Source organism: Inquilinus limosus, from assembly GCF_051487185.1.
Classification (GTDB): Bacteria; Pseudomonadota; Alphaproteobacteria; order DSM-16000; family Inquilinaceae; genus Inquilinus; species Inquilinus limosus_F.
Genome location: NZ_JAHVDK010000001.1, coordinates 1 through 111,080, shown reverse-complemented (window position 1 = coordinate 111,080; position 111,080 = coordinate 1). Strand labels below are relative to the sequence as shown.

Here is a 111,080-nt window from a genome sequence, read left to right as displayed (position 1 = left end):
CGCGCGAAAACGGGCCGGTTGGTGTAATAGCCGCCGCCGGTCTGCACCCAGGACAGGTTGAATTGGGCATAGCGCCGCCCGTCCTCGGTCCGGCTCTCATAGAGGGGCGGGCCGTACAGCACGACGAGCTGGTCCTTCGGCGAGCCGATCAGCCGGTCCATCCCCTTGCGGAAGCCGGCCTCGGTGGCGCAGCTGGCCAGCAGCGCGCCGACGAGAAGCATGGTCGAGGTGCGGAAGCGCGCGGTCATTCTCGGTCTCCGCGTTCAGCATCCCGGGCCATCGAACCACCCTGGCTTGGCAGGAAGATGGCGCCACGACCTTAAGTTTCGGTCCGACCCGGCCGATGGTTAGCATCCGCCGGGCCGGACCGGGGCGCCGCGGGTCACAACGGCAGGTTGTCGTGCTTCTTCCAGGGGTTCTCCAGCTTCTTGTCGGCCAGCATCGCCAGCGCCTTGCAGATCCGCCGCCGCGTGTTGTGCGGCATGATCACGTCGTCGACATAGCCGCGCGCCGCGGCGACGAAGGGGTTGGCGAATTTCTGGCGGTATTCCTCGGTCCGCGCCGCGATCTTCTCGGCGTCGCCGAGATCGGCGCGGAAGATGATCTCGACCGCGCCCTTCGGCCCCATCACCGCGATCTCCGCCGTCGGCCAGGCGTAGTTGACGTCGCCGCGCAGGTGCTTGGACGCCATCACGTCATAGGCCCCGCCATAGGCCTTGCGAGTGATCACCGTGACCTTCGGCACTGTCGCCTCGGCATAGGCGAACAGCAGCTTGGCGCCGTGCTTGATGATGCCGCCGTATTCCTGGCTGGTGCCGGGCAGGAAGCCGGGCACGTCGACGAAGGTGACGATCGGGATGTTGAAGGCATCGCAAAAGCGGACGAAGCGCGCCGCCTTGCGGCTGGAATCGATGTCCAGGCACCCGGCCAGCACCATCGGCTGGTTGGCGACGATGCCGACGGTGCGGCCCTGCATCCGCGCCAGGCCGATGACGATGTTGCCGGCGAAGGTCGGCTGCAGCTCGAAGAACTCGCCCTCGTCCACCACCTTCCCGATCAGCTCCTTCATGTCGTAGGGCTTGTTCGGGTTGGCCGGGATCAGCGTGTCAAGCGACATCTCGGGCCGGTCGGCCGGGTCCTCGGTCGGGCGGACCGGCGCCGGCGCGCGGTTCGAGGACGGCAGGAACCCGACGAAATCGCGCAGCCGCAGCAGCGCCTCGACATCGTCCTCGAAGGCCAGGTCGGCGACGCCGGACTTGGCGGTGTGGGTGATGGCGCCGCCGAGATCCTCGGCCGTCACCACCTCATGCGTCACCGTCTTCACCACGTCCGGGCCGGTGACGAACATGTAGGAGCTGTCCTTCACCATGAAGATGAAGTCGGTCATCGCCGGCGAATAGACGGCGCCGCCGGCGCAGGGCCCCATGATCAGCGAGATCTGCGGCACCACGCCGGAGGCCAGGACGTTGCGCTGGAACACCTCGGCATAGCCGCCGAGCGAGGCCACCCCCTCCTGGATCCGGGCGCCGCCCGAGTCGTTCAGGCCGATCACCGGGGCGCCGACCTTCATCGCCTGGTCCATGACCTTGCAGATCTTCTCGGCATGCGCCTCGGACAGCGAGCCGCCGAACACCGTGAAGTCCTGGCTGAAGACGAAGACCAGCTTGCCGTCGATGGTGCCGAAGCCGGTGACCACGCCGTCGCCCGGCACCTTCTGCTCGGCCATGCCGAAATCCGCCGAGCGGTGCTCGACGAACATGTCCCACTCCTCGAAGGAGCCGGGATCGAGCAGGACCTCGAGCCGCTCGCGCGCCGTCAGCTTGCCCTTGGCGTGCTGGGCCTCGACCCGCTTCTTGCCGCCGCCGAGGCGCGCCGCCGCGCGCTTCTTCTCGAGCACCTCAAGGATGTCGCGCATTCTCTCCCCGCGGATGTCCGCACAGCGTCATCCGTCTGCAATACCACGCGGAGCGGAGCCGGGCGAGATCGGGGCTTGCCAGCCGGGTGGGCCTTGAGTCTGATATCGTCTGACATTCCGCGCGAAGGACCAGCCATGAAGATCGACCCGATGATCGCCGGCTTCGCCGACGAGCTGACCGCATGGCGGCGCGACATCCACGCCCATCCCGAGCTGGGCTTCGAGGAGCACCGCACCAGCGCCCTGGTGGCGGAGCGGCTGCGCGCCTTCGGCTGCGAGGTGGCGACCGGCATCGGCCGCACCGGCGTGGTCGGCACCCTCCGGGTCGGCAACAATCCGCGGGCGATCGCGCTGCGCGCCGACATGGACGCGCTGCCGATGCCGGAGGCGAACGGCTTCGCCCACCGGTCGCAGAATCCGGGCGTCATGCATGCCTGCGGCCATGACGGCCACACCACCATGCTGCTGGGCGCGGCCCGCTATCTGGCGGCGACGCGGAATTTCGACGGCACGGTGCACTTCATCTTCCAGCCGGCGGAGGAAGGCCGCGGCGGGGCGCAGGCGATGATCGCGGACGGGCTGTTCCGGCAGTTCCCCTGCGAGGCGGTGTTCGGCATGCACAATTTCCACACGCTGGAGGCCGGCCGGGTGGGGGTGCGCCCCGGCCCGGCGATGTCCGGCGGCGGCGTCTTCGATATCGAGGTCGCCGGCCGCGGCGCCCATGGCGCGCTGCCGGAGACCGGCGTCGACCCGGTGCTGATCGCGGCGCATCTGGTGACGGCGCTGCAGAGCGTCGTCGCCCGCAACGTCTCGGCACTCGACTCCGCCGTGGTCAGCGTCACCCAGATCCATGCCGGCGACGCCTACAACGTGATCCCCGACACGGCGGTGCTGCGCGGCACCTTCCGCGGGCTGCGGCTGGACGTGCTGGAGGCGGTGAAGGCCCGGATCGAGACGATCGCCCGCGACGTCGCCGCCGCCTTCGGCGGCCGGGCCGAGCCGCAGGTGCAGATCCGGGTGATCCCGCTGATCAACGACGCGGCCGAGGCCGCCTGGGCCGCCGGCGCCGCCGCCGAGGCGCTGGGCGCCGACGCGGTCGAGCGCGACCCCGGCATCATCATGGCCTCGGAGGATTTCGCCTATATGCTGGCGGAGAGGCCGGGCGCCTTCCTGTTCATCGGCAACGGCAAGGGCAGCGTGCCGGTGCACAACCCGCATTACGACTTCAACGACGAGATCCTGCCGATCGGCGCCACGCTGTGGGCCCGGCTGGTGGAGGCGCGGTTGAAGAAGGCGGAGTGATCCCGCTTCGGACGCCGGGTTCCCCCATCTCGTCAGATCAGCAGGATGGGGCGTGGAGGCGAGAGCAGATGGCCTCTCCCGCCTGCGGGAGAGGTCGGGCTCGCGAAGCGAGACCGGGTGAGGGCAGGATACGGTCTCACCGAAAGCCCGGCTTTGCTGCAGGCGAGCAGATGATCTGCTCGATTTCCGAAGCTATGGCTCCTGTCATTGGGGGCCGCTGGCCCTCACCCGGAGCCGCTGACGCGGCTCCGACCTCTCCCGCAAGCGGGAGAGGCATCGGACTGCACTGGGGAGAAGTGTGATGCCGTAGCGCGCTTCCGAGAGGATGCGACCCGGGCATCACGAGGCATCGCCGCCGATATTGCCGTGCGACGCGCGGATCTCGAGGATCTGGACCCGGTCCGGCAGCTCGATCAGGAACTCCGGATCGCGGTCCAGATGATGGATGCGGGTCGGATCGCCGCCCGTGAACCGCGACATCGCCTCGATGCTCTCCCAATAGGAGATCGTGACGAACTCGGTTTCGTCGGCGCGGTCCTCGCGCAAGGTCTGGACGCCCATCGCCTTCTCGATCAGGGGCCTGATCCCGACCTCGTAGTTGTACGCCTCGTACTCGTCGGCGCGCTCCCGCGTCGTGCGGCCGCGCCAGATCCGGGCGATCATGGGACGTTTGGCATCACCGTTCATCATCTCCTCCTCACGCGCCATGCACGCGGCCGAGAAAGTCCCGTGCCAGGGTCACGATCTCGTCGAGATTGGTTTCGAGCGCCCAATGGCCGCCGTCGAGCAGGTGGAGCTCCGCCTCCGGCAGGTCGCGCAGATACGCCTTCGCCGATGCCTCCGGCATGTAGCCGTCCTGCGGCCCCCAGGCGATCAGCGTCGGCGGCCGATACTCGCGCAGATAGGCCTGGTATCTGGGGAACCAGCCTAGATTCTCCTTGAGCCCTTCCATCAGCCCGACCGCGATCTCGCGGCGTTTGGGCGTGTCCATCAATGGCCAGTGCAGTTTCCAGAGGTCGGGCGGGATGCGCTCGGCGAGATCGTCGCGTACGTCGTTCAGGAACTCGTCGCGGAACCCGTCCTCGCTCACCGCCTCGACGAGCCTGGCGCGCGCCTCGGCCGTCGGATTCGCGAAATAGCCGGTCAGATAGGCGTATTTCGGCCCGAGCACGTCCTCGTAGATGTCGCCGTTCTGGATGATCAGCGCCGCGATGCGATCCGGCCGCCGGATCGCCAGGCGCAGGCCGATCTGCGAGCCGTAATCGTGCAGATAAATCGCGAAGCGGTCGAGCTTCAGCGCCTGCGTGAACCGATCGAGGAACGCGGCATAGCCGTCGAAGTCGTAGGCGAAACCCTCGGGCGTGTCGCTGTAGCCGAAACCGGGGAAGTCCGGCGCGACGAGGCGCCAGCGGTCGGCCAGTTCCGCAATGAAATTGCGGAACTGGTACGAGGAGCAGGGATAGCCGTGCGGCAGCAGCACGGCAGGCGCGTCCGCCCGGCCCGCTTCGCGATAAAAAACGCGGATCCCGTCGATCGCGACATGCCGGTGTCTGACGCTCCGGTCGGCGGATGGTGGTATCAGGGGCATAGCAAACCGTCTCCATCGAACAGGGGACGAGGCGCGGTCTTCCACACCGCTTGCCGAGAGCTAGGCGGCCGCGGCGGCGCCCGCTTGCAAAAACTTGCTCATCTGCCGCAGCCCCGGGCCTCGCAGCGCTTCGCGCAGCGCGCTCGGGGTCGTCCCGAAGATCTTCCTGAAGGACCCGGTCATGTGGCTGTGGTCGGAGAACCCCATCCGGACGGCCAGGCCGCTGAGATCGGCCGCACCGTCAGCCAATTCCTCCAGCGCGACGGCCAGGCGAAGCCGCAAGCGGTACTGGCGGATCGTCATGCCGGTCTCGCGCCTGAACAGCCGCGCCAGATGGAAGGGCGAGCAGGCCGCGACATCGGCGATGGCATCGAGGCCGTGGTCCGCCGCCGGATCCACGGCGATGAAGGCACGCGCCCGCGCGACGCGCCGGCGCGCCGCGGGGGCATGGCAGTCGTTCGGCAGGAGGTCGAAATCGCCGGCGACCGCCCGCACGAGCTCGATCGCCGCCTCCTCGGCGGCGAGCCGCTCCGGCACACTCGCCGCGAGCGCGGACATGACCCGCCGGTTGAGCACCTGGGTGCGGGGGCGAAGATGCGTCCCGAGATCGCGCGCCAGCGGCTTCGGGCCGAAGGCCTCCGCCAGCAGCTCGGGGCCGAATTCGATGCAGGTCGACCGGTCCGGCACCTCCCGGTCATAGGGATGGCTCAGGCAATAGGCCTCGCCGCCCCGGTAGAGCAGCGCCAGCCCCGGTTCCGCCAGCGCCATCGTTCCGCGCGCATGGTAGGCGTGGACGCCCCGGCGGACGATGGTGATCGACGACATCCGGCCGCAGTGCTCGCACCCTCGCCCGGATTTCGGCGTGCGGCAGGAGACGTCCGCGACCGTCAGAAGCGGAGAGGACAGCAGGACGCGTGAGGTTGCAGCCATGGGCTTGTCCCGGTCTGACTCGCTGTCAGCCGGACAAGATAGGTCGCCTGTGCAGAGGCTCCAGTCAGCGGGCCGCCAGCTCGACCAGCCGCGCGGCTGCCTGCAGCTCGGCCCTGAGCGTCGCGCGCCGGGCGGCGGCCTCGGCGTCCTCGCCCCAGCGTTCGATCTGGAAGCTGGCGTCGAGCTCCGCCAGCTCGAAAGCGGTGTCGGCGTCGATCCGGCCGGCCAGCAGCGCCAGGCCGAGGACGAGCGAGCCGGTCAGCGCGGTTGCCTGGTGCAGCGCCGTCAGCCGCCACTCGTCCTGCGCCGCCACCGCCGCGCGCAGCGCCGCCAGGCTCGAGTCCGGCTGGGGCTGGTGAACGATGCCGGACGTCGCGGTGAGCGGCGCGTCGAGCGCGGTCATCGCCCAGTCGAGCAGCGGCTGCCAGGCGGCCTTTTGCCGTTCGGCCAGCGCCGCCGGCGTCTCGGCGCGGTAGCACAGCAGGTCGGTGCCGCCGTAGCCGGAGACGGTGTCGATGATGTGCGCGCGATTCGGCGCCACCCGGTCGATCGCCGTCGCCGCGAGCTGCATCAGCGGCATGGTCGCGGGCACGACATCGTCGCCCTGCGTCGCCCATTCCGCCGCCACCGCCTCGGCCAAGGCGCGGCTGGGCAGGATGAAGTCGGCCTTGGCCGGGCTCCTGATCGGCTTGCCGTCGAGGGCGATGCCGAATCCGTCGCCGGCCGGCACCACCGTCACCGTCTTGTAGAAGCGCTTCATGATCCGCCCCCTTCCCGCGTGGCGCCGATATCGGCAATCGCGGCCGCGGATGCAACCCGGATCAGACAGCACCAAGCAGGCACAACAGCGCCGCCAAGGTCCCGAGTCTTTCATCCTGGCGCCAGGGCGGCCCCAGCGCCCGGCCCGTCTCGGCCAGCCATGCGTTCAACCGATCTCCTGTCCAGCCGAGCACGGTCGCGCATCGGCCGGCAAGACCGTCCTCGGATACCCGTGAGATGAGCAGGCCGTGCCGGCCCGCAGCATCGACCAGGACGTCGCGGAACAACACGCCTTCGGCGGTGTGGATCAGCGCATGCGACGCCAGGATCGTGGTGAGGCCCGGCAGCGGCTTTGGCGGACCGGGCAGCAGGGCGCAGCCGACCGGACGCAGGCCGCGGCCCCGCAGATCCGCCAGAGTGTCGCCCAGCGACGCGTCCGCCCGCTCGCGGGCGGCTTCGGCATAGGAGTGGACCAATGCCTCGGCCGTGGCATCGTCCAGCCCCTCGGCAGCATGGTAGGGGAAACGCGCCTGGGCGTCGGCGGGATCGGCCGTCATCAGCTGGCGGCGGTCGACCACGCGCGGCATCGCCGGCGGCCCGGCGACGGCGACCAGCGCCGCCCAGCCCGAATGCGCCTTCAGCCCGATCGCGACGGCCTCGCCCGCATCCATGATCCGGCTTCCATCACGGCCCGCTCGGATGCTACCGCAAATCCGGATTTCCCACCGGGACCGCGATGCAGCTCGACCTGACCGACACCCTGTTCATCCTCGCCGTCGCCCTGGCGGTGGTCGCCGCCATGGCGGTGATGGACCGGCGCAAGCCGCCGCCGGGCGAGGTGCGGCTGTTCCCGGTGATCCCGGTGATGATGGTGGCGGCGCTGGTCGTGATCCTGATGCTGGCGCATCTGGTCTCGCTGCTCACCGGCCAGCCGTTCCAGGGGCGCGGGTTCTAACATCGGACTGTCCTGACGGAGCCGTCCCACCATCGTCATGGCGAGCCCCGCAGGGGCGCGGCCATCCAGCGGCACAGACCACTGGATGGCCACGGCGCTTCGCGCCTCGCCATGACGATGAGAAGGTCCCCGCCAGCGCTTCGTCTACTGCCCGTTCCAGGGCGTCAGCGCCTCGATCTTCAGCCGCCGCTGCTCCTCCTTCGGCAGCTTGTAGTCGCCCTTGTAGGGCGCCGATTCGAAGGAGCCGTAGGTCGGGTTGGCGATCGCGATCCAGTCGCGGCCCCAATGGTCCTTCGCCGCCTCGAACGCCTTCTGCCGCTCCTCCAGCGTGCCTTTGTAGGCATCGGTGAAGTCGCCGAAATTGTCGCCGATCAGCAGCAGGATCCGGTAGTCCTTGGCGATGAAGGCGCGGCGCGTGCCCTTGGCCGAGCTCCAGTCCGGCTGCTCCTTGGCGCTGAGGAAGGTGTCGACATTGCCGCCCATCGGAAAGCCGAGCGCCTTCATGTGCTCGACCGTCGCCGGCTCCTCCTCCTTGGTGCGGTTGGTGACGTAGAAGACCTTCACCCCCTTCGACGCCGCGTACTGGGTGAACTCGACCGCGCCGGGGATCGCGGTGTCGATCTTGGCGTTGACGTATTTCGTCCAGGTCTTGGGATCGAAGCCCGAGCCTTCGATCACATTGCGGGCCTGGTACGGCGAGGTGTTCAGGAGCGTGTCGTCGACATCGAGCACCACCGCCGGCGGGAAGTTCTTGAAGTCGCCGGTCTGCTCCGCCGGCGCCGCGGTGCGGGACGGGGCGGCCAGCGCCTCGTCGAGCCGGATCCGGGCCAGGGCATAGGCGCCGAGCGCATTGGCCTGGGCCTCGACCGAGGTCTGGTCCCACAGCACGGCGTTGAGATTGTCGTCCGGGCCAGGACCCTCCTGCGCCTGCGCGGCACCCACCAGCACCATCACCGCAAGGGCCGAGACCCATCCGTACCGCATCATCCGAAGCCTCCGATTGTTACAATTTCTTGACAGCATTTGAGCAAGCCCCGCCGGACCGCCGCAAGCCCGTTCGCGCCGGATGTCGCGTATCGCCGCGGCGTGTTAGGACTGCGAAGGCATGGAAGGGAGGACCGATGTACACGCTCTACGCCACATCGCTGACCGGCTCGGCGATCACCGAGATCATGCTCGCCCTGGCCGGAGTGCCCTATGAGATCAAGTCGGTCGACCCTTGGGAGAACGAGGCCGACCGCGAGGCGCTGCGGCGGCTCAATCCCCTGACCCAGCTGCCGGTGCTGATCCTGCCCGACGGCACGGTGATGACCGAGAGCGCCGCCATCACCCTGCATCTCGCCGATGTGGCGCCGCAGGCCGGCCTGGCGCCGCCGCCCGGCCACCCGGACCGGCCAGCCTTCCTGCGCCGTCTGATCTTCCTGGTCGCGGCGCTGTACCCGACCTGGACCTTCGGCGACGATCCCGGCCGCTGGGTGTCCGGCGACCAGGCCAAGGCCGAGCTGCGCGCCTCGACCGACGAGCACCGCAAGGTGCTGTGGCGGCAGATGGAGGCCGCCGCCGGCACGCCCTGGTTCCTGGGTGAGACGCGGTCGGCCATCGACATCTACATCGCGGTGATGAACCGCTGGCGGCCGCGCAGCGAGTGGTTCGCCGCCGAATGCCCGAAGCTGTCGGCGATCGCCGGGCGGCTGCGCGCCGACCCGGCCCTGGCCGCGGTGTGGCAACGAAACGAAGCCTGAGCCGTTCTTCCTCCGATCCCGCTCTCTCGACCGAGGCCCGACGTGAAGAAGCTGATCAACAACCCGCGCCATGTCCTGCGCGAGATGCTGGAAGGGTTCGTCGACCTGCATTCCGGCTTGGCCCTTTTGGAGGAAGAGGCCGTGGTGTTCCGCGCCGACCTGCCGGTGCCGGCGTCGCGGCCCGTCGCCCTCGTCTCCGGCGGCGGCAGCGGGCATGAGCCGGCCCATGCCGGCTATATCGGCCCCGGCATGCTGGCCGCGGCGGTGGCCGGCGACGTCTTCACCTCGCCCAGCGTCGACGCCGTGCTGGCCGGGATCCGCGCCGCCGCCGGCCCGGCCGGGGCGGTGCTGGTGGTCAAGAACTACACCGGCGACCGGCTGAACTTCGGCCTGGCGGCCGAGCTGGCGCGGGACGAAGGCATCCCGGTCGAGATCGTGGTGGTGGCGGATGACGTGGCGCTGCGCGACACGGTCGAGCCGGCGCGCCGCCGCGGCATCGCCGGAACCGTGCTGATCCACAAGGTGGCCGGCGCCGCGGCGGCGGCCGGCAGGCCGCTGGCCGAGGTCGCCGCCATCGCCCGCGCCGCGGCCGCCGATCTCGGCACCATGGGGGTGGCGCTGGGCGGCTGCACCGTCCCGACCAATGGCCGCCCAGGCTTCACCCTGGGCGACAACGAGATCGAGCTGGGGCTGGGCATCCACGGCGAGGCCGGGGTGCGGCGCGGGCCGATGCAGCCGGCGGACGCGCTGGTGGCCGAGATGCTGGAGGCGATCGTGTCCGATCGCGGGCTGGCCCAGGGCGACCGGGTGGTGCTGCTGGTCAACGGCCTGGGCGCCACGCCGCCGATGGAGCTGGCGATCGTCGCTCGCGCCGCCCTGGCCGAGCTGGCAGCGCGCGGCATCGCGGTGGAACGGGCCTGGGCCGGCAATTTCCTGACCGCGCTGGACATGCCGGGCTGCTCGCTGAGCCTGCTCAAGCTGAACGACGAGCGGCTCGCCCTGCTCGACGCGCCGGCGCAGGCCCCGGCCTGGCCGGGCGGCGGCCGGATCGGGCCGAAGCGCCGCATTCCCGCTCCGCTGCCGCCCCCGGCTGTCGAGATCGAGGTCGTCCCCTCGCCGATCGCCCCGGCGCTGAAGGCGGCCGGGTTGGCGGTGGCCGACGCGCTGATCAAGGCTGAACCCTATCTGACCGATCTCGACACCCGTGCCGGCGACGGCGATCTCGGCGCCAGCATGGTGCGGGCGGCGGAGGCGATCCAGGCCCTGCCCGACTCCGCCTGGGCCGACCCGTCGGGGGCGCTGGCCACGGTCGGCGACGCGCTGCGGCGGGCGATCGGCGGCAGCTCCGGCCCGTTCTACGCCACCGCTCTGCTGCGGGCGTCGCGGCGGCTCTCAGGTGAGGCGACGCCGACCCCGGCCGCCTGGGCCGAGGCCTTCACCATCGCGGTCGAGGCGATCGCCGAGCTGGGCGGCGCCAAGCCGGGCGACCGGACCATGCTGGATGCGCTGCATCCGGCGGCCGAGGCCTTCTCGGCCGGCCTGGCGGAAGGCAAGTCGCCGGAGGAGGCCTGGGCCGCCTGCGTCGCCGCGGCGGAAGCCGGCACCGACGCCACGGCACGGATGCTGCCGCGCCTCGGCCGCGCCAGCTATCTCGGCGAACGAGCCATCGGCGTGCCGGATGCCGGCGCCGCCGCCGCCCTGACCTGGTTGCAGGCGCTGACGGCGGTCGTGCGGTAGGGCGAGGCCTTTCCGGCGGCGCCCCCTCACCCTCCCGTCGCCTTCGGCGCCGGGCCCCTCCCTCTCCCCGAGGAGAGGGGAATACGAGCTGCAGCCTTTCACCTCTCCTTGGGGAGAGGTCGAAATCGCGTCAGCGATTTCGGGTGAGGGGGTGGCCTCGGCCTCGCCGTCCTTCACATCAGCGCGGGACCAACCCGCCCGCCTTCTCGATGAAGGACGCGATCTCCGCCACCCCGTCGCCGCTGCGCACCCGGGCGAAGACGAAGGGGCGGTCGCCGCGCATCTTGCGGGCGTCGCGGTCCATCACCTCGAGCGAGGCGCCGACCAGCGGCGCCAGGTCGGTCTTGTTGATCACCAGGAGGTCGGAGCGGGTGATGCCCGGTCCACCCTTGCGCGGGATCTTGTCGCCGGCCGAGACGTCGATGACGTAGATGGTGATGTCCGCCAGCTCCGGGCTGAAGGTCGCGGCCAAATTGTCGCCGCCGGATTCGATCAGCACCAGGTCGAGCTTCGGGAAGCGGCGTCGCATCTCCGCCACCGCCGCCAGGTTGATCGAGGCGTCCTCGCGGATCGCGGTGTGCGGGCAGCCGCCGGTCTCCACCCCCATGATCCGGTCGGAGGAGAGCGACCCGGCGCGGTTCAGGAACTCCGCATCCTCCTTGGTGTAGATGTCGTTGGTGATGGCGGCGATGTCGTAGCGGTCGCGGAAGGCGCGGCAGAGCGCGTCCATCAGCGCCGTCTTGCCGGAGCCGACCGGGCCGCCGATGCCGACGCGCAAGGGGCCATGCTGGGTGCGGGTCATGTGCGGAACAACCTCGTGTACTGGGTCTCGTGCTGCATCGATGCGATGTCGGCGGCGACGGCCAGGCCGCCGCACTGGATGAAGGGATCGCCGTCCGGCAAGGCCGCGGCGCGCGCCGCCGTCCCCTCCACCGCCGGCATCAGCGCGGCGATGGCGCGCTGGCCGTCGGTCTGGCCCAGCGGCACCAGGCGCTGCGCCGCCGACACAAGATTGGCGGCGACGGCGTGCAGGAAAGCGGTCAGCGCCGGCGCCAGCGCGATGCCGTGGCCGGCGGCGCAGGCGGCGACTGCGACCGGATAGGCGACGCTCTCGCCCGCGCGGGCCGCCAGCCGCTCCAGCCCCGGCACCGGCCAGGCAGCGCGGGAGATCATCAGGAAGGCCGTGCCCTGGGCCAGGGTCTCGACCTGCCGCTCGCGCGAGGCGGCCAGCGCCGCGGCGAGGTCGGCGACTTCCGCCAGCCGGTCGTCATCATCCGCCGCGGCGGCGCGGTGGGCGTGGGTGAACAGGACGGCGTCGTTCCAGCCAGCGCCGGCGGCCAGCGCATCCTCGATCCAGGCGATGAGGCCCGGCCGGTCGGTGACCCAGCCGGCCTCCACCGCCCATTCCAGGCCGCTGGAATGGCTGAAGGCGCCGACCGGGTAGGACGGCGACAGCCAGGCCATCAGCCGATAGAGCGCCACGTCAGCCATGGTGGTGATGATGCCCATGCACCGCGCCATGGCCATAGGCGCCGCCTTCGGGGTCGAAAGGCGCCTCGATGGCGGTGACCGTGCCACCCAGGCCGCGCACCATCTCCTCGATCACGTGGTCGGCGCGGATGCGCAGCGCGTCGGGCAGCAGCTGGGTCGGCAGGTGCCGGTTGCCGAGATGCCAGGCGATGCGGATCAGCTCCGCCTGGCTGCCGGCCCGGATCTCGACCAGCCGCTCCGGCGCCGCCCGAACCAACACCAGGCTGCCGTCCTCGCCCTGCAGCGCGTCGCCGTCACGCAGATGCGCCGCCTCGGCGAGGTCGAGCAGCACCACGGTCCCGGCTTCGCCATAGAGCACGATGCGGCGGCGGTGGCGGGAATCGTAGTCCAGCACTACTTGGTCAGAGACGGCGGCCGGATCGAAGCCTCCGGCCGGGACGACGGCGGTGAAGCGCTTCATGGCCGGCCTCCGGCGCCCGCCCCCTCACCCTCCCGTCGCCTGCGGCGCCGGGCCCCTCCCTCTCCCCGAGGAGAGGGGGACGGAGCCGCGGCCAAACACCTCTCCTTGGGGAGAGGTCGAAACCGCGCAGCGGTTTCGGGTGAGGGGGCGGGCTCGGTATCGATCGGGGTCACGGCCATCTCAGAACAAGAAGTACCGCTGCGCCATCGGCAGCACCGCCGCCGGTTCGCAGGTCAGGAGCTCGCCATCGGCGCGGACCTCATAGGTCTCGGGGTCGACCTCGATCAAAGGCGTCGCGGAATTGTGGATCATGTCGGCTTTGCCGATGCCCCGCGTGCCTTCGACCGCCACCACCTCGCGCGCCAGGCCCAGGCGCTCGCCGATACCGTCCTCCAGCGCCGCCTTCGACACGAAGGTGATGGCCGAGGCCGCCATGGCGCGGCCGAAGCCGCCGAACATCGGGCGGTAGTGCACCGGCTGCGGCGTCGGGATCGAGGCGTTGGGGTCGCCCATCAGGGCCATCGAGATGGTGCCGGCCTTCAGCACCAGGTCCGGCTTCACCCCGAAGAAGGCCGGCGACCACAGCACCAGATCCGCCAGCTTGCCGACCTCGACCGAGCCGACATGGCGCGACAGGCCCTGCGCGATCGCCGGGTTGATCGTGTACTTCGCGACATAGCGCTTGGCCCGGACATTGTCGTTCTGGCCCGTCTCCTGCGCCAGTCTTCCGCGCTGCAGCTTCATCTTATGCGCGGTCTGCCAGGTGCGCAGGATCACCTCGCCCACCCGGCCCATGGCCTGGCTGTCGGAGGAGATGATCGAGAAGGCGCCGAGGTCGTGCAGGATGTCCTCGGCCGCGATCGTCTCGCGCCGGATCCGGCTTTCGGCGAAGGCCACGTCCTCCGGGATCCCGGCATCGAGGTGATGGCACACCATCAGCATGTCGAGATGCTCGTCGAGCGTGTTGACGGTGAAGGGCCGGGTCGGGTTGGTCGAGGACGGGATGACATTGGCCAGGCCCGCCACCCGGATGATGTCCGGCGCATGGCCGCCGCCCGCGCCTTCGGTGTGGAAGGCGTGGATGGTGCGGTGCTTGAAGGCGGCGATGGTGTCCTCGACGAAGCCGCTCTCGTTCAGCGTGTCGGTGTGGATCATCACCTGGATGTCCATCGCGTCGGCGACGGCGAGGCAGCAGTCGATCGCGGCCGGGGTGGTGCCCCAGTCCTCGTGCAGCTTGAGGCAGGAGGCGCCGGCGCGGATCTGCTCGACCAGCGCGTCCGGCCGGCTGGCATTGCCCTTGCCGGCGAAGGCGAGGTTGACCGGCAGCCCCTCCGCCGCCTGCAGCATGCGGGCGATGTGCCACGGCCCCGGCGTGCAGGTGGTGGCGTTGGTGCCGGTGGCAGGCCCCGTGCCGCCGCCGACCAGCGTGGTGACGCCGCTCGCGATCGCCTCCTCCACCTGCTGCGGGCAGATGAAGTGGATGTGGCAGTCGATGCCGCCGGCGGTCAGGATCTTGCCCTCGCCGGCGATCACCTCCGTCCCCGGGCCGATGACGATGTCGACGCCGGGCTGGATATCCGGGTTGCCGGCCTTGCCGATGGCGGCGATGCGGCCGTCGCGGATCGCCACATCGGCCTTCACGATGCCCCAATGGTCGAGGATCACGGCGTTGGTGATCACTGTGTCGGCGGCGCCTTCGGCCCGCGTCGCCTGGCCCTGGCCCATGCCGTCGCGGATCACCTTGCCGCCGCCGAACTTGACCTCCTCGCCATAGATCGTGTGGTCGCGCTCGATCTCGATGATCAGGTCGGTGTCGGCCAGGCGCAGCCGGTCGCCGGTGGTCGGGCCGAACATGTCGGCATAGGCGGCGCGGGAGATGGAAACGGGCATGCTCTCGGCCTCCTCAGCCCTGGACCGGATCGAGCGGCCCCATGACCGCCTGGCGGAACCCGACCGCGACGCGCGCGCCGGACAGGGGGATGAGGCGCACCTCGCGGCTCTGCCCTGGCTCGAACCGCACCGCGGTGCCGGCCGGGATGTCGAGACGCCGCCCCCGCGCGGCCGCCCGGTCGAAGGACAGGGCCGGATTGGTCTCGAAGAAATGGTAGTGGCTGCCGACCTGGATCGGCCGGTCGCCGGTGTTGGCCACGGTCAGGACGATGCTGTCGCGCCCGGCGTTCAGCTCGATCTCGCCCAGCGCTGGGATGAGTTCGCCCGGGATCATGCTGCGGCTCCGTCGCTCTTCTTGAGTCCCCCCTCCCCTTGCGGGAGGGGGGCAGGGGGAGGGGGTTCGCGCAGCAAGAACCGGCGGAGAGAAACCGCAAGGTGCCGGGGATCGATCCCGGATCTTCGTCGACGGAGTCCTTCGATCGACAACCCCCTCCCCCTACCCCCCTCCCGCGGGGGGAGGGGGGACTCGTGAATCTTGGCGGCAGAGAACTCGGGCATCCCCATCCTCCTCACCTGATCGGCTGGTGGACGGTCACCAGCTTGGTGCCGTCGGGGAAGGTGGCCTCGACCTGGACGTCGTGGATCATCTCGGCCACGCCCTCCATCACCTGGTCGCGGGTCAGCACCGTGGCGCCTGCCGCCATCAGCTCGGCGACCGGGCGGCCGTCGCGCGCGCCTTCGGTGACGAAGTCGGAGATCAGCGCCACCGCCTCCGGATAGTTCAGCTTCACGCCGCGCTCCAGCCGCCGCCGCGCCACCATCGCGGCCATGGCGATCAGGAGCTTGTCCTTCTCCCGCGGGGTCAGGTTCACGGAAATTCCTCCCGGATCAACATTGCCAGACGCGCGGCAGCGGGCGCCCTGCCCGCAGCACCCCGAGCGCCGAGATCAGGTCACGCCGCAGCACGGCGCCGTCGGGCGCGGCGAAGCGGGCGACCAGGATGCCGTTCCAGGCGCTGGCGCCCGCCAGGCCCTGCGCCCCGGCCAGCGCCGCACGCAGTGCGTCGACCAGCTCCTCTGCCGCCGGCGCGGCGTAAAGCAGCGTCGCCACCGCCCGGGCGCCGCGGCCGAGGCCCGGCCGGTCCAGCGCCGCCGCCGGGTCGCCGTCCACCGCCAGCGCATCGGCATAGACCAGCCGGCCGTCGCGCCGGATCCGCCAAGCATCGCGCAAGCCGCCCCGCCGCACCACCTCGCCCATTGCCGCCCGGCCGAACACGATCGCCTCGACGCCGAGGAATGTCGCGTCGCCGCGCAGATCGACCTGCAGGTCGCGGTCGAGGCGGGCGCGGTCGAACAGGATCGTCTCCTGCGGCAGCCATTCCGCCACCGCGCCGGACTCGACGGTCAGCCTGGTCTCGATCCGTGCCGCGTCGCCGAGCGAGCGGTAGATCCGTTCCGCCGCCTGGCCGGCAACCGTCGCCGCCGTCCCCTCGCCCCAGCGGATCGCCTGCCGCAGCCGGTCGCCGCCGGTCATCCCGCCCGCAGTGTTCAGCAGCACGGCGCCGGCGAAGGCTCCCGCCTCGCGCCGCGGGAAGCGCGCCTTGGCGCAGCCCTCCTGGAACAGGGCATCGATCACGGTCTCCGCCCCGCGCCGCTTGAAGCCGAGCTCGAGCCGGCCGCGGGCGCGCGCCAGCGGCACGGGCGACACCGCCGGCTCCGCAGGGGCCGGGACATCAGACCGTAAGGTGACGACGGACGCTGTCTTCATCGAGTGCGGTCTTGTCCCCGTCCAGCACCACCTCGCCGCGATCCATCACGACGAGGCGCTGGCCCAGCGCATGGGCGAAATCGAAATATTGCTCGACCAGCAGGATCGCCATGGTGCCGCGGTCGCGCAGCATCGCGATGACGCGGCCGATGTCCTTGATGATCGATGGCTGGATGCCCTCCGTCGGCTCGTCCAGGATCAGCAGGCGCGGCCGGGTCACCAGCGCCCGACCGATCGCCAATTGCTGCTGCTGGCCGCCCGACAGGTCGCCACCGCGCCGTCCCAGCATCGACTTCAACACCGGGAACAGCTCGAAGATCTCCTCCGGAATCTTCCGCTCGCGCCGCGGCAGCACGGCGAAGCCGGTCTCCAGATTCTCCTTCACTGTCAGCAGCGGGAAGATCTCGCGCCCCTGCGGCACGAAGGCGATGCCGCGCCGGGCCCGCTCCGCCGTCGGCAGCCGGGTGATGTCCTCGCCCTCCCACAGGATCTTGCCGGCCGCCACCGGCTGCTGGCCGACGATGGCGCGCAGCGTGCTGGTCTTGCCGACGCCGTTGCGGCCGAGCAGGCAGGTCACCTGCCCCCTGCCGACGCCGAGCGAGACCCGCCGCAGCGCCTGGGCCGCGCCGTAGAACAGATCGATGCCGTCTACCGTGAGCACGACCCACCGCCCTGCATGCCATGACCTCGCTCGCTCTCATCCAACATCGTCATTGCGAGCGCAGCGAAGCAATCCAGGGGCCCACGCACCAGCCCCTGGATTGCTTCGTCGGCTTCGCCTCCTCGCAATGACGGAGAGGGATGGACGTTCCCAGTTGCACCATGCTCAGCGCCCCAGATAGACGTCGATGACGCGCGGATCGGCGCTGACGGCGTCGAGCGGCCCTTCGGCCAGCACCGAGCCCTCGTGCAGCACCGTGACCTTGACGTCGAGGGCGCGGACGAAATGCATGTCGTGCTCCACCACCACCACGGAGCGGGTCTTGTTGATCTCGCGCAGCAGGATCGCCGTCTCCTCGGTCTCGGCGTCGGTCATGCCGGCCACCGGCTCGTCGACCAGCAAGAGGGCCGGCTCCTGCGCCAGCAGCATGCCGATCTCCAGCCACTGCTTCTGGCCGTGCGACAGCGCCCCGGCCAGGCGGTCGCGATGCGCCGTCAGCTTGGTCGTCGCCAGGATCTCGTCGATCCGCTCCGCCGTGTCGGCGCGCGGCCGGCCGAACAAGAGGCTGGTCGGCGATCGCGGGCCGGCCAGGGCGAGGAGGAGATTGTCCCCGACCGTGTGACTGTCGAACACCGTCGGCTTCTGGAACTTTCGTCCGATGCCGAGGCCCGCGATCGCCGTCTCGTCCAGCCGGGTCAGGTCGTGGGTGCCGCGGAACAGCACCTCGCCCTGGTCCGGCCGCGTCTTGCCGGTGATGACGTCCATCATCGTGGTCTTGCCGGCCCCGTTCGGGCCGATGATCGCCCGCATCTCGCCGGGCTCGACCACCAGCGACAGGGCGTTGAGCGCCCGGAAGCCGCTGAAGGTGACGGTCACGCCGTCGAGATAGAGCAGCGCCTGGGTGGCGGCGTCGGGCGCGGTCATCGCGGCGCCTCCGCTGCCACTTCGGCCGGGCGGCGGCCCGGGCGCTCGCGCCGGGACCGCAGCGCCGACTGCACCGCGCCGACGATGCCCTTGGGCAGGACGAGGGTGACCAGGATGAACAGCCCGCCCAGCGCGAACAGCCAGAATTCCGGCAGCAGGTTGGTGAAGATCGTCTTGCCGAGATTGACCGAGACCGCGCCGATGATCGGGCCGATCAGCGTGCCGCGGCCGCCGACCGCGACCCAGATCACCGCCTCGATCGAGTTGGCCGGGGCGAATTCGCCGGGGTTGATGATGCCGACCTGTGGCACGTAGAGCGCGCCGGCCACGCCCGCCATCATCGCCGACAGGGTGAAGACCACGAGCTTGTAGGATTCGACCCGGTAGCCGAGAAAGCGGGTGCGGCTTTCGGCGTCGCGGATCGCGATCATCACCTTGCCGAAGCGCGACCGGGTGATCGCCCGGCAGAGCAGGAAGGCGGCGGCGAGCGCGATGGCACTGGCCAGGAACAGCCCAGCGCGCGTTGCGTCCGCCTGCAGGCTGAAGCCCAGCAGGTCCTTGAAGTCGGTCAGGCCGTTGTTGCCGCCGAAGCCCATGTCGTTGCGGAAGAAGGCCAGCAGCAGGGCGTAGGTCATCGCCTGGGTGATGATCGAGAGATAGACGCCGGAGACGCGGCTGCGGAAGGCGAACCAGCCGAAGACGAAGGCCAGCGCGCCCGGCACCAGCAGCACCATCAGCGCCGCGAACCAGAACTGGTCGAAGCCGTGCCAGTACCAGGGCAGCTGCTGCCAGTTCAGGAACACCATGAAATCCGGCAGCACCGGGTTGCCGTAGACGCCGCGCGGGCCGATCTGGCGCATCAGATACATGCCCATGGCGTAGCCGCCGAGGGCGAAGAAGGCGCCGTGGCCGAGGCTGAGGATGCCGACATAGCCCCAGACGAGGTCGATGGCGAGGGCCAGCAGCGCGTAACACAGATACTTGCCCATCAGGCTGACGGCGTAGCCGGGCACGTGGAGTGCCGAGTCCGGCGGCAGCGCCAGGTTGGCCAGCAGGACCAGCACCGCCACAGCCACGAGGCCGAGGGCGAAGGCCGGCGCCGAGGAGGCGCGGAGGAGACGGGCCGTGATCATGACTCCACCGCCCGGCCCTTGAGCGGGAACAGCCCGCGCGGCTTGCGCTGGATGAACAGGATGATCCCCACCAGGATCGCGATCTTGCCCAGCACGGCCCCGGCGAAGGGCTCCAGCAGCTTGTTGGCGACGCCGAGCGACAGGGCGCCGACCAGCGTGCCCCAGAGATTGCCGACGCCGCCGAACACCACGACCATGAAGCTGTCGATGATGTAGCCCTGGCCGAGATTGGGGCTGACATTGTCGATCTGGCTGAGCGCCACCCCGGCGATCCCGGCGACGCCGGAGCCGATGCCGAAGGTTAGCATGTCGACCCGGCCGGTGCGGATGCCCATGGCCGCCGCCATGCGCCGGTTCTGCGTCACCGCCCGCATCTGCAGGCCGAGGGCCGTGTAGCGCAGCACCGCCATCAGCGCGGCGAAGACCAGGAGGGCGAAGACGATGATCCAGAGCCGGTTCCAGGTCAGGGTCAGGCCGCCGAGGTCGAAGGCGCCGGCCATCCAGCTGGGGTTGCCGACCTCGCGGTTCGACGGGCCGAAGCCGGTGCGCACCGCCTGCTGCAGGATCAGCGACAGGCCGAAGGTGGCGAGCAGGGTTTCGAGAGGCCGTCCGTAGAGGAAGCGGATGATGCCGCGCTCGATGGCGACGCCGGCCAGGGCCGCGACCAGGAAGGCCAGCGGCAGCGCCACCGCGAGCGAATAGTCGAACAGGTTCGGCGCCCAGCTCCGGAACGCCTCCTGCACCATGAAGGTGGTGTAGGCGCCGAGCATGACGATCTCGCCATGCGCCATGTTGATCACGCCCATCACCCCGAAGGTGATGGCGAGGCCGATGGCGGCGATCAGCAGCACCGAGCCGAGGCTGAGCCCGTAATAGAGGCTCTGCACCCCGTTCCAGATCGCGAGCCGGGTGTCGATCCGGCCGATCGCGGACTCCGCTGCGGCGGCCACAGCCGGCGATGGGTTCGGGATGCCGGACAGCAGTGCCCGCGCCTCCTGGTCGCCGCGGGCGGCGACGGTGTCGATCGCCGGCAGCAGCACGTCATCGGCGCCACCCTGGGCCAGCAGGATGGCGGCCCGCGCCTCGGCGAAGGCCTGCGTCACCGCCGGATCCTGCTCGCGCGCCAACGCCGCCTCGACGGCGCCGAGCGCCTTCGGATCGCGCGACTTGAACATCGCGGCCGCGGCGTCGAGGCGCTTGGCCGGATCGGGCGACATGAGGGTCAACGACCCCATCGCCGCCTCGACCGCCCGCCGCACCCGGTTGTTGACCCGCACCGGCTTGCCGCCGGCCGGCGCTTCGGAGAGTGCAGCCCCCGTCGCAGCGTCGACAAAGCCGCCGGCCTCGGTCTTGATCGCGACGGCGCCGGGCGCCGCGATCAGCCGGCCGGCCGCCAGCGCCTCCAGCACTGCCGGCGCCTGCGCATCGCCCGAAGCGGCGACGCCGTCCACCCCTGCGGCGATGTCGTCGTAATTGGTCGAGGCAAACCGCGCCAGCACCTCCGCCGGGATCTCGGCGCGGGCGGAGAGCGGGAGGAGGATCAGGAGCAGGAGGGCGAGAACGCGCGCAACCCGTCCATCGGTCAAGCGACCGGACCGACCCAAACTCTCTCCCCCTCCCCTTGCGGGAGGGGGGAAGGGGGAGGGGTTTGCCGCAGCCGCCGGGATGGCAGCTCCACGGCAGAGCGATCGCCCGAGCACTCCAAACCAGGTTCGCACCAACCGCACTAGCCCCCTCCCCCTACCCCCTCCCGCGAGGGGAGGGGGAGGATTTTTCTCGGATCCACCTGGCAGATCGTCGCCATAAGCGAGCCAACCATCTCAGCTTCGAACGATGCCGGGAGGCGCCCCCCAGCGCCTCCCGGCCTCCCCTCCGCCCCCGTCAGGATCCCGACCCGCCGCACTTGCCGGTCTTGACGTTGAAGTTCCCGCAGGCCAGCGGCTTGCGCCAATCGGCGATCAGGTCCTTCGAGCCGTCGAGATAGTCCGACCACTCGTCGCCCACGACCTCGCCCGTCGTCTCCCACACCGACTGCAGCTGGCCGTTATCCTGGATCTCGCCGATCAGCACCGGCTTGGTGATGTGGTGGTTCGGCATCATGGTGGCATAGCCGCCGGTCAGGTTCGGCACGGTCACGCCGACCATCGCGTCGATCACCTTGTCCGGATCCGTGGTGCCCGCCTTCTCCACCGCCTTCACCCACATGGCGAAGCCGATGTAGTGCGCCTCCATCGGGTCGTTGGTGGTGCGCTTGTCGTTCTTGATGAAGGCGTGCCACTTGGCGATGAAGTCCTGGTTCGCCGGCGTGTCGACGCTCTGGAAGTAGTTCCAGGCGGCGAGGTGGCCGACCAGCGGGCCGGTGTCGAGCCCGGCCAGCTCCTCCTCGCCCACCGAGAAGGCGACGACCGGGATGTCGGTCGCCTTGATGCCCTGGTTCGCCAGCTCCTTGTAGAACGGCACATTGGCGTCGCCGTTGATGGTCGAGACCACCGCGGTCTTCTTGCCGGCCGAACCGAAGCTCTTGATCTTGCCGACCTCGGTCTGCCAGTCGGAGAAGCCGAAGGGCGTGTAGTTGACGAGGATGTCCTCAGGCGCCACGCCCTTGGCCTTGAGATAGGCCTCGAGAATCTTGTTGGTGGTGCGCGGATAGACGTAGTCGGTGCCTTCCAGCACCCAGCGCTCCACCCCCTCCTCGTTCATCAGATAGTCGACCGCCGGGATCGCCTGCTGGTTCGGCGCGGCGCCGGTGTAGAAGATGTTGCGCGAGCTTTCCTCGCCCTCGTACTGCACCGGGTAGAAGAGGATGCCGTCCAGCTCCTCGAACACCGGCAGCACCGATTTGCGCGACACCGAGGTCCAGCAGCCGAAGGTGGCCGCGACCTTGTCGACCGACAGCAGCTGCCGCGCCTTCTCGGCGAAGAGCGGCCAGTCGGACGCCGGGTCGACCACCACCGGCTCCAGCTTCTTGCCGAGCAGCCCGCCCTTCTTGTTCTGCTCGTCGATCAGCATCAGCATCACGTCCTTCAGCGTGGTCTCGCTGATCGCCATGGTGCCGGACAGGGAATGGAGGATGCCGACCTTGATCGTGTCCTCGGCCCGGGCGGCGCTGGTGAAGCCCAGCCCCATGACCACCGCCAGCGCGGCGCCGATCACCCAGTGTTTTTGCGACAATGCCATCGTGAGCTCCCCGTTCGCGCTCGTTTGCGTCCGCATCGGCCGTCAGGAGGCAAGTTCCGGGCCAGTGGCGGAACTCCGCCATCGGCCTCTGCCCAAGAGGGCGGCAGATGCCTCCACTGCCCAATCCCTGCGCAGCGGCCCGATTCCGGCTGTGGTCCGGAACTTGCTGGGATCGCGCCAGTCCCGCTGCCTGTTGCCCCGCGAATGGTCCTGCGCATCCTCCTGGTCGATGAGAACGCCGAGCGCTGCCGCGTGGTCGAGGCGGCGCTGACCGCGGCCGGCCACGGCGTGGTCACCACCGCCAGCGGCACCGAGAACCTGCTGGCGCGGGTGCGCGAGATCGAGCCGGACGTGATCATCGTCGACCTCGACGCCCCCAACCGCGACGCGCTGGAGCATATGCGCAGCGTCAGCCGTGAGCGGCCGAAGCCGATCGTGATGTTCGTGGACCAGAGCGACGACGCCGCGATCGGCGAGGCGATCCGCGCCGGGGTCAGCGCCTATGTCGTCGACGGCCTCAGCCCGCATCGGGTGAAGCCGGTGCTGGAGGCCGCGATCGCCCGGTTCCAGGCCTTCCAGGCGATGCGCGACGAGTTGGAGAAGACCCGCGCCACGCTGGCCGAGCGCAAGCGGATCGAGCGCGCCAAGGGCATCCTGATGCAACAGCGCGGCATGACCGAGGACGAGGCCTATAAGGCCCTGCGCAAGCTGGCCATGGACCGGGGCAAGCCCCTGGCCGAGATCGCCGAGCAGGTGATCAGCATCAGCGAGCTTCTGACCAAAAATTAGGCATGCCTATTTTCGCCGCTTTCTTGTGCATTGCACAACAGGCGGGCAGAGTCATGCTGCGCTGCAACGGCCCGGTTCCGTCCTCCTCCGAACCCTGAATCGGGCCGCACCGCTCCATCTCCGATGTCCGGACCGGGCAGTCAGGCAGTTGGCACGCCGCTTGCGTATCACTTGAGTGACGACGGGCAATGGCGTCCGTCCGACCATATTTCTGGCGGCCCGACGCTGGGCCGTCGAACCGGGCAAAGGCGTCCGAGGGTTGCGGATCTTCCGCACGCTCTCGGACGCCTTTTCGTTTTGGAGCGGGTGATGACGGACCAGACGGACCGCACAGATCTGACCCTCGGCTTCGTGCCGCTGGCCGACTGCGCGCCCCTGATCGTGGCGGAGCGGAAAGGCTTCTTCCGCGAGGAGGGGCTGTCGGTCCGGCTGTCGCGCGAGTCCAGCTGGGCCAGCCTGCGTGACAAGCTGGTCTGCGGCCTGCTCGACGGCGCCCATATGCTGGCGCCGCTGCCGCTGGCGATCACGCTGGGCCTCAGCGGCCCGAAGACGCCGATGCTGGTCGGCCTGTCGCTGAACCTGAACGGCAACGCCGTCACCGTCTCGCGCGCTTTGGCGGCGGAGATGGCGGCGGCGGACCCGGAGGGCACCGCCGCCGGGTCCGCCACGGCGGTCGCGGTTGTCGTCGCCGCGCGGCGCAAAGCCGGCGCCCCGCCGCCGGTCTTCGCCATCGTCTTCCCGGTGTCGAGCCATCACGACCAGCTGCGCTACTGGCTGGCGGCCGGCGGGGTCGACCCGCAGCGCGACGTCCGCATCGTGGTGGTGCCGCCGCCGCAGATGGTGGCGCATCTGTCGGCCGGCCGGGTCGACGGCTTCTGCGTCGGCGCCCCCTGGGGCGACGTCGCCGTCGACCAGGGGGTCGGCGTCATGATCACCACCGGCTGGCGGATCTGGAACAACGCGCCGGAGAAGGTCTTCGCCGTCACCCGCGCCTGGGCCGAGGCCCGGCCGGACACCCACCGCGCCCTGCTGCGCGCCCTGATCCGCGCCGCCGCTTGGCTGGACCGGCCGCAGAACCGCCCTGCGGCGGTGGCGATGCTGGCGGCGCCGGAGGTGGTGAACGCCCCGGCCGCGTCGATCGCCGCCGGCCTGGTCGGTCGCCCCGGCGAGCTGATGGTCGACGGTCTGCCGGCGCGCGGCCCGGTCTTTCACCGCCGCGCCGCCGGCCTGCCCTGGCGGTCCCACGCCGCCTGGTTCCTGGCCCAGCTGCGGCGCTGGGGCGAGCTGCCGGACAGCGTCGACATCGCCGCGGCGGCCGCCGCCGTCTACCGGCCGGACATCTACCGCGAGGTCGCCTGGGACCTCGGCTATCCGGCCCCGGCCGCCGACAGCAAGACCGAGGGCCATCACGACGCCCTGTGGGTGCTGGCCGACCCGGTCGGCGGCGTGGCGCTGGGCGCCGACCGCTTCTGCGACGGCCGGATCTTCGATCCCGCCGCGATCGACACCGATCTCGCCGGGCTCGGCCACGCTGCCGAAGCCGGCGCAACCGCCGCGGCAAAACGCGGCTGACGGAACAGAAGGGGGCTTTCATGACCGGACGCGACCGCACCATCACCACGACGATCAGCCGCCGCGGCCTGCTGCAGGGCACGGCGAAGCTGACCGGCGCCGCCGCGACCATCGCCGCGGTCCGCACCGCCTTCCCGTCCGGCGCCTTCGCTCAAGGAGCCGGGCCGGAGACCACCAAGGCGACGCTGGGCTTCATCGCCCTGACCGATTCCGCCCCCCTGATCATCGCCAAGGAGAAGGGGCTGTTCGACAAGGCCGGGCTGACCGAGGTCACTGTCTCCAAGCAGGCCTCCTGGGGCACCACTCGCGACAACCTCGTGCTGGGCTCGGCCGGCGGCGGCATCGACGGCGCCCACATCCTGACGCCGATGCCCTATCTGATGACGCTCGGCACCATCACCGCCGAGAACAAGCCGCTGCCGATGCAGATCCTGTGCCGGCTGAACACCAACGGCCAGGCGATCTCGGTGGCCAAGGACCTGATGCCGGCCGGCGCGACGGTCGACGCCAAGCCGCTGAAGGCCGCCTTCGCCGAGATGAAGGCGAAGGGGCAGGAGGTGAAGTGCGCCGTCACCTTCCCCGGCGGCACCCACGACCTGTGGATGCGCTACTGGCTGGCCGCCGGCGGGATCGACCCGAACAAGGACGTCAGCACCATCGTCGTGCCGCCGCCGCAGATGGTGGCCAACATGAAGGTCGGCAACATGCAGGCCTTCTGCGTCGGCGAGCCGTGGAACGACCAGCTCGTGCACCAGGGGATCGGCTATTCCGCCTGCGTCACCGGCGAGCTGTGGAAGGATCATCCAGAGAAGAGCCTGGCGCTGCGCGCCGACTGGATCGACGCCCACCCGAAGGCGGCGGAAGCGCTGCTGCAGGCGGTCCTCGACGCCCAGCGCTGGGCCGACAAGCCGGAGAACAAGGAGGAAATGGCCCAAATCATCGGCCGGAGGGCATGGTTCAACGTGCCCCCGGCCGATATCCTGCCGCGCTCGCTCGGCACCATCGACTACGGCGACGGCCGCAAGGTCGAGAACAGCCCGCTCCTGATGAAGTTCTGGCGGGACTTCGCCTCCTACCCGTTCCAGAGCCACGAGCTGTGGTTCCTGACCGAGGACCGGCGCTGGGGCTATGTCGCCCCGGATGTCGACCTCAAGGGGCTGATCGGACGGGTCAACCGCGAGGATCTGTGGCGCCGGGCCGCGCAGGCGATCGGCGTGCCGGCCGGGGAGATCCCGGCCGGCACCTCGCGCGGCAAGGAGACCTTCTTTGACGGCAAGGTCTTCGACCCCGACGCCCCCGACGCCTATCTCGCCAGCCTCGCCATCAAGACCGTCGCCTGACGCCCCGACAGCCAGCCGGAGCCAGCCCTCATGCCTCAGACGGCCCAGATCCTACCCAAAGCGCCCGCCCCGGCCGGCGCGCCGAAGCCGGCCGGACAGGTCCTGTCCCTGCCGGTAGCGCGGCCGCCGCTCGCCCCCGTCCTGGTCCGCTTCGCCACCCAGGCCGCCGCCCGGGTGATCCCGCCGCTGATCGTGCTGGCGCTGCTGCTGCTGGCCTGGCAGCTGCTGTGCTCCAGCCCGACCTCCAGCCTGCCGTCGCCGCTCAAGGTGCTGGACGACACCTGGGACTTCATCATCGACCCGTTCTATGACAATGGCGGGGTCGACAAGGGCGCGTTCTGGCAGATCGCCACCAGCCTGGAGCGTGTGGCGATGGGCTTCGCCCTGGCCGCGGTGGTCGGCGTCGCGCTCGGCGTCCTGATCGGCCAGAGCGTCTGGGCGATGCGCGGGCTGGACCCGATCTTCCAGGTGCTGCGCACCATCCCGCCGCTGGCCTGGCTGCCGATCTCGCTGGCCGGGTTCCAGCAGGCCGAGCCCTCGGCGATCTTCGTGATCTTCATCACCTCGATCTGGCCGATCGTGATCAACACCGCGGTCGGGGTGCGCAACATCCCGCAGGACTACCGCAATGTCGCCGCGGTGCTGCGCCTGTCGTGGTGGGAGGTGTTCACCAGGATCACCCTGCCCGCCACCGTGCCCTACATCTTCACCGGCCTCCGAATCGGCGTCGGCCTGTCCTGGCTCGCGATCATCGCGGCCGAGATGCTGATCGGCGGTGTCGGCATCGGCTTCTTCATCTGGGACGCGTGGAACAGCTCGCGCATCAGCGACATCGTCGTGGCCCTCATCTATGTCGGTCTGGTCGGCTTCGTCCTCGACCGCCTGATCGGCTTCGCCGGTGCGCTCGTCGCCCGCGGCACCTCGGCCTGAGGAGGCGGTCATGGACAGCTATCTCTCGATCGAGCAGGTCGGCATGCGCTTTGTCCGCGGCAGCGCGGTCAGCGAGGTGCTGGTCGATGTCAACCTGGGCATTTCCCGCGGCGAGTTCGTGTCGATCATCGGCCATTCCGGCTGCGGCAAGTCGACCCTGCTGAACATCGTCGGCGGCCTGGTCCGCTCCACCACCGGCGAGGTGCTGCTGGACGGCCAGGTGGTCGACAGCCCGGGCCCGGACCGCGCCATCGTGTTCCAGAACCACTCGCTGCTGCCCTGGCTGACCGTCTACGGCAACGTCCGGATCGCGGTCGACAAGGTGTTCGGGCGCAGCAAGAGCGCGGCCGAGCGGCACGACTGGGTGATGCACAACCTGGCGCTGGTCCACATGGCGCATGCCAAGGACAAGCGGCCGGGCGAGATCTCGGGCGGCATGAAGCAGCGCGTCGGCATCGCCCGGGCGCTGGCCATGCAGCCGAAGCTGCTGCTGATGGACGAGCCCTTCGGCGCGCTCGACGCCCTGACCCGGGCGCATCTGCAGGACTCGGTGATGGAGATCCATGCCGCGCTCGGCAACACGGTGCTGATGATCACCCATGACGTCGACGAGGCGGTGCTGCTGTCCGACCGCATCGTGATGATGACCAACGGCCCCAGCGCCACCATCGGCGAGGTGCTGGAGATCCCGCTGGAGCGGCCGCGCCGCCGCCTGGCGCTGGCCGACGATCCGACTTACGCCGCGTGCCGGGTGCAGGTGCTGCGCTTCCTCTACGAGCGCCAGCGCTTCACCACCGCGGCCGCCTGAGGGGGGAGGGAAAGATGCCCGAAGGAAGCTGGGGCCCGAAGGAGCGCCTCGTCGTCATCGGCAACGGCATGGCCGGGATGCGGGCGGTAGAGGAGCTGCTGGCCCGCGCGCCCGGCCGCTACGCCATCACCGTGTTCGGCGCCGAGCCGCAGGTGAACTACAACCGCATCATGCTGTCGCCGGTGCTGGCGGGCGAGAAGCGGTTCGACGACATCGTCATCAACGACCGCGCCTGGTACGACACGAACGGCATCGACCTGCGCGCCGGCGTGCGGGTGACGGCGATCGACCGCGAGGCACGCGAGGTGGTCGGCGCCGACGGCAGCCGCTGCCGCTACGACCGGCTGCTGCTGGCCACCGGGTCCGACCCGATCGTGATCCCGGTGCCGGGCCGCGACCTGCCCGGCGTCGTCACCTTCCGCGACATCGCCGATGTCGAGGCGATGCTGGCGGCGGCGCGCGAGGGCCGCACCCGCGCCGTGGTGATCGGCGGCGGCCTCCTGGGCCTCGAAGCCGCCAACGGCCTGCGCGCCAATGGCATGGAGGTGACCGTCCTGCACCTGATGCCGGTGCTGATGGAGCGGCAGCTCGACCCCGCCGCCGGCTACCTGCTGAAGCGGGAGCTGGAGCAGCGCGGCCTGGCCGTGCTGACCGAGGCCGATACCGCCGCGATCGAGGGCGACGGCAAGGTCGAGGCGGTGCGGCTGAAGGACGGGCGGGTGATCCCGGCCGATCTGGTGGTCATGGCGGTCGGCATCCGCCCGGCCGCCACGCTGGCCCGCGAGGCCGGCCTGACGGTCGAGCGCGGCGTCGTCGTCGACGACCGGATGACCACCTCCGACCCCTGCATCCTGGCGGTCGGCGAATGCGTCCAGCACCAGGGCCGGACCTACGGCCTGGTGGCGCCGCTCTATGAGATGGCGCGGATCTGCGCCGACCAGCTGGCCGGCACGGCGGAGAGCGAGTATCGCGGCTCGGTGACCTCGACCAAGCTCAAGGTCACCGGCATCGACGTGTTCTCGGCCGGCGACTTCCAGGGCGGCGAGGATTGCGAGGACATCGTGTTCCGCGACGCCGCCCGCGGCGTCTACAAACGGCTGGTGCTGAAGGACAACCGCATCGCCGGCGCCGTGCTGTACGGCGACACCGCCGATGGTGCCTGGTTCTTCCAGATGCTGCGCGAGGCCCAGGACGTCACGCCGCTGCGTGACGGGCTGATCTTCGGCCAGGCGCTGGCTGCCGCCGGAGGTGCGGCGCCGGACCCTAAGCAGGCCGTTGCCGCCCTGCCGCCTGAGGCGGAGATCTGCGGCTGCAACGGCGTCTGCAAGGGCACCATCGTCCAGGCCATCACCGGGAAGGGGCTGACCAGCCTCGACGCGGTGCGGGCCCACACCAAGGCCTCGTCCTCCTGCGGCTCCTGCACCGGGCTGGTCGAGAGCCTGCTGGCGGTGACGCTGGGCGACGGCTATGAGGGCGGGCCGAAGATCAAGGCGGTCTGCGGCTGCACCGATTTCGGCCATGACGAGGTGCGGCGGCTGATTCTGGCGCGCGAGCTGCGCTCGATCCCGGCGGTGATGCAGGAGCTGGGCTGGCGCACGCCGCATGGCTGCGCCAAGTGCCGGCCGGCGCTGAACTACTACCTGCTCTGCGCCTGGCCGGGCGAGTACCGCGACGACCAGCAGTCCCGCTTCATCAATGAGCGGGCGCACGCCAACATCCAGAAGGACGGCACCTATTCGGTGGTGCCGCGGATGTGGGGCGGCGTCACCACCGCCAAGGAGCTACGCGCCATCGCCGACGTGGTCGACCGCTACCAGATCCCGTCGGTGAAGGTGACGGGCGGCCAGCGCATCGACCTTCTGGGCGTGAAGAAGGAGCAGCTGCCGGACGTCTGGCGCGACCTGAACGCCGCCGGCATGGTCTCCGGCCACGCCTACGGCAAGGCGCTGCGCACGGTGAAGACCTGCGTCGGCTCCGAGTGGTGCCGCTTCGGCACCCAGGATTCGACCGCCATGGGCATCGCCATCGAGAAGATGACCTGGGGCGCCTGGACGCCCCACAAGGTGAAGATGGCGGTCTCCGGCTGCCCGCGGAACTGCGCCGAGGCCACGATCAAGGATTTCGGCGTGATCGCGGTCGACAGCGGCTGGGAGCTGCATGTCGGCGGCAATGGCGGCATCACGCTGCGCGGCACCGACTTCCTGTGCAAGGTCGAGACGCCGGAGGAGGTGCTGGAATATTGCGGCGCCTTCCTGCAGCTGCACCGCGAGGAATCGCACTATCTCGAGCGCACCGCGCCCTGGATCGAGCGGGTCGGCCTCGACCACGTCAAGCGCCGGATCGTCGAGGACGCGGATTCCCGCAAGCGGCTCTACGCCCGCTTCCTGCACGCGCAGCAATTTGCCCAACAGGACCCCTGGGCTGAACGCGCCGCCGGCGCCGAGGCGCATGAGTTCCGCCCCCTGGCCGCGGTGGAGTGACGAGGATGAGCTTGCCGCTTTGGATCGATGTCGGCGGGATCGAGGACATCCCGCCGATGGGCGCGCGGGTGGTGAAGAGCCCGGAGGGCGACATCGCCCTGTTCCGCACCGCCGACGACCGGGTCTTCGCCCTCTACGACCGCTGCCCGCACAAGGGCGGGCCGCTGTCGCAGGGCATCGTGCACGGCACCAGCGTCACCTGCCCGCTGCACGCCTGGGTGATCAGCCTGGAGACCGGCGAGGTCGAGGGGCCGGACGAGGGCTGCGTCCACCGCATCGCGGTCGAGCTGCAGGGCGGCCGCATCCGCCTCGGCCTGCCCGCGCCGCAGCTGGTCGCCAATGGCTGAGGTGCGCACGACCTGCGCCTATTGCGGCGTCGGCTGCGGCGTCGCCGCGGCGCCGGATGGGCGGGTGACCGGCGACCCGATCCACCCGGCGAATTTCGGCCGGCTCTGCTCCAAGGGCGGGGCGCTGGGCGAGACGCTGGGGCTGGATGGGCGCTTGCTCGACCCGATGATCGGCGGCCGGCCCGCGAGCTGGGACGAGGCGCTGGACCGCGTCGCCAGCGGCTTCAGCGAGGCGATCGAACAGCACGGTCCGGATGCTGTGGCGTTCTACGTCTCGGGCCAGCTGCTGACCGAGGACTATTACGTCGCCAACAAGCTGATGAAGGGCTTCATCGGCTCCGGCAACATCGACACCAACTCCCGGTTGTGCATGGCCTCCTCCGTCGCCGGCCACCGCCGCGCCTTCGGCGAGGATGTGGTGCCGGGCTGCTACGAGGATTGGGAGCAGGCGGACCTCGCGATCTATGTCGGCTCCAACGCCGCCTGGTGCCACCCGATCCTGCATCGCCGGCTGCTGTCGGCGCGCGAGCGCCGCGGCACGAGGATCGTGGTGATCGATCCGCGGCGCACCGCGACCTGCGACGAGGCCGACCTGCACCTCGCCATCGCGCCCGGCACCGATGTGCTGCTGTTCAACGGCCTGCTGGCCCATCTGGTGCACGAAGGGGCGCTGGACCGTGGCTGGATCGCCGCCCATGCCGAGGGCTTCGAGGTGGCGGCCATCGCCGCGGCCGAGGACGCCCCGGACATCGCGGCCGTGGCCCGGGGCTGCCGCGTGCCGGAGGAGGCGGTGCGGCGCTTCTACGCCTGGTTCGCCCACACCCCGGCGACGCTGACGATCTATTCCCAGGGGGTGAACCAGTCGACCCAGGGCACCGACAAGGTCAACGCCATCATCAACTGCCACCTCGCCACCGGCCGGATCGGCCGGCCGGGCATGGGCCCGTTCTCGGTCACCGGCCAGCCCAACGCCATGGGCGGGCGCGAGGTCGGCGGCCTGGCCAACCAGCTGGCCGCGCACATGCTGATCGAGGACGAGGCGGCGCGCGACCGGGTGCGCCGCTTCTGGCGGGCGCCGCACATGGCGCAGCAGTCGGGGCTGAAGGCGGTGGAGTTGTTCGAGGCCGTGGCCGCCGGCCGGATCAAGGCGCTGTGGATCATGGCGACCAACCCGGCGGTCAGCGTGCCGGAGGCGGAGCGGCTGCGCCGCGGCCTGAGCCGGTGCGACCTCGTCGTCGTCTCCGACGTCACCGCCGAGACCGACACCGCCCGCCTGGCCGATGTGCTGCTGCCCGCCGCCGGCTGGGGCGAGAAGGACGGCACCGTCACCAATTCCGAGCGCCGGATCTCGCGCCAGCGCGGCTTCCGCCCTTTGCCCGGCCAGGCCCGGCCGGACTGGTGGATCGTCACCCAGGTCGCCCGCCGCATGGGCTTCGCCGCGGCCTTCCCCTATGAGGACCCGGCGGCGATCTTCCGCGAGCACGCCGCCCTCTCCGCTTTCGAGAACGGCGGCGAGCGCGCCTTCGACCTCGGCGCCCTGGCGGCGCTGGACCGGGCGGACTACGACCGGCTGGAGCCGGTGCAATGGCCCGTGCCCGAAGACCGGCCGCAGGGCACGGCGCGGCTGTTCGCCGACGGCCGCTTCCCGACGCCGGACGGCCGCGCCCGCTTCATCCCGGTGCGGTATCGGCCGCCGGCCCATCGCCCCGAGCGCGACCGGCCGCTGCTGCTGAACACCGGCCGGCTGCGCGACCAGTGGCACACCATGACCCGCACCGGCGCGGTGCCGCGGCTGGCCGCCAACAGCCCGGAGCCGGCGGTCGAGTTGCATCCCGACGACGCCCGCCGCCACGGCCTGGCCGAGGGTGACCTGGCGCGGCTGAGGAGCGGCTGGGGCCGCGCCCTGGCCCGGGTCCGGATCACGCCGGACCAGACGCCCGGCCAGGCCTTCCTGGCGATGCACTGGAACGACCGCTTCACCACCGACTGCGTCGTCGGCAAGCTGGCCAGCCCAGCCGTCGACCCCGTCTCCGGCCAGCCGGAGCTGAAGCACACCCCGATCGCGCTCGACCGCGTCGCGCTCGGCTGGGAGGGATTCCTGATCTCCCGCCGGCGGATGCGCCCGACCGGTCTCGTCTACTGGACCCGCCGGGCCGCCGCCGGCTGCCAGATCTACACCCTGGGCGGGCCGGAGCCGCCGGCCGACGGCATCATTCTGGGCCGGACGCTGCTGGCGCCGGGAAAGGGCCGCGAGACGATCGAGTTCGCCGATCCGAAGCGCGGCCTGTTCCGCCTGGCCACTCTCGATGAATCCGGCCTGGCCGAATGCCTGTTCGTCGCCCCGCCCGGCAAGCTGCCCGATCCGGAATGGCTGATGGCCCGCTTCGCCGCGGACACGCTGCAGCTGGACGAGTCCGACCGCCGCGCCCTGCTCTCCGGCCGCGCCCCGGTCGGGGCTCCAAGCGAGGGCCGCATCGTCTGCGCCTGCCTCGGCGTCGGGATCGAGCGGATCCTACGGACCATCCGGGACGGCCAGGGCATCGGGGTCAAGGAACTCGGCGCGCTGCTCGGCGCCGGGACCAATTGCGGCTCCTGCGTGCCGGAGCTGAAGGAGATCGTCGCCCATGCCGCCCTCCCTGCCGCAGGCTGAGCCGATGACTTCGGCCGGCGCCAGCCCCCTCACCCTCCCGCCGCCTTCGGCGTCGGGCCCCTCCCTCTCCCCGAGGAGAGGGAAGGAAAGCGGCTCCTTCACCTCTCCTTGGGGAGAGGTCGAAATCGCGTCAGCGATTTCGGGTGAGGGGGCGGCTCCGGCCCATCCGCTGCCGCAGGATCACGCCCCCCTGCCCCACCTGCCCATCTTCCTGACCGTGCGCGGCCGGGTCTGCGTGCTGGTCGGCGGCGGCGACGCGGCCCCGCCGAAATTCGAGCTGCTGCGCCGCGCCGGCGCCGCGATCCGGCTGGTCGGCGCCAATGCGACCTTCGCCGAGACGGCGGAAGCGGCCGGCGCCGAGATCCTGCAGGGGCCGCTGACCGCCACCCACCTGGCCGGGGCCTGCCTGATCATCGACGCCTCCGGCGACGACCAGGCCAACTGGCGCAGCGCCGCCCTGGCGCGGGCGGCGGGCGTGCCGCTGAACGTCGTCGACCGGCCGGAGCTCTGCGACTTCATCCTGCCGGCGATCCTCGACCGCTCGCCGGTGGTGGTCGCGGTCTCGACCGGCGGCGCGGCGCCTGCCGTGGCCGGCCTGATCAGGCAGGAGCTGGAGGCGCTGATCCCGCCGGGCCTCGGCCGCCTCGCCGCCCTGTCCGGCACGCTGCGGCACGAGATCCGCCGCCGCATCGCCGACCCCGCCCGCCGCCTGGCCTTCTGGCGCCGGCTCTACCGCAGCGGCACCGTCGACCGCGCGGCGGCGCTGGACCTGCTGGACCAGGTGGCGGCGGAGCGCCCGGCCGCCGGGTCGCTGACCCGGATCGCGGTCGGCCCGGGCGGCGAGCAGGACTTGACGCTGCGGCAGGTGGCGGCGCTGCGCCGGGCCGATCTGGTGCTGGTCGGGGACGGCGTCGACCCAGCCGTGCTGGACCACGCCCGCCGCGACGCGCCGCGCCGCGCCCCGGTGCGGACCCCGGCCGAGGCCGCCGCGCTGCGCGGCGAGTTGGAGCGCGGCCTGCAGGTGGTGCAGCTGGTCGCCGAGGAAGCCCAGCAGCCCGTACCGCGGCTGGCAGCGGAGTAGCGACGATCGGGGGATCGGAACGACCCTCTTGCCGCATGGCGCCGCCTCGCCCGCTTGCTTAGGTTGGGCCGGCCGTTGCCCCGCGAATGCCGATGATGATCCGTTGCCTGTTCCTGATCGCAGCCCTGACCCTGGCCGGCGCCGCGCCGGCCCCGGCCGCGCCCGAATTCCATGCCGGGGCCTGCGGCTTCACGGTGCCGGAGGGCCGGGCCGCGACCTGCGGCACCGTCACCCTGCCCGAGAACCGCGACAAGCCCGACGGCGCCACCGTGACGCTGGCGGTCGCTATCCTGACGACGCCCGACAAGCTCGGCGATGCGCCGCCCATCCTGTATCTCGAGGGCGGCCCCGGGGGAGCCGCCGGCCTGGACCCCGACGGCATCGCGCGGTGGTGGGACCTGATCGCCCGCAACGACTGGCTGCAGACCCGCAAGCTGGTGCTGTTCGACCAGCGCGGCATGGGCCGGTCGGAGCCGAACCTGACCTGCCCGGAGATGGTCGACGCCCAGATCCAGGCCAGCGGCCCGGAGGGCGACAGCACCGGCGAGGCGGCGATCGCGGCGGCCCGCGCCTGCCGCAGCCGCTGGGAGGCGGAAGGCCATGACCTGACGCGCTACACCACCGCCGACAGCGCCCGCGACGTCGCCGACCTGCGTCTCGCCCTCGGCATCGACCGCTGGGTGCTGTTCGGGTCCTCCTACGGCACCCGACTGGCGCTGGAGACCGCGCGGCGCTATCCCGAGGGCATCGCCGCCATGATCCTCGACGGCGTATACCCGCCCGGGAAGACGCTGTTTACCGGTTCCGAGGAGGATGACCCCGACGGCGACCGGTCGCTGCGGCGCGTCTTCGCCGCCTGCGCCGGCGACCCGGCCTGCAACGCCGCCTATCCCGACCTGGCCGAGCGCTACCGCACCCTGCTGGAGCGGCTGGATGACGAGCCGCCGACGGTCACCGTCGAGCGGCCGGACGGCAATGGCGAGGCCGCGCTGATGTTCACCGGCGGGCTGCTGTCGGAGGTGGTGTTCAACGACCTCTATTCCCGCGACGACGCCGCCACCCTGCCGGCGCTGATCGCCGGCATCGATGCCGACCATGACGAGGCCTATGAGGAGGCGGCCCGGCAATGGCTCGCCGGGCTGCTCGACCCGACCATCGCCAACGGCGCCTATGATCTGGCCGAATGCCTGGCGCCGGAGGCCGGCGACCTGCGCGACGCCCCGGGTTCGACCTGCCCGGCTTGGCCGGCCGGTCCCGCGGACGACCTCGCCGCCCAGCCGGTCGACAGCGATATCCCGGCCCTGGTCCTGGCCGGCAGCCTCGACCCGGTGACGCCGCCGACCTGGGCGCGCAGCGCCGCCGCGCATCTGCCGAACGGCTTCCTGATCGAACGGCCGGACCAGGGCCACGGCCTGATCGGCAGCGACCCCTGCGCCGAGACCCTGGCCGGGAAGTTTCTCGACGCCCCGGACCGGCAGCCTGTCGACGCCTGCCAGATCGAGCCCGACCCGCTGCATTTCCTGGTCAACGGTTGAAGCCAGCCGCGGCGCCCCCAGGCCGATCGCCCGCCGGTCACGAAACTGCGGGATCGGGAGGTGTAACAGACGCGCCCTCCCGACCGTAGGTGGAGTCATGCGGCCGATGAAGGGCACGCGACAAGCCAAGGGAGAAACCGCATGTCTGCTGGAACGAAGCTGAGCGCGGCCGCTCTGGCCGGCGCCGTCGTGACCGCGCTCGCATCGATGGCGACCGCGGCACCGCTGACACAGGAGCAGGTCAAGGCGGCGATGGATGCGGGCAAGGAGAAATGCTACGGGGTCGCGCTCAAGGGGCAGAACGACTGCGCGGCGGGCCCGGGCACGACCTGCCAGGGCACCTCGACCGTCGACTACCAGGGCAATGCCTGGAAATTCGTCGATGGCGGGACCTGCACCACGATGGCGCTCCCCGGCGGCCGCCACGGCTCGCCGCAACCTTTGACCCGGGACGTGCCGTCGTAAGCGGAAGCGCCTGCCGGAAAGCGGAGATCGGGATGAAGGACGTGGCCGCACGCCCGGGCCCGCTGACGTCGGATGCCTTCCGCTTTCCGGCCTATCCCGCCGCGGGCCTCGCGGGCACCAGCCTCAAGCACCAGCATCTGCCCGCGATCCTGGCCGAAGGGAGGCAGACGGGCTTCTTCGAGGTCCACGCCGAAAACTATATGGGCGCCGGCGGTCCGCCCCATGATGCGCTGACCCGGATCCGCCGGGATTATCCCATCTCGCTCCATGGCGTGTGCATGTCGATCGGCGGTCCGCAGCCCCTGGACCCGGCGCATCTGGCGCGTTTCAGGGCACTGGTCGACCGCTACGAGCCGGCGCTGGTGTCCGAGCATCTCGCCTGGTCGACCCATGGTGGCACCTATTTCAACGATCTGCTGCCTCTTCCCTATACGCCGGCGACGCTCGCGCATGTCGCCGACCACGTCGACGAGGTGCAGGGGGCGATCGGCCGCCAGATCCTGATCGAGAATCCGTCGACCTATGTCCTGTTCCGGGACTCGACCATGGGTGAGACGGAGTTCATGCGCGCGCTGGTCCGGCGCACCGGATGCGGCCTGTTGCTCGACATCAACAACGTCTTCGTCTCGGCCACCAATCACGGCACCTCGGCCCGGGCCTATCTCGCCGATTTTCCGCTGGAGCATGTGGGTGAGATCCATCTGGCCGGGCATGCCGAACAGGAGGACGACGAGGGCGATCCGCTGCTGATCGACAGCCATGATCGCCCGGTCGCCGGCCCGGTCTGGACTCTCTTCGAGATCGTGATCGGCCGCAGCGGGCCGATCACGACGTTGATCGAATGGGACAGCGAGATTCCCGACTGGCCGGTGCTGAAGCGGGAGGCCGCCGCCGCGCAGGCGATTCTCGACCGCCATGCGCACGGTCTCCGGCCCAGGACAGCCCATGCTTCCGGTTGAATATCGCGCGCAGGATGCCGGCGATCGGCCCTCCCATGCGGCCGTCTTCGCCCCCGGCCTTCTCGACCCCGATCGCGCCGTGCCCTCCTCGGTCGCCGGGCCGAACGGTAAAGGCGCAGGCAAACGCTACGACGTCTATCGCAACAACGTGACGGTGAGCCTCATCGATGCGCTGGCCGCGGCCTTTCCGGCAACATTGCGCATCACCGGCGCGGATTTCTTCCGCGCGATGGCGAGGTTCCATGTGCGCGCGACCCCGCCGACCTCGCCGCTGCTGTTCGAATATGGCCGCGACTTTCCCGATTTCATCGAACGCTACGAACACGCGCGGTCCATGCCTTGGCTGGCTGATGTGGCGCGGATCGAGCGCGCCTGGCTCGACGCCTATCACGCCGCCGATGCGGCCCCGCTGACGCCGCAGGGTTTGGCGTCCATCGCCCCGGAGCGGCTGGCCGACACCGTCCTGGCGCCGCATCCCGCGGCGCGGATCGTGCGATCGTGCTTTCCGGCCGTCACCATCTTCGCAGCCAACCGATGCGACGGCCCGGTCGGCCGGATCGAGGCAGCGGGGCCGGAGGATGCGCTGGTGACCAGGCCCGGCCTGGAGGTCGTTGTCCGGCACCTGCCGCCCGGGGGCGCGGTGTTTCTCGCGCGCCTCCTGGCGGGCGAGACGCTGGGCGTGGCCGCCGCGGCAGCCCTCACGGACAGCCCGGCATTCGACCTTCCCGCCAATATCGCCGGAATGCTCGAGGCCGGTGCCTTCACGGCAGCCCATCAGGGAGATGGCGATGGCCCTTGAACGGCAAGCTGCCCGCAACGCCAGACGGCAAAGGATCGGCGGTCTCGTCGACCGGGTGAATGCCGCCATTCGCGCCATTGCCCAGCCATCCCTGACCCAGCTCGTCCTGCGCTTCGGCCTTGCGGTGCCGTTCTGGCTGTCGGGCGTCAAGAAATGGGACGGTTTCCTGCAGCTGAACGATGTCGCGGTGCTGCTGTTCAGCTCGGAGTTCCAGTTGCACCTGCCGGGCGGCCCTTATGCCTTCCCCGCACCCGAGGTGGTGGCCTTCGTCGTCGGCTCGGCGGAAATCCTCCTTCCCATCCTCCTCGTTCTCGGTCTGGCGACACGGCTGGCCGCGCTCGGGCTTCTGGTGATGACCCTGGTCATACAGCTGACCGTGCCGGATGGCTGGCCGATCCATCTGACCTGGGCGGCGATGGCGCTCGGCATCATGGCCTGGGGGCCGGGGCGGCTTTCGCTCGATCACTGGATCGGGCGGCGCAGGGGATGACGTCCCCGACGCGTGCGCCGGCTTGACCGCTCCGGATCGTTGTGATTCAAATTGTCTGATTATAATAGCAATCTTTACCGATCCGGCCCGAAGCCGGAATCGAATAACCGGGAGGGACCAATGAAGCGCCTGATTCTGGCGGGCCTGGCGGCCGCCGTCGCGACGGTTCTCGCCATCGGCCCGGGGCCGGCCCGCGCCGCCGACAAGACCATCGCCTTCATCGTCAACGGCTCGTCCGATTTCTGGACCATCGCCCATCGCGGCACCGACAAGGCGGTGTCCGAGCTCAAGGGCTACAGCGTCGAGTTCAAGATCCCCGGCGAATCCAGCGCCGCGGAGCAGCGCCGCATCGTCGAGGATATGCTGGCCCGCGGCGTCGCCGGTATCGGCATCAGCCCGGTCGACCCGGACAACGCCACCGCACTCCTCAACTCCGCCGCCGGCCAGGTGCCGCTGTTCACCTTCGACAGCGACGCGCCGAAGAGCAACCGGCTGCTCTATATCGGCACCGACAACGTCGCCGCCGGCGTGCAGGCGGGCGAGCTGATCAAGAAGGCCCTGCCGGATGGCGGCAAGATCATGCTGTTCGTCGGCACCCTTGGCAACGCCAATGCCCGCGAGCGGGTCGAGGGCATCAAGAAGGCGATCGCCGGCACCAAGATCGAGATCGTCGACGTCCGCACCGACGACATCGACTTCGTCAAGGCCAAGCGCAATGTCGAGGACACGCTGACCAAATACGACGACCTGGCGATGCTGGTCGGCCTCTACTCCTACAACACGCCGATCATCTACGACGCGATGAAGGCGGCCGGGAAGCTGGGCCAGATCAAGGTCGTCGGCTTCGACGAGGACCCGGTCACGCTGCGCGGCGTGCAGGAGGGCGTGATCGAGGGCACGGTGGTGCAGCAGCCCTACGAGTTCGGCTACCAGACGGTGAAGCTGCTGGCCCGCTACATCGAGGGCGACAAGTCCTTCATCCCGGCCGACAAGCTGAACATTATCCCGACCCGGCTGATCGATCAGAGCAACGTCACCGACTTCCAGAAGCAGATGCGGGAGCTGCTGGGCAAGTGAGGCAGGACGCGGCGGAGGCTCCGGCCTCCGCCCTTTGCCGGGAGAGTCGCCGATGACCGACATCGCCCTCGCCATGGAGGGGATCTCGAAGACCTATCCCGGCGTGCAGGCGCTGAAGGACGTCAGCCTGACCGTCCGCCGCGGCGAGGTGGTCGGGCTGATCGGCGAGAACGGCGCCGGCAAGTCGACGCTGATGAAGATCCTGGGCGGGGTCGAGGCTCCGACCACGGGCAGCATCACCGTCGGCGGCCAGCCGCGCCCGGCGCTGACGGTGCCGGAGGCGATCGCCGCCGGCATCGCCTTCGTGCATCAGGAGCTGAACCTCTTCGACAATCTCGACGTCGCCGGCAACGTCTTCATCGGGCGCGAGCCGCGGCGCCTCGGCCCGCTGAAGCTGATCGACACCGCCCGGCTGCACGCCGACACGCAGCGGCTGCTCGACCGGCTGCGCGTCGATTTCGGGCCGGCCACGCCGCTGGCCGAGTTGTCGATCGCCCAGCGCCAGATGGTGGAGATCGCCAAGGCGCTGTCGCTCGACGCCCGCATCATCATCATGGACGAGCCGACCTCGAGCCTGACCCTGACCGAGACCCACACGCTGCTGCGTGTGGTCGGCGAGCTGAAGGCGGACGGTGTCGCCATCATCTTCATCACCCACCGGCTGGCCGAGATCGAGGCCTGCGCCGACCGCGTGGTCTGCCTGCGCGACGGCCGGCTGGCCGGGATGCTGGACCGCAGCGAGATCGACCACGACCGCATGGTGCGGATGATGGTCGGGCGCGACCTCCGGGCGCTGTACATCCCGCCCGCCGTCGCGGCGCAGCCGGATGCGGTCGAGATCCGCGGCGTGCGCACCAGGACCTATCCGGAGCACGAGGTGACGCTGTCGGTCGGGCGCGGCGAGATCATGGGCCTGGCCGGCCTCGTCGGATCGGGGCGCACCGAGCTGGCGCGCGCCATCTTCGGTATCGACCGCATGCTGGCCGGCGAGGTCCGGCTGGACGGCAAGCCACTCACCATCGGCACGCCCCGCGCGGCCATCGCCCAGGGGGTGTTCCTGGTGCCGGAGGACCGCAAGCGCAGCGGCCTGGTGCTCGACATGACCATCGCCGAGAACGTCACCCTGCCCGGCCTCCGACGCGTCGCCAGGCGCTGGCTGATCGACGGCCGCGGCGAGACGCGCGAGGCCGAGGCCCAGCGCGAGCGGCTGCGCATCCGCACGCCCTCGGTGACCACCAGCGCGCTGAAGCTGTCCGGCGGCAATCAGCAGAAGATCGTGCTGGCGAAATGGCTGGCGCTGCAGCCGCGCTTCCTGATCTTCGACGAGCCGACCCGCGGCATCGACGTCGGCGCCAAGTCGGAGATCTACCAGCTGATGCGCGGCCTGGCCGACCGCGGCGTGCCGATCCTGATGATCTCCAGCGACATGGAGGAGGTGATCGGCGTCAGCGACCGCATCGCGGTGATGCATGAGGGCCGGATCAGCGGCATTCTCAGCCGCGACCAGTTCAGCGAGCCGAATGTGATGCAGCTCGCCGTCGGCCGGCCGCTGGCGGCGTAGGCGAAGGGCACCGGGAGGATTTCGGGAGCAATGAGGAAGGAACTGGGGCTGGCGATCCTGATCCTGGTGATCGGCTGCGTCGTGGCGCTGATCAACCCGCGCTTCATCTCGCCCGTCAACCTGCTGAACATGGCCAATCTGGTGGGCCTCTACGGCCTGTTCTCGATCGGCCAGGGCCTGGTCATCATCACCGCCGGCATCGAGCTGTCGGTCGGCTCCATGTTCGCGCTGATCGGCGTCGTCTTCGTCGACATGGTGGTGAACTGGGGCTGGCCCTGGCCCCTGGCGCTGGCCGCCGCCATCGCCATGGGCGGGGTGTTCGGCGCCATTCACGGCTTCCTGGTCGCCCGGGTCGGCATCCAGCCCTTCGTCGTCACCCTCTGCGCGCTGCTGATCTATCGCGGCGCCGCCCGCTACTACACCGACGACGCCACGGTCGGCTTCGGCTATGGCGGCGATTTCGATCCCTTGGCGCAGTTCGCCACCGGCCGCAGCTTCGGCATCCCCAACAGCTTCCTGGCCATGGTCGTGGTGGCGCTGGTGATGTGGGTGGTGCTGCACCGCTCGGTGTTCGGCCGCTATCTCTTCGCCGTCGGCAAGAACGAGGAGGCGGCGCGCTATTCCGGCATCAGCACCCGGGCCGTGATCGCCTCGGCCTATGTCATCAGCGGCCTTCTGGCCGGTCTGGCCGCCGTGTTCCTGGCCTTCTACACCAACTCGATCCAGCCCTCGGCGCACGGCAATTTCTACGAGCTCTACGCCATCGCCGCGGCGGTGCTGGGCGGCTGCTCCCTGCGCGGCGGCGAGGGCTCGATCCTCGGCATCATCCTCGGCACCGTGCTGCTGCAGGTGCTGCAGAACCTGGTCAACCTGCTCGGCATCCCCTCCTCGCTCAACTTCGCGGTTATGGGCACGGTGATCCTGATCGGCGTCCTGGCCGACCAACATCTGCAGAAGCTGCGCGCCGCGCGCCAGGCCCGCGCGGTGCCGGCCGCGGCGGAGCGGGCGCCGGCGGTGGCGGGATCGGCGCCGAAGCCGTAGCCGGGCGCCGGGCGAAACCGCGTGCGCCGCGGGACGCCATGGGTCATCATCGTCCCTCCGAAGGGAGCCGCCCGATGTCCGAATCCTCGATGCCGATCGTGGCGATCGTCGAGCCGGCCGAGAGCGAGCGAGCCGTCGCCGCCATCCTGCTGGCCTTCGCCGCCGATCCGATCGCCCGCTGGACCTATCCCGACCCGCAGCAGTATCTGCTGCATTTTCCGGGCTTCATCCGTGGCCTCGGCGGCACGGCTTTCGCCGACGGCACGGCCTGGCAGGTCGACGATCATGCCGGGGCGGCGCTGTGGCTGCGGCCGGGCGCCCATTCCGACGAAGAGTCTCTGGGAGCGCTGATCGAAACGACCATCCCGCCGGAACGGCAGGGCGAACTCGGCGCCATGATCGAGCAGATGGCCCGATATCACCCGGTCGAGCCGCACTGGTACCTGCCCCTGATCGGCGTCGACCCGGCGCATCAGGGCAGAGGATGCGGCGCGGCGCTGCTGCAGGCCGCGTTGCGCCGATGCGACCAGGACCATCTCCCGGCCTATCTCGATTCGACCAACCCCGCCAATATCGGGCTGTACAAGCGGCACGGCTTCGAGGTCGTCGGGACGATCCAGACTGAGTCTTCGCCGCTCCTGATCCCGATGCGGCGCGCCGCGCGCTGACGGGCCGCAGCCCGACGGGCGTGGGATTGACGCACCGCGCTGATCACCGCGAAACGGGCGCCGGCGGTCGCGGGACGGTCATCGAAGCCGTGCTATCCTGTCCGAAACGCGGCGATCCGCCGTCAAATGGGAGGCAATGATGCCCGAACACGGAACCTTCTGCTGGAACGAGCTGAATACCCGCGACCCCGAGGCCGCGTGCGACTTCTATGCCAAGACCCTCGGCTGGCGCTTCGAGACCATGCCGATGGCAACCGGCGGCAACTATATCATTGCCAAGATCGGCGACCGGATGGTCGGCGGCGTGCTCGACATCCGCGGCCATGCCGGCATGGAGGAGGTGCCGCCGAACTGGTTCGCCTATATCGAGGTCGATGATATCGACGCCCGCGTCGAGGCGGCCCGGCAGGCCGGCGCCACGGTGCTGCGCGACATCTTCGAGGTGCCCGGCGTCGGCCGCATCGCCATCATTCAAGACCCGACCGGCGCCGTCGCCGGCTGGATGACCTCGGCCCCCCAGGCTGGCTGAAAAGCCACGCTGCCCCACAATTGGGCAGCCTCGATGATCGTGTGACCGGTTCTTGAGCGATCCGACGAGAGCAAGGCCGCCTCCAGAGGCGGCTTTGCCTTGGAAAGCCTGAGTCTTCTCCGCGACCGGCAAGTTGGCACGGTTCCTGCGGGATGCGATCCGGCTGTGAAAGGCCAGTTCAGCATCGCGTCCCGGAGCATCCATGGCCGACGTCAATCAACCGCTTCCGAGCCCGACCTCCACCGCCAATCGGGCGTTGTGGATCTCGACCGTGGCCTTCACCCTGTGCTTTGCAGTCTGGACGCTGTTCGCCATCATCGGCATTCGCATCAAGCAGGAGCTCAGCTTGAGCGAAGCCGAATTCGGCCTTCTCGTCGGCCTGCCGGTGCTGACCGGGTCGCTCATCCGCATCCTGCTGGGCGTCTGGACCGGCCGCTACGGCGGCAGGCTCGTCTACACCGCGACGATGCTGGCGGCCGCCCTCGCGACCTTCCTGCTGTCCCGCGCCACCACCTATCCGGAGATGCTGATCGCGGGCCTCGGCGTCGGCCTCGCCGGCGGGTCATTCGCCGTGGGCGTCGCCTATGTCTCGCCCTTCTTCCCGCCGGAAAAGCAGGGCACGGCGCTCGGCATCTTCGGCGCCGGCAATGTCGGCGCGGCTGTGACGAAGTTCTTCGCACCGTTCGTCCTCCTGGCCTGGGGCTGGCAGGCGGTGGCGGAGATCTGGGCGGCGGCCCTCGCTGTCATGGCCGTCGGGTTCTGGTTCACGACCAGCGACGACCCGGACTACCGCAGGCGCAAGCTTCAGGGCAGCGCGCCGAAGCCCTTCCTGCAGGAGTTCGCCCCGCTGAAGGATTCGCGGGTCTGGCGCTTCTCGCTCTATTACTTCTTCGCCTTCGGCGGCTTCGTCGCCCTGGCGCTGTGGCTGCCGCGATATCTCGTCGGGGCCTACGGCTTCGATATCGAGATCGCCGGCATGGTCGCGACCGCCTATTCGATCCCCGGCAGCATCTTCCGCGCCTATGGCGGCGTCCTGTCGGACCGGGTCGGCGCCAGGGCCGTCATGTATCTGGTGTTCATGGTCTCCGCTGTGGCGACGGCCATCCTCGCCCTGCCGGCGACACCGCCGTTTGCGATCGGCCCGATCGTCTTCGTCGTCGTCGTCTTCGTGCTCGGCTTCGTCATGAGCCTCGGCAAGGCCGCCGTCTTCAAGCACATCGCCGCCTACTACCCCGAGAGCATCGGGGCCGTCGGCGGGGTCGTCGGCATGGTCGGCGGGCTCGGCGGCTTTGTGCTACCCGTCGCCTTCGGGGTTCTGAAGGACGTGACCGGCCTGTGGTCGAGCTGCTTCCTGCTCCTGTTTGTCCTCATCGCCGTCTCGCTGTGCTGGATGCATCGCACCGTGCGCCACCTCCGCCTGTCCTCGGCCAGCGCCGAAGCGTCGGCCTGACTGTGCCTGGGGTGGGATTTCCGTCGGATTGACCGCGGCGAACCCGCCCCTTATCTTGCCGCCATGCTTCGAGCCGTTTCCCACCGACTGCAACAACACCGCCGATATCCGGCGGTCGCTGTCGCTTGCGCGCCCGGGACGAGGTTCGGCCTGCGGTCTTCCTGACCGAAGGCCACCGCCCCACGCACGACGCCCCGCCGCACCGGCGGGGTTTTTCATATCCGATCCTCGCCGGCCCTCTTGTCCCTGGAGTGCCCGATGATCGACCTGCATTTGCTCCTCGCCTTCACCGCCACCGTCACCCTCTTGATGCTGATCCCGGGGCCGAACGTGGCCCTGATCGTCGCCAACAGCGTCGCCTGGGGGCCGCGCTACGGCCTCCTCACCGTGCTCGGCACCAGCTCCGCCATGGTGCTGCAGCTCGGCCTCACCGCCCTCGGCATGGCCGAGGCGCTGGGCGCCGCCGGCGGCTGGTTCGAGATGCTGCGCTGGATCGGCGTCGCCTATCTGGTCTGGCTCGGCGTCGCCCATTGGCGCGCCCCGCCGGCCGACCTGGCCCGGACCTCGGCGCAGCCGAAATCCGCCGGCGCGATCTACGGCCGCGCCCTGCTGGTGTCGCTGACCAACCCGAAGACCTTGCTGTTCTACGGCGCCTTCTTCCCGCAGTTCGTCGATCCGGCGCGGCCCGCCGGCCCACAGGTGGCGCTGCTGTCGGCGCTGTTCCTGCTGCTCGCCATCTCGGTCGACGGCGGCTGGGCGCTGCTGGCGGGCCGCGCCCGTCTTCTGCTGGCCCGTCACGGCCGGCTGCGCCAGCGGATCACCGGCAGCCTCCTGGTCGGCGCCGGCATCGGCCTGGCCCTGGCGCGCGGCAAGTGACGATATGTATACGTTGACGATTATATAATCTGTGGATCATATATCATCATGGACGTGTTCGAAGTGGTGGCGGAGCCGCATCGCCGGGCGATTCTCGACCTGCTGTCCGACCAGCCGCGGCCGGCGGGCGAGATCGTCGCCGCCTTCCCGGCCCTGACTCAGCCCGCGGTGTCGCGCCATCTTCGGGTGCTGCGCGAGGCCGGGCTGGTCGAGGCCAGGCCAGCGGCGCAGCAGCGGATCTACGCGCTGAAGCCAGACCGGCTGGCCGAGCTGGACGCCTGGCTGCAGCGCTTCCGCCGCCACTGGGCCGATCACCTCGACGCGCTGGAGCGGCACCTCGCCGCCACGGCGCCCCGCCAACAGGACGACCAGCCATGACCAGCCGCACCGGCACCATCATCCGCGATGGCGAGACGGCGACGATCCGGTTCGAGCGCCGCCTGCCCTATCCGATCGAGGCCGTCTGGGCGGCGCTGACCGACCCGGAGCAGCGGCGGCAATGGCTCGGCCCGACCACGATCGATCCGCGCCCGGGCGGCCGGATCGAGACCGTGGCCGAGGGCCCGCCGGTGCCGCGGGAGATGCGCAGCATCTCCGGCCGCATCCTGGCCTGGGACCCGCCGCGACTGCTGGAGCACGAATGGCACCAGTCGATCATCGGCGAGACCGTGGTGCGCTACGAGCTGGAGCCGGATGGCGACGGCACCCTGCTGCGCTTCAGCCACAGCCGGCTGTCGCTGCGCAATGCCGAGGGCTTCATCCCCGGCACCCACGCCTATCTCGATCGGATGGAAGCGCTGCTGGGCGGCACGCCGCTGCCGGTCTGGACACAGCGCTACGCCGAGGTGCAGCCGGGCTACGGCGGCAGCTGGTCCGCGCCCGCAAGCTGACGGCCGGACTCCGGCGGCGGATCGGCGTATGCTGATCTCCGCATCGCGACGGAGGCCGGGTCATGCAGCTGCCGCGGAATGCGATCCTGCTGCGCATCTTCATCGGCGAGAACGACCGCCACGACGGCCGCCCGCTCTACGAGGCGATCGTGCTGAAGGCGCGCGAAGCCGGGCTGGGCGGCGCCACGGTGCTGCGCGGCCCGATGGGCTTCGGCCATTCCAGCCGCCTGCACACCGCCAAGATCCTGCGGCTGTCCGAGGATCTGCCGCTGATCATCGAGATCGTCGACGCCGAGGCGAAGATCGAGGCCTTCCTGCCGGTGCTCGACGGCATGATGTCGAGCGGCCTGGTGACCTTGGAGAAGGTGCAGGTGCTGCAATACGGCACGGCCCGGACCGAGCCGCCGGGACCCTGACCGGCACAGCCGGCTCAGCGTGCCTCGTCGACGATCGTCAGCCAGGGCCAGCGCGCCCGATACGCCTCCGCCTTGGCGCGGAACAGGTCGGGCCGCGGGTTCGTCAGCGGGTTGATGCGAAGCATGCCGTCATACAGATCCCGCAGCCCGTACGGGGCATAGAGCCGGCCGGTGGCCACGTCGATGCCGATGCAGGTGCATTGCACCAGGTAGCGGTCGATGCCGTCGGTGGCCGACCGCAGCTGCGGATAGGCGCTGCCGAAGCGCGCCTCGTACCAGAGATGAACCCGCGCCTGGTTCTTGATCTCGACCGGCACGCCGAGATCCGCGAACAGGAAAGCCGCCTCTCGGATCACCGCGTCCTCCGCCTCCCAGGACAGGTCGCGGTCGTCGAAGTAGAAGACGTCGTAATCCTTGATCGCCGTCTCCGACGGCTGGCCGGAGCGCCGGTTCCAGACCGCCTGGTACACGCATCCGGCAGCCAGGAAGCATTGCCGCAGGCCGAGGCGCGGCAGCCGCTGCATCAGCGCGGTGTTCACCGGGTTCTCCATCGCCCAGGCGATGACATCGTCGTCCGAGATCGGCATCGCTACTCCGTCGCCCACAGGGCCCGCCGGAACTCCGCTACCAGCCGGTCGTCGTCCCAATGGTTCTGCCTCAGCCACTCCGGTGCCGCGGTCAGCTCGGCCGGATCGTGCGGCACCCAGCCGACGCGGATCACGCGGGCCGAGCGCGCCCCCGCCGCATACATCGCCGCCAAGCTCTCCAGCGCCAGCTTGGACCGGCCGTAGCTGTTGATCGGGGCGCCGTTCTTCGGCGTGGCCCAGTCGGAGGAGGCGACGACGATCCGCCCGACGCCCTGCGCGGCGCAGGCCGCGAACAGCCGGGCGGCGTCGACCACCGCCTGCCAATGCACCGCCTCCGGCGCGTCCGGATCGGCCGAGGTCGCCAGATGGATCAGCGCATCCGAATCCCGCAGCACGGCGGCGACCAGCGGGTCGCCATAGCCGACGACCGACAGGTCGGCGCGGATCTCCGCCCCCGCCGCCCGGTCGATGCCGATGCAGCCGGGGAAGGCCCGCCGCAGCCGCCGCCCGATATTGCCCTCGGATCCGGTGATGATCAGCTTCACGGTCCCGACGCGCGCCTTCCTAGTCCTCCGGTCCCTCCGGCTTCGCCTTCGGGTCGAAGTCGAAATAGCGGAAGGTCGCCGCCATATGCGGCGGCAGCGGGGCGGTGACGTCGATGGTGCCGCGGGTCGGGTGCGGCAGCACCAGCCGGCGGGCGTGCAGATGCAGCTGCCGCGGCAGCTCGGCCCCGGCGATCGCGGCCTTGCCGGCACCGTATTTCCCGTCGCCCAGGATCGGCGTGCCCAGCGCCGCCATATGCAGACGCAGCTGATGCGTGCGGCCGGTGACCGGCCACATCGCGACGAAGGCGGCGTGCTGGGCCGCGGCCTCGACCACCGTGTAGTCGGTGACGGCGCGCAGCCCTTCCGCGTCGCCTTCCTCGACCACCCGCCCGACATTGTTCGGCGACCGCGCCAGCGGCAGGTCGATGCGGCCCTGGCGCGGCTGCGGCACGCCGGCCGTCACCGCCCAGTATTCCTTGCGCGTCGCACGCTCGCGGAACGCCTCGCTCAGCCGCCTTGTGGCCTTGGCGCTGCGACCGATCAGCAGCACGCCCGAGGTCTCCTGGTCCAGGCGATGGACCAAACGCGGCCGCTCCCGCGCGTCGAACTGCAGATGGTCGAGCAGCCCGTCGACATGCGCCCGGACCTTGCCGCCGCCCTGGGTCGCCAGGCCGGCCGGCTTGTTCAGCACGATCACGTCGTCATCGATCAGCAGGATGGCGCGCTTCAGCTCCGCTGCCAGGCTCTCCGTCTTCTCCGCCTTCAGCGGCATCGGCGCGCGTGGCACCGGCGGCTGCGCCGCAGCCTCGTCGAGCGGCGGGATGCGGATGGTCTGTCCGGCCTCCAGCCGCTGCGCCGCCTTGGCCCGCTTGCCGTCGACCCGGATCTGCCCGGTGCGCAGCAGCTTCTCCAGCCTTCCATGAGTCAGGCCCGGGAAGCGCTGGCGGAACCAGCGGTCGAGCCGCAGGTCGCCCTCCTCCTGCGGCACCGCGACGCTCTGCACCCCACCCCCGCCCGGGCTCGCGGATCGGGGAGTGGCGCCGGCGCGGGGCTTCGGCGCAGGATGGGCATTGCGGATCTTCGGCGGGGCTGGCATTCGGCTCATCGGCGTTGTGTAGCATGCGGGAAGGCAGGAGGGGATCGTCGCGTGAGGGCTTATCTCTGGGTCGCGGCCGGCAGCGCGCTCGGCGGCATGGCGCGCTACTGGTGCTCGGGCCTGATCGCCGAGCGCGTCGGCGAGACCTTTCCCTGGGGCACGCTGGTCATCAACATCCTCGGCTCCTTCGTCATCGGGATCTTCGGCGCGCTGACCGGGCCGGACGGCCGCTTCATGGTCAGCCCGGACGTCCGGATCTTCGTCATGGTCGGGCTGTGCGGCGGCTACACCACCTTCTCCTCCTTCAGCCTGCAGACGCTGGCGCTGATGCAGGCGGGGGAATGGCCGCGGGCCGGCGCCAACGTCCTGCTGTCGGTGCTGCTGTGCCTCGTCGCGGTCTGGCTGGGCGTCGTGGCGGCCGGGGCGATCAACGCGCTGAAGGGAGCATAAGGGCACTGGATTTTCCCGCCATCCGTGCATAAAGGGATATTGTCGTCGCACAAGCGGATCGAGTCGGGTCAGGACGGGGAGAACGGGGCGATGAGGCTCGGGATCGTGGCGGGAGCCGTGCTGCTGGGGCTGCTGGCGGGCTGCGGGCCGAAGCCGCTGCCGCCCGATCCGACCGCGGAGGACCTAACGGCACACGGCGCCAAGCCGATCGCGGGGCCGGAGCTGGTCCAGCGGCTGACCGACAAGACGGTCTACGGCACCTTCTCGGTCGACACCAACACCGCGAAGGCCGGCGACGCCTGGACCGAGTATTTCGCCCCGGACGGGCAGCTCTGGTACCGCGACCGGCGCACCACCTTCCGCGGCCGCTGGCGCGTGCCGGACGACCGGGACGAGCTGTGCCTGAGCTTCCGCGAAGGCGAGGAGCGCTGCGCCAAGCTCTACGAGCTCGGCAGCACGATCCAGTTCATCTCGACCGCCCAGGGCCCCTATCAGGGCCGCGCCGTCTCCTATGCCGACAAGACGGCCGACGGTGACGCCGAGGGCTTCGTGCCGAAGCAGCCGGAGCCACGCAAGCGCCGGCAGCGGCGCTGACGCTCACCCCAGCGGCCACATGACGCCGAAGCTGAACGGCGCCCACAGCGCGGTCGGCGCCCCGGCCGCCCGCAGTGCCTCGGCGGTCCACTCATTGCAGGTAAACCAGGGGCGATAGGTGCCGTGCGCGGCATAGAAGGCCTCGTGGGTGCCGAGGCCCGGCGGCGCCGCCAAGACCCCGCGCCCGTCCGGACCTAGCGCGGCGGTGGCGCGGATGAAGCCCATCAGCGCCGCCCGCCCCTCCCGGTCCAGCGCCAGCCGGGTGCAGCCGGGATGGCCGGCCGGGTCCACGACATAGATGACGTGCAGGGCGGTGGGGCCGCCGCCGAACAGCGCCGCCATCGCGGTGCGGAAGCGGAGATCGGCCCAGGTCGGGGTCTCGCGGTAGAAGGTCAGGTCGCCCCAGCCGAAGGCGACGTGCAGGTTCGGCACGAAGGCGACGGGCGCCGCATCCGGGAACACCGCGATCCAGTCGACCAGCCCGTCCCGCGCCGGCAGCACGATATCGGTGTGCGTGAGGGTGGCGCAGACATAGGCTGGCGGATCGCCCGGCGTGGCCTGCTGCACCCGGCCGCCGACCGGTATCAGGGCCAGCGCCAGGGCGGCGCCGATGTACAGCACGGCGAGGCCGAGCAGCCCCGCGGCCAGCGCGGCGATGGTCGCCAGCAGCAGGCGCAGCGCCCTCATCCCCGCACCCCGAAGATCCAGCCCTCGGTCCGGGCGGTGGCGGGGTCGAGCCCCGGCGGCGACCAGACGGCGGGGTCCACGGCCAGCGCCCGCAGCCCGGCCGCGGCGATCAGCGCGTCGGTGGCGTGGTCGGTCAGCGGATCAGGCGCCCCGGCCGGCCCGCTGCCGAGCCGCGCCAAGGCGGCATCGAGATCGGCGCGGTCGCGCACCTTGGCGCTGGCCGTGCGCCCGGCCCGGCGCCAGAACAGGCGCGGGAAGATCTCGACCAGCACCAGCGGATGCGCCGCCGGCGCCTCGAACGGCCAGATGGCAAGCTGCCCGTCCAGTCGCGTGCGCAGATGGTGCAGCACCCGCATCCCGGCCAGCGCCCCGGGCCCGACCGTCTTCGGCCCGAACTGCTTGAACGGGCTGTCGGGCGCGCCCAGCCCGTCGCGGCGGCAGGCCATCTCGGCGGCGCGGTGCGGCTCGGCCCAGCCGGCCGGACGCGGGCCGCGATGCCAGAAATCGGCGACGTAGTCGGCATGACGGGCGAAGCCGGCGCCGTGGAAATCGGGCGCCTCGGCCGCGACCCGGTCGACCAGCGCCCACAGGGCCCGGGCATCGCCGCCGGCCGGCAGATAACCGGCGGCGACGGCGAAGGGCAGCGAGAAGGCGCAGTCGATTCCCACAAGCATGCGAGGGCCGCGCCCGGCCTCCGCCTCGATCCATTCCGCCACGGCGCCACGGGTCCAGCGCCGGCCGGAGGGCGGCGGCAGCAGCACCGGCCCGTTGGCGCCGGTCCGGCACTCGGCGACGGCGATGCCGTCATAGGCGCCGCGGGCGCCGGACCAGTCGATGGCGATAAAGCGGTCGAAGGCGGTCACGCCGTTCATTATATCAGCGGGTCGATAAATTGATCGTCATCCCGTGCGCGCTGCGGCGCGAAGGGCCGCGACGCAGACACGGGATCTCGGCGCAATTCTCGACGAGATCCCGGTTCTGCGGCGCGTCACGGAGTGCGGCAAGGCGCCCGGGATGACCGGGTGATGAAAAAAATATCAGACGAAGGCCAGGAACGCCGCCAGCAGCCCGCCGAAGAAGACGTATTTGATCGTGTAGTACAGCTTGCGGTTCTTCTTCTTCACCTTCTTGAAGAAGGCCCGGACCGGATAGACGTAGCTGAACGCCCGGTTGACCCAGGATACCTTGTCGCCGTCGGCGTTGCGGGTGGCGCCGGCCTGGATCAGGTACTTGGCGAAGAAGCGGTTCACCGCCAGTGCCCAGCGGAAGCGCATCGGCCGCTCGACGTCGCAGAACAGGATCACCCGGTTCCCGTCGGAGAAGTTCTCGGCGTAGTGGATGAAGGTCTCGTCGAAGACCACGTCCTCGCCGTCGCGCCAGCTGTAGGACTTGCCGTCGACGACGATGCGGCAGCGGTCGTCGTTCGGCGTCATCAGGCCGAGATGGTAGCGCAGCGAGCCGGCGTAGGGGTCGCGATGCGCCACCAGCTTGCCGCCCGGCGGCAGCGAGGTGAACATCGCCGCCTTCAGGCTCGGGATGCTCTGCACGATGTCGACCGAGCGCGGGCACTGCGCCGCGGCCGAGGGCAGCGGATCGCCGTACCACTTCAGGTAGTAGCGCTTCCAGCCGCGCCGGAAGAAGGAGTTGAAGCCGACGTCGTCGAGCTTGTCCGAGCCCTTGATGTCGCCCTCTTCCTGCAGCCGCATCGCCTCCTCGCGGAAGACGTGCCAGTTGTCCTTCAGCACCTGCAGCTCCGGGAAGCTGCGCGGGTCGTGATACGGCGTGCTCGGCACCCGCGAGAACAGGTACATGAAGCAGTTGATCGGCGCGAAGAAGGTCGAATGGTCGGTCAGCTGGCGGGTGAAGCGGTGCCGCACCTGGCCGCGGAAATGCACCCACAGCGCCGAGGCGATATAGGCGTAGACGAGCAGGAACTTCGGGGCGAACACAGTGGCCAGCATCTGGGCCATACCTCCAACCGGACCCCGGCGTCGGGGACCGGGCTTTGCGACCAATTCGCACGCTCTATACCATTCCCGCCGCTCCGCCGATAGGTTCAGGGCGCCGCACCGCCTGGCTGGCGCGGCAGGAAGCGGATCTCACGCAGATCCTGCAACGCCTTCTGCCACAGCGTCTCGAAACCCTGGGTCAGGCTGGCGGCCAGGTCGCGGTCATGCACCAGCAGCGAGGCGAAGCGCCCTTCCGGCACGAAGGGATGGTCGAGCGAAAGGATCACCGTCTCGTCGTCCAGGACATGGAACGGGTGGCCCAGCTCGCCCGAATAGCGCAGGCCCGACAGGTGCCCGAGCGACCCGCCATGGCGGCGCAGGAACGCCACCAGCCGCGGCGCCGTCCGGTCGGAGAAGCCGAAGATCGCCCGGTGGTCCAGCCCGCGCCCGGAGGCGGCCCGGGCGATGCGCTTGAGCACGTCGAAGCCCGACTCGGCCTGGCGGTCGATCGCCGAGAGGTCGCCCTCCTCGAGATAGGACAGCACCCGCCGCCGGGCCCCGGCGAGACGGGCGAGATGGCGCTTCACATGGCTTTCGGTGCCGAGCGCCAGGTCGACCACGCCACGGCCGCCGCGCAGCCGCCCGGGCAGGTCGCGCAGGGTGGCGCGCAGCTGGTCGGCCTGGGCGGCGAAGCTCTCCGCCCGCTCGCGCGCCAGCTCGACCAGCCGGTCGACCACCGCGTCCGGCGGCAGAGCGGCGTAGAGCTTGGGCCGGCTGTGCTGGATCTCGCACAGCCCCAGCCGGGCCAGCTTCTCCATCGCCAGGTAGATCTTCGAGGTCGGGATGTCGCCCTCGCGGCACAGCCCGGCCGCATCGGAGACGCCGAGAATGCCCAGCGCGACCAGCGCCCGCTTCTCGTAGAGCGAGAAACCGGCCTCGTCGAGCAGCGCCAGGTCCTGCCATCGCATGCCGCTTTCTACTCCAGAAAGTAGATGAAAGCCATGTGCGGGCCGCGGACAATCGGGCCCTCAGTCTTTTCGGGAGGAGGACATGAGTCAGCAGACAGCCCCGCAGACAGCGCAGGTGATTCCGAACTTCTGGGTCGAGGAGGTGGAGACGCTGCGCGACTTCTATCTGGAGAAGCTCGGCTTCGGCCACATGATGGGGATCGTCGGCAAGGACGGAAAGCTCGACTTCGGCATCGTCCAGCGCGACGGGATCATGGTGATGATGGGCCGTCCGCAGTCGCCCGGCGCCGGCATCGCCAAGGGCCAGGGCGGCACCCGGCCGCTCGATGTCTATTTCAGCGTGAAGGATGTCGACGCCTATCACGACGAGGTGCGGTCGCGCGGTGCCGCGGTGACGGAGGCGCTGACCACCCAGTGGTGGGGCGACCGGAACTTCGCGGTGAGGGATCCCTACGGCTACACCCTGTGGTTCTACCAGACGGTCGGCGTGCCGGAGCCGCCGCCCGGCGTCACGATGGTGTGATACCAACGGCCGGAAATATTGACCCGTCATGGCGAGCCCCGAAGGGGCGTGGCCATCCAGTGGCACCGCCCCTCTGGATGGCCACGGCGCTGCGCGCCTCGCCATGACGGAAAGGCCGGAGAGTCAACCTCAAAGGCTGCTGGTATGAAGCCGGAAGCGTGGGCCGGGTTCGCCTCGGCGAACCCGACCTACGATTCTTCGCCCCTCTGCGCCCGCAGCCTGGCCCAGTAGTCCAGCCGCTTCCTGATCTCGCGCTCGAAGCCGCGCTCGACCGGGCGGTAGAATTCCTGCCGCTCCATGTCGGGCGGGAAATAGTTCTGGCCGGAGAAGCCCTCCTCCGTGTCGTGATCGTAGGCGTAGCCCTTGCCGTAGCCGATCTCCTTCATCAGCCGGGTCGGGGCGTTCAGGATGTGCATCGGCGGCATCAGGCTGCCGGTCTCCTGGGCCGCACGGGAGCTCGCCTTGAAGGCGGTGTAGGCGGCGTTCGACTTCGGCGCCGTGGCCAGGAAGATCACCGCCTGGGCGATCGCCAGCTCGCCCTCCGGGCTGCCCAGCCGCTCATAAGCGTCCCAGGCCGCCAGCGCCTGGGTCAGCGCGTTCGGGTCGGCCATGCCGATGTCCTCGACCGCGAAGCGCACCAGCCGGCGCACGACATAGAGCGGGTCCTCGCCGCCCGCCAGCATCCGCGCGAACCAGTAGAGCCCGGCATCGACGTCGGAGCCGCGCAGCGATTTGTGCAGCGCCGAGATCAGGTTGTAGTGGCTCTCCTGCGCCTTGTCGTAGACCGGCGCCCGCCGCTGCACCGCCTGGGCCAGGGCGGCGGGGTCGAGCGGCCCGTCCGGCTTCAGCGCGAACAGCTCCTCCGCCAGGTTCAGCAGATAGCGGCCGTCGCCATCGGCCATGGCCTTGACCGCGTCGCGCGCCTCCGGCGTCAGCGGCAGCGCCCGGCCCTCCGCCGCCTCCGCCCGCTGCAGCAGCTCCTCCAGCGCCGCGAAGTCCAGCCGGTTGAGGACGAAGACCTGGCAGCGCGACAAGAGCGCCGCGTTCAGCTCGAAGGACGGGTTCTCGGTGGTGGCGCCGATCAGGGTGATGGTGCCGTCCTCGACCACCGGCAGGAAAGCGTCCTGCTGGCTGCGGTTGAAGCGGTGCACCTCGTCGACGAACAGCAGCGTCCCTTGCCCGGCCACGCGCCGGCCGCGGGCGGCCTCGAACACCTTCCGCAGCTCGGCGACGCCGGAGAAGATCGCCGACAGCGGCTCGAAATGCAGGTCGGTGTGCTCCGCCAGCAGCCGGGCCAGCGTGGTCTTGCCGCAGCCGGGCGGTCCCCACAGGATCATGCTGGCGATGCGGTGCGCCGCCACCATCCGGCCGATCGGGCCGTCCGGCTTCAGCAGATGGTCCTGGCCGACCACCTCGCCGATGCTGCGCGGCCGCAGACGGTCGGCCAGGGGGCGCGGCGCCTGGTCGGCGAAGAGTGATGGGGTATCGTCTGGTCTGGGTGAGCGAGCCATGATGGGCCGCATCGTCGACCAGCGGCCGCGGCGGCGCAATGGCGAGCTGCGCCGGCCGGGGCTGCGCCACGATCCCGCCCTGCTTTCGCCCGGATGTGATCACGATCACTTCGCCGGGAACTTTTGCAGTGCAAAAGGCGAACTCCCGACACCCCCTAACCCCTTTGCATTGACAACCCCCCACGCAGGGATGACCCTTTTTGCAGGGGACCTCCTTCGGAGAGCGAGACATGATGACCGGGCGCCTGCGGACGCGGCCAGGAAGGGTCTTTGGCACCCTGGCCGCCTTGGGAACGGTGGCTTTCCTGGCCGCCTGCAACGAATCGAGCAGCAGCGAGGGCCAGGCGGCGGCACCGCCGCCCCCGCCGGTCACGGTGGCCTCGCCGCTGGTCAAGCGCATCACCGAATGGGACGAGTTCACCGGCCGCTACGAGGCGACGGCGACGGTCGAGGTGCGCGCCCGCGTCTCGGGCTATCTGCAGGCGATCAACTTCGCCGACGGCGCCATGGTCAAGCAGGGCGACGTGCTGTTCGTGATCGACCCCCGCCCCTATCAGGCGACGGTGGATTCGGCCAAGGCCGACCTGGCCAGCGCCCAGGCCCGGCTCGACCTGGCCAAGGTCCAGCTCGACCGCGCCCAGGCTCTGGTCAGCCAGTCGAACGTCTCGCGCTCGGCCTATGACCAGGCGGTGCAGGAGCGCCGGGCGGCCGAGGCGCAGGTGCAGCAGACCACGGCGGCGCTGCAGTCGGCGCAGCTCAACCTCGACTTCACCCAGGTCCGGGCACCGCTCTCCGGCCGCGTCTCGAACCGGCGGGTCGACATCGGCAACCTGGTCACCGGCGACCCGAACGCGACGCTCCTGACCACGATCGTGGCACTGGACCCGATCTATTTCACCTTCGACATGAGCGAGGCCGACTTCCTCGCCTATCAGCGCGCGGTGGCGGCCGGCCGGCTGCCCTCGACCCGGGACAATGAGACGATCATCCAGACGCGGCTGCCGGACGAGCAGGAGTGGCCGCATGGCGGCACCATGAACTTCGTCGACAACCGGATCGATCCCGGCTCCGGCACCATCCGCGCCCGCGCCGTCCTGGACAACAAGAACCTGTTCATCACGCCGGGCCAGTTCGGCCGGATCCGGCTGCCCGGATCGAACGAATACGACGCGATCCTGATCCCGGAGACCGCGATCCTGACCGATCAGTCGAACCGGATCGTGATGACGGTGAAGGACGACGGCACGGTCGAACCCCGGATCATCCGGCCCGGCCCGACCCAGCCGGGCGGCCTGCGCATCGTGCGCGAGGGCCTGACCGGCCAGGAGAAGATCGTCATCAACGGCCTCGTCCGGGCCCGGCCGGGCGCCAAGGTGACGGCGCAGCCCGGCACGATCGAGCCGCAGCCCGAATACACCGAGAACTGAGGGGCGGGCGAATGCGCTTCTCCCATTTCTGCATCGACCGCCCGATCTTCGCGACGGTGCTGTCGATCCTGGTCGTGCTGCTCGGCGCGGCCGCTTATTTCACCCTGCCGGTGGCGCAGTATCCCGAGATCGCGCCGCCGACCATCGAGATCCGCACCTCCTACCCCGGCGCCTCGGCCGAGGTGGTCTCCAACACGGTCGCGACGCCGATCGAGCAGGAGATCAACGGCGTCGAGAACATGCTGTACATGCAGTCGCAGGCGACCGGCGACGGCCAGCTGGTGATCCAGGTCACCTTCGCCCTCGGCACCGACCTCGACATCGCCCAGGTGCTGGTCCAGAACCGCGTCGCCGTGGCCGAGCCGCGGCTGCCGGACGAGGTGCGCCAGATCGGCGTCACCGTGCGCAAATCCTCGCCCGACATGCTGATGGTGATCCATCTCAGCTCCTCGGACGGATCGCGCGACCCGCTCTACATCTCCAACTACGCGACCCTTCAGGTGCGCGATGTGCTGGCCCGCCTCGACGGCGTCGGCGACGTGCGCATCTTCGGCGCCCGCGACTACGCCATGCGGGTCTGGCTCGACCCGGACAAGGTGGCCTCGCGCAACCTGACCGCGGGCGAGGTCATCGCGGCGCTGCGGTCGCAGAACGTCCAGGTCGCCTCCGGCGTGCTGAACCAGCCGCCGGTGCCGAACCAGGCCGCCTATCAGCTCAATGTCGAGACCCTCGGCCGGCTGGCCGATCCGCGCCAGTTCGGCAACATCGTGGTCAAGACCGACGCCGACGGCCGCGTCACCCGGGTGCGCGACATCGCCCGGGTCGAGCTGGCCGCGCAGGACTACACCGCCAACGGCTATCTCGACGAACGGCCGGCGGTGCCGATCCTGGTGTTCCAGCGCCCGGGGTCGAACGCGCTGGAGACGGCCGACCGCCTGATCTCGACCATGGCGGAGCTGTCCAAGAACTTCCCGCCCGGCCTGCAGTACAACATCATCTACAACCCGACCGAGTTCATCGCGGAATCGGTGCATGAGGTCGAGAAGACGATCTGGGAAGCGATCGTCCTGGTCGTCATCGTCGTCATCCTGTTCCTGCAGACCTGGCGCGCGGCGATCATCCCGGTCGTCGCCATCCCGATCTCGCTGATCGGCACCTTCATGGTGATGGCGGCGCTGGGCTACTCGCTGAACAACCTGTCTCTGTTCGGCCTGGTGCTGGCCATCGGCATCGTCGTCGACGACGCCATCGTGGTGGTCGAGAACGTCGAGCGGCATCTGCGCGAGGGCAAGTCGCCGAAGGAGGCGGCGCATCTGACCATGGACGAGGTCGGCGGCGCGCTGATCGCCATCGCCCTCGTGCTGTGCGCCGTGTTCATCCCGGCGGCGCTGATCACCGGCATCACCGGCCAGTTCTTCCGCCAGTTCGCGGTGACCATCGCCGCGGCGACGGTGATCTCGGCCTTCGTGTCGCTGACCCTCAGCCCGGCCCTCTGCGCCATCCTGCTGAAGCCGCATCAGGCGCATGATGCGCACCGGACCTCGCCGCTGTTCCGGCCGATCGCGGCCTTCTTCCGCGGCTTCAACTGGGCCTTCGACAAGCTGTCGCTGGGCTATGGCGGGCTGACCCGGCGGATCCTGCGCTTCGCCGTGGTCATGCTGGTCGCCTATGTCGGGCTGATCGGCCTGACCGGACTGCAGTTCGGCCGGGCGCCGACCGGCTTCATCCCGGAGCAGGATCAGGGCTATCTGATCACCGTGATCCAGCTGCCCCCCGGCTCCTCCCTCGCCCGCACCGACGCGGTGGTCAAGGAGGCCGCCAAGCAGATCCTGGAGGTGCCGGGCATCATCCATGTCGTGCCGTTCGCCGGCTTCGACGGCGCCACCTTCACCAACGCCTCGAACGCCGGCGCGATCTTCTCGACCTTCGCGCCCTTCGCCGAACGCGACGCCAAGGGGCAGACCGTCCAGGCGCTGCAGGCGGCGCTGAACCAGAAGCTCGCCGGCATCCAGGACGCCTTCATCATCACCATCCAGCCCCCGCCCGTGCGCGGCATCGGCACCGGCGGCGGCTTCAAGATGATGGTCGAGGACCGGACCGGGCGCGGCCTGGCGGCGCTCGATGCCGCGACCCAGGAGATCCTGGCCAGGGCGAACCAGACCCCGGGCCTGGCCGGCGTGTTCTCGCTGTTCAACACCCGCACGCCGAAGCTCTACGCCGACATCGACCGGGTGAAGGCGGAGATGCTGGGCGTGTCGGCCGACCGGGTGTTCGAGACGCTGGAGGTCTATCTCGGCTCGACCTATGTCAACGACTTCAACTATCTCGGCCGCACCTTCCGCCTGACCGCCCAGGCGGACGGCAGGTTCCGGCAGAATCTGCGCGACATCGGCAACTACAAGACCCGCAGCGACAGCGGCGGGATGGTGCCGCTCAGCGCCGTCGCCAGCTTCCGCGACCTGACCGGCCCCTACCGCGTGCCGCGCTTCAACCTGTACCCTGCGGCCGAGGTCCAGGGGTCGACCCTGCCAGGCTATTCCACCGGCTACGCCCTGGCGGCGATGGAGCAGATCGCGACCGAGACCCTGCCGCAGGGCTTCGGCTTCGAATGGACCGAGCTGGCGCTGCAGGAGAAGCTGGCCGGCAACACCGGCATGCTGGTGTTCGTCGCCTCGGTGGTGTTCGTCTTCCTGCTGCTGGCGGCGCAGTACGAGAGCTGGACCCTGCCGCTCTCGGTCATCCTGATCGTGCCGATGTGCCTCCTGGCGGCCGTCACCGGCCTCTTGCTGCGCGGGATGGACATCAACATCCTGGCCCAGATCGGCTTCGTCGTGCTGATCGGCCTGGCGGCGAAGAACGCGATCCTGATCGTCGAGTTCGCGCGCCAGGCGGAGGAGCACGGTGAGAGCCGGCAGGACGCTGCGGTCTCGGCCGCCCGCACCCGGCTGCGGCCGATCCTGATGACCTCCTTCGCCTTCATCTTCGGTGTGGTGCCGCTGGTGATCGCGTCCGGCGCCGGCTACGAGATGCGGCAGTCGCTGGGCACCGCCGTGTTCTTCGGCATGATCGGCGTGACCGTGTTCGGCCTGTTGTTCACGCCGCTGTTCTACGTCGTCTGCCGCTGGCTCGGCGCAGCGGTCGCCCGGCGCCGGCCGGCGCCGGCGCCGAAGCTGGAAGGCGGCCCGGCGGAGTAATCGCGACGGCAGCGTCCCGGAGGATCACTCCGGGACGCTGCCCCGCGCGAGTTCAGGCAAGCGCAGCGCCCGGTACAGTTCGGAGAGAATGCCGGCGAAGACGCTGACCTCGGCCGCGGTCAGCGCCAGCGACACCAGATCGGCCAGCAAGGTCGCGACGCCGATGCCGGTGTCCTCCGGCAGGATCGCCGCCAGCACCGCGCCGAGGCCGTAGGAGATCACGAAGAAGAGCAGCAGAGTGGCGGCCAGCGCGCCCCAGGCCTGCAGCCTCTGGCCGCGCAGCAGCCGACTGCTCTCGGCGGCGGTCAGGCCGCGGTCGCCGATCGCGGTGGCGGGGAGGACCAGCCCATAGAAGGCGAAGGGTACGATGGCGAGGGCGGTGAGCACCGCCGTCGCTACCAGCAGCGCCAGCACATTGCCCGACGGCCCACCGACGGCCAGCGCCTGCAGCAGCGACGGTCCGCCGACCAGACCGAACAGGATCGACAGCACGAACACCCCGGCCATGGCCGTGAACAGGCCGAGAATGCCGAGCCAGATCTGGTACAGCGCGAAGCGCAGCGTCGCGGCATCGGCCGGGAACGGCGCGAACTCGCCGCGCAGCACGTAGCGGTGCCAGGCGACCGCGATCAGCGCGATGGCGAACAGTTGCACCAGCATCGCCAGCAGCACGGCCAGCGCGCCGGCGCCGGATGGCGCCTCGTCCGCGAACATCGCCGCCACCTCGTCGGCCCAGAGCCAATAGATGGCGAAGCGCAGGATCAGCGCGAAGGCGATCGCCGGCGCCGACAGCCGCGCCAGCGCCCCGGCATGCCCCAGGCTCCAGCCCACGGCGCGCCGCAGCAGGTCACCGGTCGAAAGTGCCGCCATCGTCCATCCCCTTGCTCGAATCGGGGCGGATCATTTCAGCCGCGGGTCGGCGAGGCAACCGGCGCTAACGACCCACCACCGTCTCCAGCGTTTGCCCGCCGCGCTGGATGGCGATGCGCCACGGGCCGCGGGAGCGGCGCAGCGACGCCTCCAGCGACTCCGTGCTCTCGACCTCCTCGCCGTCGAAGCGCAGCAGGACGTCGCCGGGCTGCAGCCCCAGCTGCGCCGCCGGGCTGCGGGCGGCGACCGCGGTCACCACCACGCCCTTGCCGGGGCCGTTGAGCCGCAGCTCCTCCACCACCGCCGGCGAGACGTTGACCACCGTGGCGCCGGCCAGGGGCGAGCGGCCGCCGAGCACGCGCTCGTCGCGCGGCGGGTCCTCCGGCGGCGCCTCGACCGGCAGCGACAGCTCGACCGTGTCCCGGCCGCGCCGCACCGCCAGCTTCGCGGTGGCGCCGAGATCGAGCGTGGCCAGGCGGAAGCGCAGCGATTCCGGGTCGTCGACCGCATGGCCGTCGACCGCGGTGACCACGTCGCCGACCTTGAGGCCGGCCCGCCCCGCCGGCCCGTTGAGATCGACGCCGTTGACCAGCACGCCGGCCGGGCGGTCGAGGCCATAGGCCTCGGCCAGGCCGCGGTCGATCGCCTGGCCGTCGGCGCCGAGCCAGGGCCGCACCACCGGCTGCCCGGTCTCGGCCGCGCGCATCATGCTGCGCAGCATGTTGGCCGGGATGGCGAAGCCGATGCCGAGCGAGCCGCCGGTGCGGCTGTAGATCGCGGTGTTGATGCCGACCAGCCGGCCCTTCATGTCGATCAGGGCGCCGCCGGAATTGCCGGGGTTCACCGCCGCGTCGGTCTGGATGAAGAAGTCGTAGTCGGAGATGCCGACGGCGGTGCGGGCGATCGCCGAGACGATGCCCATGGTCACGGTCTGGCCGACGCCGAAGGGGTTGCCGATCGCCAGCACCAGGTCGCCGACCTCGAGCGCGTCGCTGTCGCCGAGCGGCAGCGAGGGCAGCGACCGGCCGGCGAGGTCCTTGAGCTTCAGGAAGGCCAGGTCGGTGCGTTCGTCCGACAGCACCAGCTCGGCCTCGTATTCGGTGCGGTCGGACAGCACCACGGTGATCTGGTCCGCGTCCTTGATCACATGGTGGTTGGTGACCACGAGCCCGTCCGACCCGACCACGACGCCGGAGCCGAGCGAGTTCTCGATCCGCTGCCGCGGCCGGCCGCCGGGCAGATCGTCGCCGAAGAAGCGGCGGAAGAACGGGTCGTCGAACAGCGGATTCTGCCGCTCGACCACCATGTGCCGGGCATAGATGTTGACCACGGCCGGCGCCGCGCTGCGCACCAGCGGCGCGAAGCTGAGGTCGATCTCGGCCCGGCTGGTCGGCACCACAGGCTCGGCCGCGGCCGGTCCGGCCAGCAGGAGCAGCAGCGCCGCCGCGGCGCTCGCGAAACGGGACATCCTTCCTCCATCCGCCGTGACGGGCCCGGTCTAGCCGAAGGGGGCCGCCGGCGTCCATGGGCCGGCGCGCCGGCTTACGGTTTCGTGACCTCCTGCAGCAGGGCCAGCGCCTGCAGCAGGGCCGGCGACCGGTCGCCGCGCCGCCAGGCGACGGCGATCCGGGCCTGCGGCGCCGGGCCGGCCAGCGCCAGGTAGCGCACCCCGGCCGGCCGCAGCCGGCGCAGCGATTCCGGCACCAGCGACACGCCGAATCCGGCCGCGACCAGCGACACGATCGCGTGCATCTGGTGCGCCGACTGCGCGATCCGCGGCACGAAGCCGGCTGCGGCGCAGGCCTCCAGGATCGTGGCGTGGAAGCCGGGCCCCTCGCCCTGCGGGAACATGACGAAGGGCTCGGCAGCCAACTCGGCCAGGGCGATGCGGCGGCGGCCCGCCAGCGGATGGCCGGCCGGGACCACGGCGACCATCGGGTCGGCCCAGGCCGGGCGCTGCTCCAGCCCCTCGCTGTCCGGCAGGGGCGGGATGACGAAGCCGAGATCGCAGCGGCCGCCGCGCAGCTCGTCCAGCTGCCGCATCGTCGTCGCCTCGCGCAGGTCCAGCGCCACCCCCGGATGCCGGGCCTGCAGCGCCCGCAGCAGCGGCGGCAGGCGCTCGAACATGGCGCTGCCGACAAAGGTGATGCGGATCAGGCCGGTCAGCCCCTGCCCTGCCTGGCGCGCCACGGCCACGGCGTGCTCGGCCTGGGTCAGGGTGCGGCGCGCCTCCTCCAGCAAGGCGACGCCGGCGGCGGTCAGGGCCAGGCGCCGGCGGCTGCGGTCGAACAGGGGGGCGCCGACCACGTCCTCCAGCCGCCGCATCGCCGTGCTCAGCGGCGGCTGCGCCATGCCCAGCCGCTCCGCCGCCCGGCGGACATGGCGCTCCTCGGCCACGGCGATGAACTGGCGCAGCAGGCGCAGCTCGATCATGGGGTGATCCCAGCGGCCCGAGATATTGACCCGTCATGGCGAGCCCCGAAGGGGCGTGGCCATCCAGGGCCGCTCGCACTGGCCCCTGGATGGCCACGGCGCTGCGCGCCTCGCCATGACGGGCGAGAAATCGAGGAGGCGGTCTTGCAGTTTGTCAACATGATACTCCCAGAATATCAGACGTTCATGATCTCATATTTGAAGTATGCAAGGCGCCTGCCAACCTTCCGCTCGTCACAACAGGAGAGTGGATCGATGGCACGAGTGGTGGTGGTCAGCGGCGGCGGCACGGGCATCGGGCTCGCCGTCGCCCGGCATTTCGCCGGGCAGGGAGAGCAGGTCGTGATCATCGGCCGCCGCCCTGGCGTGCTGGAGACGGCGGCGGCGGCGATCGGGCGGGAGCATCCGACAGCGCCGCCGGTGCTGCCGCTGCCCTGCGACCTGGCGCAGCCCGACCGGGTCGAGGCGCTGTGCCGCGAGATCGACGCCCGCTTCCCCGCGGTCGACGTGCTGGTGCATGCGGCAGGCGGCAACGCCGTGCTGCAGGCGCCGGAGGGCAGCTACGGCGACGGGCTGGCCGGGGTCGCGCGGCGCTGGACCGACAATTTCCGCGGCAACGTGCTGTCCGCGGTGCTGCTGACCGAGGGCCTGCGCGACCGGCTGCGGTCGCCCGGCGGCCGGATCGTACTGATCAGCTCGATCGCCGCCTATCGCGGCTCCGGCGCCGGCTGCTACGGCGCCGCCAAGGCGGCGCTGCATCCCTATGGCTACGACCTGGCCGCGGCGCTGGGGCCGAAGGGCGTCACCGTCAACATCGTGGCGCCCGGCTATATCCGCGACACCGAGTTCTTCGCCGACCGGCTGCCGGCGGAGCGGCAGGCCGCGCTGATCGCCGAGACCTCGACCCGCCGCGCCGGTGTCCCGGCCGACATCGCCGACGCCGTGGCCTGGCTGGCTTCGCCCGGCGCGTCGCACGTCACCGCCCAGGTGATTCAGGTCAATGGCGGCGCCGAGCGCGGCCACTAATCCGGCTCCACGGCGCTATTCATGGAAAGTAGAGTTGTAGACTTGAAATCAACTTTTGATTGATGAAAAATACACTTCTCGTCATGTCCAAGGGGAGGGGCCTGTGGTCGATCGCTACACGAAGGTGATCCTGACCGTGATCGCGGTGGCACTGGTAGCGCTGGCCGTGCAGCAGGCGGTGCCCAGCGCATCGGCCGCCGGGTCGGAGTGCAGGGGCACCTATCTCGATCCCTGCTGGGTCAAGATCTCGAGCGACTGACGAAAAAAAGGCCCGGCGCAAGCCGGGCCTCCTTCATCAATTGGCACTTGGTCGGCCGATCAGCCCTCGGCCGATTCCTCGGCCTCGGCCGCAGCCTTCAGCTCGGCGTCGCGCGCCTTGTCGGCGGCGCCTTTGGCGTCGCGGTCGCGGTCGACCAGCTCAATCACCGCCATCGGGGCGGCGTCGCCGTAGCGGAAGCCGGCCTTGAGCACGCGGGAATAGCCGCCGTTGCGGGTCTTGTAGCGCTCGGCGATCACCGAGAACAGCTTCGATACCACCTCGTCGTCGCGCAGCTGGGCATAAGCCAGACGGCGATTGGCGAGGCCGCCCTTCTTGCCGAGGGTGATCAGCTTCTCGACGATCGGGCGCAGATCCTTCGCCTTCGGCAGGGTGGTCTTGATCTGCTCATGGGTGATCAGCGCCGCCGCCATGTTGGCGAACATCGCCTTGCGGTGGCTGCTGGTGCGGCTGAAACGACGTCCGGTCACTCCGTGACGCATGGCAATGTCTCCTCATGGCTTGGCCCCCGCGGGGGTCCGATGGCGGGACCCGCCGCCTCCCCTTCCGGGAAAGTACGGCGGGGTACAGACCTCGATCAGCCGATCAGAACGGCTCCTCGAGCTTTTTGGCGAGATCCTCGATGTTCTCCGGCGGCCAGTTCGGGATCTCCATGCCGAGATGGAGGCCCATGGTCGACAGCACTTCCTTGATCTCGTTCAGCGACTTGCGGCCGAAGTTCGGGGTGCGGAGCATCTCCGCCTCGGTCTTCTGCACCAGGTCGCCGATATAGACGATGTTGTCGTTCTTCAGGCAGTTCGCCGAACGGACCGACAGCTCCAGCTCGTCCACCTTCCGCAGCAGGTTGCGGTTGAACGGCATCTCCTCGCCGGTCTCCTCGCGCAGGTCGCGCGACGGCTCCTCGAAGTTGATGAACAGCTGCAGCTGGTCCTGCAGGATGCGCGCGGCCAGCGCCACCGCATCCTCCGGCGTCACCGCGCCGTTGGTCTCGATCGTCAGCGACAGCTTGTCGTAGTCGGTGACCTGGCCGACGCGGGTGTTCTCGACCTTGTACGAGACCTTGCGGATCGGGCTGTACAGGGCGTCGACCGGGATCAGGCCGATCGGCGCGTCCTCCGGCCGGTTCATGCTGGCCGGGACATAGCCCTTGCCGACATTGACCGTGAATTCCATCGCCAGCTTGGCGCCCTCGTCGAGGGTGCACAGCACCAGCTCGGGGTCCATGATCTCGATGTCCGGACCGGTGACGATGTCGCCGGCCTTGACCACCTTCGGGCCCTCGGCGTTCAGCCGCATCTTCTTCGGGCCCTCGGCGTGCATGCGCAGCGACAGCGCCTTGACGTTGAGGACGATGTCGGTGACGTCCTCGCGCACGCCCGGGATCGAGGAGAATTCGTGCAGCACGCCGTCGATGTGGATGGCGGTGACCGCGGCGCCCTGCAGCGAGGACAGCAGCACGCGGCGGATGGCGTTGCCGAGGGTCAGGCCGAAGCCGCGCTCGAGCGGATCGGCGACGAGGGTCGCCTTGCGCTGCGGATCGTCGCCCGGCTGGACGTCGAGAGCGTTGGGCTTGATCAGTTCCTGCCAGTTGCGCTGAAGCACTGTCGTCTCAATCCTGTTCTGCCACTATAGGCCGGATACGGCCGAAACGCCGGCGGGGCGAAGCCCTTCCGATCCCATGCTTGGACCCTGTGGCGGCTGGTCCTGTCCCGGATCGGCCGGCGGTACTGCGTAAAAGGCGGCGGCCCACGCCGCCCCGGTCCCGGCGACGGGACGGGGCGGCGCGGGCCGGGCCGGCCTCAGACGCGACGCTTCTTGCGCGGACGGACGCCGTTGTGCGGGATCGGCGTGACGTCGCGGATCGAGGTGATCTGGAAGCCGATCGACTGCAGGGCGCGCAGCGCGCTCTCGCGGCCGGAGCCGGGGCCCTTCACGTTGATCTCGAGCACGCGCATGCCGTGCTCCTGGGCCTTGCGGCCGGCATCCTCGGCGGCGACCTGGGCGGCGTAGGGGGTCGACTTGCGGCTGCCCTTGAAGCCCATGCCACCGGCCGACGACCAGGCGATGGCGTTGCCCTGGGCGTCGGTGATGGTGATCACCGTGTTGTTGAAGGACGAGTTCACGTGGGCGACGCCCGAGGTGATGTTCTTACGCTCGCGACGACGCAGACGGGCGCTCGCGGCGGCAGCTGCTGGCTTGGCCATGGTTCGCTCGCCTTCCGATTACTTCTTCTTGCCCGCGATGGGCTTCGCCGGACCCTTGCGGGTGCGGGCATTGGTGTGGGTCCGCTGGCCGCGGACGGGCAGGCCCTTGCGGTGGCGCAGGCCGCGGTAGCAGCCGAGGTCCATCAGCCGCTTGATGTTCATCGCGATCTCGCGCCGCAGGTCGCCCTCGACCGTGTAGTCGCTGTCGATGGTCTCGCGGATGCGCAGGATCTCGTCTTCGGTCAGCTCGTTGACGCGGCGGTCGGCCGGGATGCCGAGCTTGTCGATGATGCTCTGGGCGGTGTGGCGCCCGATGCCATGGATGTAGGTGAGCGCGATCAGCACGCGCTTCTGGGTCGGAATGTTGACGCCGGCAATACGTGCCACGTCGGTCTCCTCAAGCGGTTGCCACCTTCGGCGCCGCCGCTGCCGGGCCCTCGGGGCCTGGCCTGCATCGCCGGGTCTGCTGGTTCATGTCTGCCCGCGTGCCGGAGCGGCCGCGCGAACGCCTTGTGCTTCGGCCGCCTTCCGGCTCCGAAGCGCGCGGAGTATAGTGATCGTCAGGGCAGAGTCAACCGTGGGGATTCGCGCACCGAATCCACGCTGTCGGGACGACGGCGGGGAACCATAGCCGGAACCGCTCCGGCTTGTCACCTGCGCCGCGACGATCATCTTCTTGGGCACGGCCATCATGCCGGCCGCCTGCGGGAGACGGACGATGCCGAACCTGCCGGTCCTTCGCGCCCTCGCCGCGAACTGGGGCGCCATCGCGCTGCGCGGCGTGCTGGCCATCCTGTTCGGGATCCTCGCCTGGCTGTGGCCGGGCATGACCCTGGCGGTGCTGATCATCCTCTACGCCGCCTATGCGCTGGTCGACGGCGTGATGGGCATCATCGTCGGCATCCGCGGCCGCAACTGGGGCTACGCCCTGCTCGGGCTTGTCGGCGTCGCGGCCGGCGTGGTGGCCGTGATCTGGCCGCTGCTGACCGCGATCGTCCTCGTCTACATCATCGCCGTCTGGGCGATCGTGATCGGGGTGATGGAGATCGTCACCGCCATCCGCCTGCGCAAGGAGATCGAGGGCGAATGGCTGCTGGCGCTGACCGGCGCCCTGTGGGTGCTGTTCGGCGTCTATGCCCTGGCCTTCCCCGGCGCCGGCGCGCTGTCCCTGGTCTGGCTGATCGGCAGCTGGGCGATCGTGGTCGGGGTGCTGGAGCTGGCCCTCGCCTTCCGCCTGCGCCGTCTGGCGCGGCGCCACGGCGGCACCGCCGCGCCAGCCTAGCGCCTTTGCACCCTGCTCACCCGGCCCGCGGCGGCGCGAGGCGATGGACCAGCGGACGCCCGGCCTCGGCATCGGCGAGGCTCGCCAGCGTCGTCTCCGCGATCGCCGCGAGCGCCTCGGCGGTGAGGAAGGCCTGGTGCCCGTCACCAGCACGTTGGGGAAGGTCAGCAGCCGCTGGAGCACGTCGTCCTGCACGATCTCGTTGGACAGGTCCTCGAAGAACAGGCTCTCCTCCTGCTCGTAGACGTCGAGCGCCACGCCGCCGAGCTTGCGGCTCTTCAGCCCCTCGATCACGGCGGCGGTGTCGATCAGGGCGCCGCGGCTGGTGTTGACCAGCATCAGCCCTGGCCGCGCCCGCGCGATCGCCTCGGCATCAATGAAATGGCGGGTCTGCGGCGTCAGCGGGCAGTGCAGGGTGATGATCTCCGCCGCGTCCAGCAGCGCCGCCCGGTCGACATAGCGGATGCCCTCCGCCGCCAGCGCCTCGTCCGGGAACGGATCGAAGGCCAGCACCTCGCAGCCGAAGCCGAGGCGCAGGGCCCGGGCGACGATGGCGCCGATGCGGCCGGTCCCGACGACGCCGACCGTGCGGCCGTGGAGATTGCGGCCGACCAGCCCGTCGAGGGCGAAGTTGTTCTCGCGCGTGCGCGCCCAGGCGCGATGAATCCTGCGGTCGAGCGCCAGCATCAGCCCGATGGCGAACTCGGCCACCGCATGCGGCGAATAGGCCGGCACCCGCACCACGGCGATGCCGAGCCGATCCGCGGCTGCCAGATCCACATTGTTGAAGCCGGCGCAGCGCAGGGCCACCACCCGGGTGCCGCCGGCCTGCAGCGCCTCCAGCACGGCGGCGTCGAGCAGGTCGTTGACGAACACGCAGACCGCCGGGAAGCCGCGGGCGAGCGGCACCGTGTCGGCGTCGAGCCGCGGCTCCAGGAAGGTCAGCGCATGGCCGAAGCGGGCGTTGGCCGCCTCGAAATACTGCCGGTCGTAGGACTTGGTGCCGAACACCGCGACGCGCATGGCCGAGCCCTTGTCTGTTCCGTCCGCGGACGGGGTGACGCCTTGCCGGCGCCCATGCCACCCTACCGCATCGAAACCGCAGGGAGCATCGCCATGGCATCCGGGCTGATCGAATACGAGGAGGCATCGCCGGAGGTGCGGGCCGTCTATGACGACATCATGGCCACCCGCCGGATCGACCGGGTCAACAATTTCTGGAAGGCGCTGGCGATCCATCCGCCGACGCTGCGGCGGACCTGGGAGAGCGTGAAGGAGGTGATGGCGCCCGGCGCGCTCGACCCGCTGGTGAAGGAGATGGTGTATCTCGCGGTCAGCGCCACCAATGGCTGCGGCTACTGCATCGCCTCGCACAGCGCGGCGGCGCGCAAGGCCGGCATGACCGACGAGATGCTGGGCGAGCTGATGGCCGTGGTCGGCATGGCCAACGAGACCAACCGCCTGGCCAACGGCCTGCAGGTGCCGGTCGACGAGGCATTCCGCCGGACGGACTGACGGTATGACGGGGTGTCCGCCGCCCCGCTTCGGCGGCGGGCTGCGCCAAGGAGAATTTTAGATCAAAACCAAATAATATAATTTCTCAATCCAAGAAATATTACAACGAAATCGGGCATTCCGGAGCACAACAACCTTTCACAAGCATCTATACATTTCAGTTTACAAAAAAGTAAATATTCGCACTTATTCGACCGGATATATGGTTTTTCCAATCGCGATTTCACATCAAAGCTGATTTAGAGGACATCGCCATGAAGTTGTGGCTTCCTTTGGCTTGCGCTGCCTTTGCGTCGACGGCGGCGCAGGCGAATTCCAACCTGTTCGAGCTCTGCAACGAGCCGTTCCGCGAGCTCTCGCCGGCAGAACAGCAACTGGTGGTCAGCAAGGGCTGCGCCCTCGAGCCGGCCGGCGATGCGGTCAACGTGGCGTCCCTTCCCGACGGAGCCGGCAGCGGAACGGGAACGGGAACGGGCACCGGCAGCAGCACCGGCTCGACCGGCGGCTCGAGCTCGGCCGGCGGTGGCAGCAGCGGCGGCGGCTCGTCGGGTGGCGGCAACGGCGGCGGAGGCTCGCACGGCGGGGGCGGCTCCGGCGGGAGCTCGGGTGGTGGCGGTTCGGGCGGTGGGTCCGGAGGCGGCGGCTCGGGCGGCGGCGGTTCAGGTGGTGGGTCCGGAGGCGGCGGCTCGGGCGGCGGAGGCGCCGGCAGCGGCAATGGCGGCGGGATCAATGTCGGCTTCGGTGGCGGCGCCACCGGCAATGGCGGCGGCATCAATGTCGGCGTCGGCGGCGGCTCCGGCAGCAACAACAGCGGCGGGGTGAATGTCGGCGCGGCCGGCGGCGCCTCCCACAACTCCGGCGGCGTCAATGTCGGGGTCGGCAGCGGTGCCGCTTCGAACAACAGCGGCGGCATCAACGCCGGCCTCGGCACCGGCGCCGCGTCGGGCAACTCCGGCGGCATCAATACCGGTGTCGGCAGCGGCGCCGCCTCGTCCAACACCGGCGGTGTCAATGTCGGCCTCGGCAAGACCGCCGCGTCCGGCAATTCCAGCGGCATCAATGCCGGTGTCGGCGCCGGCGCCGCTTCGTCCAACACCGGCGGCCTGAATGCCGGTCTCGGCAAGTCCGCCGCGAGCGGCAATTCTAGCGGCATCAACGCTGGTCTCGGCACCGGCGCCGCCTCATCCAACAGCGGCGGTGTCAATGTCGGACTCGGCAAGACCGCCACGTCCGGCAACTCCAGCGGCATCAATGCCGGCCTGGGCAGCAAGGCGGCCTCCGGCAATTCCGGCAGCGTCAACGCCGGTCTCGGCACCGGCTCGGCCTCCTCGAACAGCGGCAGCATCAATGTCGGGCTCGGCGGCAAGGCGTCCTCCGGCAACTCCGGCGGCGTCAATGCCGGGCTGGGCAGCAGCGCCACCTCGGCCAACAGCGGCGGGCTGAATGTCGGGCTTGGGAGCAAGGCGGCCTCCGGCAACTCCGGTGGCATCACTGTCGGCGTCGGCGACGACGGCACCGGCGCGGCCAGCACCAACAAGGGCGGCCTCAACGTCAGCCTCGGCGGCAAGAACGGCATCGGCGTGAGCCTGGGCGGGCATGCGAGCGGGATCAGCATCGGCGGCGCCAGGCTCGGCGGCGCCCGCCACTGAACGGCGAAAAGGCGAAGGGCCGGCGTCGCAGGGCGCCGGCCCTTCGTCTGTCCGGCCAGCCCGGCGCGGCGCGGCTTGACAGCCCGCCGCCCCCCCGCGAACCATCCGGGCCCGCCCTCGGACCGGAGAGACCCATGCCTCCCTATGCCGGCATCGCGACCTTCCTCAACGCCCCGCAGCGCCGCCGGCCGGAGGGCGGCCGCCCCGCCGTCGCGGTGCTGGGCCTGCCCTTCGACTTCGGCACCACCAACCGGCCCGGCTCTCGCTTCGGCCCGGGCGCGATCCGGGCGGCGAGCCGGACGCTGACCGGCGACGACCATCCCGATCTGGGGCTGAGCCCGGAGGAGCGGCTGGATCTCTACGATGCCGGGGACGCCGCGCCGATCACCGCCGACATCGCCGGCAGCCTGGTCGCGATCCGCGACGCGGCGGCCGAGCAGATCGGGGCCGGAGCCCGCCTCCTCGCCCTCGGCGGCGACCACACCGTCACCCTGCCGCTTCTGGAGGCGACCGCGGCCAAGCACGGGCCACTGGCGCTGATGCAGTTCGACGCCCATGTCGACACCTGGGCCGGCACGTCCTCGGCGCGGATCTATCACGGCTCCTGGCTGCGCCACGCCATCGAGCGCGGGCTGGTCGACCCGCGGGCCACGGTGCAGGTCGGGCTGCACAGCCCGGTCGCGCGCGACGTCGCCGCCTGGACCCGGGACCGGGGCGTGACCGGGATCTCCGCCGAGAGCGTGCATCTCGACGGCGTCGACCGGGCGGTGGAGCGGATCCGTGCCGTAATCGGCGACCGCCCGGCCTATCTGACCTTCGACATCGACGGGATCGATCCCGGCATGGCGCCCGGCGTCGCCTGCCCGGAGGCCGGGGGCCTGTTTCCGTGGCAGGCGCTGGCGCTGCTGCGCCGGCTGGGCGACGTCGCCTGGGTCGGGGCCGACGTGGTCGAGACCTGCCCGCCCTACGACCACTCCGACATCACCGCCGTGCTGGCCGCCACCATCGGCTGGACCTGGCTGTGCCTCTTGGCAGCGCAGGCGTCGGCCGACTGAACCGTTGGTTGGGTTCGCGACCGCGAACCCAACATGCCCGCCGCCCCGTGGATTTGTCGGGTTCGCCGGGGCGAACCCAACCAACGGAGCGGTCAGAACGCGTCAGTCCAGCACGGCGTAGCCGCGGCGGGCCATGCAGTTCCGGACCACGTCGCGGGTGCTGGTGGCGGCGGACGCGCCGCCGCCGACCGCGCCGCTGAGGCCGCCGACCGAGGCGCCGATCGCGGCACCGCGCCCGGCATTGCCGGTGAAGGCGCCGATGATCGCGCCGCCCGCCGCACCGATCGCGCCGCCGGCCAGCGCCCCGCCGACGGTGCGGCCGCCAGCGTCGACCTGCTGGGCCAGCTGCTGGCACTGGGCCAGGTCGTATTCGTAGTTCCGCCCGCCGGCGACCGAGGTCGCGGGGTCGATGATCGGCCGCACCTGCTGGGCGCATGCGGCAAGACCGAGCGCCAGAACGGCGAAAATGACTCCCCTGTTCAAACGCATATCCTTCTCCCTCGATCGGCCCGCGAACGGCGTTTCATTAATAAATAGTAACATTATTTGTTCCGGGCCACATGACCCGGCACCGCCGGCGAAGCATAACACAATGGTAACATCGGACTTGTAGGGTCCCCGGCATCACCGACCGAAGCCGGCGAGGCTCGCATGACCACTTCCGTGCTCGACACCAGGCCGACCGGGGGGCTGGCACGCCTCACCCCGCTGGCCGTCATCGCCCTGCTCATCGTCGGCGTCGTCTATGCCAGCTGGAGCCTGGTCAACGATCTCGGCGAGGTGCATTCGCCGAGCCTGCTGCCCTTTATCCTGCTCGGCATCGCCCTGCTGATCGCGCTGGGCTTTGAGTTCGTCAACGGCTTCCACGACACCGCCAACGCGGTGGCGACGGTGATCTACACCAACTCGCTGCCGCCCACGGCCGCTGTCATCTGGTCGGGCGTCTGGAACTTCCTCGGCGTCCTCACCTCCACCGGCCTCGTCGCCTTCGGCATCATCTCGCTGCTGCCGGTCGAGCTGATTCTGCAGGTCGGCAGCAGCGCCGGCTTCGCCATGGTGTTCGCGCTGCTGATCGCCGCCATCATCTGGAATGTCGGCACCTGGTATTTCGGCCTGCCCTCCTCCTCCTCGCACACGCTGATCGGCTCGATCATCGGCGTCGGGCTGATGAATCAGCTGATGGCCATCCCGGGCACCGGCACCAGCGGCGTGGACTGGTCGCAGGCGCTGGGCATCGGCAAGTCGCTGCTGTTCTCGCCGCTGATCGGCTTCGCCGCCGCGGCGCTGCTGCTGCTGGCCGCCAAGGCGCTGATCAAGCGGCCGGAGCTGTACCGCGCGCCGGAGGGCAGCAAGCCGCCGCCGCTGTGGATCCGCGGCCTCCTGGTCCTGACCTGCACCGGCGTCAGCTTCGCCCACGGCTCCAACGACGGGCAGAAGGGGATGGGGCTGATCATGCTGATCCTGATCGGCACCGTGCCCACCGCCTATGCCCTGAACCGGGCGATGCCGGAGGCCCAGATCGCCGCCTTCGCCCAGGTGTCGGAGCAGGCGGCCGGAGTGTTTGACCACTATGCCGCCGGGGTGGCCGCGCCGGCCGACCCGCGGGCGGCGGTGACCGCCTATGTCCGCGACCGGGCCCTGGCGCCGGAGACGGTGCCGGCTCTGGCCGCCCTGACCCGCGAGATCGACCACGCCGTGGCCGGGCGCAGCTCGCTGGCCGCGGTGCCGCCGGAGCAGACCGGCAACATCCGCAACGACATGTATCTCGCCTCGGAGGCGCTGAAGCAGATGGCGAAGACCGGCGCGCCTGCCTTCTCCGCCGAGGACGGCAAGCTGCTGACGCAGTATCGCGGCTATCTCGACCAGGCGACCAAGTTCATCCCCGACTGGGTCAAGGTGGCGGTCGCCATCGCGCTCGGCCTCGGCACCATGGTCGGCTGGAAGCGCATCGTCGTCACCGTCGGCGAGAAGATCGGCAAGGAGCACCTGACCTACGCCCAGGGCGCCTCGGCCGAGCTGGTGGCGATGGCGACGATCGGCGCCGCCGACGTCTACGGCCTGCCGGTCAGCACCACCCATGTGCTGTCCTCCGGCGTCGCCGGAACCATGGCGGCGAACCGCTCCGGCCTGCAATGGGGCACGATCCGCAACCTGATCATGGCCTGGGTGCTGACCCTGCCGGCCTCGATCGCGCTGGCCGCCGCGCTCTACTGGCTGCTGCGGCACCTGTTCTGAACCGGGACCGGGATTTGCAGGGGAAGCCGATCGTCAGCTTCGATTTCGGCGACGCCGTCACCGCCGCCTATCGCTTCGACCCCGCCTCCGGCGCCTGCGTCCAGACCGGGGTCGATCCGCTGCCGGAGGCGGGCGACGGCTGGGTCTGGCTGAATCTGAAGCTGAGCGACAGCCGCGCCCGGCACTGGCTGGCGCATCACGAGGCCCTGCCGCCGGCGGTCGCGCAATGGCTGCTGGACGGGCCCGACCGGGTGCAGGTGCAGCGGCTGGACGGCTGGTTGGTCGGCGCCGCCAACGGGCTGCACCACGACTTCGCCTTCGAGCCGGACCAGGTCGGCCGGCTGCGCTTCTGCCTGGGGCCCAACCTCCTGGTCACCGGTCGGCGCCATCCGCTGCGCGCGATCGACGAGATCCGCCGCAGCCTGGCCGCGGGGCGCGCGCCGGCCACGGCGCTGGGCATGCTGGCGCTCGCGGTCGAGCATCTGGCGGCGGAGGCCGAGACGATCGTCGAGAAGCTGATGGACGAGATCGACGGCATCGAGGACCGGGTGCTGGACGACCGGTCCACCGGCACGGTCGAGGACCGCCGGGCGCTGGGCCGCATCCGCCGCAGTGCCGCGGCGCTGCGGCGGCACCTGCTGCCGGAGGGCGCCGCCTTCGCCGCCGGGCTCGACGACCTGCCGGACTGGGCCGACCCGGCGGGCCGCGCCGGCCTGGCCGCGGCCGCCGAGCGCTTCCGCCGTACCGCCCGCAGCCTGGACGAGGTGACCGACCGCGCCCGCCTGCTGCAGGAGGAGATCGCGGCGCAGCGGGCGGAGGCGATGAACCGCAGCCTGCTGGCCCTGGCGGTGCTGACCGCGATTTTCCTGCCGATGACGCTGATCACCGGCATCTTCGGCATGAATGTCGCGGGCCTGCCGGGCCTGCAGGATCCCTCCGCCTTCCTGTGGGTGATGCTGCTGATCGTGGCCGCCGGCGCGGCGACGCTGGCCCTGATGGTGTGGCGGAGGATGTTCTAGGGGCTATTCCGCCGCGGTGCGGCTGCCGATCGCCGGCAGGTTGCGCAGCAAGAGCCGCACCAGCTCCGACTGCCGGTTGGTGCGAGTCTTGATGAAGATCTTCTTGAGATGGTTGCGGATGGTTTCGTAGCTGACATCGAGCCGGGTCGCGATCTCCTTCAGCGACAGGCCTGCCGCCAGCTCGCCCGCGATCCGTGCTTCGGTCGCGGTCAGGCCGTACAGCCGCCGCAGCTCCGGCTGCGACAGCTGGTTCGCCGGTGTCGGCGCGGCGATGAAGACCGCCGCCTTGGGCTGGGCCAGGCTGAGCAGCGGCCGGTTCCGGCTGACCGGGGAGACCAGCACCGCGAGCTGATCGCCGCCCGTCGTATCCGACAGGGTCAGCCCGCCGCCCGGCGCCAGCCCCGGATCGTCGAGGATCATCGAGGCCGAGGCGATGAGCTGGCGCAGCTTCGCCGTCTCGCCCGGCTGGGTGGCGCAGAGCAGGCCGCGCTGGTCGATGCGCAGCGCGGTGCCGGCCCGCAGCAGCGCCTCGGCCACCCGGTTGGAGAAGGAGACACGGCCGGTCGGGTCGGTCAGGATCACCCCGATCGACAGGCGGTCGAGCCCGGTCTCCAGCGCATCGCGCTGGGTGGCCACGTCGCCCAGCCGCTGGTGGATCTGGGCCGCGCGGGCGAAATGCGGCAGCAGCCGCCGCATCATCTCCGTCAGCCGCGCCGTCTCTTCCTCCGCCATCGGCTCGGCATGCAGCACGCTGACATGGGCCGAGACGCCGCCGCGGCGCAGGAAGGTGCCGCCGATGCCGGAGAACAGCTGCTGCGGCCGCAGCCAGTCGGAATAGAATTCGGTCCGCTCCAGCGAGCGGCGCGGCACCAGCGTGTCGCTGACCGTGACCTCGCCGACGGCGCGGCCCAGCACCCGCTCGCTCCACGGATTGACCCGCCAGAAATGCTGGGCGTAGCTGTCGAGGAAGGCCGGATCCCAGCGGCTGGTCGCCGCCAGCGCCTCGAACACCGTGCTGTCGGCGTCGTCGGACTCGTGCAGCAGATACAGGCTGGCGTGGCCATCGGCGAACATGCGGGCGAGGTCGTTGAGAACCGAGTCCCACAACCCTTGGTCGAGCGCCGCGTCGTATATTCTCGCGATGAGGTCCGGGAGATCATCCGCCATTTCGGCAACGATCCTCGACTGGACGCTTAACGAACGGGCGTTGCGCCGTGGCATCCGGTTGGCTTCGCCAACCTGTCGAGGAACATAGTCCATTTGGGTCAGGTTGCCACCCTCAATTTGCGAATAGGACCCGGATGGGTTTTCAGTCATCCTCTAGGTGTTTCAAGGGTACAGAGATTACAGACACCCACGTAAATTGATACAGTTTTTATCCAAGTCGAGGCATATCGTTAAAAAATCGTCAGCCGAGCGGATCGTCCGGGAGGTTCACCGAAGGCGATGTGCAAACCGACGGCGAGACACGGAACAGGCCACACCCGGTTTGGTGTGGCCTGTTCTCGTTTGGGGGACCGGCGTCTTCACCGGAACCTGATCCCGGCATACCACGCGGCGAGATCGGCAATATCCTGATCGCTCAACGGTCTGGCGGCTGTCGATATCTGCGGGTGGGTCCGCTTCCCGCTCCGGAAGGCCTTCAGCTGCTGCTCGAGATAGATCGGGCTCTCGCCGGCGATGTTGGGCACATTCGGCATCCGGGCCAGTCCGTCGAGCCCATGGCAGGCGACGCATGACCGTCGGGCCTTGGCCCGACCGGCGGCGCTGTCGCCCGCCGCCCAGGCCGCCCCCAAAACCGCCAGCCCGGCGGCCGCGACCAACCCCGCGCCGGCCCCCACCCGTCTCATCCAGGGCATCTCTCCGCCTCCCTTCACGTCGCCGAAAGGGCGATGCCCGCGGCGCCGGCGGCCAGCATCGCGGCCGTCGCCGGCAGGATGCGCAGCGCCATCGCCCGGCCGCCCAGGACGACGGCGAGGCCGGCCTTGACCAGGGTGTTCACCCCGGCCGCGATCAGCACCACCGCGGCGCCGGCCGCGACATCCAGCCCGCCCTGGGTCAGCCGCGCCGCCGACAGGGTGATGGCGTCGACATCGGCCAGGCCGGACACGGCGGCGAGGAGATAGAGGCCGGCGACGCCGAGAGCGGCGTCCAGAATCTTCGACAGCACCAGCACCGCCACGATGAGCAGCACGATCTTCAGCGCCGACCACAGCTCCAGCGGGTTGCCGAGCGGGGGCGCCTCGCCGGTCCGCTCAGGTGCCGCACGCCAGAGCCACAGACCGAAGCCGACCGCCACCGCCGCGGCCCCGGCGAGGGACGCGGCCAGGGCCAGGAACAGGGGCGGATGCAGGATCAGGACCAGCACGCCGATGCGGATCACCATCACCGCCCAGGCGGCGACGATGCCGGCGGCCAGCGCCGGCGCCGCCTGCGGTGCGGCCCGCGCCTGGCGGGCGAAGACCAGGGTCAGCGCGGTGGAGGAGGCCAGCCCGCCCAGCAGCCCGGTCAGCAGTGTCCCGACCCGGGGCCCGGCAATGCGCACGGCGGCGTAGCCGGCGAAGGACAGGCCGGCGACCAGGACCACCAGCCACCAGATCCTGGCCGGGTTGATCGCCTCCCACGGGTCGAGCGCCCGGTCCGGCAGCAGCGGGGGCACCACCACCGCGATCAGCAGGAACTGCAGGGTCGCCGCGATCTCGGCCGGGGTGAAACGCTCCAGCCAGCCGTGCAGCCGCTGCTTCTCGCTGAGCAGCAGCGCGACCACGACGGCGCCGCCGAGGCCGGCCAGGCCGTGGCCCGCGCCGGCGGCCGCCCCGAGCAGCACGGTGACCAGCAGGGCGAACTCCGTGGTCAGCCCGATATCGGCCTCACCGCTCCGCAGATAGGCGGCGAGCGTCAGCGCCGCGGCCGCGAGCAGGAACAAGAGCAGCGGTCCGGGGCCCAGATCCGGCGCCAGGAAGGCGGCGAGGCCGCCGCCGAAGCCGGTAATGGCGAAGGTGCGCAGACCGGCGGCACGCCGGCCTTCAGGCTGGTCGCGATCGCTCCAGCCACGCTCCAGCCCGATGATCAGGCCGACGGCGAGGGCAGCGCCGAGGCGGATGGCGACGGTGAGATCGTCCATCCGCCGTGCACTCCGATCAGCCGTTCAGCTTGGTCTTCAGGAGCTCATTCAGCAGCGCCGGGTTGGCCTTGCCGCCCGTGGCCTTCATCACCTGGCCAACGAAGAAGCCGAACAGCTTGTCCTTGCCCGAGCGGTACTCGGCCACCTTGTCGGCCTGCGCCGCCAGCACCTGGTCGATCACCGCCTCGATCGCGCCGGTGTCGGTGACCTGCTTCAGCCCCTTGGCCTCGACGATGGCGGCGGCGTCCCGCCCGGTCTCCATCATCTCGGCGAAGACGTCCTTGGCGATGCGGCCGGAGATGGTGTTGTCGGCGATCAGGTCGATCAGCCCGCCCAGCTGCTCGGCCGAGACCGGGCTGTCCTCGATCTCCTTGCCGGCCTTGGCCAGGCCGCCGAACAGCTCGTTGATCACCCAGTTCGCCGCCAGCTTCGGGTCGCGGCCCTCGGAAAACGAAGCCCAAGAAGCGTCGGGAACTACTAGAGTCGGGCCGCGACCGACGACCTGCTCGTAGAAGAAGGCCTTGGCCTGCTCCGCCACCAGCACGCCGGCGTCATAGGCCGACAGGCCGTATTCGGCCATGAAGCGGGCCTTCTTCTCGTCCGGCAGCTCCGGCAGGGTCGCGGCGATGCGCTCGACGAAGCCGTCCTCCAGCACCAGCGGCAGCAGGTCCGGGTCGGGGAAGTAGCGGTAGTCGTGCGCCTCCTCCTTGCTGCGCAGCGACCGCGTCTCGCCCTTATTCGGGTCCCACAGCCGGGTCTCCTGGTCGACCGACCCGCCGTTCTCCAGGATCTCGACCTGGCGCTTCGCCTCGTGCTCGATCGCCGCCATGACGTGGCGGATCGAGTTGACGTTCTTGACCTCGCAGCGGGTGCCGTAGGCGGTGTCGCCGACCTTGCGCACCGACACGTTGACGTCGCAGCGCATGGAGCCTTCCTCCATGTTGCCGTCGCAGGTGCCGAGATAGCGCAGGATCGAGCGCAGCTTGCGCAAGTAAGCCGCGGCATCGTCCGGGCTGCGCAGGTCCGGCTCCGACACGATCTCCATCAGCGCCACGCCCGACCGGTTCAGGTCGACGAAGGTCTCGCGCGGCGACTGGTCGTGCAGGCTCTTGCCCGCGTCCTGCTCCAGGTGCAGCCGGGTGATGCCGACCGTGCGCGTCGACCCGTCCGGCAGGTCGAGCACGATCTCGCCATGGCCGATGATCGGGTCCTTGTACTGGCTGATCTGATAGCCTTGCGGCAGGTCGGCGTAGAAGTAGTTCTTCCGGTCGAACACCGAGCGGCGGTTGATCTGCGCCTTGAGGCCGAGCCCGGTCTTGACCGCCTGCTCGACGCAATAGTCGTTGATCACGGGCAGCATGCCGGGCATGGCGGCGTCGACCAGGCTGACCTGGCTGTTCGGGGCCGCGCCGAAATCGGTCGCCGCACCGGAGAACAGCTTGGCCTTGGAGATGACCTGGGCATGGACCTCGAGCCCGATCACCGTCTCCCAGGCGCCCGTCTCACCCTCGATCGTGTACATGGAACCGCTCGCTCAACCTTCCGAAAGCGACGACAGGGAGCGCGGAAGGGGCATCGGTGTCAAGGATTTCGGCGGTGCTGTCCTCACACCACGTTCAGCTCGACGATCGGCCGGTTCTCCAGGATGCGGGTGAAGGCGAAGGGCGACAGGTCGAGGCTGCGGAAGCCGCCATGGGCGATCAGCTCGGCCACGCCGCGGCCGGCGGTGGGGGACTGCTGCAGCCCGTGGCCGGAGAAGCCGTTGGCGAAGATCAGGTTCGGCAGGTCGGGATGCGGCCCGATGATGGCGTTATGGTCGACCGTGTTCATCTCGTAATGGCCGGCCCAGGCATTCACCACCTTCAGGCTCTCGAAGGCCGGCACCCGCTCGGCCAGGGCCGGCCACATCATCTCGTCGAACAGGCCGTGGTCGACCGTCAGGTCCTCGGTGTCCGGGTCCTCGCCCTGGGGCGGGGCGCCACAGATGAACAGGTTGCCCTCGGGCCGGAACCAGACGCCGCTGGGGTCGATCACCAGCGGGCAGTCGGCCAGGGTCTGCCGGCAGTCGAAGACGAAGACGCAGCGCTTGCGGCCCTCGACCGGCAGCTCGATCCCGGCCAGCGCCGCGACCTTGCCGGCCTGCGGCCCGGCGGCGTTGACCAGCGTGCCGCAGGCGATCCGCGATCCGTCCGCCAAGGTCACGCCGGCGACCCGGCCGCCGGCCCGGTCGATGCCGGTCACCGTGCCGTTGATGTAAGTGGCGCCGAGCGACCGGGCCTTGCGCTTGAACGCCTGCAGCAGGCTGTAGCCGTCGAACCAGCCCTCGCCGGCGAGGCCGAGCGAGCCGGCGGCGAGCCCGTCGATAGTCAGCCAAGGGAAACGCTCGGCCAGGCGGTCGGGCGCCATCAGCTCGACGGCCACGCCCTCGCCCACCTGCATCTCGTGATTCTGCCGCAGCACCGGCAACCCGGCCGGGGTGGCGAGGAAAAGGTAGCCTTTCTCGTGGAAGCCGAAATCCGGCACCTCGCCCTCGACCTCGAGCCAGCGCTCCGGATGCTTCAGCACCTCCAGCCCGAAGCGCGACACGGCGACATTGAACGGGGTCGAGAATTGCTGCCGGATCGAGGATGCCGACAGCGCCGAGGAGGCGGTGCGATAGGTCGGGTCGCGCTCGATCACCGCGACCGAGCCGTCGAAGCCCGGCTCCAGCATCAGGAAGCAGGCCACGGCGCTGCCGATGGCGCCGCCGCCGATGATGACCACGTCGAAGCTGTCCGCCATGCCCGCACCCGTCCTTCGCCCATCCCTCCCCTGACGTCATCCCCGCGAAAGCGGGGATCTCTATCCGGCTATCCCGCCGAGATTCCCGCTTTCGCGGGAATGACGAGGAAGGTGGATTGGATCAGTGACACCTAGACCACGATCGGGCGACGCGCAATCGGGATTTTTCCGATCGGAAACAGATGCGCAGCGCGGCGGCGCATGCTTAGCTGCGGCGCATGGACAAGGATGCGCCCCAGAGTCTCGGCCCGCGGTTGAAGGCGCTGCGCCGGACCCGCGGCTGGACCCTGGAGGCGGCGTCCGAGCGCACCGGCCTCGCCAAGTCGACCCTGTCGAAGATCGAGAACGGCCGGATGTCGCCGACCGTCGAGGTGCTGCTGAAGCTGTCGCAGGGCTTCGGCGTCGACCTGGCCGGGCTGTTCGGCGAGGTCCGGCCGGACCCGGCGGCCCGCAGCCTGACCCGGGCTGGCGCCGGGCCGCGGCACGAGACCCGGAGCTACAGCCACGAGCTGCTGGCGGCCGATCTGGCGGACAAGCGCATCACCCCGGTGCGTGCCCGGGTCAAGGCCCGGACCCTGCTGGACTACGGGCCGCTCGACCGGCACGAGGGCCAGCAGTTCCTGCTGGTGCTGTCCGGCGCGGTGACGATGCATTTCGCCGGCGAGGCGCCGTTTCGCCTGGCCGCCGGCGACAGCCTCTATTTCGACGCCCGCACGCCGCATGCCTGCCTCTCGGACGGGCCGGAAGAGGCGGAGATCCTGTGGGTGCATGCGGGGTGAGGCCTCCCCCTCACCCTCCCGTTGCTGACGCAACGGGCCCCTCCCTCTCCCCGAGGAGAGGGGAACGGAGCGGCATTCCATCACCTCTCCTTGGGGAGAGGTCGAAATCGCGCAGCGATTTCGGGTGAGGGGGTGGCCCCGGCCGAGGGTCCGGAGCGGTCTACCCCCGCAGCGGCTTCAGCGCCTCGGCCCAGCGGGCCAGCTCGTCCAGCATGCCGGTCGCGGCCTTGACCTGGCTTTCGGAGACGTTGAGCTTGCCCTCGGCCACCGCGTTCCAGGCAAACGGAATCGCCACCGCCTCCGGGATCGGCATCATCTTCAGCGCGGTCAGGGTCAGCTTCTCGACCTGGACCGAGCGCATGCCGCCCGAGGCGCCGCCATAGCTGACGAAGCTGGCCGGCTTGTAATTCCACTCCAGATACAGGTAGTTCAGCGCGTTCAAGAGCGACGGCGGCGGGCCGAAATTGTATTCCGGCGTGACGAAGACGAAGGCGTCGGCGGCGCTGACGCTGGCGCTCCAGCGCTTGGTGTGCTCGTGCACGTAGCGCTGCATCCGCGGATGCTCCGGCTCGTCGAACACGGGCAGCTCGAAATCCTTGAGGTCGACCAGAACGGCGTCGAACTTGCCATGCGCGGCGGCGATCTCGTGGAACCAGGATGCGACCACGGGACCGATCCGGGTCGGCCGGGTGCTGCAGATCACGGTGTGGAGCTTCAGGGGCACAGCGCTCTCCGTTGCGACGCGGGTTGAGAAAGAGCCGCGATCTTTGCCGCGGCCGGCCGCCGGCGCAAGCGCGCCTATTCGACCTCCGCCGGCCGTCGGGCGATCAGGGCCGTGGAGGTGACGACCTCGGTCAGCATGCCGTCGGCCGCGTGCTCCGCCGCCAGCCCCTCGATCTCGGCGATCAGCGCCCCGACCCGGTCGCCGATCCGCTCCGGCGCGGTGCTCGACATCGACAGGGTGCGATGGACCAGCGTGTCGGCCGGGATCCGCCGCCGCTCGATCACCGCCACCTCCTCCAGCCGGCCGAACGGCGAGTCGAGCAGCACGGCCGTATGGTTCGGCCAGTCCGGCGACTTGCGCAGCTGCCGGTCGGCATCATCCTCGGAATAGCGGTCGAGCAGCTCGCGATAGGGCTGTGACCAGCGGTTGTCCGGCACATTCGGATGGTCGTCGTGGATCAGCACCACGGCGCCGCCGGGATCGATCATCGCGTCGAGGCGGCGCAGCGTCTCGACCCGGTCCATCCAGTGGAAGGACCGGCCCATCGTCACCAGCCGGAAGCGGCCCAGCTCCGGGCCCAGATCGTAGGAGCTGCCCTGCCGCCATGTGACCCGGACGCCAGCCCGCGCCGCCGCCTCCGCCGCCGCGGCCAGCATCTCCGGCTCCGGATCGATGCCGACGACCTCGCTGGCGAGGGGCGCCAGGGCGATGGCGATCTGCCCCGGGCCGCAGCCGAGATCCATCACCCGGTGGTCGCGGCCGATGCCGCAGACCCGCGCGATCCGCGGGAACAGGCCGGCGGCATAGGGCGGCCGGCCTTGCAGGTAATGCGTGGCCGCGCTGCGGAACCGCCGCGGCATGAAGGGAATCGTGGTCACGACCGGCCTCCTCGGGCTGCGCCGGCGCCCCTTCCCCGCGCCTCGGTTCCTGCATAGCAGGATTCGATGACCGGCCGAAGACGGCGAGGCGACGCGGCCTAGAGGAACCGGATGCGCAGCTCGTCGTCGTAGGCCCGGTCGCCGATCCGCAGCGCGCCCGGCTCCACGCCGTAAACGGTGAAGCCGTGCCGCTCATAGAGGCGGCGCGCCGCCTCGGCCTCGGTGATCACCGCCAGCAGCACCGCGTCGAGCCCTTCCGCCCGGGCGTGGTCCAGCACCGCCTCGACCAGCGCGTCGGCGACACCGCTGCCGCGCGCCTCGGGCCGGACATACATCCGGATCAGCGTGCCGCGGTGGCGGCGCTTGGTCGAGGTCTCGCGGGCCAGCCCGGCGAGGCCGAGCAGCCTTCCGTCCCGCTGGGCCGCGAAGGTCGGCACCTCGACCACGCGCCGGACGAAATCCTCCAGCGACAGCTTCGCCTCGTCCGCATAGGTCGAGCCGAACGCCTCCGGATGCCGCTCCAGCCCCTCCAGCCGGATCTCGCGATAGGCCGCCGCGTCGTCGGGCCCCAGCCGGCGGATCGCGAAATCAGCCATGGTCAGGCGCCCCCGCCTTAGGAAATGGTCTGCGGCAGGGCGGTGAAGCCCGCCGCCTGCTCCATCACCCCGGCGACGCGCAGCACCGTCTCCTCGTCGAAAGGCCGGCCGAGCAGCTGCAGCCCAAGCGGCAGGCCATCGGCGCCGAGGCCGGCCGGCACCGAGATGCCGGGCAGCCCGGCCAGCGAGGCCGGCACGGTGAACACGTCGTTGAGATACATCGCGATCGGGTCGTCCTGCTTCTCGCCGATGGCGAAGGCGGTGGACGGCGCGGTCGGCGTCAGGATCACGTCGCAGCGCTGATAGGCCTCGGTGAAGTCGCGGGCGATCAGCGTCCGCAGCTTTTGCGCCTTGGTGTAGTAGGCGTCGTAATAGCCGGCCGAGAGCACATAGGTGCCGATCATGATGCGGCGCTTGACCTCGCGGCCAAAGCCGGCGGCGCGGGTGTTCTCGTACAGCTCGTTCAAGGACCCGCCCGGCTCGCGCAGGCCGTAGCGCACGCCGTCATAGCGCGCCAGGTTCGACGACGCCTCGGCCGGGGCGACGATGTAGTAGGTCGGCAGCGCGTATTTCGTGTGCGGCAGCGAGACCTCGACGATCTCCGCCCCCGCCGCGCGCAGCCAGTCGGCGCCCTGCTGCCAGACGCGCTCGATCTCCGCCGGCATGCCGTCGACCCGGTATTCCTTCGGGATGCCGATGCGGAGGCCGCGGACGTCGCCGGTCAGCGCCGCCTCGAAATCCGGCACCGCCATGTCGACGCTGGTCGAATCCTTCGGGTCGAAGCCGGCCATCGAGCGCAGCATGATCGCCGCGTCGCGCACCGTCCGCGCCATCGGCCCGGCCTGGTCGAGCGAGGAGGCGAAGGCGACCACGCCCCAGCGCGAGCAGCGGCCATAGGTCGGCTTGATGCCGACGATGCCGGTGAAAGCGGCGGGCTGGCGGATCGACCCGCCGGTGTCGGTGCCGGTGCCCGCCAGCGCGATGCGGGCCGCGACCGAGGCGGCGGAGCCGCCGGAGGAACCGCCCGGCACCAGCTTGGCGTTGCTGCCGTCGCTGCGGCGCCACGGATTCTCGACATTGCCGAAGGCCGAGGTGATGTTGGCCGAGCCCATGGCGAACTCGTCCATGTTCAGCTTGCCCAGCATCACTGCCCCGTCGCGCCACAGATGGCTGGTGACGGTCGATTCATAGGGCGGCACGAAGTTGCCGAGGATCCGGCTGGCCGCCGTTGTCCGCACGCCTTCGGTGCAGAACAGGTCTTTGATGGCGATCGGCAGGCCTTCCAGCGGGCCGCCCTCGCCCCGCGCCAGGCGCGCGTCGGAGGCCTTGGCCATCTCCAGCGCCTTGTCCGGCGTCTCGGTGATGAAGGCGTTGAGCTCGCGCAGGCTCTCCATCGCCGCGATATGCGCCGTGGTCAGCTCGACCGAGGAGATCTCGCGCGTCTTCAGCGCGTCGCGCGCGCCGGCGAGGGTCAGATGGGTTGCCTTGGTCATCACTCGACCACCTTCGGCACGGTGAAGAACCCGGCCTTGGCCGCGGGCGCATTGGCCAGGATCCGCTCCGGATAGCCGCCGTCGGTCACCTCGTCCGGCCGGCGCCGCAGCCCCTGCTGCGCCACGCTGGTCATCGGCTCGACGCCGTCGGTGTTGACCTCGGCCAATTGCTCGACGAAGTCCAGGATCTTGGACAATTCGCCGGTCATGGAATCGAGGTCCGCCTCGTCCAGGCGGATGCGGGCCAAATGCGCAATCTTCGCGACGGTGGCTCTGTCGAGCGACATGTCGTAGTCATCTCCGGGGATCGGAGGCCGCCCCGGACCGGCACGGGGCCGGAGCCGCGGGGAACGGCCGACGGCAAGCGGCGCGGAAGGTAACACCCGATATGCCGGTCTGCAATCTTCGCGACCTGAAGGCCCTGCTGCCCCCCGGCGGGCGGCTGATCGGCCTCGATTTGGGCGAGAAGACGATCGGCATGGCGGTGTCCGACCCCGGCCTGTCGCTGGCCACCCCGATCGGCACTATCCGCCGCACCAAGTTCACGCCGGACGCCAAGGAGCTGCTGCGCATCGTCGACGACCGCGGCGTCGCCGGCCTGGTCATCGGCCTGCCGGTCAACATGGACGGCAGCGAGGGGCCGCGCTGCCAGTCGGTGCGCGCCTTCGCCCGGGATCTCCTGAAGCTGCGCGACCTGCCGATCGCCTTCTGGGACGAAAGGCTGTCGACCATGGCGGTGCAGCGCCAGATGATCGATTTCGACGTCACCCGGAAGAAGCGGGCCAAGGCCGTGGACACCGCAGCCGCCGCCTGGATCCTGCAGGGTGCCTTGGACGCGCTGAGCTTCGGGGGTTGAGCTGGGCGCCGCGGATCAGGGCGGCGGCACCGGGCAGCTCAGATCGCCCTCCTCGCAGTTCAGCAGCGCCTCCAGGTCGTCGGTGCGCTGCGAGGTCACCTGCTCCAGGCATTGCGCCACGATCATCGGCTGGACGCTGCCGCCCTCGACGCCCGAGGCCATGAAGCGGCATTCCGCGTCGCGATAGGCGATCCAGGCGCGCTGGGCCGCGACCAGGGCCTTGGCCGCGGCATCGTTGCCCTTCAGCCGCGCCATGATCTGCCTGTAGGTCGCGTTCAGCGCCGCATCCGCTTTCTTGTAGGCGGCGCCGGCGCATTGGTTCAGACCGGCCTGGCTATCATCCGGGCAGTCCTGGGCCGCGGCGGGCAGGGCGGCGAGCAGAACAACGGCAGTGATAACGGGCTTGAGCATCGGCGGGGCTCCTCCGATCGCCGAGAGCATGCCCGACTTTGCCGGTCCGATGGAGGGATGAATTCCCGATGCCGGTCAATCCACCGCGATCTGGTCGGGATCGGTCCGCGCCAGCCGGGCCAGGGTCGCCAGCGCCTCACGCAGCACCTCATGCGGCGGCGAGGCCAATGCCAGCCGCACCGCGGCCGGGGCGTGGCCCGGCCCCGCCGCATAGGCCGGACCGGGAGTCAGGGCGATGCCCTTGCGGGCCGCGGCAGCGGCGAAAGCCTCCGCCCGCCAGCCTTCCGGCAGCTCGAGCCAGAGGTGATAGGCGCGCGGGTCGCCCCGCACCTCCAGCCCGTCCAGCGCCTGCCGGGCGATCGCCTGGCGGGCGCGGGCGTCCTGCCGCTTCTCGGCCACCAGCGCCGCCACGGTGCCGTCGGCCATCCAGCGCGACGCCGCCTCGAGCGCCAGGCCGCCCGGGCTCCAGGGGCCGGAGCGGATGGCCGCGACCATCGGCTCGACCAGGCTGCGCGGTGGCACCGCGAAGCCCAGGGTCAGCCCGGGCGCGAGGCGCTTGGACAGGCTGTCGATCACGATCACGTGATCCGGCGCCAGCGCCGCCAGCGGCACCTCGTCGCCCAGGAAGCTGAACACCCGGTCCTCGATCGCGACCAGGTCGAGCCGCTGCAGCAGCGCCGCCAGATCGGCCCGCCGGGCCGGCGGCATCGACAGGCCGAGCGGGTTGTGCAGCACCGGTTGGAGATAGACCGCGCGCAAGGGCGCGGCGTGGTGCGTGGCCTCCAGCGCATCCGGCCGCAGCCCTTCGGCATCCACGGCGATCGGCACCAGCGAGATGCCGAGCCGCGCGGCGATGCCCTTGATCACCGGATAGGTCAGCGCCTCGACGCCGACCCGGCCGCCGACCGGCGCCAGGGCCGACAGCGCCGCCGCGATCGCCTGCCGGCCATTGCCGGCGAACAGAACCCGCGCCGGCTTCGGCGCCCAGCCGGGCTGGGCCAGGAATTCCGCCGCCACCGCCCGCGCCGCCTGGGTGCCGGCGGCCGGCACCTCCCGCAGTGCCAGGCCCAGCATATCCGGGCGCAGCAGGCTTTGCAGGGTCTGGGCCAGGGCGGCCGGCTGGCCGGGCAGGATCGGGAAGCTGGATTCGAGGTTGATCGGCGCCTGCCAGGGTTCGGCCAGCACCGAGGCCGGCACCGGCGCCGCGGCGCGGACGAAGGTGCCGCGCCCGACCTCGCCCGTCACCAGGCCGCGCCGCGTCAGCTCGGCATAGACACGGGAGGCGGTGGAGGCGGCGATGCCGCGGCGATAGGCGAAGTCGCGCTGCGGCGGCAGCCGGTCGCCCGGGCGCAATTGCCCCGAGGCGATCTCGCCCGCGACCTCGTCCGCAATGCGGCGGAAATCGTCCAGCATCAAAATTGCTCCGAGTGCAATACTCCAATTGCACCGATATTATGATCGGATCAATCTACGAATGCAATCCCGCAGATGCGGTGACCGGGCGCGGTGCCCCGCCGGCTGCGGGCCAACAGGAGATCTTCCATGTCGACGCGCGTTTTCGAGCGCCGCGTTCCTGGCGCTGCCCTGCCCCATCCTGTTGCCTTCGCCGGCCTGCGGCAGATCTTCGGCCTGTGGCTGCGGCGCGCCCGGACTCGACGCCAGCTCGATGCGCTGAGCGACCATGAGCTGCGCGACCTCGGCCTCGACCGCGGCGCCGCCTTGCGTGAGGCGGCGAAGCCGTTCTGGCGCGGCTGAGCCCCTGATGCCGAATGCGGCCCGGCAGGGTATGGTGTGGCGACGACCCCAACCCACTGCCCTGCCGGAGGCGGCGCACCGCCGCAGGCCCATGACCGACATCTCGGCCGAACCCCTGCTGCAGACCGAGATCGTCGCGATCCGCGACGTCGCCTGCAGCGGCGCGTGCCGGCACAGGAGCGCCGAGGAATGCGCGCGCTCCACCCATCTGGTGTTCCCCTATCGCGGCGTCTTCGTCCGCCATCTCGGCACCGACGATGCCGTGGCCGAGGCCAACCAGGTGCTGTTCTTCAATCCGGAGGAAGGCTATCGCGTCAGCCACCCGGTCGCCGGCGGCGATTCCTGCCTGGACTTGGTGGTCGACGGCGCCCTGCTGCGCGAGCTGACGCCGACGGAGTTGCTGCGCGACGGCGCGGCGACGGCGTTCCGCCTGCAGCGGCTACGCATCGACGCGCGCAGCCAGGCGCTGGTGGCGCTGCTGCGGCACAGCCTGCGGCGCGGCGCCGCCGAGGCGCTGGAGGCGGAGACCCTGGCGCTGACCCTGGTGCGGCGCGCCGTCGGCGAGCGCACCTCGCACCCGGCCGGGGCCAGCCGCGGCCTGCAGAAGCTGGTGGACCGGGCCAAGCTGGCGCTGTCCGCCGACCTGGTACGGCGCTGGACGCTGGCCGAGATCGCGGCTGAGGTCGGCGTCTCGCCGGTCTACCTGACCCAGGTGTTCCGGCAGGTCGAGGGGCTGCCGTTGTACCGCTATCAGCTGCGCCTCCGGCTGGCGCGGGCGCTGGATCTGCTGGCCCGGTATGACGACCTCACCGCCCTCGGCCTCGATCTCGGCTTCTCCAGCCACAGCCATTTCACCGCCGCCTTCCGCCAGGCCTATGGCCGCAGCCCGGCGGAATTCCAGCGCTCGGTCCGCCTGCGCTGACTGATCCGGGTGTAATATTGATGGCCTTTGAGATCGGCTCTCCGGCTTTTTTCGTCATGGCGAGGCGCGAAGCGCCGTGGCCATCCAGGGGGCCGGTGCCGCTGGATGGCCGCGCCCCTGCGGGGCTCGCCATGACGGATCTCTATTTCGGGCCGTTGGTGTAAGTCCCTAAAGATTCCGACAGCGGCCACGCATCCCGGAATGCTTCCCTGCTCTCGCCCGGATCCCGGGCGGAGAAGGAGAGCCTCGATGAGCGAGAGAACCTGTGCCGCTTGCGACTGCGAGCTCGACGCCGAGACGATCAAGGTGACGATCGGCGGCCAGACGGTGGAGGTGTGCTGCGAGGACTGCGCCCGAGCGCTGCACGAAGCCGACGCCTCGACCTCGGGCGGGGAGTGAGCGATGCGCTCGCTGCCGGCGACGACGGCAAGGCCGCGCGTGGACCGCCGCCGCAGCCTGGCGCGGTCCCTCATGCATCTCGCGGCGCGGTGGCTGCGGCGGTCGCGGACCCGGCGCCAGCTGTGGACGCTGAGCGACCACGAGCTGCGTGACCTCGGCCTCGAGCGCTACGCCGCCGACCGCGAGGCGCTGAAGCCGTTCTGGAAGGGGTGATCCCGGCGGCCTTTGACTCTCCGGCCCAACCCGTCATCGCGAGGCGCGCAGCGCCGTGGCGATCCAGGGGCCGGGACCGCTGGATTGCCACGCCCCTTCGGGGCTCGCAATGACGGCCAATACGGCGGGCCGCTGGTACGGCAAGGAGCGGCCCCGCCTCCGGGCCGGAGACGGGGCCGCGTCCACGGTCATGGCGCCGCGGTCTACCGCTCCACCGAGAGCCAGCGGCTGAGATGATTGTCGAGGACGTTGTCCTGCCAGCCCTTCACCTTGCTCGAGAGCATCCGCTTGCTGGTATAGACATAGATCGGGATGATCGGCTGGTCGGCCAGGAAGGTCTGCTCGGCCTGGGCCAGGATCTCGCCGCGCTTGGCCAGGTCGGCCTCGGCGGCAGCGGCGTCCATCAGCTTGTCGTAGTCCGGGTTGGCATAGGCCGGGTAGTTCTGCTCGCCGCTGGTGCTGCGGAACAGGTCGAGGAAGTTGCTGGGGTCGTCGAAATCGCCGATCCAGGAGGTGCGGCCGACGTCCTTGTACTCCTTCTTCCGCAGCCCGTTCTGCATCGTGCCCCATTCGAGGTTGGTCAGCGTCGTCTCGATCCCGAGCTTCTGCTTCCACATGGCACCGATGGCGACGGCGATCTTCTTGTGGTTCTCCGAGGTGTTGTAGGCGATCTCCACCTGCAGCGGCTTGCCCGGGCCGTAGCCGGCCTTGGCGAACAGCTCCTTCGCCTCGGCGTCGCGCTCGGCCTGGGTCGCCTTCGCCTCCTTCGGCGTCCAGGCGGCGAAATTGCTCATCCCCGGCGGCACGAAGGTATAGGCCGGCAGCTCACCGCCCTGGGTGATCTTGCTGACCAGCACGTCCCGGTCGATGGCGAGCGACAGCGCCCGGCGCAGCTCCGGATGGCTCTTCCAGGGCTCGTGGGTCGTGTTGATGGTGTAGTAGTAGGTGCCGATATAGGGCGCGATCCGCACCTGGTCCGGCATGGTCTGCTTCAGCTCCGGGATCTGCTGCCCCGGGATGGTGTAGGTGTAGTCCAGCTCGCCCGCCTTGAAGCGCTGCAGCTCGGCGTCGATGTCCTCGGTCGTGAAATAGTTGACGGTGTCGATCTTGACATTGGCGGCGTCGTGGAACTCGGGGTTCTTGACCAGCTTCACATGCGACTGCGGCACCGCCTCGGCCAGCCTGTAGGCGCCGTTCGACACCAGGTTGCCCGGCTTGACGTAGTCGTCGCCGAACTTCTCGACATTGGCGCGGCTGAGCGGGAAGGTCGCATGGTGCGTCAGGGTCGACAGGAAATAGGGCGTCGGCCCGACCAGCGTGACCTCGAGCGTGCGGTCGTCGATCGCCTTGACCCCGAGCGTGTCCGCCGGCTTCTGGCCCAGGCGGATCTCCTTGGCATTGACCACCTGGTCGATGAAATAGCCGTAGGGGCTGGCCGTCTTCGGGTCCAGGAGCCGCTTCCAGGCGAAGACGAAGTCGCCGGCCGTCACCGGCGTGCCGTCCGACCACTTGCCGTCGGCGCGCAGCTTGAAGGTGTAGGTCCTGCCGTCGTCGGAGACGGTCCAGCTTTCCGCCGCGCCGGGGACCGGCTGCGATTTGGCGTCGTTGGTCAGCAGGCCCTCGAACAGGTCGTTCTGGATGTTCGCCTCGCTGACGCCCGAGGATTTCTGGATGTCGAGCGTCTCCGGCTCCGGCCCGTTGCCGACATTCAGCACCATCTCGGCCGAGGCCGCCTGCGACATCCCGCCGAGCAGCGCTGCCGCCAGCAATCCGCGGGCGAGAACCCTGGAGAAGCCTTGCATCGTAATCTCCCTGTTGTGCTGGCCTTCTTCGGGGGCCAAGGCTATGGCCTATACCACCGGCGCGCCCCTGCCAAAAAGGAGGAAGGTCTTAACCTGGGGTCATGATCCATCCGGGCCGGGCCGATTGCGGGCCCGCCGCGCCTGGGCTAACCAGGACGTCCCGAGGAGGAAGGTTCAAGAGAATGAACGACAGCTCCGCCGGCGCCCTGGCCGGCCTCAAGGTGCTCGACCTGACCCGCGTGCTGGCCGGCCCCAGCGCCACCCAGATCCTGGGCGATCTCGGCGCCGACGTGGTCAAGGTGGAGCGCCCCGGCGTCGGCGACGACACCCGCAAATGGGGCCCGCCCTTCCTCAAGGACGCCGAGGGCAACGACACGTCCGAGAGCGCCTATTACCTCAGCGCCAACCGCAACAAGCGCTCGATCGCCATCGACTTCACGCACGAGGAGGGCCGCGCCCTGCTGCGCCGGCTGGTGGCCAGGGCCGATGTGCTGGTCGAGAACTACAAGCTCGGCGACCTCGCGCGCTACGGCCTCGGCTATGACGACCTGAAGGACGAGTTCCCGGCGCTGATCTATTGCTCGATCACCGGCTTCGGCCAGACCGGCCCCTATGCCCCGCGTGCCGGCTACGACTACCTGATCCAGGCCATGGGCGGGATCATGAGCCTGACCGGACCTGTCGACGGCGAGCCGATGAAGGTCGGCGTCGCCATCGCCGACCTGATGACCGGCACCTACGCCACGATCGGCATCCTCGCGGCGCTCGACCACCGCCGCCGCACCGGGCGGGGCCAGCTGGTCGACATGGCGCTGCTCGACACCCAGGTGGCCTGGCTGTCCAATGCCGGCCAGTACTACCTGACCTCGGGCGTGCCGACGCCGCGCACCGGCAACGGCCACCCGACCATCGTGCCCTATCAGGCGTTCCGGGCGGCGGACGAGTACCTGATCCTGGCGGTCGGCAACGATTCGCAATTCGCCAAGTTCTGCGACGTCGCCGGCCGGCCGGATCTGGCGGCCGATCCGCGCTTCGCCACCAACCAGGCGCGGGTGCGGAACCGCGAGGTGCTGGTGCCGATCGTCGCCGGGCTGATCGCCGAGAAGCCGCGCGGCTTCTGGCTGGAGGCGCTGGAGGCGCGGCAGGTGCCCTGCGGCCCGATCAACACCATCGACCAGGTCTTCGCCGACCCGCAGGTCGCGGCCCGGGGGATGCGGATCGAGATGCCGCATCCCTTGGCGCCGGAACCGGTCGCCCTGATCGGCAGCCCGATCAAGCTATCGGAGACGCCGGTCAGCTATCGCCACGCCCCGCCGGTGTGCGGCGCCGACGGCGAAGAGGTGCTGCGCGACTGGCTCGGCGAACCGGAACCGGCCTCCGGGCGTTATTAAGGGGAACTGAGCCTGGCGTCATGCGCCGGCGAGGCGCGCGCGCCCATGATCGGGTCGCGTTGCGCCAAGGGTTCGTCGTGCCCTGGCGCCGAGAGGATGGAGAACAGACATGGTCACAGCAGTCCATGCGGCCTCCGCCGCCACCCTGGGTGCGTTGCTGATCGGATCGCCGGCCCTGGCCCAGACCACAATCGTGGCGCCGCCGCAGCCGACGGTCGTCGCGCCTGCCCCCGCACCCGCCCCGACGGTCGTCGCCCCGGCGCCGGCCCGGCCGGTGCCGGAGTCGACGACGGCCTATCCGGTCGACCCGAACACCCGGGTGGTACATCCGTATACGTCGGATGTCGGCGTGCAGCCGCGCCACCCGCCGGTGACGGCGATGCCGAGCGGGCCGGCGCCGGCCGATCCGCGCGAATACGCCACCAACACCCCGATCACCGTGACCGGCCACGTCGACGGCGTCACGCACCAGGGCGGCGTCACCTCGTTCCGCCTGCAGACCCCGACCGAGGCCTGGACCGTCGTGGTGCCGGCGGGCCAGCCCACCAGCATCGGGCGCACCGCCACCGTGACCGGCTATCCGCATGTCGAGGTGCGCAACCAGCTGCTGGCCCAGAGCGTCTCGGCCAGCCGCTGACAAGAGACCAAAAAGAACCCCGGCGCCGAGGCCCGACGCCGGGGTCTACATGAACGATCGCTGGAAGGGGGAGAGAAGCGATCAGTTCACGGGCGTGGACGACGTCGGGGACGCCGTCGAGCTGGTCTTCCGGTGGGTCCGGGCGTGCTTGGCATGCTTGGTCGTGCGATGGGCCGCACGATGATGCGCCGCCTTGTGATGGGTCACCTTGTGCTGCGTGGTGGCCGCCGGCGCCGCCGCATCCGTCGGGCCCGCGCTCTGGGCGAAGGCGGCGGCGGGCAGGGCCAACGTCATGATGCCGGCGAGGATAAGTTTCCGCATAATCAAGCGCTCCCGGGAGCCGTGTCGAAACGGCACATCCGACAGTGCCGCACGGCCAAAGAAGGCCATGAATCGGGGTCCGGGAGCAGCTTAATTCCAGGTAATCCACCTAAACTCTTCGTAAACTTTCAGCCGAGGCTGAAGACTGTCTGACCACGATCCTGCGACGCCGGCGCGGTCGACAGGCCGACCGTCGTGTCCTTATCGTCCGCAGGCGAACCGGAGCACATCTCCCACGTGCCGTGAGATGGCATGTTGACGGGGGGTCGGTCCGCCCCAAGATGGTTGGCATGGAGGAACGAGGAATGGCGCATCATCGCCCCAACCCCGCGGCGGCTTTGCTGGTCGTCTGTCTCGCGGCGGCCCTGCTGGCCGGCTGCGGCGTCGTCGCGGCGCCGTTCCGCGTCACCGGCGCGGTGGCGAAGGCCGTGCCAGTGGTCGGCCATCCGGTCGCAGCACCGTTCGACGCGACCGGCGACGCCATCGACTGACGGCGGGTCGGCAGCCGGCTTCCGCCGGCGATCATGACCCTGTATGGTCGGCGCCCCTGCCTGCAGCGCCGCCGATGACCGCCGACGAGCCTCCCCCTGCCGCATCCGGAAGCGTCTTCCGCCACCGCGGCTTCGCCTGCTACTGGACCGCCAAGCTGATCGCGACCTTCGCGGTGCAGTTCGTCAGCGTCGCCGTCGGCTGGCAGGTCTACGACCTGACCCGCGACCCGCTCGACCTGGGTCTGGTCGGGCTGGTGCAGTTCCTGCCGTCGCTCCTGCTGGTGCTGGTCACCGGCGCCGCCGCCGACCGCTTCAACCGGCGCGTGATCATGGCGGTCTGCATCGGCGGCGAGATCCTGTGCACCCTGGCGCTGCTGGCGCTGACCATCGGCGGCGACCACCGGGTCTGGCCGATCTTCGTTGTCCTGGCCGCCCTCGGCGTCGCCCGCGCCTTCCTCAACCCGGCGGCGCAGTCGCTGCTGCCCAATCTGGTGCCGGCCGCGGATCTGTCGACGGCGATCGCCTGGAACTCCTCCTCCTGGCAGATCGGCACCATCACCGGCCCGGTGATCGGCGGCCTGCTCTACGGCCTGGCGCCGGAGGTGCCCTATGCCTCGGCCGCGGTGCTGATGGCGGCCTCGGTCGTGCTGGTGGCGCTGATTCCGAAGCCGGCGCAGAAGACGGTGCCGGAGCCGGCAAGCTGGGACAGCCTGGGTGCCGGCTTCCGCTACATCTGGGGCGAGAAGGTGGTGCTGGGCGCGATCTCGCTCGACCTGTTCGCCGTGCTGCTGGGCGGTGCCACCGCGCTGCTGCCGGCCTATGCCCGCGACATCCTCGATGTCGGGCCCTGGGGCCTCGGCCTGCTGCGGGCCGGCCCCGGCATCGGCGCGCTGGTGGTGGCGATCTGGCTGGCCCGAAGGCCGATCGAGGACCGGGCCGGGCTGATCATGTTCGTCTGCGTCGCCGGCTTCGGCCTGTTCACCTGCGTCTTCGGCATCTCCACCCTGCCCTGGCTGTCGATCGTGGCGCTGATCCTGATGGGCGCCTTCGACATGGTCAGCGTCTATGTCCGCGAGATCCTGATCCAGCTGTGGACGCCGGATTCGCTGCGCGGCCGGGTCAACGCCGTGAACGTGGTGTTCGTCGGCGCCTCGAACGAGGTCGGCGAGTTCCGCGCCGGCCTCTCGGCGGCGCTGATCGGGGTGGTGCCGGCGGTGGTGGTCGGCGGCCTCGGCACCATGGCCGTGGCCGCGCTGTGGGCGGCCTGGTTCCCGCAGCTGCGCCGGATCCGGCAACTGGACCACGCCGCCTGACGTCGAGATCGCCGTTTCCCCGGCCGGGAAAATCGCCATGATGGTCGCGGCGCAGGAACGGATTCGCTCATGTCATTCGATGCCTCCTCGGTTTGGGCGCTCGTCGCCGCGGCGGTGCTGGGCTATCTGCTTGGCTCGATCCCCTTCGGCCTGGTGCTGACCCGCGCCGCGGGGCTGGGCGACATCCGCACCATCGGCTCCGGCAACATCGGCGCCACTAACGTGCTGCGCACCGGCCACAAGGGCCTGGCCCTGGCGACGCTGCTGCTGGACGGCGGCAAGGGCGCGATCGCGGTGCTGGTCGCCGGCCTGTTCGATCCGCTGCTGGCGGTGCTGGCCGGCGGCGGCGCCATGCTGGGCCACCTCTTCCCGGTCTGGCTCGGCTTCAAGGGCGGCAAGGGCGTGGCCACGGCGCTGGGCACGCTGCTGGCCATCATGTGGCCGGTCGGCCTGCTGTGCTGCCTGGTCTGGCTCGTGACGGCCTTCCTGTTCCGCTACTCGTCGCTGGCATCGCTGACCGCGACCGCCGCGGCGCCGGTCCTGGCCTGGGCCCTGTCCGGCGTGCCGGTCTTCGGCACGGCCTGGGCCGACCTGCCGCGCGCCGCCCTGGCCCTGTTCATCGCCGTGCTGGTGTTCATCCGCCACGACGGCAACATCCGCCGGCTGCTGCGCGGCGAGGAGCCGAAGATCGGCCAGAAGAAGACGCCGGCGGCGGGCTGACGGACCGCGCCCCAAGATTTCAATCCGATGTGATTGATTAGATCAGACTTTTTACCCTTGTATGCGCCGGACGCGATTCGACGAAATCAAGGACGGACCATGCGGCGCATCCCGGAACCTTTCCGAATCAAGATGGTCGAGCCGATCCGGGCGATCACGGCCGAGGAGCGGCAGGCCGCCCTCGCCGCGGCGGGCAACAACCCGTTCCTGCTGAAGGGCGAGGACGTCTATATCGACCTCCTCACCGATTCCGGGACCGGGGCGATGAGCCACCGGCAATGGGCCGGGCTGATCACCGGCGACGAATCCTATGCCGGCAGCCGCAGCTTCTTTCACTTGGCTGACACCGTCCGGGATCTCTTCGGCTATCCCTTCTGCGTGCCGACGCATCAGGGCCGGGGCGCCGAGCACATCCTGTTCCCGTGCCTGGTGCAGCGGAAGCGGGACGCGGGCGGAGGCCGGCAGCCCGTCTTCATCTCGAACTACCATTTCGACACCACGGCCGCGCATGTCGAGCTGAGCGGCGCGCGCGCCGTCAACGTCGTCACCGAGAAGGCCTTCGACACCGGCTCCGACTACGGCTGGAAGGGCGATTTCGACCTCGACCGGCTGGAGGCCGCCATCGCCGAGCACGGCCCGGCGAACGTCGCCGCCATCATCGCCACGGTGACCTGCAACAGCACCGGCGGCCAGCCCGTGTCGATGGCCAATCTGCGCGCCGTCCACGCGATCGCCCGGCGCCACGGCATCCCGGTCGTGATCGACGCCGCCCGCTTCGCCGAGAACGCCTGGTTCATCCGGCAGCGCGAGCCGGGCTATGCGGCGACGAGCATCGCCGAGATCGTCCGCGAGATGTTCGGTTACGGCGACGCCATGACCATGTCCGCCAAGAAGGACGGGCTGGTGAACATCGGCGGCTTCTGCTGCGTCCGGGAGGACGAGGCGCTGTTCGACGCCGTGCGCATCCGCTGCGTGCCCTTCGAGGGCTTCGTCACCTATGGCGGCCTCGCCGGGCGCGACATGGAGGCGCTGGCGATCGGGCTGCGCGAGGGCATCGACGAGACCTTCCTGTCCTATCGCATGGCCCAGGTGGCCTATCTCGGCGACCGCCTGCGGCGCGGCGGCATCCCGATCCAGACGCCGGTCGGCGGCCACGCCGTGTTCGTCGATGCCAGCAAGCTGGTGCCGCAGATCCCGCCGTCGCAGTTTCCGGCGCAGGCGGTGACGAATGCGCTCTATCTCGAAGGCGGGATCCGGGCCGTCGAAATCGGCTCGCTGCTGCTCGGCCGAGATCCCGAGACGGGCCGCCAGAAGCCGTCGCCCATGGAGCTGATGCGGCTTGCGGTTCCCCGCCGCGTCTACACCAACGACCATATGGACTACATCGCCGACTGCCTGATCGCCGTGGCCGGGCACGCCCGCCATCTCCGCGGGCTGGAATTCGCCTATGAGCCGCCGGTGCTGCGGCACTTCCTGGCGCGGCTGCAGGAGGTCGCGGCGCCGGAGGCGGAGGCTGCCTGAGCCGCCGCCTTGCCTCGCCCCTCCAGATCCCGGTTGACCCGGCCGCCGCCCTGCCCCGAAGCTGGACCCATGACGACGCCCCGGCGCCCCTTGAGCGAAGCCGAACGGTTGGACTGGCTTCGCCTGGCCCGGACCGACGCCGTCGGCCCTATGACCTTCCACGACCTGATCGCCCGCTACGGCTCCGCCGGCGCCGCGATCGAGGCGCTGCCGGAGCTGTCGCGCCGCGGCGGCCGCAGGGTCGAGCTGAAGCCGCCCCCCGCCGCCGAAGCGCGGCGCGAGCTGGAGGCGCTGGCGCGGATCGGCGGCCGCATCGTCGCCGCCTGCGAGCCCGACTATCCCGAGACCCTGGCGGCGATCGAGGACGCGCCGCCGGTGCTCTCGTTGCTCGGCCGCGGCGATCTCGCCGCCCGGCCGATGGTCGGCATGGTCGGGGCGCGCAACGCCTCGCTGAACGGCCGCCGCCTCGCCCACGACATGGCGCGGCAGCTCGGCGAGGCAGGCTTCACCGTGGTCTCCGGCTTCGCCCGCGGCATCGACACCGCGGCGCATGAGGGCGCCTTCGCCACCGGTACGGTGGCGGTGCTGGCTGGCGGCCTCGACATCATCTACCCGCCGGAGAATGCCGGGCTCTACGACCGCCTCGCCGAATCCGGCCTCTTGGTCGCGGAAAGCGCCCTCGGCACTCAGCCGACCGCGCGCCATTTCCCGCGCCGCAACCGGCTGATCTCCGGCCTGTCGCTCGGCGTCGTGGTGATCGAGGCCGCGCTGCGCTCCGGCTCGCTGATCACCGCCCGCATGGCCGCCGAGCAGGGACGGCAGGTGCTGGCGGTGCCGGGGTCGCCGCTCGACCCCCGGGCCCAGGGCTGCAACCGGCTGATCCGCGGCGGCGCCACCCTGGTCGAATCGGCCGAGCATGTGATCGAGGCGCTGGCGCCGCAGGTCTCCGCCGCTCTGCGTGAGCCGGTCCGCGCCGCCCCACGCCCGCTTCAGGGCGAGGCGGCGGCGGGCCCCGGCGAGGCCGAGCCCGACCGCGCCCGGGTGATGGCCCAGGTGCTGGAGCGGCTGTCGCCGACGCCGACGGCGGTTGACGAACTGTTGCGCGATTGCCAATTGTCTCCGCCGGTGGTGCTGACCGTGCTGCTGGAGCTCGAACTCGCCGGCCGGATCGAGCGCCAGCCCGGCAACCGGATCAGCCTGCTCTGACCCGCCGCCCGCGGTGGGTCTTTATTCCTGGCGCCGCCCCCCGGCGGCGCCGATGTCGTAACGAGTGTGGCGCTTTGGCAGACCAGACCCTCGTGATCGTCGAATCGCCCGCAAAGGCCAAGACGATCAACAAATATCTCGGCCGGGACTTCACGGTGCTGGCGAGCTTCGGCCATGTCCGCGACCTGCCGGCCAAGGACGGCTCGGTGCGGCCCGAGGAAGATTTCGCCATGGACTGGGAGCTGGCCGACCGCGGCAAGTCCCGCATGGACGAGATCGCCCGCGCCGCCAAGGACGCCGCCCGCGTGCTGCTGGCCACCGACCCGGACCGCGAGGGCGAGGCGATCTCCTGGCACGTCAAGGAGCTGCTGCGCGACCGCCGCGGGTTGAAGGACCTGGACATCCGCCGGGTCACCTTCAACGAGATCACCAAATCAGCCATCCTCGAGGCCATCGCCCATCCGCGCGACCTCGACCGCGAGCTGATCGAGGCCTATCTGGCTCGCCGGGCGCTGGACTACCTGGTCGGCTTCACCCTGTCGCCCGTGCTGTGGCGCAAGCTGCCGGGGTCGCGCTCCGCCGGTCGCGTCCAGTCGGTGGCGCTGCGCCTGATCTGCGAGCGCGAGCTGGAGATCGAGCGATTCCGGCCGCGCGAGTTCTGGAGCATCGAGGCGGTCTTCCGCACCCCGAAGGGTGAGGAGTTCACCGCCCGGCTGACCCATCTCAACGGCCGCAAGCTCGACAAGTTCGACCTGCCGGACGAGGCCTCGGCGCGGGCCGCGGTGGCCACGATCGACCCGCTGGCCTTCGCCGTCGTCTCGGTCGAGACCAAGCAGGTGCGGCGCCATCCCGCGCCGCCCTTCACCACCTCGACCCTGCAGCAGGAGGCGTCGCGCAAGCTGGGCATGAGCGCGACCCAGACCATGCGCACGGCCCAGCGCCTGTACGAGGGCGTCGATCTCGGCGGCGAGACCGTCGGCCTGATCACCTATATGCGGACCGACGGCCTGACCCTGGCCGGCGAGGCCATCGCCCAGGCCCGCCAGGCGATCGGCAGCCTGTACGGCCCCACCTACGTCCCGGGCCAGCCGCGGGTCTACAAGTCGACCGCCAAGAACGCGCAGGAGGCGCATGAGGCGATCCGCCCGACCGACCTGCGCCGGCGGCCGGAGGAGGTGGCCCGCTTCCTGTCGCGCGAGGAGCTGCGGCTCTACGAGCTGGTCTGGAAGCGCACCATGGCCTGCCAGATGGAATCGGCGGTGCTGGACCAGGCCATCGTCGACGTCGCCGACGCCCGGCAGACCGCGGTGTTCCGCGCCGTCGGCACGGTCGTCCGCTTCGACGGCTTCCTCAAGGTCTATCAGGAGGATCGCGACGACCCGTCCGGCGAGGAGGACGAGGGCCAGCGCCGCCTGCCGGCGATGGCCAAGGGCGACGCGGTCGACCGCCGCAAGACCGTGCCGGAGCAGCACTTCACCCAGCCGCCGCCGCGCTACACCGAGGCCAGCCTGGTGAAGCGGATGGAGGAGCTGGGCATCGGCCGTCCCTCCACCTACGCCTCGATCCTGCAGGTGCTGCAGGACCGCGAATATGTCCGGCTGGAGAAGAAGCGCTTCATCCCGGAGGATCGCGGCCGCATCGTCACCGCCTTCCTCGAGAACTTCTTCCGCCGCTACGTCGAGTACGACTTCACCGCCAAGCTGGAGGAGCAGCTCGACGACATCTCCGGCGGCCGGCTCGACTGGAAGCAGGTGCTGCGCGACTTCTGGGCCGCCTTCCACGCCGCGGTGGAGGAGACCAAGGAGCTCAAGATCGGCGACGTGATCGCGGCGCTGGACGTGGCGCTGTCGGACCATCTGTTCCCGCCCAAGGGCGACGGCACCGATCCGCGGCTGTGCCCGTCCTGCGCCAAGGGCCGGCTCGGCCTCAAGCTGGGCCGCACCGGTGCCTTCGTCGGCTGCTCGAACTATCCGGAATGCCGCTACACCCGGCCGCTCGGCGCTCCGGCGGAGGAGAATGGCGGCGAGGAGCAGGCCTTCCCGCGGCATCTGGGCGAGGATCCGGAGACCGGCCTGCCGGTGTCGATCCGCAAGGGCCCCTACGGCATCTACGCCCAGCTCGGCCCGAAGGATGAGGCCGAGAAGGGCGCGAAGCCGAAGCGCGCCTCGCTGACCAAGTCGCAGGATCCGATGGCGATGACGCTGGAGGAGGCGCTGGCCCTCTTGTCGCTGCCGCGCGAGATCGGCCGGCACCCGGACACGGGCGAGCCGATCGTCGCCGGCATCGGCCGCTTCGGCCCCTATCTGAAGCATGGCGAGCGCTACAAGAACCTGCCGCCGGACGAGGATGTGCTGAAGATCGGCATGAACCGCGCCGTCGACCTGCTGGCCGCGGACAACGGCCGGGCGGCGCGCGCCAGCGCCGAGCCTCTGCGCGAGGTCGGGCCGCATCCCGAGGGCGGCGAGCCGATCAGGATCTTCGCCGGCCGCTACGGCCCCTATGTCCGCCACGGCAAGGTCATGGCCTCGCTGCCCAAGGGCGTGGAGCCGGAGGCGGTGACGGTCGACCAGGCGGTCGGCTGGCTGGCCGTCAAGGCGGCGAAGTCTCCGGCCAAGGGCGGCCGCGGCCGGTCGCCGGCGAAATCGGCCGCGAAGAAGGCCCCGGCCAAGAAAACCGCACGCAGGGGCAAGGCGGCCGAGTGAACGCACCCGAATCCCCCCTCTCCCATGCCAACCTGAGTCCCCCCTCCCCTTGCGGGAGCGGGGTAGGGGGAGGGGGTTCTCTCGGCTTGCTCGGTCGGCATTCCCCGCCGCAGTCCGATTGCCTCTCACGGGAAAGGCCTCCCCAGAATCCCCTACATCGTCATTGCGAGCGCAGCGAAGCAATCCAGGGGCCCCACGCGCTGGCCCCTGGATTGCTTCGTCGGCTTCGCCTCCTCGCAATGACGGTGAGGGATTGGCAGCTTGAAAAGATCTCACCTGCCGATCCGATCGCGGCCTCCGCTCCGCCCCCTGCGCCATGACCCGCCCGCCGACCCGGAAGGGCAAAGCCCCCGCAGCCAAGGGCCGGAAGGCGGAGAAGCCCTTCCCGACGCGCGAGCAGATCCTCGATTTCCTGCGTTCGCGCGAGGACATGGTCGGCAAGCGCGAGATCGCCCGCGCCTTCCACATCACCGGCGACGATCGGGTGCGGCTGAAGGAGCTGCTGCAGGACATGGCCGAGGACGGCCTGCTGGAGAAGCGCCGCGGCCGCCGCATGCGGGTGCCCGGGGCGGCGCTGCCGGGCGTCGCCGTGCTGCGCATCGTCGCCATCGATCCCGAGGGCGAGGCCCTGGCCCAGCCGGTGCGCTGGGACGAGGAGGAGCCGCCGCCGCGCATCGTCATGGCGGCCGAGGGCCGCGGCCGCGGCGCGCTGGCGGTCGGCGACCGGGTGCTGGCGCGGCTGCAGCAGAACGAGGACGGCAGCTGGACCGGCCGGACCATGCGGCGGCTGGAGGCCCAGGCCGACCTCCGCGTCGTCGGCGTGTTCCGCCGCGGCCGCGACGGCCAGGCCCGCATCCTGCCGGCCGACAAGCGCGCCCGCGACACCTGGCCGGTGCGCGAGGGCGACACCGGCGGCGCCAAGGACGGCGAGCTGGTGGAAGCGCTGGTCGAGGCCTCCGACCGCCTCGGGCCGCGCCGCACCGTGGTCACCGCCCGCTATGGCGACGCCGAGGACCCACGCTCGATCAGCCTGATCGCGATCCACGCCGCAGGCATCCCGACCGAGTTCCGGCCCAAGGCCCTGGCTCAGGCCGAGGCCGCACAGCCGGCTGGCCTGGACGGCCGGATCGACCTGCGCCAGCTGCCGCTGGTCACCATCGACGGCGCCGACGCCCGCGACTTCGACGACGCGGTCTGGGCCGAGCCCGACCCGGACCATCCCGGCGGCTGGCATCTGATCGTCGCCATCGCCGACGTCGCCCATTACGTGCCGCCGGGGTCGCCGCTCGACCGCGACGCCTTCGAGCGCGGCAATTCCTGCTACTTCCCCGACCGCGTCGTGCCGATGCTGCCGGAGGCGCTGTCGAACGGTCTGTGCTCGCTCAGGCCCTCCGAGGACCGCGCCTGCCTGGCCGCCGATCTGTGGATCGACGCGCAGGGCCGGCTGAAGCGCCACCGCTTCCGCCGCGGCCTGATGCGCTCCGCCGCCCGGCTGACCTATGAGCAGGTGCAGGCCGCCCGCAACGGCCAGCCGGACGAGATCACCGGGCCGCTGCTGGAGCCGGTGATCGCCCCGCTCTACGGCGCCTTCGAGGCGCTGCTGGCGGCGCGCGAGAAGCGCGGCACGCTGGAGCTGGACCTGCCGGAGCGTAAGGTCTCACTGGGCGCTGACGGCCGTGTCGCCTCGATCGGCATCCGGCCGCGGCTGGATAGCCACCGGCTGATCGAGGAGTTCATGATCGCCGCCAATGTCGCCGCGGCGGAGACGCTGAGCGACAAGGGCATGCCGGGGCTGTACCGGGTGCACGACCAGCCCGACCGCGCCCGGGTCGAGGCGCTGAAGGAGTTCCTGGCCCCGCTCGGCTACTCCCTGTCGCTCGGCCAGGTGATGCGGCCGCGGGTGTTCGGCCAGATCCTGGCGCGGGCCGAGGGCCGGCCGGAATCGCATCTGGTGCACGAGATGGTGCTGCGGGCCCAGGCGCAGGCGGTGTACAGCCCCGAGAACATCGGCCATTTCGGCCTTGCCTTGCCGCGCTACGCCCATTTCACCTCGCCGATCCGCCGCTACGCCGACCTGACCGTGCATCGCGGGCTGATCCGGCTGCTCGGCCTCGGCGGGGACGGCGCGACCGAGGAAGAGCTGTCGCGGCTGGAGGAGATCGGCGGGCACATCTCGGTCACCGAGCGCCGCGCGGCGCAGGCCGAGCGCGACGCGGTCGACCGCTACCTGGCCAGCTGGCTGTCCGACCGCATCGGCGCGATCATGCCCGGCCGGATCGCCGGCGTCGCCAAGTTCGGCCTGTTCGTCGAGCTCGACGAGTCGGGGGCCGACGGCCTCGTGCCGATCTCGACCCTGCCCGATGACTATTACGACCATGACGAGGCGGCGCACGCCCTGGTCGGCCGGCGCTGGAACCGGGTGTTCCGGCTGGGCGCGCGGGTGCGGGTGCGGGTCACCGAGGCCGATCCGCTGACCGGCAGCACCGTCTTCGCCCTGGTCGACGCCGCCCAGGGCGCCGATGTCCAGGGCCTGCCGCCCCTGCCCGGGCCCGGCCGCCGCGACCGCCCGAGATCCGGCCGCCGGCCCGGGCCGCGGCGCGGACCGCATCGGCGCTAGAGCCGAATGCATACCAGTTTATGGCGACATCCCTTCGGCGTCGAACGCAGCCCTGCTGCGCTGCAATAATGCCTTTTTCCTGTCAAGTACCTGGCCTAGAGTGCCGGATGAAAAGATCCGGGCCGGAGTTCCATTAAGTGTTTTGTCAGAAGCGGTTGGCGGCGATTGTTGCAGCGCTGCTGGTGCTTTCGGGCTGCCTTTCCTCCGCCCCGGACTCACCGGCGCCCGCACAGGCCGAGGCGCAGATCCGCGAGGCCGGCCATTTCGCCGACCCGTCGGTATTCACCGTCGGCTTCGACCGCATCCAGGAAGTCTATCTGGTCCAGGAGAATTTCGGGAAGCTGGCGCTGGACGGGCTGAACGGCCTGTCCAAGCTCGACGATGAGATCAGCGCCCGCCGCGACGGCGGCCGGGTGCAGCTGATCCGCGCCGGCCACGTGATCGCCGATCTCGATTCGCCCGAGCCGGACGCCTCCTACGATTGGGGCACGACCGTCGCGTCTGCGCTCGACGCCGCCTCGCTGGCCTCGCCGAAGGTCGCCACCGCCGGGAACGAGGCCGCCTATCAGGCGGTCTATGACGCGCTGCTGAACGATCTCGACCCGTATTCCCGCTACGTCAACCCGGACCGCGCCCGCGACGACCGCGCCCAGCGCGACGGCTACACTGGCGTCGGCATCGCGCTCAGCCAGGACGAGAAGGGCCGGCCGGTGATCGGCGACGTGTTCCCGGACACGCCGGCGGCGCGCGCCAACCTGTTGAAGGGGTCGATGATTCTCGCCGTCGACGGCGTGTCGGTGGAGGACGCCAAGGTCGACGAGATCGCCGACCTGATGCGCGGGCCCGCCGACACCAAGGTCGCCTTGACCGTGCGCGAGCCCCAGGGCCGCAGCCGCACCGCGACCATGACCCGCGAGAAGGTGATCGAGAACATGGTGCGCAGCGAGGTGCGCGACAATGTCGTCGTGATCAAGCTGCTGCGCTACAACAAGACCAGCGCCGAGGCCGTGCGCAACGCCGTGACCGGCCTGCTACATGGCCTCAACGGCCGGGCCCGCGGCATCATCCTCGACCTGCGCGGCAATCCCGGCGGGCTGCTCGACCAGTCGGTGGCGCTGGCCGACATGTTCATGGACCGCGGCCAGATCGTCTCGACCCGCGGCCGCAACCCGGACAGCGACCAGAGCTTCTCCGCCCATGCCGGCAACATCGCCGGCCACCTGCCGCTGGCCGTGCTGGTCGACGGCCATTCCGCCTCGGCGGCGGAGATCACGGCCGCGGCGCTGCAGGATTCCGACCGGGCGATCCTGGTCGGCTCAACCTCTTTCGGCAAGGGCAGCGTGCAGACCGTGACCCGGCTGCCGAATGACGGCGAGCTGTTCCTGACCTGGAGCCGGATTTACGCGCCCTCCGGCTACACCTGGCACCGCCAGGGCATCCTGCCGACCGTCTGCACCAGCGGCAACGGCGCCGACGCCAAGGCGGTGCTGCAGGCCTTCCGCGCCGGGCAGCTTCCCAGCTTGGCCGATGTGGCGGCGGAGCGGTTCCGGGCGCCGGACGACGACGCGGCGCTGCGCCGCGTGCGCGCCGCCTGCCCCTGGCAAGTGCACGACGCCGATCTCGACGTCCAGGTGGCGGTCGGCCTGCTCAGCGACCCGGCCCTCTACGCCCAGGCGCTGGGCGTCCAGGAACACGGCGGCGCCGTCGCCGTCCACGCGCAATAGCGCCTGCTGGGACATCCGCCGCCCATCCATACGGCGATCCCCAAGGCGGGGCAGCTGACGGCAGCTCGAGGCCGGTGGCAGAGGGGTGCCGCTGTCGCCATCGAGCGGGCAATCGGCCGGGCCGGATCGGAAGCATTGGAACTCAAGCGATGCGGGGCCGTTCACCCGACGGACATCAGCAGGCCTGTAGATGGAAACCTTCGCCCTCTTCCTGTTCGTAGGCTTCGTGGCGCAAGTCATCGACGGGGCGATGGGGATGGCCTACGGCGTCATCTCCTCCTCGGTGCTGATGGCCTTCGGCATACCGCCCGCGACGGCGTCAGCCAGCATCCATGCGGCCGAGGTCTTCACGGCCGCGGCCACCGCCACCTCTCACATGGCCCACAAGAACGTGAATTGGCGCCTGTTCGTCCCTTTGGCCGCGTCCGGGGTGGTCGGGGCCATACTGGGCGTGACGGTGCTGACCGGCATCCCCGGCGAGGTCGTCAAGCCGTTCGTGGCGGCCTACCTCGCCATCGTCGGGCTTTACATCCTGATGCGGGCGATCCGCGAGATCCGGCCCCGTCACCTGCGCCCTGCCTGGGCCGTGCCGATCGGAACGGCGGGCGGCTTCCTCGACGCGCTTGGCGGCGGCGGCTGGGGCCCGATCGTCTCCTCCACCATGGTCGGCGCGGGCGTCGAGCCGAGAAAGGCGATCGGTACCGTGGGGGCCTCGGAATTCATCGTCACCTGCACCATCTCGGCCGCATTCGCGGTCGCCCTGCTTTCGGGTCGCTGGGAGGAAGCGGGCGACCTTCGGCAGCGTGCGGTGTCTGTCGCGGGCCTTATCGCCGGTGGCCTGGTGGCCGCTCCGTTCGCCGGGCTGATCGTCAAGCGCGTGCCGGCCAAGCCGATGACCTGGGCCGTCGGGATCGTGATTCTGGCGCTCGCCGCCTACCAGCTCGCCCAGATTCTTGGGATCGCACCCTGATCTGGCTACGCCACATGAAGTCGGCGACGACCTCCCGGGGCCGCCGCCTTCCTCGGGTTCAGGGCTTCGTGGGGGCGTGCGATTGCTGCGACGCTACAGCACGAGGTCGCTGGCGACGAGACCGATGGCGCCGGTGATCTGGATGTGGAAGTCGGAGACGCCGTCGCCGTTGATGTCGCCGGCGATGGTCGTGGTGGTCGGGCTGGTGAAGGCGAAGCGCAGCTCGCCGGCCTGATGGGTGTAGAGCCCGGTGCCGATGAAGGTGAAGGCCTGGTCGCCTGCGGTCCCGGTGTCGGCGTCGATCGCCGACAGGTCGATCTTGTCGCCCTGGGCGTGGATGAAATCGGTGATCCGGTCGGCATTGGCTCCGTAGAGGCTGTCGCTGATCCTCGTGAAGACGAAGCGGTCCGTCCCGGCGCCACCGGTCAGCACATCCTTGCCGATGCCGCCCTCGAGCACGTCGTTGCCGTTCCAGCCTTGCAAGGTGTTGGCGAAGGCGTTGCCTGTGAGGAAATCATTGCCCTGGCTGCCGGACAGGATCTCGAAGCCTGTCAGGGTATCGCCCTCGGCGTCGCCGCCATGACCGGTGCCGGTCGCAAGGTCGACGGTGACGCCGACGGAACTGAGATAGTAGCTGACGGTGTCGGTGCCATCGCCGCTGCCGCCGTTCAGTATGTCCGCACCCGCCCCGCCGCGGAGCACATCGCTGCCGTCCCGGCCGCTGAGTTCATCGTCGCCGCCGGCGCCCTCGAGGACATTGGCGGCGGCGTCACCGTAAAAGTAGTCGTTGCTTTCGCTGCCGGACACATTCTCGATTTCGCCGAACCGGTCCTCGCTGTCGAGGAGATCGATGGCGGCGCCATCGGGGTCGATATCGAAGCTCACGAGATCGATCCCGGCGCCGCCAAAGCATCTGGTGGTTGCGCTGCTGACGATCAGGATGTCATCGCCGGACCCGCCCCACACGCTGCCCCCGCTCGCCAGCAAAATGTCATTGCCGCCGGATCCATCGAGGTAGCCATCCGGGTGACCGCCGATCAACCGGTCGGCGAAGTTCGAGCCCTTGACACTTTCGACGCTGAAGTAACTGTCACCCCGGGCGTCGCCGCCGAAGCCGATGTGGCGCAGGAGGTCGACCTTCACCCCCGCCGACGAGTCGCTGAAGTCCAGCGTGTCGATGCCTTCGCCGCCGTCGAAATAGTCGGCGCCGGCCCCTCCCGACAGGGTATCATTAAAGCCCCCTCCGAGCAGCACATTGCTCCCGTCCGATCGGGCGTCCAGGAACGTGCCGCCGGCAGCGCGGGCGTCGAGCACGACGGCGCCATTGGTGAGGGATTCGGCGAAGAACACGAGGTTATTGCGTATGCCGAAATCGCCGATGGTCAGATGGACGTCGCCGGTTGCGGATTGGGCTGTAACCCTCTCGAAGCCGACGATGCCGGCATAGCCGGTGAGATGGAGGTCGATGTCGCCGGCGATCTCGAAGGCGAGGGTGCAAGTCTGAGGAAAAATTGGCAATCCCGTTACTTTATCAGTCGTATCGAAGTTGTTGAGATCGTAGACGAAAGCCGTCCCATTCTCGTCGACTGTGCCGCGCTCGGCGCCATCGACGTGAAATATGTAATCAGCCATGACAATTCCTTTGCAATCAACTTGATTCGGGCAACTATAGGTACCCCTTTGAATGGCGCTGACGAAATACTTCCATCCGGACACCTACTGACACTTTCGATGGATCCTCCAATTTTGCGACTTCAGGGTCTTCTGGGGGAATTCCTGGCCCCTTCGCACGTATCGAGAACCTCTCGATTCGCTCGGCCACTTGGTCGCCGACTCCAGTGTCATCGCGATCTCGCAGAGGCGCGGCGATCCAGGCAGCAGGCTCGCTCCGGGCCGGTTAACGCAATGTTCATTGCGTTAACCGGCGATTGTTGTTCATGATATGTTCTATGACAGAGCTGCCACCCGATCTCGACATTCAGGCGTACTGCCGCGGCCTCGCGCTGCAGCAGGTGGAGATGCTCACGCGCCTGTCCGAGATCGGCATGCAGCTGGCCGAAGGCGCCGGCGCTCGTGCGCTTGCCGCCCAGGCCGCACAGGCGGAACCCAAGGCGGACGAGACCGAGGCTCAGCCGGCCCGGACCGACGATCCCGGCCTGGACTTCGCCCGCTACGCCCATCTGGTGCGCCAGACCCTGGCCCAGCGCGCCCGCGCTGCCAAGGACCTCTGCGCCGACGATCGCGCCCGCACCGCCGCGCGCGAGGCCGGCCGCCCGGCCCGCCGCGACCGCCACCGCGACGAGGTCGAGCAGGTCCTGAAATGCATGATCTGGGACGAGGTCGAGGATTTCGGCCGCGCCGAGGCCCTGTCCGACGAGCTCGCGGAGCGGATCGAGCACCTCTACGAGGACGAGGCGGCCCGGGTCGAGGACCGGCCGGTCGGCGCGGTGATGG

Annotated in this window: 110 protein-coding genes and 1 pseudogene (1 of these 111 running past the window's edge); 59 read left to right on the top strand and 52 right to left on the bottom strand. The window is 70.2% G+C overall.

Features of this window, described 5'->3' with window-relative positions:
- Together KXR53_RS00555 and KXR53_RS00550 are read right to left on the bottom strand one after the other, a co-directional pair.
- Positions 1-248, bottom strand: the 5' portion of a protein-coding gene (locus KXR53_RS00555) for a hypothetical protein (RefSeq protein ID WP_437372353.1). The gene continues 160 nt to the left of window position 1, outside the view; 248 of the gene's 408 nt are visible here — the first part of the coding sequence; its start codon is at positions 246-248; the stop codon falls past the left edge of the window.
- 134 nt (positions 249-382) lie between these two features.
- Positions 383-1,915 carry an acyl-CoA carboxylase subunit beta gene (locus KXR53_RS00550; RefSeq protein WP_437372351.1) on the bottom strand — a complete coding sequence of 511 codons (1,533 nt, stop codon included), beginning with the start codon at positions 1,913-1,915 and terminating at the stop codon, positions 383-385.
- 135 nt (positions 1,916-2,050) lie between these two features.
- On the opposite strand from KXR53_RS00550, the gene KXR53_RS00545 reads away from it, so the two are divergent.
- Positions 2,051-3,217: a M20 aminoacylase family protein gene (locus tag KXR53_RS00545; protein WP_437372350.1), complete on the top strand. Its 1,167-nt coding sequence runs from the start codon at positions 2,051-2,053 to the stop codon at positions 3,215-3,217.
- A 339-nt stretch (positions 3,218-3,556) separates the two neighbouring features.
- Here KXR53_RS00545 and KXR53_RS00540 read toward each other — a convergent pair whose 3' ends face one another.
- From KXR53_RS00540 to KXR53_RS00520, 5 genes are all read right to left on the bottom strand, one after another.
- Entirely contained in the window at positions 3,557-3,904 is a 348-nt protein-coding gene (locus tag KXR53_RS00540; RefSeq protein ID WP_437372348.1) for an antibiotic biosynthesis monooxygenase family protein, read from the bottom strand.
- A gap of 10 nt (positions 3,905-3,914) precedes the next feature.
- On the bottom strand, positions 3,915-4,697 hold the full coding sequence (locus tag KXR53_RS00535; protein WP_437372346.1) for an alpha/beta fold hydrolase: 783 nt from the start codon (positions 4,695-4,697) through the stop codon (positions 3,915-3,917).
- 168 nt (positions 4,698-4,865) lie between these two features.
- The gene (locus KXR53_RS00530; RefSeq protein ID WP_437372344.1) at positions 4,866-5,735 is read right to left on the bottom strand and encodes a helix-turn-helix transcriptional regulator; all 870 of its coding nucleotides are present in this window, start codon (positions 5,733-5,735) and stop codon (positions 4,866-4,868) included.
- Between the two features lie 64 nt (positions 5,736-5,799).
- The gene (locus KXR53_RS00525; RefSeq protein ID WP_437372343.1) at positions 5,800-6,495 is read right to left on the bottom strand and encodes an ATP12 family chaperone protein; all 696 of its coding nucleotides are present in this window, start codon (positions 6,493-6,495) and stop codon (positions 5,800-5,802) included.
- Positions 6,496-6,556: 61 nt separating this feature from the next.
- Complete coding sequence (locus KXR53_RS00520) at positions 6,557-7,165, bottom strand: hypothetical protein (protein WP_437372341.1); 609 nt, start codon at positions 7,163-7,165, stop codon at positions 6,557-6,559.
- 65 nt (positions 7,166-7,230) lie between these two features.
- Between KXR53_RS00520 and KXR53_RS00515 the strand changes: the two genes are divergently transcribed.
- Positions 7,231-7,449: a hypothetical protein gene (locus tag KXR53_RS00515; RefSeq protein ID WP_437372339.1), complete on the top strand. Its 219-nt coding sequence runs from the start codon at positions 7,231-7,233 to the stop codon at positions 7,447-7,449.
- Between the two features lie 144 nt (positions 7,450-7,593).
- Here KXR53_RS00515 and KXR53_RS00510 read toward each other — a convergent pair whose 3' ends face one another.
- Positions 7,594-8,436, bottom strand: coding sequence for a 5'-nucleotidase, lipoprotein e(P4) family (locus KXR53_RS00510; protein WP_437372337.1), 843 nt, complete (start codon positions 8,434-8,436; stop codon positions 7,594-7,596).
- Between the two features lie 134 nt (positions 8,437-8,570).
- Between KXR53_RS00510 and KXR53_RS00505 the strand changes: the two genes are divergently transcribed.
- Entirely contained in the window at positions 8,571-9,191 is a 621-nt protein-coding gene (locus tag KXR53_RS00505; protein ID WP_437372335.1) for a glutathione S-transferase family protein, read from the top strand.
- Between the two features lie 42 nt (positions 9,192-9,233).
- On the top strand, positions 9,234-10,928 hold the full coding sequence (locus tag KXR53_RS00500) for a dihydroxyacetone kinase family protein (protein WP_437372334.1): 1,695 nt from the start codon (positions 9,234-9,236) through the stop codon (positions 10,926-10,928).
- A 178-nt stretch (positions 10,929-11,106) separates the two neighbouring features.
- On the opposite strand, the gene ureG is transcribed toward KXR53_RS00500, so the two are convergent.
- The 12 genes from ureG to urtA all read right to left on the bottom strand — a co-directional run bounded on the left by ureG (position 11,107) and on the right by urtA (position 22,380).
- Positions 11,107-11,730, bottom strand: a complete 624-nt coding sequence (gene ureG, locus KXR53_RS00495) for an urease accessory protein UreG (RefSeq protein ID WP_437372332.1) — start codon at positions 11,728-11,730, stop codon at positions 11,107-11,109.
- On the bottom strand, positions 11,727-12,437 hold the full coding sequence (locus KXR53_RS00490; RefSeq protein WP_437372330.1) for an urease accessory protein UreF: 711 nt from the start codon (positions 12,435-12,437) through the stop codon (positions 11,727-11,729). The genes ureG and KXR53_RS00490 overlap by 4 nt, the downstream gene beginning before the upstream one ends.
- A complete protein-coding gene (locus KXR53_RS00485; protein WP_437372328.1) occupies positions 12,412-12,879 on the bottom strand; it encodes an urease accessory protein UreE in 468 nt (155 codons plus the stop codon). The genes KXR53_RS00490 and KXR53_RS00485 overlap by 26 nt, the downstream gene beginning before the upstream one ends.
- Positions 12,880-13,059: 180 nt before the next feature.
- Positions 13,060-14,769 carry an urease subunit alpha gene (gene ureC / locus KXR53_RS00480; protein ID WP_437372326.1) on the bottom strand — a complete coding sequence of 570 codons (1,710 nt, stop codon included), beginning with the start codon at positions 14,767-14,769 and terminating at the stop codon, positions 13,060-13,062.
- Positions 14,770-14,782: 13 nt separating this feature from the next.
- Entirely contained in the window at positions 14,783-15,103 is a 321-nt protein-coding gene (locus KXR53_RS00475) for an urease subunit beta (RefSeq protein ID WP_437372324.1), read from the bottom strand.
- 235 nt (positions 15,104-15,338) lie between these two features.
- Entirely contained in the window at positions 15,339-15,641 is a 303-nt protein-coding gene (locus tag KXR53_RS00470; protein WP_026871421.1) for an urease subunit gamma, read from the bottom strand.
- 16 nt (positions 15,642-15,657) lie between these two features.
- Complete coding sequence (locus KXR53_RS00465; protein ID WP_437372321.1) at positions 15,658-16,476, bottom strand: urease accessory protein UreD; 819 nt, start codon at positions 16,474-16,476, stop codon at positions 15,658-15,660.
- 25 nt (positions 16,477-16,501) lie between these two features.
- Complete coding sequence (gene urtE / locus KXR53_RS00460) at positions 16,502-17,197, bottom strand: urea ABC transporter ATP-binding subunit UrtE (protein ID WP_437372319.1); 696 nt, start codon at positions 17,195-17,197, stop codon at positions 16,502-16,504.
- 165 nt (positions 17,198-17,362) lie between these two features.
- On the bottom strand, positions 17,363-18,121 hold the full coding sequence (urtD, locus tag KXR53_RS00455) for an urea ABC transporter ATP-binding protein UrtD (protein ID WP_437372318.1): 759 nt from the start codon (positions 18,119-18,121) through the stop codon (positions 17,363-17,365).
- Positions 18,118-19,254: an urea ABC transporter permease subunit UrtC gene (urtC, locus tag KXR53_RS00450; protein WP_437372316.1), complete on the bottom strand. Its 1,137-nt coding sequence runs from the start codon at positions 19,252-19,254 to the stop codon at positions 18,118-18,120. Before urtC ends, urtD begins: the two co-directional genes overlap by 4 nt.
- Entirely contained in the window at positions 19,251-20,840 is a 1,590-nt protein-coding gene (urtB, locus tag KXR53_RS00445) for an urea ABC transporter permease subunit UrtB (RefSeq protein WP_437372315.1), read from the bottom strand. Before urtB ends, urtC begins: the two co-directional genes overlap by 4 nt.
- A 295-nt stretch (positions 20,841-21,135) precedes the next feature.
- The gene (gene urtA / locus KXR53_RS00440; RefSeq protein WP_437372827.1) at positions 21,136-22,380 is read right to left on the bottom strand and encodes an urea ABC transporter substrate-binding protein; all 1,245 of its coding nucleotides are present in this window, start codon (positions 22,378-22,380) and stop codon (positions 21,136-21,138) included.
- Positions 22,381-22,635: 255 nt separating this feature from the next.
- Between urtA and KXR53_RS00435 the strand changes: the two genes are divergently transcribed.
- The 24 genes from KXR53_RS00435 (at position 22,636) to KXR53_RS00320 (ending at position 47,184) form a co-directional block, all read left to right on the top strand.
- Positions 22,636-23,220, top strand: a complete 585-nt coding sequence (locus tag KXR53_RS00435) for an ANTAR domain-containing response regulator (protein ID WP_437372313.1) — start codon at positions 22,636-22,638, stop codon at positions 23,218-23,220.
- Positions 23,221-23,529: 309 nt separating this feature from the next.
- Positions 23,530-24,792: an ABC transporter substrate-binding protein gene (locus tag KXR53_RS00430; RefSeq protein WP_437372311.1), complete on the top strand. Its 1,263-nt coding sequence runs from the start codon at positions 23,530-23,532 to the stop codon at positions 24,790-24,792.
- A gap of 20 nt (positions 24,793-24,812) precedes the next feature.
- The gene (locus KXR53_RS00425) at positions 24,813-26,132 is read left to right on the top strand and encodes a CmpA/NrtA family ABC transporter substrate-binding protein (protein ID WP_437372310.1); all 1,320 of its coding nucleotides are present in this window, start codon (positions 24,813-24,815) and stop codon (positions 26,130-26,132) included.
- Between the two features lie 30 nt (positions 26,133-26,162).
- Positions 26,163-27,062 (top strand): nitrate ABC transporter permease, encoded by a 900-nt coding sequence (gene ntrB, locus KXR53_RS00420; protein ID WP_437372308.1) that lies wholly within the window; start codon positions 26,163-26,165, stop codon positions 27,060-27,062.
- Positions 27,063-27,072: 10 nt separating this feature from the next.
- Positions 27,073-27,870 carry an ABC transporter ATP-binding protein gene (locus tag KXR53_RS00415; RefSeq protein ID WP_437372306.1) on the top strand — a complete coding sequence of 266 codons (798 nt, stop codon included), beginning with the start codon at positions 27,073-27,075 and terminating at the stop codon, positions 27,868-27,870.
- 14 nt (positions 27,871-27,884) lie between these two features.
- The gene (gene nirB, locus KXR53_RS00410; RefSeq protein WP_437372304.1) at positions 27,885-30,350 is read left to right on the top strand and encodes a nitrite reductase large subunit NirB; all 2,466 of its coding nucleotides are present in this window, start codon (positions 27,885-27,887) and stop codon (positions 30,348-30,350) included.
- 5 nt (positions 30,351-30,355) lie between these two features.
- The gene (nirD, locus tag KXR53_RS00405; protein WP_026871432.1) at positions 30,356-30,697 is read left to right on the top strand and encodes a nitrite reductase small subunit NirD; all 342 of its coding nucleotides are present in this window, start codon (positions 30,356-30,358) and stop codon (positions 30,695-30,697) included.
- Positions 30,690-33,347 (top strand): molybdopterin-dependent oxidoreductase, encoded by a 2,658-nt coding sequence (locus KXR53_RS00400; protein WP_437372302.1) that lies wholly within the window; start codon positions 30,690-30,692, stop codon positions 33,345-33,347. The genes nirD and KXR53_RS00400 overlap by 8 nt, the downstream gene beginning before the upstream one ends.
- Entirely contained in the window at positions 33,322-34,428 is a 1,107-nt protein-coding gene (locus tag KXR53_RS00395; protein ID WP_437372300.1) for an NAD(P)-dependent oxidoreductase, read from the top strand. Before KXR53_RS00400 ends, KXR53_RS00395 begins: the two co-directional genes overlap by 26 nt.
- 92 nt (positions 34,429-34,520) lie before the next feature.
- Entirely contained in the window at positions 34,521-35,963 is a 1,443-nt protein-coding gene (locus KXR53_RS00390; protein WP_437372298.1) for an alpha/beta fold hydrolase, read from the top strand.
- 141 nt (positions 35,964-36,104) lie between these two features.
- Entirely contained in the window at positions 36,105-36,428 is a 324-nt protein-coding gene (locus KXR53_RS00385) for a BufA1 family periplasmic bufferin-type metallophore (RefSeq protein WP_437372296.1), read from the top strand.
- 32 nt (positions 36,429-36,460) lie between these two features.
- Complete coding sequence (gene bufB / locus KXR53_RS00380) at positions 36,461-37,387, top strand: MNIO family bufferin maturase (RefSeq protein WP_437372295.1); 927 nt, start codon at positions 36,461-36,463, stop codon at positions 37,385-37,387.
- Positions 37,374-38,186, top strand: a complete 813-nt coding sequence (locus KXR53_RS00375; protein ID WP_437372293.1) for an HvfC/BufC N-terminal domain-containing protein — start codon at positions 37,374-37,376, stop codon at positions 38,184-38,186. The genes bufB and KXR53_RS00375 overlap by 14 nt, the downstream gene beginning before the upstream one ends.
- Positions 38,176-38,676 carry a DoxX family protein gene (locus tag KXR53_RS00370; RefSeq protein WP_437372291.1) on the top strand — a complete coding sequence of 167 codons (501 nt, stop codon included), beginning with the start codon at positions 38,176-38,178 and terminating at the stop codon, positions 38,674-38,676. Before KXR53_RS00375 ends, KXR53_RS00370 begins: the two co-directional genes overlap by 11 nt.
- 120 nt (positions 38,677-38,796) lie before the next feature.
- Positions 38,797-39,753 (top strand): sugar-binding protein, encoded by a 957-nt coding sequence (locus KXR53_RS00365; RefSeq protein WP_437372289.1) that lies wholly within the window; start codon positions 38,797-38,799, stop codon positions 39,751-39,753.
- Positions 39,754-39,805: 52 nt separating this feature from the next.
- Positions 39,806-41,314, top strand: coding sequence for a sugar ABC transporter ATP-binding protein (locus tag KXR53_RS00360; RefSeq protein WP_437372287.1), 1,509 nt, complete (start codon positions 39,806-39,808; stop codon positions 41,312-41,314).
- Positions 41,315-41,344: 30 nt separating this feature from the next.
- Positions 41,345-42,355 (top strand): ABC transporter permease, encoded by a 1,011-nt coding sequence (locus KXR53_RS00355; protein ID WP_437372285.1) that lies wholly within the window; start codon positions 41,345-41,347, stop codon positions 42,353-42,355.
- 74 nt (positions 42,356-42,429) lie between these two features.
- Positions 42,430-43,023, top strand: a complete 594-nt coding sequence (locus KXR53_RS00350; RefSeq protein WP_437372283.1) for a GNAT family N-acetyltransferase — start codon at positions 42,430-42,432, stop codon at positions 43,021-43,023.
- Between the two features lie 139 nt (positions 43,024-43,162).
- Positions 43,163-43,552, top strand: coding sequence for a VOC family protein (locus KXR53_RS00345; protein ID WP_437372281.1), 390 nt, complete (start codon positions 43,163-43,165; stop codon positions 43,550-43,552).
- A gap of 202 nt (positions 43,553-43,754) precedes the next feature.
- Positions 43,755-45,002 (top strand): MFS transporter, encoded by a 1,248-nt coding sequence (locus KXR53_RS00340; RefSeq protein WP_437372279.1) that lies wholly within the window; start codon positions 43,755-43,757, stop codon positions 45,000-45,002.
- 258 nt (positions 45,003-45,260) lie between these two features.
- Entirely contained in the window at positions 45,261-45,878 is a 618-nt protein-coding gene (locus KXR53_RS00335) for a LysE family translocator (protein ID WP_437372277.1), read from the top strand.
- 48 nt (positions 45,879-45,926) lie between these two features.
- Positions 45,927-46,256 (top strand): ArsR/SmtB family transcription factor, encoded by a 330-nt coding sequence (locus tag KXR53_RS00330; protein ID WP_437372275.1) that lies wholly within the window; start codon positions 45,927-45,929, stop codon positions 46,254-46,256.
- Positions 46,253-46,768, top strand: coding sequence for an SRPBCC family protein (locus KXR53_RS00325; protein ID WP_437372273.1), 516 nt, complete (start codon positions 46,253-46,255; stop codon positions 46,766-46,768). Before KXR53_RS00330 ends, KXR53_RS00325 begins: the two co-directional genes overlap by 4 nt.
- Before the next feature lie 62 nt (positions 46,769-46,830).
- On the top strand, positions 46,831-47,184 hold the full coding sequence (locus KXR53_RS00320) for a DUF190 domain-containing protein (protein ID WP_437372272.1): 354 nt from the start codon (positions 46,831-46,833) through the stop codon (positions 47,182-47,184).
- A gap of 14 nt (positions 47,185-47,198) precedes the next feature.
- Here KXR53_RS00320 and KXR53_RS00315 read toward each other — a convergent pair whose 3' ends face one another.
- The 3 genes from KXR53_RS00315 to KXR53_RS00305 are packed head-to-tail and all read right to left on the bottom strand — an operon-like array spanning position 47,199 to position 49,319.
- Positions 47,199-47,771, bottom strand: coding sequence for a nucleotidyltransferase family protein (locus KXR53_RS00315; RefSeq protein WP_437372270.1), 573 nt, complete (start codon positions 47,769-47,771; stop codon positions 47,199-47,201).
- A gap of 2 nt (positions 47,772-47,773) precedes the next feature.
- Positions 47,774-48,316, bottom strand: coding sequence for an NAD-dependent epimerase/dehydratase family protein (locus KXR53_RS00310; protein ID WP_437372268.1), 543 nt, complete (start codon positions 48,314-48,316; stop codon positions 47,774-47,776).
- 19 nt (positions 48,317-48,335) lie between these two features.
- Positions 48,336-49,319, bottom strand: coding sequence for an RluA family pseudouridine synthase (locus tag KXR53_RS00305; protein ID WP_437372266.1), 984 nt, complete (start codon positions 49,317-49,319; stop codon positions 48,336-48,338).
- Positions 49,320-49,463: 144 nt separating this feature from the next.
- On the opposite strand from KXR53_RS00305, the gene crcB reads away from it, so the two are divergent.
- Together crcB and KXR53_RS00295 are read left to right on the top strand one after the other, a co-directional pair.
- Positions 49,464-49,862 (top strand): fluoride efflux transporter CrcB, encoded by a 399-nt coding sequence (gene crcB, locus KXR53_RS00300; RefSeq protein ID WP_437372264.1) that lies wholly within the window; start codon positions 49,464-49,466, stop codon positions 49,860-49,862.
- Between the two features lie 90 nt (positions 49,863-49,952).
- Positions 49,953-50,456 carry a hypothetical protein gene (locus KXR53_RS00295; protein WP_437372262.1) on the top strand — a complete coding sequence of 168 codons (504 nt, stop codon included), beginning with the start codon at positions 49,953-49,955 and terminating at the stop codon, positions 50,454-50,456.
- A gap of 3 nt (positions 50,457-50,459) precedes the next feature.
- On the opposite strand, the gene KXR53_RS00290 is transcribed toward KXR53_RS00295, so the two are convergent.
- The 4 genes from KXR53_RS00290 to KXR53_RS00275 form a co-directional block, all read right to left on the bottom strand.
- A complete protein-coding gene (locus tag KXR53_RS00290) occupies positions 50,460-51,143 on the bottom strand; it encodes a DUF2459 domain-containing protein (RefSeq protein WP_437372260.1) in 684 nt (227 codons plus the stop codon).
- Positions 51,140-52,006: a hypothetical protein gene (locus KXR53_RS00285; protein WP_437372258.1), complete on the bottom strand. Its 867-nt coding sequence runs from the start codon at positions 52,004-52,006 to the stop codon at positions 51,140-51,142. Before KXR53_RS00285 ends, KXR53_RS00290 begins: the two co-directional genes overlap by 4 nt.
- Before the next feature lie 174 nt (positions 52,007-52,180).
- Positions 52,181-53,104: an aspartyl/asparaginyl beta-hydroxylase domain-containing protein gene (locus tag KXR53_RS00280; RefSeq protein WP_437372256.1), complete on the bottom strand. Its 924-nt coding sequence runs from the start codon at positions 53,102-53,104 to the stop codon at positions 52,181-52,183.
- A 95-nt stretch (positions 53,105-53,199) separates the two neighbouring features.
- On the bottom strand, positions 53,200-54,060 hold the full coding sequence (locus tag KXR53_RS00275) for a TrmB family transcriptional regulator (RefSeq protein ID WP_437372254.1): 861 nt from the start codon (positions 54,058-54,060) through the stop codon (positions 53,200-53,202).
- Positions 54,061-54,142: 82 nt separating this feature from the next.
- Here KXR53_RS00275 and KXR53_RS00270 point away from each other — a divergent pair, with 82 nt between their 5' ends.
- A complete protein-coding gene (locus KXR53_RS00270; protein WP_437372252.1) occupies positions 54,143-54,583 on the top strand; it encodes a VOC family protein in 441 nt (146 codons plus the stop codon).
- A 188-nt stretch (positions 54,584-54,771) separates the two neighbouring features.
- Here the strand turns inward: KXR53_RS00270 and KXR53_RS00265 are convergent, their stop codons facing one another.
- On the bottom strand, positions 54,772-56,094 hold the full coding sequence (locus KXR53_RS00265) for a replication-associated recombination protein A (protein ID WP_437372250.1): 1,323 nt from the start codon (positions 56,092-56,094) through the stop codon (positions 54,772-54,774).
- 230 nt (positions 56,095-56,324) lie between these two features.
- Here KXR53_RS00265 and KXR53_RS00260 point away from each other — a divergent pair, with 230 nt between their 5' ends.
- Together KXR53_RS00260 and KXR53_RS00255 are read left to right on the top strand one after the other, a co-directional pair.
- Entirely contained in the window at positions 56,325-57,521 is a 1,197-nt protein-coding gene (locus tag KXR53_RS00260; RefSeq protein ID WP_437372248.1) for an efflux RND transporter periplasmic adaptor subunit, read from the top strand.
- 11 nt (positions 57,522-57,532) lie between these two features.
- Positions 57,533-60,715, top strand: coding sequence for an efflux RND transporter permease subunit (locus KXR53_RS00255; RefSeq protein ID WP_437372246.1), 3,183 nt, complete (start codon positions 57,533-57,535; stop codon positions 60,713-60,715).
- A 24-nt stretch (positions 60,716-60,739) separates the two neighbouring features.
- Here the strand turns inward: KXR53_RS00255 and KXR53_RS00250 are convergent, their stop codons facing one another.
- The 3 genes from KXR53_RS00250 to KXR53_RS00240 form a co-directional block, all read right to left on the bottom strand.
- On the bottom strand, positions 60,740-61,585 hold the full coding sequence (locus tag KXR53_RS00250) for a hypothetical protein (RefSeq protein ID WP_437372244.1): 846 nt from the start codon (positions 61,583-61,585) through the stop codon (positions 60,740-60,742).
- A 64-nt stretch (positions 61,586-61,649) separates the two neighbouring features.
- Positions 61,650-63,053: a Do family serine endopeptidase gene (locus KXR53_RS00245; protein ID WP_437372242.1), complete on the bottom strand. Its 1,404-nt coding sequence runs from the start codon at positions 63,051-63,053 to the stop codon at positions 61,650-61,652.
- A 74-nt stretch (positions 63,054-63,127) separates the two neighbouring features.
- The gene (locus KXR53_RS00240) at positions 63,128-64,018 is read right to left on the bottom strand and encodes a LysR family transcriptional regulator (protein ID WP_437372240.1); all 891 of its coding nucleotides are present in this window, start codon (positions 64,016-64,018) and stop codon (positions 63,128-63,130) included.
- Between the two features lie 255 nt (positions 64,019-64,273).
- Between KXR53_RS00240 and KXR53_RS00235 the strand changes: the two genes are divergently transcribed.
- Positions 64,274-65,044, top strand: coding sequence for an SDR family NAD(P)-dependent oxidoreductase (locus KXR53_RS00235; protein ID WP_437372238.1), 771 nt, complete (start codon positions 64,274-64,276; stop codon positions 65,042-65,044).
- Between the two features lie 103 nt (positions 65,045-65,147).
- Positions 65,148-65,303 carry a hypothetical protein gene (locus tag KXR53_RS00230; RefSeq protein ID WP_437372236.1) on the top strand — a complete coding sequence of 52 codons (156 nt, stop codon included), beginning with the start codon at positions 65,148-65,150 and terminating at the stop codon, positions 65,301-65,303.
- Between the two features lie 59 nt (positions 65,304-65,362).
- Here KXR53_RS00230 and rplQ read toward each other — a convergent pair whose 3' ends face one another.
- The 4 genes from rplQ to rpsM form a co-directional block, all read right to left on the bottom strand.
- A complete protein-coding gene (gene rplQ, locus KXR53_RS00225; protein WP_437372234.1) occupies positions 65,363-65,803 on the bottom strand; it encodes a 50S ribosomal protein L17 in 441 nt (146 codons plus the stop codon).
- A gap of 103 nt (positions 65,804-65,906) precedes the next feature.
- The gene (locus KXR53_RS00220; RefSeq protein ID WP_437372232.1) at positions 65,907-66,923 is read right to left on the bottom strand and encodes a DNA-directed RNA polymerase subunit alpha; all 1,017 of its coding nucleotides are present in this window, start codon (positions 66,921-66,923) and stop codon (positions 65,907-65,909) included.
- A gap of 197 nt (positions 66,924-67,120) precedes the next feature.
- On the bottom strand, positions 67,121-67,525 hold the full coding sequence (gene rpsK / locus KXR53_RS00215; RefSeq protein ID WP_026871464.1) for a 30S ribosomal protein S11: 405 nt from the start codon (positions 67,523-67,525) through the stop codon (positions 67,121-67,123).
- Between the two features lie 18 nt (positions 67,526-67,543).
- Complete coding sequence (rpsM, locus tag KXR53_RS00210; RefSeq protein WP_225767486.1) at positions 67,544-67,912, bottom strand: 30S ribosomal protein S13; 369 nt, start codon at positions 67,910-67,912, stop codon at positions 67,544-67,546.
- A gap of 304 nt (positions 67,913-68,216) precedes the next feature.
- Here rpsM and KXR53_RS00205 point away from each other — a divergent pair, with 304 nt between their 5' ends.
- Positions 68,217-68,807: an HdeD family acid-resistance protein gene (locus tag KXR53_RS00205; RefSeq protein WP_437372825.1), complete on the top strand. Its 591-nt coding sequence runs from the start codon at positions 68,217-68,219 to the stop codon at positions 68,805-68,807.
- Between the two features lie 153 nt (positions 68,808-68,960).
- Here KXR53_RS00205 and KXR53_RS00200 read toward each other — a convergent pair.
- Positions 68,961-69,830, bottom strand: a pseudogene (locus KXR53_RS00200) (2-hydroxyacid dehydrogenase); the annotation flags it as partial.
- Positions 69,831-69,923: 93 nt separating this feature from the next.
- Here KXR53_RS00200 and KXR53_RS00195 point away from each other — a divergent pair.
- From KXR53_RS00195 to KXR53_RS00185, 3 genes are all read left to right on the top strand, one after another.
- A complete protein-coding gene (locus KXR53_RS00195; protein ID WP_437372230.1) occupies positions 69,924-70,322 on the top strand; it encodes a carboxymuconolactone decarboxylase family protein in 399 nt (132 codons plus the stop codon).
- Positions 70,323-70,576: 254 nt separating this feature from the next.
- A complete protein-coding gene (locus tag KXR53_RS00190) occupies positions 70,577-71,971 on the top strand; it encodes a hypothetical protein (RefSeq protein ID WP_437372228.1) in 1,395 nt (464 codons plus the stop codon).
- Between the two features lie 134 nt (positions 71,972-72,105).
- Positions 72,106-73,026, top strand: coding sequence for an arginase family protein (locus KXR53_RS00185; RefSeq protein WP_437372226.1), 921 nt, complete (start codon positions 72,106-72,108; stop codon positions 73,024-73,026).
- Between the two features lie 102 nt (positions 73,027-73,128).
- Here the strand turns inward: KXR53_RS00185 and KXR53_RS00180 are convergent, their stop codons facing one another.
- Positions 73,129-73,515 (bottom strand): hypothetical protein, encoded by a 387-nt coding sequence (locus KXR53_RS00180; RefSeq protein ID WP_437372224.1) that lies wholly within the window; start codon positions 73,513-73,515, stop codon positions 73,129-73,131.
- Between the two features lie 162 nt (positions 73,516-73,677).
- Here KXR53_RS00180 and KXR53_RS00175 point away from each other — a divergent pair, with 162 nt between their 5' ends.
- Together KXR53_RS00175 and KXR53_RS00170 are read left to right on the top strand one after the other, a co-directional pair.
- Positions 73,678-75,261 carry an inorganic phosphate transporter gene (locus KXR53_RS00175; protein ID WP_437372222.1) on the top strand — a complete coding sequence of 528 codons (1,584 nt, stop codon included), beginning with the start codon at positions 73,678-73,680 and terminating at the stop codon, positions 75,259-75,261.
- Between the two features lie 14 nt (positions 75,262-75,275).
- Complete coding sequence (locus KXR53_RS00170; protein ID WP_437372220.1) at positions 75,276-76,280, top strand: CorA family divalent cation transporter; 1,005 nt, start codon at positions 75,276-75,278, stop codon at positions 76,278-76,280.
- A 3-nt stretch (positions 76,281-76,283) separates the two neighbouring features.
- On the opposite strand, the gene KXR53_RS00165 is transcribed toward KXR53_RS00170, so the two are convergent.
- From KXR53_RS00165 to KXR53_RS00145, 5 genes are all read right to left on the bottom strand, one after another.
- Positions 76,284-77,447 (bottom strand): LuxR C-terminal-related transcriptional regulator, encoded by a 1,164-nt coding sequence (locus KXR53_RS00165; protein WP_437372218.1) that lies wholly within the window; start codon positions 77,445-77,447, stop codon positions 76,284-76,286.
- Positions 77,448-77,806: 359 nt separating this feature from the next.
- Positions 77,807-78,139 (bottom strand): c-type cytochrome, encoded by a 333-nt coding sequence (locus tag KXR53_RS00160; RefSeq protein ID WP_437372216.1) that lies wholly within the window; start codon positions 78,137-78,139, stop codon positions 77,807-77,809.
- 14 nt (positions 78,140-78,153) lie between these two features.
- Positions 78,154-79,404, bottom strand: a complete 1,251-nt coding sequence (locus KXR53_RS00155; protein WP_437372214.1) for an MgtC/SapB family protein — start codon at positions 79,402-79,404, stop codon at positions 78,154-78,156.
- 16 nt (positions 79,405-79,420) lie between these two features.
- Entirely contained in the window at positions 79,421-80,926 is a 1,506-nt protein-coding gene (gatB, locus tag KXR53_RS00150; RefSeq protein WP_437372212.1) for an Asp-tRNA(Asn)/Glu-tRNA(Gln) amidotransferase subunit GatB, read from the bottom strand.
- 83 nt (positions 80,927-81,009) lie between these two features.
- Entirely contained in the window at positions 81,010-82,185 is a 1,176-nt protein-coding gene (locus KXR53_RS00145) for an NAD(P)/FAD-dependent oxidoreductase (RefSeq protein ID WP_437372210.1), read from the bottom strand.
- A 218-nt stretch (positions 82,186-82,403) separates the two neighbouring features.
- Here KXR53_RS00145 and KXR53_RS00140 point away from each other — a divergent pair, with 218 nt between their 5' ends.
- Entirely contained in the window at positions 82,404-82,964 is a 561-nt protein-coding gene (locus KXR53_RS00140; protein ID WP_437372208.1) for a helix-turn-helix domain-containing protein, read from the top strand.
- A gap of 160 nt (positions 82,965-83,124) precedes the next feature.
- On the opposite strand, the gene KXR53_RS00135 is transcribed toward KXR53_RS00140, so the two are convergent.
- From KXR53_RS00135 to gatC, 5 genes are all read right to left on the bottom strand, one after another.
- Positions 83,125-83,688: an NADPH-dependent FMN reductase gene (locus KXR53_RS00135; RefSeq protein ID WP_437372206.1), complete on the bottom strand. Its 564-nt coding sequence runs from the start codon at positions 83,686-83,688 to the stop codon at positions 83,125-83,127.
- A gap of 74 nt (positions 83,689-83,762) precedes the next feature.
- Positions 83,763-84,566: a class I SAM-dependent methyltransferase gene (locus KXR53_RS00130; protein ID WP_437372204.1), complete on the bottom strand. Its 804-nt coding sequence runs from the start codon at positions 84,564-84,566 to the stop codon at positions 83,763-83,765.
- A gap of 98 nt (positions 84,567-84,664) precedes the next feature.
- Entirely contained in the window at positions 84,665-85,162 is a 498-nt protein-coding gene (locus tag KXR53_RS00125) for an N-acetyltransferase family protein (protein WP_437372202.1), read from the bottom strand.
- A 17-nt stretch (positions 85,163-85,179) separates the two neighbouring features.
- Positions 85,180-86,655 (bottom strand): Asp-tRNA(Asn)/Glu-tRNA(Gln) amidotransferase subunit GatA, encoded by a 1,476-nt coding sequence (gene gatA / locus KXR53_RS00120; protein ID WP_437372200.1) that lies wholly within the window; start codon positions 86,653-86,655, stop codon positions 85,180-85,182.
- Positions 86,655-86,942: an Asp-tRNA(Asn)/Glu-tRNA(Gln) amidotransferase subunit GatC gene (gene gatC / locus KXR53_RS00115; RefSeq protein ID WP_437372199.1), complete on the bottom strand. Its 288-nt coding sequence runs from the start codon at positions 86,940-86,942 to the stop codon at positions 86,655-86,657. Before gatC ends, gatA begins: the two co-directional genes overlap by 1 nt.
- A 101-nt stretch (positions 86,943-87,043) precedes the next feature.
- On the opposite strand from gatC, the gene ruvX reads away from it, so the two are divergent.
- A complete protein-coding gene (ruvX, locus tag KXR53_RS00110; protein WP_437372197.1) occupies positions 87,044-87,511 on the top strand; it encodes a Holliday junction resolvase RuvX in 468 nt (155 codons plus the stop codon).
- Positions 87,512-87,526: 15 nt separating this feature from the next.
- Here ruvX and KXR53_RS00105 read toward each other — a convergent pair whose 3' ends face one another.
- Together KXR53_RS00105 and KXR53_RS00100 are read right to left on the bottom strand one after the other, a co-directional pair.
- Positions 87,527-87,922, bottom strand: coding sequence for a lysozyme inhibitor LprI family protein (locus KXR53_RS00105; protein WP_437372195.1), 396 nt, complete (start codon positions 87,920-87,922; stop codon positions 87,527-87,529).
- A gap of 75 nt (positions 87,923-87,997) precedes the next feature.
- Entirely contained in the window at positions 87,998-89,335 is a 1,338-nt protein-coding gene (locus KXR53_RS00100) for a PLP-dependent aminotransferase family protein (protein WP_437372194.1), read from the bottom strand.
- Between the two features lie 129 nt (positions 89,336-89,464).
- Here KXR53_RS00100 and KXR53_RS00095 point away from each other — a divergent pair, with 129 nt between their 5' ends.
- The 4 genes from KXR53_RS00095 (at position 89,465) to KXR53_RS00080 (ending at position 91,211) form a co-directional block, all read left to right on the top strand.
- Positions 89,465-89,677 (top strand): DUF1127 domain-containing protein, encoded by a 213-nt coding sequence (locus KXR53_RS00095; protein ID WP_437372192.1) that lies wholly within the window; start codon positions 89,465-89,467, stop codon positions 89,675-89,677.
- 91 nt (positions 89,678-89,768) lie between these two features.
- Positions 89,769-90,599: a helix-turn-helix domain-containing protein gene (locus tag KXR53_RS00090; protein ID WP_437372190.1), complete on the top strand. Its 831-nt coding sequence runs from the start codon at positions 89,769-89,771 to the stop codon at positions 90,597-90,599.
- 249 nt (positions 90,600-90,848) lie between these two features.
- The gene (locus tag KXR53_RS00085) at positions 90,849-90,998 is read left to right on the top strand and encodes a hypothetical protein (protein ID WP_437372188.1); all 150 of its coding nucleotides are present in this window, start codon (positions 90,849-90,851) and stop codon (positions 90,996-90,998) included.
- Between the two features lie 3 nt (positions 90,999-91,001).
- Complete coding sequence (locus KXR53_RS00080) at positions 91,002-91,211, top strand: DUF1127 domain-containing protein (RefSeq protein WP_437372187.1); 210 nt, start codon at positions 91,002-91,004, stop codon at positions 91,209-91,211.
- Between the two features lie 203 nt (positions 91,212-91,414).
- On the opposite strand, the gene KXR53_RS00075 is transcribed toward KXR53_RS00080, so the two are convergent.
- Positions 91,415-93,013, bottom strand: a complete 1,599-nt coding sequence (locus KXR53_RS00075; RefSeq protein ID WP_437372185.1) for a peptide ABC transporter substrate-binding protein — start codon at positions 93,011-93,013, stop codon at positions 91,415-91,417.
- Between the two features lie 182 nt (positions 93,014-93,195).
- On the opposite strand from KXR53_RS00075, the gene KXR53_RS00070 reads away from it, so the two are divergent.
- Entirely contained in the window at positions 93,196-94,404 is a 1,209-nt protein-coding gene (locus KXR53_RS00070) for a CaiB/BaiF CoA transferase family protein (protein WP_437372183.1), read from the top strand.
- 109 nt (positions 94,405-94,513) lie between these two features.
- On the top strand, positions 94,514-95,041 hold the full coding sequence (locus KXR53_RS00065; protein ID WP_437372182.1) for a hypothetical protein: 528 nt from the start codon (positions 94,514-94,516) through the stop codon (positions 95,039-95,041).
- Between the two features lie 81 nt (positions 95,042-95,122).
- Here the strand turns inward: KXR53_RS00065 and KXR53_RS00060 are convergent, their stop codons facing one another.
- Positions 95,123-95,431, bottom strand: a complete 309-nt coding sequence (locus KXR53_RS00060) for a hypothetical protein (RefSeq protein ID WP_437372180.1) — start codon at positions 95,429-95,431, stop codon at positions 95,123-95,125.
- A gap of 236 nt (positions 95,432-95,667) precedes the next feature.
- Between KXR53_RS00060 and KXR53_RS00055 the strand changes: the two genes are divergently transcribed.
- The 9 genes from KXR53_RS00055 (at position 95,668) to KXR53_RS00015 (ending at position 108,626) form a co-directional block, all read left to right on the top strand.
- Positions 95,668-95,853, top strand: coding sequence for a DUF6726 family protein (locus KXR53_RS00055; protein ID WP_437372179.1), 186 nt, complete (start codon positions 95,668-95,670; stop codon positions 95,851-95,853).
- A 74-nt stretch (positions 95,854-95,927) separates the two neighbouring features.
- Positions 95,928-97,166 (top strand): MFS transporter, encoded by a 1,239-nt coding sequence (locus KXR53_RS00050; RefSeq protein ID WP_437372177.1) that lies wholly within the window; start codon positions 95,928-95,930, stop codon positions 97,164-97,166.
- 69 nt (positions 97,167-97,235) lie between these two features.
- Entirely contained in the window at positions 97,236-97,886 is a 651-nt protein-coding gene (gene plsY, locus KXR53_RS00045; RefSeq protein ID WP_437372175.1) for a glycerol-3-phosphate 1-O-acyltransferase PlsY, read from the top strand.
- Between the two features lie 99 nt (positions 97,887-97,985).
- On the top strand, positions 97,986-99,407 hold the full coding sequence (locus KXR53_RS00040) for a tryptophanase (protein WP_437372173.1): 1,422 nt from the start codon (positions 97,986-97,988) through the stop codon (positions 99,405-99,407).
- Between the two features lie 69 nt (positions 99,408-99,476).
- On the top strand, positions 99,477-100,613 hold the full coding sequence (gene dprA / locus KXR53_RS00035) for a DNA-processing protein DprA (protein WP_437372171.1): 1,137 nt from the start codon (positions 99,477-99,479) through the stop codon (positions 100,611-100,613).
- A gap of 74 nt (positions 100,614-100,687) precedes the next feature.
- Complete coding sequence (topA, locus tag KXR53_RS00030) at positions 100,688-103,315, top strand: type I DNA topoisomerase (RefSeq protein WP_437372169.1); 2,628 nt, start codon at positions 100,688-100,690, stop codon at positions 103,313-103,315.
- A gap of 316 nt (positions 103,316-103,631) precedes the next feature.
- Positions 103,632-105,932, top strand: a complete 2,301-nt coding sequence (gene rnr, locus KXR53_RS00025) for a ribonuclease R (RefSeq protein WP_437372167.1) — start codon at positions 103,632-103,634, stop codon at positions 105,930-105,932.
- 155 nt (positions 105,933-106,087) lie between these two features.
- Positions 106,088-107,656, top strand: coding sequence for a S41 family peptidase (locus KXR53_RS00020; RefSeq protein ID WP_437372165.1), 1,569 nt, complete (start codon positions 106,088-106,090; stop codon positions 107,654-107,656).
- Positions 107,657-107,846: 190 nt separating this feature from the next.
- The gene (locus KXR53_RS00015; protein ID WP_437372163.1) at positions 107,847-108,626 is read left to right on the top strand and encodes a sulfite exporter TauE/SafE family protein; all 780 of its coding nucleotides are present in this window, start codon (positions 107,847-107,849) and stop codon (positions 108,624-108,626) included.
- Positions 108,627-108,719: 93 nt separating this feature from the next.
- Here KXR53_RS00015 and KXR53_RS00010 read toward each other — a convergent pair whose 3' ends face one another.
- Entirely contained in the window at positions 108,720-110,342 is a 1,623-nt protein-coding gene (locus KXR53_RS00010) for a calcium-binding protein (RefSeq protein WP_437372161.1), read from the bottom strand.
- Between the two features lie 233 nt (positions 110,343-110,575).
- Here KXR53_RS00010 and KXR53_RS00005 point away from each other — a divergent pair.
- The coding region (locus KXR53_RS00005; protein WP_437372159.1) for a hypothetical protein at positions 110,576-111,080 on the top strand (505 nt) is incomplete at its 3' end.

Excerpts from the sequence above, each read along its gene's own strand:
- KXR53_RS00550 (WP_437372351.1), bottom strand. The coding sequence starts at position 1,915 with ATGCGCGACATCCTTGAGGTGCTCGAGAAGAAGCGCGCGGCGGCGCGC.
- KXR53_RS00545 (WP_437372350.1), top strand. The coding sequence starts at position 2,051 with ATGAAGATCGACCCGATGATCGCCGGCTTCGCCGACGAGCTGACCGCA.
- KXR53_RS00540 (WP_437372348.1), bottom strand. The coding sequence starts at position 3,904 with ATGAACGGTGATGCCAAACGTCCCATGATCGCCCGGATCTGGCGCGGC.
- KXR53_RS00530 (WP_437372344.1), bottom strand. The coding sequence starts at position 5,735 with ATGGCTGCAACCTCACGCGTCCTGCTGTCCTCTCCGCTTCTGACGGTC.
- KXR53_RS00525 (WP_437372343.1), bottom strand. The coding sequence starts at position 6,495 with ATGAAGCGCTTCTACAAGACGGTGACGGTGGTGCCGGCCGGCGACGGA.
- KXR53_RS00520 (WP_437372341.1), bottom strand. The coding sequence starts at position 7,165 with ATGGATGCGGGCGAGGCCGTCGCGATCGGGCTGAAGGCGCATTCGGGC.
- KXR53_RS00515 (WP_437372339.1), top strand. The coding sequence starts at position 7,231 with ATGCAGCTCGACCTGACCGACACCCTGTTCATCCTCGCCGTCGCCCTG.
- KXR53_RS00510 (WP_437372337.1), bottom strand. The coding sequence starts at position 8,436 with ATGATGCGGTACGGATGGGTCTCGGCCCTTGCGGTGATGGTGCTGGTG.
- KXR53_RS00505 (WP_437372335.1), top strand. The coding sequence starts at position 8,571 with ATGTACACGCTCTACGCCACATCGCTGACCGGCTCGGCGATCACCGAG.
- ureG (WP_437372332.1), bottom strand. The coding sequence starts at position 11,730 with ATGACCCGCACCCAGCATGGCCCCTTGCGCGTCGGCATCGGCGGCCCG.
- KXR53_RS00490 (WP_437372330.1), bottom strand. The coding sequence starts at position 12,437 with ATGGGCATCATCACCACCATGGCTGACGTGGCGCTCTATCGGCTGATG.
- KXR53_RS00485 (WP_437372328.1), bottom strand. The coding sequence starts at position 12,879 with ATGAAGCGCTTCACCGCCGTCGTCCCGGCCGGAGGCTTCGATCCGGCC.
- ureC (WP_437372326.1), bottom strand. The coding sequence starts at position 14,769 with ATGCCCGTTTCCATCTCCCGCGCCGCCTATGCCGACATGTTCGGCCCG.
- KXR53_RS00475 (WP_437372324.1), bottom strand. The coding sequence starts at position 15,103 with ATGATCCCGGGCGAACTCATCCCAGCGCTGGGCGAGATCGAGCTGAAC.
- urtD (WP_437372318.1), bottom strand. The coding sequence starts at position 18,121 with ATGACCGCGCCCGACGCCGCCACCCAGGCGCTGCTCTATCTCGACGGC.
- urtC (WP_437372316.1), bottom strand. The coding sequence starts at position 19,254 with ATGATCACGGCCCGTCTCCTCCGCGCCTCCTCGGCGCCGGCCTTCGCC.
- urtA (WP_437372827.1), bottom strand. The coding sequence starts at position 22,380 with ATGGGGCTGGGCTTCACCAGCGCCGCCCGGGCCGAGGACACGATCAAG.
- KXR53_RS00435 (WP_437372313.1), top strand. The coding sequence starts at position 22,636 with ATGGTCCTGCGCATCCTCCTGGTCGATGAGAACGCCGAGCGCTGCCGC.
- KXR53_RS00430 (WP_437372311.1), top strand. The coding sequence starts at position 23,530 with ATGACGGACCAGACGGACCGCACAGATCTGACCCTCGGCTTCGTGCCG.
- KXR53_RS00425 (WP_437372310.1), top strand. The coding sequence starts at position 24,813 with ATGACCGGACGCGACCGCACCATCACCACGACGATCAGCCGCCGCGGC.
- ntrB (WP_437372308.1), top strand. The coding sequence starts at position 26,163 with ATGCCTCAGACGGCCCAGATCCTACCCAAAGCGCCCGCCCCGGCCGGC.
- KXR53_RS00415 (WP_437372306.1), top strand. The coding sequence starts at position 27,073 with ATGGACAGCTATCTCTCGATCGAGCAGGTCGGCATGCGCTTTGTCCGC.
- nirB (WP_437372304.1), top strand. The coding sequence starts at position 27,885 with ATGCCCGAAGGAAGCTGGGGCCCGAAGGAGCGCCTCGTCGTCATCGGC.
- nirD (WP_026871432.1), top strand. The coding sequence starts at position 30,356 with ATGAGCTTGCCGCTTTGGATCGATGTCGGCGGGATCGAGGACATCCCG.
- KXR53_RS00400 (WP_437372302.1), top strand. The coding sequence starts at position 30,690 with ATGGCTGAGGTGCGCACGACCTGCGCCTATTGCGGCGTCGGCTGCGGC.
- KXR53_RS00395 (WP_437372300.1), top strand. The coding sequence starts at position 33,322 with ATGCCGCCCTCCCTGCCGCAGGCTGAGCCGATGACTTCGGCCGGCGCC.
- KXR53_RS00390 (WP_437372298.1), top strand. The coding sequence starts at position 34,521 with ATGATGATCCGTTGCCTGTTCCTGATCGCAGCCCTGACCCTGGCCGGC.
- KXR53_RS00385 (WP_437372296.1), top strand. The coding sequence starts at position 36,105 with ATGTCTGCTGGAACGAAGCTGAGCGCGGCCGCTCTGGCCGGCGCCGTC.
- bufB (WP_437372295.1), top strand. The coding sequence starts at position 36,461 with ATGAAGGACGTGGCCGCACGCCCGGGCCCGCTGACGTCGGATGCCTTC.
- KXR53_RS00375 (WP_437372293.1), top strand. The coding sequence starts at position 37,374 with ATGCTTCCGGTTGAATATCGCGCGCAGGATGCCGGCGATCGGCCCTCC.
- KXR53_RS00370 (WP_437372291.1), top strand. The coding sequence starts at position 38,176 with ATGGCCCTTGAACGGCAAGCTGCCCGCAACGCCAGACGGCAAAGGATC.
- KXR53_RS00365 (WP_437372289.1), top strand. The coding sequence starts at position 38,797 with ATGAAGCGCCTGATTCTGGCGGGCCTGGCGGCCGCCGTCGCGACGGTT.
- KXR53_RS00360 (WP_437372287.1), top strand. The coding sequence starts at position 39,806 with ATGACCGACATCGCCCTCGCCATGGAGGGGATCTCGAAGACCTATCCC.
- KXR53_RS00355 (WP_437372285.1), top strand. The coding sequence starts at position 41,345 with ATGAGGAAGGAACTGGGGCTGGCGATCCTGATCCTGGTGATCGGCTGC.
- KXR53_RS00350 (WP_437372283.1), top strand. The coding sequence starts at position 42,430 with ATGTCCGAATCCTCGATGCCGATCGTGGCGATCGTCGAGCCGGCCGAG.
- KXR53_RS00345 (WP_437372281.1), top strand. The coding sequence starts at position 43,163 with ATGCCCGAACACGGAACCTTCTGCTGGAACGAGCTGAATACCCGCGAC.
- KXR53_RS00340 (WP_437372279.1), top strand. The coding sequence starts at position 43,755 with ATGGCCGACGTCAATCAACCGCTTCCGAGCCCGACCTCCACCGCCAAT.
- KXR53_RS00335 (WP_437372277.1), top strand. The coding sequence starts at position 45,261 with ATGATCGACCTGCATTTGCTCCTCGCCTTCACCGCCACCGTCACCCTC.
- KXR53_RS00330 (WP_437372275.1), top strand. The coding sequence starts at position 45,927 with ATGGACGTGTTCGAAGTGGTGGCGGAGCCGCATCGCCGGGCGATTCTC.
- KXR53_RS00325 (WP_437372273.1), top strand. The coding sequence starts at position 46,253 with ATGACCAGCCGCACCGGCACCATCATCCGCGATGGCGAGACGGCGACG.
- KXR53_RS00320 (WP_437372272.1), top strand. The coding sequence starts at position 46,831 with ATGCAGCTGCCGCGGAATGCGATCCTGCTGCGCATCTTCATCGGCGAG.
- KXR53_RS00315 (WP_437372270.1), bottom strand. The coding sequence starts at position 47,771 with ATGCCGATCTCGGACGACGATGTCATCGCCTGGGCGATGGAGAACCCG.
- KXR53_RS00295 (WP_437372262.1), top strand. The coding sequence starts at position 49,953 with ATGAGGCTCGGGATCGTGGCGGGAGCCGTGCTGCTGGGGCTGCTGGCG.
- KXR53_RS00290 (WP_437372260.1), bottom strand. The coding sequence starts at position 51,143 with ATGAGGGCGCTGCGCCTGCTGCTGGCGACCATCGCCGCGCTGGCCGCG.
- KXR53_RS00280 (WP_437372256.1), bottom strand. The coding sequence starts at position 53,104 with ATGCTGGCCACTGTGTTCGCCCCGAAGTTCCTGCTCGTCTACGCCTAT.
- KXR53_RS00275 (WP_437372254.1), bottom strand. The coding sequence starts at position 54,060 with ATGCGATGGCAGGACCTGGCGCTGCTCGACGAGGCCGGTTTCTCGCTC.
- KXR53_RS00270 (WP_437372252.1), top strand. The coding sequence starts at position 54,143 with ATGAGTCAGCAGACAGCCCCGCAGACAGCGCAGGTGATTCCGAACTTC.
- KXR53_RS00265 (WP_437372250.1), bottom strand. The coding sequence starts at position 56,094 with ATGGCTCGCTCACCCAGACCAGACGATACCCCATCACTCTTCGCCGAC.
- KXR53_RS00260 (WP_437372248.1), top strand. The coding sequence starts at position 56,325 with ATGATGACCGGGCGCCTGCGGACGCGGCCAGGAAGGGTCTTTGGCACC.
- KXR53_RS00255 (WP_437372246.1), top strand. The coding sequence starts at position 57,533 with ATGCGCTTCTCCCATTTCTGCATCGACCGCCCGATCTTCGCGACGGTG.
- KXR53_RS00250 (WP_437372244.1), bottom strand. The coding sequence starts at position 61,585 with ATGGCGGCACTTTCGACCGGTGACCTGCTGCGGCGCGCCGTGGGCTGG.
- KXR53_RS00245 (WP_437372242.1), bottom strand. The coding sequence starts at position 63,053 with ATGTCCCGTTTCGCGAGCGCCGCGGCGGCGCTGCTGCTCCTGCTGGCC.
- KXR53_RS00240 (WP_437372240.1), bottom strand. The coding sequence starts at position 64,018 with ATGATCGAGCTGCGCCTGCTGCGCCAGTTCATCGCCGTGGCCGAGGAG.
- KXR53_RS00235 (WP_437372238.1), top strand. The coding sequence starts at position 64,274 with ATGGCACGAGTGGTGGTGGTCAGCGGCGGCGGCACGGGCATCGGGCTC.
- rplQ (WP_437372234.1), bottom strand. The coding sequence starts at position 65,803 with ATGCGTCACGGAGTGACCGGACGTCGTTTCAGCCGCACCAGCAGCCAC.
- rpsK (WP_026871464.1), bottom strand. The coding sequence starts at position 67,525 with ATGGCCAAGCCAGCAGCTGCCGCCGCGAGCGCCCGTCTGCGTCGTCGC.
- KXR53_RS00205 (WP_437372825.1), top strand. The coding sequence starts at position 68,217 with ATGCCGGCCGCCTGCGGGAGACGGACGATGCCGAACCTGCCGGTCCTT.
- KXR53_RS00195 (WP_437372230.1), top strand. The coding sequence starts at position 69,924 with ATGGCATCCGGGCTGATCGAATACGAGGAGGCATCGCCGGAGGTGCGG.
- KXR53_RS00190 (WP_437372228.1), top strand. The coding sequence starts at position 70,577 with ATGAAGTTGTGGCTTCCTTTGGCTTGCGCTGCCTTTGCGTCGACGGCG.
- KXR53_RS00185 (WP_437372226.1), top strand. The coding sequence starts at position 72,106 with ATGCCTCCCTATGCCGGCATCGCGACCTTCCTCAACGCCCCGCAGCGC.
- KXR53_RS00180 (WP_437372224.1), bottom strand. The coding sequence starts at position 73,515 with ATGCGTTTGAACAGGGGAGTCATTTTCGCCGTTCTGGCGCTCGGTCTT.
- KXR53_RS00175 (WP_437372222.1), top strand. The coding sequence starts at position 73,678 with ATGACCACTTCCGTGCTCGACACCAGGCCGACCGGGGGGCTGGCACGC.
- KXR53_RS00165 (WP_437372218.1), bottom strand. The coding sequence starts at position 77,447 with ATGGCGGATGATCTCCCGGACCTCATCGCGAGAATATACGACGCGGCG.
- KXR53_RS00160 (WP_437372216.1), bottom strand. The coding sequence starts at position 78,139 with ATGCCCTGGATGAGACGGGTGGGGGCCGGCGCGGGGTTGGTCGCGGCC.
- KXR53_RS00155 (WP_437372214.1), bottom strand. The coding sequence starts at position 79,404 with ATGGACGATCTCACCGTCGCCATCCGCCTCGGCGCTGCCCTCGCCGTC.
- gatB (WP_437372212.1), bottom strand. The coding sequence starts at position 80,926 with ATGTACACGATCGAGGGTGAGACGGGCGCCTGGGAGACGGTGATCGGG.
- KXR53_RS00145 (WP_437372210.1), bottom strand. The coding sequence starts at position 82,185 with ATGGCGGACAGCTTCGACGTGGTCATCATCGGCGGCGGCGCCATCGGC.
- KXR53_RS00140 (WP_437372208.1), top strand. The coding sequence starts at position 82,404 with ATGGACAAGGATGCGCCCCAGAGTCTCGGCCCGCGGTTGAAGGCGCTG.
- KXR53_RS00125 (WP_437372202.1), bottom strand. The coding sequence starts at position 85,162 with ATGGCTGATTTCGCGATCCGCCGGCTGGGGCCCGACGACGCGGCGGCC.
- gatA (WP_437372200.1), bottom strand. The coding sequence starts at position 86,655 with ATGACCAAGGCAACCCATCTGACCCTCGCCGGCGCGCGCGACGCGCTG.
- gatC (WP_437372199.1), bottom strand. The coding sequence starts at position 86,942 with ATGTCGCTCGACAGAGCCACCGTCGCGAAGATTGCGCATTTGGCCCGC.
- ruvX (WP_437372197.1), top strand. The coding sequence starts at position 87,044 with ATGCCGGTCTGCAATCTTCGCGACCTGAAGGCCCTGCTGCCCCCCGGC.
- KXR53_RS00105 (WP_437372195.1), bottom strand. The coding sequence starts at position 87,922 with ATGCTCAAGCCCGTTATCACTGCCGTTGTTCTGCTCGCCGCCCTGCCC.
- KXR53_RS00100 (WP_437372194.1), bottom strand. The coding sequence starts at position 89,335 with ATGCTGGACGATTTCCGCCGCATTGCGGACGAGGTCGCGGGCGAGATC.
- KXR53_RS00095 (WP_437372192.1), top strand. The coding sequence starts at position 89,465 with ATGTCGACGCGCGTTTTCGAGCGCCGCGTTCCTGGCGCTGCCCTGCCC.
- KXR53_RS00090 (WP_437372190.1), top strand. The coding sequence starts at position 89,769 with ATGACCGACATCTCGGCCGAACCCCTGCTGCAGACCGAGATCGTCGCG.
- KXR53_RS00085 (WP_437372188.1), top strand. The coding sequence starts at position 90,849 with ATGAGCGAGAGAACCTGTGCCGCTTGCGACTGCGAGCTCGACGCCGAG.
- KXR53_RS00080 (WP_437372187.1), top strand. The coding sequence starts at position 91,002 with ATGCGCTCGCTGCCGGCGACGACGGCAAGGCCGCGCGTGGACCGCCGC.
- KXR53_RS00075 (WP_437372185.1), bottom strand. The coding sequence starts at position 93,013 with ATGCAAGGCTTCTCCAGGGTTCTCGCCCGCGGATTGCTGGCGGCAGCG.
- KXR53_RS00070 (WP_437372183.1), top strand. The coding sequence starts at position 93,196 with ATGAACGACAGCTCCGCCGGCGCCCTGGCCGGCCTCAAGGTGCTCGAC.
- KXR53_RS00065 (WP_437372182.1), top strand. The coding sequence starts at position 94,514 with ATGGTCACAGCAGTCCATGCGGCCTCCGCCGCCACCCTGGGTGCGTTG.
- KXR53_RS00060 (WP_437372180.1), bottom strand. The coding sequence starts at position 95,431 with ATGGCCTTCTTTGGCCGTGCGGCACTGTCGGATGTGCCGTTTCGACAC.
- KXR53_RS00055 (WP_437372179.1), top strand. The coding sequence starts at position 95,668 with ATGGCGCATCATCGCCCCAACCCCGCGGCGGCTTTGCTGGTCGTCTGT.
- KXR53_RS00050 (WP_437372177.1), top strand. The coding sequence starts at position 95,928 with ATGACCGCCGACGAGCCTCCCCCTGCCGCATCCGGAAGCGTCTTCCGC.
- plsY (WP_437372175.1), top strand. The coding sequence starts at position 97,236 with ATGTCATTCGATGCCTCCTCGGTTTGGGCGCTCGTCGCCGCGGCGGTG.
- KXR53_RS00040 (WP_437372173.1), top strand. The coding sequence starts at position 97,986 with ATGCGGCGCATCCCGGAACCTTTCCGAATCAAGATGGTCGAGCCGATC.
- dprA (WP_437372171.1), top strand. The coding sequence starts at position 99,477 with ATGACGACGCCCCGGCGCCCCTTGAGCGAAGCCGAACGGTTGGACTGG.
- rnr (WP_437372167.1), top strand. The coding sequence starts at position 103,632 with ATGACCCGCCCGCCGACCCGGAAGGGCAAAGCCCCCGCAGCCAAGGGC.
- KXR53_RS00015 (WP_437372163.1), top strand. The coding sequence starts at position 107,847 with ATGGAAACCTTCGCCCTCTTCCTGTTCGTAGGCTTCGTGGCGCAAGTC.